At 71.9% G+C, this 114,435-nt stretch carries 95 protein-coding genes (1 of these 95 only partly in view); 52 read left to right on the forward strand and 43 right to left on the reverse strand.

Features of this window, described 5'->3' with window-relative positions; translation table 11 throughout:
* The first annotated feature begins 497 nt into the window (after nucleotides 1-497).
* The 3 genes from ACFVS9_RS02215 to ACFVS9_RS02225 are packed head-to-tail and all read left to right on the forward strand — an operon-like array spanning nucleotide 498 to nucleotide 4,166.
* Complete coding sequence (locus ACFVS9_RS02215; RefSeq protein WP_389929538.1) at nucleotides 498-2,828, forward strand: Tox-REase-5 domain-containing protein; 2,331 nt, start codon at nucleotides 498-500, stop codon at nucleotides 2,826-2,828.
* 43 nt (nucleotides 2,829-2,871) lie between these two features.
* Entirely contained in the window at nucleotides 2,872-3,639 is a 768-nt protein-coding gene (locus ACFVS9_RS02220; RefSeq protein WP_389929540.1) for a hypothetical protein, read from the forward strand.
* Nucleotides 3,633-4,166 carry a hypothetical protein gene (locus ACFVS9_RS02225; protein WP_383116779.1) on the forward strand — a complete coding sequence of 178 codons (534 nt, stop codon included), beginning with the start codon at nucleotides 3,633-3,635 and terminating at the stop codon, nucleotides 4,164-4,166. Before ACFVS9_RS02220 ends, ACFVS9_RS02225 begins: the two co-directional genes overlap by 7 nt.
* Nucleotides 4,167-4,190: 24 nt before the next feature.
* Here the strand turns inward: ACFVS9_RS02225 and ACFVS9_RS02230 are convergent, their stop codons facing one another.
* The 3 genes from ACFVS9_RS02230 to ACFVS9_RS02240 form a co-directional block, all read right to left on the reverse strand.
* Complete coding sequence (locus tag ACFVS9_RS02230) at nucleotides 4,191-4,772, reverse strand: hypothetical protein (protein WP_383116780.1); 582 nt, start codon at nucleotides 4,770-4,772, stop codon at nucleotides 4,191-4,193.
* Between the two features lie 37 nt (nucleotides 4,773-4,809).
* Complete coding sequence (locus ACFVS9_RS02235) at nucleotides 4,810-6,798, reverse strand: hypothetical protein (RefSeq protein ID WP_389929542.1); 1,989 nt, start codon at nucleotides 6,796-6,798, stop codon at nucleotides 4,810-4,812.
* Between the two features lie 208 nt (nucleotides 6,799-7,006).
* Nucleotides 7,007-8,308 (reverse strand): benzoate/H(+) symporter BenE family transporter, encoded by a 1,302-nt coding sequence (locus tag ACFVS9_RS02240; RefSeq protein WP_383116782.1) that lies wholly within the window; start codon nucleotides 8,306-8,308, stop codon nucleotides 7,007-7,009.
* Between the two features lie 240 nt (nucleotides 8,309-8,548).
* Between ACFVS9_RS02240 and ACFVS9_RS02245 the strand changes: the two genes are divergently transcribed.
* Nucleotides 8,549-9,736: a hypothetical protein gene (locus tag ACFVS9_RS02245; protein WP_389929544.1), complete on the forward strand. Its 1,188-nt coding sequence runs from the start codon at nucleotides 8,549-8,551 to the stop codon at nucleotides 9,734-9,736.
* Between the two features lie 149 nt (nucleotides 9,737-9,885).
* On the opposite strand, the gene ACFVS9_RS02250 is transcribed toward ACFVS9_RS02245, so the two are convergent.
* Entirely contained in the window at nucleotides 9,886-10,275 is a 390-nt protein-coding gene (locus ACFVS9_RS02250; protein ID WP_383116784.1) for a DUF192 domain-containing protein, read from the reverse strand.
* A gap of 105 nt (nucleotides 10,276-10,380) precedes the next feature.
* Between ACFVS9_RS02250 and ACFVS9_RS02255 the strand changes: the two genes are divergently transcribed.
* The 3 genes from ACFVS9_RS02255 to ACFVS9_RS02265 all read left to right on the forward strand — a co-directional run bounded on the left by ACFVS9_RS02255 (nucleotide 10,381) and on the right by ACFVS9_RS02265 (nucleotide 12,631).
* On the forward strand, nucleotides 10,381-11,172 hold the full coding sequence (locus ACFVS9_RS02255) for a prepilin peptidase (protein ID WP_389929546.1): 792 nt from the start codon (nucleotides 10,381-10,383) through the stop codon (nucleotides 11,170-11,172).
* Between the two features lie 87 nt (nucleotides 11,173-11,259).
* The gene (locus ACFVS9_RS02260) at nucleotides 11,260-12,072 is read left to right on the forward strand and encodes a methyltransferase domain-containing protein (RefSeq protein WP_383116786.1); all 813 of its coding nucleotides are present in this window, start codon (nucleotides 11,260-11,262) and stop codon (nucleotides 12,070-12,072) included.
* Nucleotides 12,073-12,175: 103 nt separating this feature from the next.
* Nucleotides 12,176-12,631, forward strand: coding sequence for a hypothetical protein (locus ACFVS9_RS02265; RefSeq protein ID WP_383116787.1), 456 nt, complete (start codon nucleotides 12,176-12,178; stop codon nucleotides 12,629-12,631).
* A gap of 307 nt (nucleotides 12,632-12,938) precedes the next feature.
* On the opposite strand, the gene ACFVS9_RS02270 is transcribed toward ACFVS9_RS02265, so the two are convergent.
* Both ACFVS9_RS02270 and mgrA read right to left on the reverse strand, forming a co-directional pair.
* Nucleotides 12,939-14,117 carry a winged helix DNA-binding domain-containing protein gene (locus ACFVS9_RS02270; protein WP_389929549.1) on the reverse strand — a complete coding sequence of 393 codons (1,179 nt, stop codon included), beginning with the start codon at nucleotides 14,115-14,117 and terminating at the stop codon, nucleotides 12,939-12,941.
* Nucleotides 14,118-14,439: 322 nt separating this feature from the next.
* Nucleotides 14,440-15,477 (reverse strand): L-glyceraldehyde 3-phosphate reductase, encoded by a 1,038-nt coding sequence (mgrA, locus tag ACFVS9_RS02275; RefSeq protein WP_383116789.1) that lies wholly within the window; start codon nucleotides 15,475-15,477, stop codon nucleotides 14,440-14,442.
* 207 nt (nucleotides 15,478-15,684) lie between these two features.
* Between mgrA and ACFVS9_RS02280 the strand changes: the two genes are divergently transcribed.
* The 4 genes from ACFVS9_RS02280 to ACFVS9_RS02295 all read left to right on the forward strand — a co-directional run bounded on the left by ACFVS9_RS02280 (nucleotide 15,685) and on the right by ACFVS9_RS02295 (nucleotide 20,734).
* Nucleotides 15,685-16,446 (forward strand): isoprenyl transferase, encoded by a 762-nt coding sequence (locus ACFVS9_RS02280; protein WP_383116790.1) that lies wholly within the window; start codon nucleotides 15,685-15,687, stop codon nucleotides 16,444-16,446.
* A 348-nt stretch (nucleotides 16,447-16,794) separates the two neighbouring features.
* The gene (locus ACFVS9_RS02285; protein ID WP_383116791.1) at nucleotides 16,795-18,117 is read left to right on the forward strand and encodes a PhoH family protein; all 1,323 of its coding nucleotides are present in this window, start codon (nucleotides 16,795-16,797) and stop codon (nucleotides 18,115-18,117) included.
* Between the two features lie 389 nt (nucleotides 18,118-18,506).
* The gene (locus tag ACFVS9_RS02290) at nucleotides 18,507-19,214 is read left to right on the forward strand and encodes a lytic transglycosylase domain-containing protein (protein ID WP_383116792.1); all 708 of its coding nucleotides are present in this window, start codon (nucleotides 18,507-18,509) and stop codon (nucleotides 19,212-19,214) included.
* Between the two features lie 131 nt (nucleotides 19,215-19,345).
* Nucleotides 19,346-20,734 carry an AI-2E family transporter gene (locus ACFVS9_RS02295; RefSeq protein ID WP_389929551.1) on the forward strand — a complete coding sequence of 463 codons (1,389 nt, stop codon included), beginning with the start codon at nucleotides 19,346-19,348 and terminating at the stop codon, nucleotides 20,732-20,734.
* Between the two features lie 76 nt (nucleotides 20,735-20,810).
* On the opposite strand, the gene ACFVS9_RS02300 is transcribed toward ACFVS9_RS02295, so the two are convergent.
* Both ACFVS9_RS02300 and ACFVS9_RS02305 read right to left on the reverse strand, forming a co-directional pair.
* Nucleotides 20,811-21,347, reverse strand: coding sequence for an alkyl hydroperoxide reductase (locus ACFVS9_RS02300; RefSeq protein WP_033297974.1), 537 nt, complete (start codon nucleotides 21,345-21,347; stop codon nucleotides 20,811-20,813).
* 12 nt (nucleotides 21,348-21,359) lie between these two features.
* The gene (locus ACFVS9_RS02305) at nucleotides 21,360-21,914 is read right to left on the reverse strand and encodes a peroxiredoxin (RefSeq protein ID WP_018100933.1); all 555 of its coding nucleotides are present in this window, start codon (nucleotides 21,912-21,914) and stop codon (nucleotides 21,360-21,362) included.
* Nucleotides 21,915-22,046: 132 nt separating this feature from the next.
* Between ACFVS9_RS02305 and ACFVS9_RS02310 the strand changes: the two genes are divergently transcribed.
* Entirely contained in the window at nucleotides 22,047-23,006 is a 960-nt protein-coding gene (locus ACFVS9_RS02310) for a LysR substrate-binding domain-containing protein (RefSeq protein ID WP_383116794.1), read from the forward strand.
* Between the two features lie 32 nt (nucleotides 23,007-23,038).
* On the opposite strand, the gene ACFVS9_RS02315 is transcribed toward ACFVS9_RS02310, so the two are convergent.
* From ACFVS9_RS02315 to ACFVS9_RS02335, 5 genes are all read right to left on the reverse strand, one after another.
* Nucleotides 23,039-25,384: an ABC transporter permease gene (locus ACFVS9_RS02315; RefSeq protein ID WP_389929554.1), complete on the reverse strand. Its 2,346-nt coding sequence runs from the start codon at nucleotides 25,382-25,384 to the stop codon at nucleotides 23,039-23,041.
* The gene (locus ACFVS9_RS02320; protein WP_383116796.1) at nucleotides 25,381-26,064 is read right to left on the reverse strand and encodes an ABC transporter ATP-binding protein; all 684 of its coding nucleotides are present in this window, start codon (nucleotides 26,062-26,064) and stop codon (nucleotides 25,381-25,383) included. The genes ACFVS9_RS02315 and ACFVS9_RS02320 overlap by 4 nt, the downstream gene beginning before the upstream one ends.
* Entirely contained in the window at nucleotides 26,061-26,585 is a 525-nt protein-coding gene (locus ACFVS9_RS02325) for a PadR family transcriptional regulator (protein ID WP_383116797.1), read from the reverse strand. The genes ACFVS9_RS02320 and ACFVS9_RS02325 overlap by 4 nt, the downstream gene beginning before the upstream one ends.
* A gap of 97 nt (nucleotides 26,586-26,682) precedes the next feature.
* A complete protein-coding gene (locus ACFVS9_RS02330) occupies nucleotides 26,683-26,898 on the reverse strand; it encodes a hypothetical protein (protein WP_383116807.1) in 216 nt (71 codons plus the stop codon).
* 59 nt (nucleotides 26,899-26,957) lie between these two features.
* On the reverse strand, nucleotides 26,958-27,929 hold the full coding sequence (locus ACFVS9_RS02335) for an SPFH domain-containing protein (protein ID WP_383116798.1): 972 nt from the start codon (nucleotides 27,927-27,929) through the stop codon (nucleotides 26,958-26,960).
* A gap of 223 nt (nucleotides 27,930-28,152) precedes the next feature.
* On the opposite strand from ACFVS9_RS02335, the gene ACFVS9_RS02340 reads away from it, so the two are divergent.
* Nucleotides 28,153-30,387, forward strand: a complete 2,235-nt coding sequence (locus ACFVS9_RS02340; protein WP_383116799.1) for a transglycosylase domain-containing protein — start codon at nucleotides 28,153-28,155, stop codon at nucleotides 30,385-30,387.
* 134 nt (nucleotides 30,388-30,521) lie between these two features.
* Here ACFVS9_RS02340 and ACFVS9_RS02345 read toward each other — a convergent pair whose 3' ends face one another.
* The 4 genes from ACFVS9_RS02345 to ACFVS9_RS02360 all read right to left on the reverse strand — a co-directional run bounded on the left by ACFVS9_RS02345 (nucleotide 30,522) and on the right by ACFVS9_RS02360 (nucleotide 36,863).
* A complete protein-coding gene (locus tag ACFVS9_RS02345; RefSeq protein WP_383116800.1) occupies nucleotides 30,522-32,447 on the reverse strand; it encodes a SpoIIE family protein phosphatase in 1,926 nt (641 codons plus the stop codon).
* 389 nt (nucleotides 32,448-32,836) lie between these two features.
* Nucleotides 32,837-33,550 (reverse strand): DUF402 domain-containing protein, encoded by a 714-nt coding sequence (locus ACFVS9_RS02350; protein ID WP_383116801.1) that lies wholly within the window; start codon nucleotides 33,548-33,550, stop codon nucleotides 32,837-32,839.
* A gap of 44 nt (nucleotides 33,551-33,594) precedes the next feature.
* The gene (locus ACFVS9_RS02355) at nucleotides 33,595-34,998 is read right to left on the reverse strand and encodes a class II fumarate hydratase (protein ID WP_389929557.1); all 1,404 of its coding nucleotides are present in this window, start codon (nucleotides 34,996-34,998) and stop codon (nucleotides 33,595-33,597) included.
* 197 nt (nucleotides 34,999-35,195) lie between these two features.
* Complete coding sequence (locus tag ACFVS9_RS02360; protein WP_389929559.1) at nucleotides 35,196-36,863, reverse strand: fumarate hydratase; 1,668 nt, start codon at nucleotides 36,861-36,863, stop codon at nucleotides 35,196-35,198.
* Between the two features lie 189 nt (nucleotides 36,864-37,052).
* Here ACFVS9_RS02360 and ACFVS9_RS02365 point away from each other — a divergent pair, with 189 nt between their 5' ends.
* Together ACFVS9_RS02365 and ACFVS9_RS02370 are read left to right on the forward strand one after the other, a co-directional pair.
* Nucleotides 37,053-37,724, forward strand: a complete 672-nt coding sequence (locus ACFVS9_RS02365) for a DUF1707 domain-containing protein (RefSeq protein WP_383116804.1) — start codon at nucleotides 37,053-37,055, stop codon at nucleotides 37,722-37,724.
* Nucleotides 37,725-37,887: 163 nt separating this feature from the next.
* Nucleotides 37,888-38,259 carry a WhiB family transcriptional regulator gene (locus ACFVS9_RS02370; protein WP_383116805.1) on the forward strand — a complete coding sequence of 124 codons (372 nt, stop codon included), beginning with the start codon at nucleotides 37,888-37,890 and terminating at the stop codon, nucleotides 38,257-38,259.
* Nucleotides 38,260-38,323: 64 nt separating this feature from the next.
* Here ACFVS9_RS02370 and glpX read toward each other — a convergent pair whose 3' ends face one another.
* Nucleotides 38,324-39,355, reverse strand: coding sequence for a class II fructose-bisphosphatase (gene glpX / locus ACFVS9_RS02375; RefSeq protein WP_203182245.1), 1,032 nt, complete (start codon nucleotides 39,353-39,355; stop codon nucleotides 38,324-38,326).
* Nucleotides 39,356-39,445: 90 nt separating this feature from the next.
* On the opposite strand from glpX, the gene ACFVS9_RS02380 reads away from it, so the two are divergent.
* Complete coding sequence (locus tag ACFVS9_RS02380; RefSeq protein WP_389929562.1) at nucleotides 39,446-40,099, forward strand: DUF4245 domain-containing protein; 654 nt, start codon at nucleotides 39,446-39,448, stop codon at nucleotides 40,097-40,099.
* A gap of 276 nt (nucleotides 40,100-40,375) precedes the next feature.
* Here the strand turns inward: ACFVS9_RS02380 and ACFVS9_RS02385 are convergent, their stop codons facing one another.
* The 4 genes from ACFVS9_RS02385 to ACFVS9_RS02400 form a co-directional block, all read right to left on the reverse strand.
* On the reverse strand, nucleotides 40,376-40,966 hold the full coding sequence (locus ACFVS9_RS02385) for a malonic semialdehyde reductase (RefSeq protein ID WP_383118504.1): 591 nt from the start codon (nucleotides 40,964-40,966) through the stop codon (nucleotides 40,376-40,378).
* A 948-nt stretch (nucleotides 40,967-41,914) separates the two neighbouring features.
* Entirely contained in the window at nucleotides 41,915-42,169 is a 255-nt protein-coding gene (locus ACFVS9_RS02390) for an exodeoxyribonuclease VII small subunit (RefSeq protein ID WP_383118503.1), read from the reverse strand.
* Nucleotides 42,170-42,209: 40 nt separating this feature from the next.
* Nucleotides 42,210-43,439 carry an exodeoxyribonuclease VII large subunit gene (xseA, locus tag ACFVS9_RS02395; protein WP_389929564.1) on the reverse strand — a complete coding sequence of 410 codons (1,230 nt, stop codon included), beginning with the start codon at nucleotides 43,437-43,439 and terminating at the stop codon, nucleotides 42,210-42,212.
* 30 nt (nucleotides 43,440-43,469) lie between these two features.
* Entirely contained in the window at nucleotides 43,470-44,819 is a 1,350-nt protein-coding gene (locus ACFVS9_RS02400) for an APC family permease (protein ID WP_383118501.1), read from the reverse strand.
* A 78-nt stretch (nucleotides 44,820-44,897) separates the two neighbouring features.
* Between ACFVS9_RS02400 and ACFVS9_RS02405 the strand changes: the two genes are divergently transcribed.
* Together ACFVS9_RS02405 and ppgK are read left to right on the forward strand one after the other, a co-directional pair.
* Complete coding sequence (locus tag ACFVS9_RS02405; protein WP_389929566.1) at nucleotides 44,898-45,938, forward strand: 4-hydroxy-3-methylbut-2-enyl diphosphate reductase; 1,041 nt, start codon at nucleotides 44,898-44,900, stop codon at nucleotides 45,936-45,938.
* 438 nt (nucleotides 45,939-46,376) lie between these two features.
* Entirely contained in the window at nucleotides 46,377-47,114 is a 738-nt protein-coding gene (gene ppgK / locus ACFVS9_RS02410) for a polyphosphate--glucose phosphotransferase (RefSeq protein WP_383118499.1), read from the forward strand.
* Between the two features lie 112 nt (nucleotides 47,115-47,226).
* On the opposite strand, the gene ACFVS9_RS02415 is transcribed toward ppgK, so the two are convergent.
* Nucleotides 47,227-47,838, reverse strand: coding sequence for a DUF6542 domain-containing protein (locus tag ACFVS9_RS02415; protein WP_383118498.1), 612 nt, complete (start codon nucleotides 47,836-47,838; stop codon nucleotides 47,227-47,229).
* A gap of 230 nt (nucleotides 47,839-48,068) precedes the next feature.
* Between ACFVS9_RS02415 and ychF the strand changes: the two genes are divergently transcribed.
* Nucleotides 48,069-49,157 carry a redox-regulated ATPase YchF gene (gene ychF / locus ACFVS9_RS02420; protein ID WP_383118497.1) on the forward strand — a complete coding sequence of 363 codons (1,089 nt, stop codon included), beginning with the start codon at nucleotides 48,069-48,071 and terminating at the stop codon, nucleotides 49,155-49,157.
* A gap of 1,399 nt (nucleotides 49,158-50,556) precedes the next feature.
* Nucleotides 50,557-50,811 (forward strand): hypothetical protein, encoded by a 255-nt coding sequence (locus tag ACFVS9_RS02425; protein ID WP_389929570.1) that lies wholly within the window; start codon nucleotides 50,557-50,559, stop codon nucleotides 50,809-50,811.
* Nucleotides 50,812-50,873: 62 nt separating this feature from the next.
* Here ACFVS9_RS02425 and ACFVS9_RS02430 read toward each other — a convergent pair whose 3' ends face one another.
* The 4 genes from ACFVS9_RS02430 to ACFVS9_RS02445 form a co-directional block, all read right to left on the reverse strand.
* A complete protein-coding gene (locus ACFVS9_RS02430; RefSeq protein WP_389929572.1) occupies nucleotides 50,874-51,104 on the reverse strand; it encodes a hypothetical protein in 231 nt (76 codons plus the stop codon).
* Nucleotides 51,097-51,366: a type II toxin-antitoxin system prevent-host-death family antitoxin gene (locus tag ACFVS9_RS02435; RefSeq protein ID WP_389929574.1), complete on the reverse strand. Its 270-nt coding sequence runs from the start codon at nucleotides 51,364-51,366 to the stop codon at nucleotides 51,097-51,099. Before ACFVS9_RS02435 ends, ACFVS9_RS02430 begins: the two co-directional genes overlap by 8 nt.
* A gap of 386 nt (nucleotides 51,367-51,752) precedes the next feature.
* Nucleotides 51,753-52,985 carry a DUF2993 domain-containing protein gene (locus ACFVS9_RS02440; RefSeq protein WP_389929576.1) on the reverse strand — a complete coding sequence of 411 codons (1,233 nt, stop codon included), beginning with the start codon at nucleotides 52,983-52,985 and terminating at the stop codon, nucleotides 51,753-51,755.
* Between the two features lie 69 nt (nucleotides 52,986-53,054).
* Nucleotides 53,055-55,646: a discoidin domain-containing protein gene (locus ACFVS9_RS02445; RefSeq protein ID WP_389929578.1), complete on the reverse strand. Its 2,592-nt coding sequence runs from the start codon at nucleotides 55,644-55,646 to the stop codon at nucleotides 53,055-53,057.
* A gap of 91 nt (nucleotides 55,647-55,737) precedes the next feature.
* Here ACFVS9_RS02445 and ACFVS9_RS02450 point away from each other — a divergent pair, with 91 nt between their 5' ends.
* Nucleotides 55,738-56,220: a cupin domain-containing protein gene (locus ACFVS9_RS02450; protein WP_383118491.1), complete on the forward strand. Its 483-nt coding sequence runs from the start codon at nucleotides 55,738-55,740 to the stop codon at nucleotides 56,218-56,220.
* 21 nt (nucleotides 56,221-56,241) lie between these two features.
* On the opposite strand, the gene ACFVS9_RS02455 is transcribed toward ACFVS9_RS02450, so the two are convergent.
* A complete protein-coding gene (locus tag ACFVS9_RS02455) occupies nucleotides 56,242-57,363 on the reverse strand; it encodes a threonine synthase (RefSeq protein ID WP_389929580.1) in 1,122 nt (373 codons plus the stop codon).
* A gap of 395 nt (nucleotides 57,364-57,758) precedes the next feature.
* On the opposite strand from ACFVS9_RS02455, the gene ACFVS9_RS02460 reads away from it, so the two are divergent.
* From ACFVS9_RS02460 to ACFVS9_RS02485, 6 genes are all read left to right on the forward strand, one after another.
* A complete protein-coding gene (locus tag ACFVS9_RS02460) occupies nucleotides 57,759-58,511 on the forward strand; it encodes a GntR family transcriptional regulator (RefSeq protein WP_383116236.1) in 753 nt (250 codons plus the stop codon).
* A gap of 202 nt (nucleotides 58,512-58,713) precedes the next feature.
* Nucleotides 58,714-60,420, forward strand: coding sequence for a purine-cytosine permease family protein (locus ACFVS9_RS02465; protein ID WP_383116235.1), 1,707 nt, complete (start codon nucleotides 58,714-58,716; stop codon nucleotides 60,418-60,420).
* Between the two features lie 211 nt (nucleotides 60,421-60,631).
* A complete protein-coding gene (locus ACFVS9_RS02470; RefSeq protein WP_383116234.1) occupies nucleotides 60,632-60,814 on the forward strand; it encodes an SPOR domain-containing protein in 183 nt (60 codons plus the stop codon).
* A gap of 43 nt (nucleotides 60,815-60,857) precedes the next feature.
* On the forward strand, nucleotides 60,858-61,262 hold the full coding sequence (locus ACFVS9_RS02475) for a (deoxy)nucleoside triphosphate pyrophosphohydrolase (RefSeq protein ID WP_389929582.1): 405 nt from the start codon (nucleotides 60,858-60,860) through the stop codon (nucleotides 61,260-61,262).
* Between the two features lie 407 nt (nucleotides 61,263-61,669).
* Complete coding sequence (locus ACFVS9_RS02480) at nucleotides 61,670-62,107, forward strand: ATP-binding protein (protein ID WP_383116232.1); 438 nt, start codon at nucleotides 61,670-61,672, stop codon at nucleotides 62,105-62,107.
* 193 nt (nucleotides 62,108-62,300) lie between these two features.
* Nucleotides 62,301-64,880 carry a SpoIIE family protein phosphatase gene (locus tag ACFVS9_RS02485; RefSeq protein WP_389929794.1) on the forward strand — a complete coding sequence of 860 codons (2,580 nt, stop codon included), beginning with the start codon at nucleotides 62,301-62,303 and terminating at the stop codon, nucleotides 64,878-64,880.
* 182 nt (nucleotides 64,881-65,062) lie between these two features.
* Here ACFVS9_RS02485 and ACFVS9_RS02490 read toward each other — a convergent pair whose 3' ends face one another.
* The 7 genes from ACFVS9_RS02490 to ACFVS9_RS02520 form a co-directional block, all read right to left on the reverse strand.
* Nucleotides 65,063-67,024, reverse strand: coding sequence for a TPM domain-containing protein (locus ACFVS9_RS02490; protein ID WP_389929584.1), 1,962 nt, complete (start codon nucleotides 67,022-67,024; stop codon nucleotides 65,063-65,065).
* A gap of 229 nt (nucleotides 67,025-67,253) precedes the next feature.
* Nucleotides 67,254-68,714 carry a glucoamylase family protein gene (locus tag ACFVS9_RS02495; RefSeq protein WP_383116230.1) on the reverse strand — a complete coding sequence of 487 codons (1,461 nt, stop codon included), beginning with the start codon at nucleotides 68,712-68,714 and terminating at the stop codon, nucleotides 67,254-67,256.
* Between the two features lie 149 nt (nucleotides 68,715-68,863).
* The gene (locus tag ACFVS9_RS02500) at nucleotides 68,864-70,066 is read right to left on the reverse strand and encodes a glycoside hydrolase family 1 protein (RefSeq protein WP_389929587.1); all 1,203 of its coding nucleotides are present in this window, start codon (nucleotides 70,064-70,066) and stop codon (nucleotides 68,864-68,866) included.
* Between the two features lie 85 nt (nucleotides 70,067-70,151).
* The gene (locus ACFVS9_RS02505; RefSeq protein WP_383116228.1) at nucleotides 70,152-71,027 is read right to left on the reverse strand and encodes a carbohydrate ABC transporter permease; all 876 of its coding nucleotides are present in this window, start codon (nucleotides 71,025-71,027) and stop codon (nucleotides 70,152-70,154) included.
* A complete protein-coding gene (locus tag ACFVS9_RS02510; protein ID WP_383116227.1) occupies nucleotides 71,024-72,010 on the reverse strand; it encodes a carbohydrate ABC transporter permease in 987 nt (328 codons plus the stop codon). Before ACFVS9_RS02510 ends, ACFVS9_RS02505 begins: the two co-directional genes overlap by 4 nt.
* 5 nt (nucleotides 72,011-72,015) lie before the next feature.
* Nucleotides 72,016-73,260 carry a sugar ABC transporter substrate-binding protein gene (locus ACFVS9_RS02515; protein WP_383116226.1) on the reverse strand — a complete coding sequence of 415 codons (1,245 nt, stop codon included), beginning with the start codon at nucleotides 73,258-73,260 and terminating at the stop codon, nucleotides 72,016-72,018.
* Between the two features lie 862 nt (nucleotides 73,261-74,122).
* A complete protein-coding gene (locus tag ACFVS9_RS02520; RefSeq protein WP_389929590.1) occupies nucleotides 74,123-75,178 on the reverse strand; it encodes a LacI family DNA-binding transcriptional regulator in 1,056 nt (351 codons plus the stop codon).
* A 221-nt stretch (nucleotides 75,179-75,399) separates the two neighbouring features.
* On the opposite strand from ACFVS9_RS02520, the gene ACFVS9_RS02525 reads away from it, so the two are divergent.
* The 16 genes from ACFVS9_RS02525 to ACFVS9_RS02600 all read left to right on the forward strand — a co-directional run bounded on the left by ACFVS9_RS02525 (nucleotide 75,400) and on the right by ACFVS9_RS02600 (nucleotide 96,314).
* Complete coding sequence (locus tag ACFVS9_RS02525; protein WP_383116224.1) at nucleotides 75,400-75,894, forward strand: MarR family winged helix-turn-helix transcriptional regulator; 495 nt, start codon at nucleotides 75,400-75,402, stop codon at nucleotides 75,892-75,894.
* 134 nt (nucleotides 75,895-76,028) lie between these two features.
* A complete protein-coding gene (locus ACFVS9_RS02530) occupies nucleotides 76,029-77,345 on the forward strand; it encodes an MFS transporter (protein WP_389929796.1) in 1,317 nt (438 codons plus the stop codon).
* A 153-nt stretch (nucleotides 77,346-77,498) separates the two neighbouring features.
* Complete coding sequence (locus ACFVS9_RS02535) at nucleotides 77,499-78,050, forward strand: isochorismatase family protein (RefSeq protein WP_383116223.1); 552 nt, start codon at nucleotides 77,499-77,501, stop codon at nucleotides 78,048-78,050.
* Between the two features lie 187 nt (nucleotides 78,051-78,237).
* Nucleotides 78,238-80,493 (forward strand): ABC transporter family substrate-binding protein, encoded by a 2,256-nt coding sequence (locus ACFVS9_RS02540; RefSeq protein ID WP_389929593.1) that lies wholly within the window; start codon nucleotides 78,238-78,240, stop codon nucleotides 80,491-80,493.
* A 334-nt stretch (nucleotides 80,494-80,827) separates the two neighbouring features.
* Nucleotides 80,828-82,702 carry a translational GTPase TypA gene (gene typA, locus ACFVS9_RS02545; protein WP_383116221.1) on the forward strand — a complete coding sequence of 625 codons (1,875 nt, stop codon included), beginning with the start codon at nucleotides 80,828-80,830 and terminating at the stop codon, nucleotides 82,700-82,702.
* 481 nt (nucleotides 82,703-83,183) lie between these two features.
* On the forward strand, nucleotides 83,184-84,809 hold the full coding sequence (locus ACFVS9_RS02550) for an ABC transporter substrate-binding protein (RefSeq protein WP_383116220.1): 1,626 nt from the start codon (nucleotides 83,184-83,186) through the stop codon (nucleotides 84,807-84,809).
* Nucleotides 84,810-84,930: 121 nt separating this feature from the next.
* Nucleotides 84,931-85,860, forward strand: coding sequence for an ABC transporter permease (locus ACFVS9_RS02555; RefSeq protein ID WP_389929595.1), 930 nt, complete (start codon nucleotides 84,931-84,933; stop codon nucleotides 85,858-85,860).
* Nucleotides 85,853-86,797, forward strand: coding sequence for an ABC transporter permease (locus ACFVS9_RS02560; protein WP_389929597.1), 945 nt, complete (start codon nucleotides 85,853-85,855; stop codon nucleotides 86,795-86,797). The genes ACFVS9_RS02555 and ACFVS9_RS02560 overlap by 8 nt, the downstream gene beginning before the upstream one ends.
* An 11-nt stretch (nucleotides 86,798-86,808) precedes the next feature.
* Nucleotides 86,809-87,867 (forward strand): ABC transporter ATP-binding protein, encoded by a 1,059-nt coding sequence (locus tag ACFVS9_RS02565; RefSeq protein WP_383116217.1) that lies wholly within the window; start codon nucleotides 86,809-86,811, stop codon nucleotides 87,865-87,867.
* Nucleotides 87,860-89,002: an ABC transporter ATP-binding protein gene (locus tag ACFVS9_RS02570; RefSeq protein ID WP_383116216.1), complete on the forward strand. Its 1,143-nt coding sequence runs from the start codon at nucleotides 87,860-87,862 to the stop codon at nucleotides 89,000-89,002. The genes ACFVS9_RS02565 and ACFVS9_RS02570 overlap by 8 nt, the downstream gene beginning before the upstream one ends.
* 156 nt (nucleotides 89,003-89,158) lie before the next feature.
* Nucleotides 89,159-90,787, forward strand: a complete 1,629-nt coding sequence (locus tag ACFVS9_RS02575; protein WP_389929600.1) for an ABC transporter substrate-binding protein — start codon at nucleotides 89,159-89,161, stop codon at nucleotides 90,785-90,787.
* 92 nt (nucleotides 90,788-90,879) lie between these two features.
* Entirely contained in the window at nucleotides 90,880-91,803 is a 924-nt protein-coding gene (locus ACFVS9_RS02580) for an ABC transporter permease (protein ID WP_383116214.1), read from the forward strand.
* Nucleotides 91,796-92,788, forward strand: coding sequence for an ABC transporter permease (locus ACFVS9_RS02585; RefSeq protein ID WP_389929602.1), 993 nt, complete (start codon nucleotides 91,796-91,798; stop codon nucleotides 92,786-92,788). Before ACFVS9_RS02580 ends, ACFVS9_RS02585 begins: the two co-directional genes overlap by 8 nt.
* A gap of 13 nt (nucleotides 92,789-92,801) precedes the next feature.
* Entirely contained in the window at nucleotides 92,802-93,779 is a 978-nt protein-coding gene (locus ACFVS9_RS02590; RefSeq protein ID WP_383116212.1) for an ABC transporter ATP-binding protein, read from the forward strand.
* Nucleotides 93,769-94,989, forward strand: coding sequence for an ABC transporter ATP-binding protein (locus ACFVS9_RS02595; RefSeq protein ID WP_389929605.1), 1,221 nt, complete (start codon nucleotides 93,769-93,771; stop codon nucleotides 94,987-94,989). Before ACFVS9_RS02590 ends, ACFVS9_RS02595 begins: the two co-directional genes overlap by 11 nt.
* A 206-nt stretch (nucleotides 94,990-95,195) precedes the next feature.
* Nucleotides 95,196-96,314: a hypothetical protein gene (locus ACFVS9_RS02600; protein ID WP_389929607.1), complete on the forward strand. Its 1,119-nt coding sequence runs from the start codon at nucleotides 95,196-95,198 to the stop codon at nucleotides 96,312-96,314.
* 9 nt (nucleotides 96,315-96,323) lie between these two features.
* Here ACFVS9_RS02600 and ACFVS9_RS02605 read toward each other — a convergent pair whose 3' ends face one another.
* Nucleotides 96,324-98,450: a prolyl oligopeptidase family serine peptidase gene (locus ACFVS9_RS02605; protein WP_383116209.1), complete on the reverse strand. Its 2,127-nt coding sequence runs from the start codon at nucleotides 98,448-98,450 to the stop codon at nucleotides 96,324-96,326.
* Nucleotides 98,451-98,617: 167 nt separating this feature from the next.
* Here ACFVS9_RS02605 and ACFVS9_RS02610 point away from each other — a divergent pair, with 167 nt between their 5' ends.
* The 4 genes from ACFVS9_RS02610 to ACFVS9_RS02625 all read left to right on the forward strand — a co-directional run bounded on the left by ACFVS9_RS02610 (nucleotide 98,618) and on the right by ACFVS9_RS02625 (nucleotide 102,447).
* A complete protein-coding gene (locus ACFVS9_RS02610; RefSeq protein WP_056793925.1) occupies nucleotides 98,618-98,812 on the forward strand; it encodes a DUF2304 family protein in 195 nt (64 codons plus the stop codon).
* A gap of 74 nt (nucleotides 98,813-98,886) precedes the next feature.
* Nucleotides 98,887-99,804: an N-acetyl-1-D-myo-inositol-2-amino-2-deoxy-alpha-D-glucopyranoside deacetylase gene (mshB, locus tag ACFVS9_RS02615; protein ID WP_389929609.1), complete on the forward strand. Its 918-nt coding sequence runs from the start codon at nucleotides 98,887-98,889 to the stop codon at nucleotides 99,802-99,804.
* Nucleotides 99,801-100,262 carry a DUF6113 family protein gene (locus tag ACFVS9_RS02620; protein ID WP_389929611.1) on the forward strand — a complete coding sequence of 154 codons (462 nt, stop codon included), beginning with the start codon at nucleotides 99,801-99,803 and terminating at the stop codon, nucleotides 100,260-100,262. The genes mshB and ACFVS9_RS02620 overlap by 4 nt, the downstream gene beginning before the upstream one ends.
* Nucleotides 100,263-100,692: 430 nt before the next feature.
* The gene (locus ACFVS9_RS02625; RefSeq protein ID WP_389929613.1) at nucleotides 100,693-102,447 is read left to right on the forward strand and encodes a hypothetical protein; all 1,755 of its coding nucleotides are present in this window, start codon (nucleotides 100,693-100,695) and stop codon (nucleotides 102,445-102,447) included.
* 186 nt (nucleotides 102,448-102,633) lie between these two features.
* Here ACFVS9_RS02625 and ACFVS9_RS02630 read toward each other — a convergent pair whose 3' ends face one another.
* Nucleotides 102,634-103,758 (reverse strand): FAD-dependent oxidoreductase, encoded by a 1,125-nt coding sequence (locus ACFVS9_RS02630; protein ID WP_389929615.1) that lies wholly within the window; start codon nucleotides 103,756-103,758, stop codon nucleotides 102,634-102,636.
* A 104-nt stretch (nucleotides 103,759-103,862) separates the two neighbouring features.
* Between ACFVS9_RS02630 and ACFVS9_RS02635 the strand changes: the two genes are divergently transcribed.
* On the forward strand, nucleotides 103,863-104,564 hold the full coding sequence (locus ACFVS9_RS02635; RefSeq protein WP_389929617.1) for a TetR/AcrR family transcriptional regulator: 702 nt from the start codon (nucleotides 103,863-103,865) through the stop codon (nucleotides 104,562-104,564).
* Nucleotides 104,565-104,623: 59 nt separating this feature from the next.
* Here the strand turns inward: ACFVS9_RS02635 and ACFVS9_RS02640 are convergent, their stop codons facing one another.
* From ACFVS9_RS02640 to ACFVS9_RS02650, 3 genes are all read right to left on the reverse strand, one after another.
* Complete coding sequence (locus tag ACFVS9_RS02640) at nucleotides 104,624-106,399, reverse strand: coagulation factor 5/8 type domain-containing protein (RefSeq protein ID WP_389929618.1); 1,776 nt, start codon at nucleotides 106,397-106,399, stop codon at nucleotides 104,624-104,626.
* A 322-nt stretch (nucleotides 106,400-106,721) separates the two neighbouring features.
* A complete protein-coding gene (locus tag ACFVS9_RS02645) occupies nucleotides 106,722-107,573 on the reverse strand; it encodes a transglutaminase-like domain-containing protein (protein ID WP_389929620.1) in 852 nt (283 codons plus the stop codon).
* A 30-nt stretch (nucleotides 107,574-107,603) separates the two neighbouring features.
* A complete protein-coding gene (locus ACFVS9_RS02650) occupies nucleotides 107,604-108,605 on the reverse strand; it encodes a GNAT family N-acetyltransferase (protein ID WP_389929622.1) in 1,002 nt (333 codons plus the stop codon).
* Nucleotides 108,606-108,722: 117 nt separating this feature from the next.
* Here ACFVS9_RS02650 and fdxA point away from each other — a divergent pair, with 117 nt between their 5' ends.
* Complete coding sequence (gene fdxA / locus ACFVS9_RS02655; protein ID WP_014154250.1) at nucleotides 108,723-109,043, forward strand: ferredoxin; 321 nt, start codon at nucleotides 108,723-108,725, stop codon at nucleotides 109,041-109,043.
* A 101-nt stretch (nucleotides 109,044-109,144) separates the two neighbouring features.
* Nucleotides 109,145-110,248, forward strand: a complete 1,104-nt coding sequence (dapC, locus tag ACFVS9_RS02660) for a succinyldiaminopimelate transaminase (protein ID WP_383115919.1) — start codon at nucleotides 109,145-109,147, stop codon at nucleotides 110,246-110,248.
* A gap of 127 nt (nucleotides 110,249-110,375) precedes the next feature.
* Here dapC and ACFVS9_RS02665 read toward each other — a convergent pair whose 3' ends face one another.
* Nucleotides 110,376-110,711, reverse strand: coding sequence for an ATP-binding protein (locus tag ACFVS9_RS02665; protein WP_383115920.1), 336 nt, complete (start codon nucleotides 110,709-110,711; stop codon nucleotides 110,376-110,378).
* 308 nt (nucleotides 110,712-111,019) lie between these two features.
* Complete coding sequence (locus tag ACFVS9_RS02670) at nucleotides 111,020-111,907, reverse strand: hypothetical protein (protein WP_389929624.1); 888 nt, start codon at nucleotides 111,905-111,907, stop codon at nucleotides 111,020-111,022.
* 61 nt (nucleotides 111,908-111,968) lie between these two features.
* Between ACFVS9_RS02670 and dapE the strand changes: the two genes are divergently transcribed.
* Both dapE and ACFVS9_RS02680 read left to right on the forward strand, forming a co-directional pair.
* Nucleotides 111,969-113,048 carry a succinyl-diaminopimelate desuccinylase gene (gene dapE / locus ACFVS9_RS02675; RefSeq protein WP_383115922.1) on the forward strand — a complete coding sequence of 360 codons (1,080 nt, stop codon included), beginning with the start codon at nucleotides 111,969-111,971 and terminating at the stop codon, nucleotides 113,046-113,048.
* A gap of 85 nt (nucleotides 113,049-113,133) precedes the next feature.
* Nucleotides 113,134-113,919: a TIGR00730 family Rossman fold protein gene (locus ACFVS9_RS02680; protein ID WP_389929626.1), complete on the forward strand. Its 786-nt coding sequence runs from the start codon at nucleotides 113,134-113,136 to the stop codon at nucleotides 113,917-113,919.
* 74 nt (nucleotides 113,920-113,993) lie between these two features.
* Here ACFVS9_RS02680 and folP read toward each other — a convergent pair whose 3' ends face one another.
* On the reverse strand, nucleotides 113,994-114,435 hold the 3' portion of the coding sequence (gene folP, locus ACFVS9_RS02685; protein WP_383115924.1) for a dihydropteroate synthase. 431 nt of this gene lie beyond the right edge of the window; the window shows 442 of its 873 coding nt (coding positions 432-873); its start codon lies off the right edge, out of view; it ends in the stop codon at nucleotides 113,994-113,996.

Raw genomic sequence — 114,435 nt, forward strand, 5'->3', positions numbered from 1 at the left:
CCGCTGGCGCGGCAGCGCCGTGGGCCCAGCCACGTGCCCGAAACGCGGCGCGGGGGCGGGCGGGGGGGGGCGGCCCCCCCGGGGGGGGGGGCCGGGGTGCGGCCCGGCCCCCCCCGCACGGCCGTGAGAGCTGCCGCGAAGGCCTGACCCGCACGTCGGGTCCCTGCCCGCCACGGCAGAACCGGAGCGCGGGTAGGCACTCCCGGCCCGGGGCGGGGGCGACACGGATACGCCGGTCCTGGGCACGGACGGGGGATGCGCCGGTCCTGGGCACGGACGGACGAAGGATGCGCCGGTCCTGGGCACGGGCGCCACGGACATGCCGGTCCTGGGGAGGGCGCGGCCCCGGCTGAGGTCGCCGGACCTGTGGGGGCGAGCCGGACCGCGCAGCAGTCCGTGGGCCCTTCTTTGGGTCTCTGGGCCCACGCGCCCAGGGGGCCCGCGGCCTTACCGTCGGAGCGCAACCAGCGGCATTCCGAGGCGAGTTGAGGTCGGTCATGTCCACCGTGGGGGGTACTTCCGCTTTCGGCGGCGCCTGGCAGCCGCCCGCTGCCGGGCGCCATGAGATGCCGCAGCTGCTGAGCGTGGCGCGCATCCTCGTCCACGTGCTGTTCGCCGTCACGGTGTTCGGCGGGGCGGGCCTGCTGCTCGCGGCGTCCACCGCCGACGCGCTGGACGCCACGATGCTCGCGCTCGTCGCGTACGGGGCGGCGCCCGGAGTCACCGGCTGGGTGCTGGCGCGCAGGGTCCGTACGGGCGGGGTGTGGGTCCTGCGCGGACTGCTCGCCGTGCAGGTGTGGTTCCTGCTCGGCGGGATATCCAGCCTCCGGGACGGCTCGTTGCGGGGCCTCACACAGATGTTCCTGCCGCTGCTGATCCTCGTCTTCCTCAGCCGGGCGTCCAGCAGGGCGTGGTTCCGGCTGGACGCGTCCGAGCGGGAGGGGGACGGGAACCGGTCGTTCTCCCTCGCCCGGATGATCACCTGGCGGCGCGACCGCGGCCAGTCGGCCATCGAGTACGTCGGCCTGGTCCTGATCGTCGCCGCGATCATCCTGGCGCTGCTCCTCAGCGGTGTCGGCGGACGCATGTCCAACGGCTTCCAGTCGGCGGTCTGCTCCGTCACGGGGACCGGGTGCCCCGCCACGGGTGACGGCAGCGGAACGGTCGAGGCGGGCGGAGACCCCGGGGCGGAGGGTCCCGGCCGCACCGGGGGAACGGGCGGCACCGAAGGCCCGGACGGAAGCGAAGGCCAGGACGGAAGCGACGGTACGGGCGATCCGGGCGGGCCTGGTGGCCCCGGTGGCCCCGGTGGCCCCGGCGGTACGGATGGCCCCGGCGGAACCGACAGCCCCGAAAGCCCCGAAAGCCCCGGATGGGATCCCACCGAGTCCGTACCGGCGGACTGGGAGGAGTCCGACGAGGAGAGGAACGACGCCGCCGAGGACGAGCCCGGCTGGGAGGACGACGAGAAGGCGGGCGGCGGGGGCGACGACGGCGAAGACTGCTTCTCGGGCTTCGGGGCCTTCTTCTCCTGCGCCGGTGACAAGGTCAAGCAGGTCGGTGAGGGCGTGGTCGTCGACGGCCTCTGGGGCGACGTCACCGGGATCTGGGACACGGTCACCGACCTCCCCGGCACCTGGGACGGCCTCAAGGACTACGGCCGTTCACTCGGTGACGCCTGGTCCGAGGGCACCAAGGACGCCGGTGACAAGTGGCGCAGGGGCGACTACTGGGACGCCCTGACCGACTGGGGCGGCTCCTCCGTCGACACCGGACTCACCGTGCTCGACGACATGTTCGTCGGCGACGACGTCAAGGACCAGTGGAACAACGGTCAGAAGACCCGGGCCGGCTCCAACGTCGTCTGGAACATCGGCTCCCTCTTCATCCCCGGCTACGGAGAGGCGAAGGTCGCCGAGAAGCTCGGCAAACTGGGCAAGTTCGGCAAGCTGGGCAAGCTCGGTGAGGCCGCCCAGAAGGCGGGCAAGGCGGCGGAGCGGGCACGCAAGGCCGCCGGCAAGGGCGACGTCGACGGGGCGAGGAAGGCGGCCGAGGAGGCCCAGCGGCACGCCGACGACGCCGCCGGGAAGCTGGCGGAGAAGGGATGCCTGATCGGCGCCGGGCCGCTCGGCCCCCGGCCGGCCGGCGGTGGCGGGCCGCGTCAGCCCTCGTACGCCGGTGGAGTGAACGCGGCGGGCCCCACCGCTGTGGTGTACCGCGTGCAGGGGACACCCGTCACGCTCACCGCGGGGAAGAAGTGCGACGGCGTCTCGAAGGACGAGATCGACGCGGCGGAGCAGGCGCAGAAGGACGCGGACGCGGCCAGGGCGGCGGCGAAGGAGGCCAGCCGCAAGAGCGTCGCCACATGGGAGAAGCCCTCCTGGCAGGGGGACCTGAAGAACCCGCGCAAGGGCTCCAAGGACCTGGGGGACGGCACCTGGAAGGCGAAGAAGTCCGTTGCCTACTGGCCGGGCATGGAGCGCTGGATGCGCTACCAGGAGCAGGTCTCCGGGGTGAAGCGCGGCAAGGAGTACGCCGTCAAGGATCCGCGCACCGGACGTGACGTCGACTTCGACGGGTGGGACTCGGCGTCGCAGACGTACAAGGAGGCCAAGTTCGGGTACGGCAAGAAGGTACGCCCCGACGGGACCCTCGAACCCGCCCAGGCGGCGAAGTTCGTGGAGCAGGCACAACGGCAGGTGCGTGCGGCCGGGGGCAAGCCCGTCGAATGGAACTTCTCCAACCAGAAGGTCGCCGACGCGGCGCAGAAAGCCTTCGACGACGCCGATGTGGATGTGATCGTGAAGCACACTGCGGTGGAGAAGTAGCGTCAGCCGAACGAAGCGGAACGACAGGGGCGGAGAGTCACGGATGTCCGGCGAACTGGTAGTGAAGGTGTCCTGGGGGCCCCGGCCCGAGTCGCCCGCGGAACTGGCGGAACGCTGGCTGGCGACGCTCGGCGCACTGACGGCACTGTCGTCCGGTGCGCCCGCCGCGCCGTCTGCCGGGACGGCCGCCCCGGAGCCCGCCGGTGCGCCCGTCAGCTGGCGCTGGGACCGCGAGGGTGAGGCCGGCGGGCCCGTCCCCTCCGGCGTGCGGGAGTTCGCCGACGTGGTCGAGGCCGGAGGCCCCGAGGAGGACGCCGACATCGTCGGCTGGTCCGCCGCCGTCACCGGCACCTGGCCGGACGGCGGATACGCGTACCTGCGCGCCAAGGGCGGCGGCAGCGACGAGCACACCCCGTTCACGGCGACGCTCCAGCTCTTCCCGGCCCCGGGCGCGGCGGCCGGTTCGCCCGCGCCGCTCGCCGACCGCCTCCCCGAGGCGCTCGTCGTCCTCGCCGAGAGCTGGGACGCCGACACCGGGCTGACGTACGACCGGGAGCTGTTCAGCACCGTCAAGGCGGCCTTCGGCCTGCGCAACAGCCGGCCGCGCTGCGGCTGGGCGACCTACCTCTCCGTGAACCGTGCCGCCCTCGTGCCCGACGCCCTCCCCGGCCGGCGCCACGCCACGAAGGGCGGCGGCCTCGTGCTGGAGGCGGGGCACTCCACGGAAGCGGTCATGACCGCGCAGCGGGCGCTGGCCGACGCCGGGGCGCTGGAACGCGTGCCCGTGTCGGAGGCCAGGCCCGCGTGGTGAGCGACGCGCTCGCGTTCCAGGCGCGGGTCCGCGACGACGTCGCGGCGATCGAGGCGCTGCGCTCCGGCCCGCTCACCCCGCCGTGGCCGGGCTGCGCGGACCCCGCCCGGTCGGCGTCCGGCGACGGCTTCGCCGTGGTCGCCCTGAGGGTCGGGCGGGACCTCCACCACGCCGGCGGGCCCGCCGGCGCCGAAGCCCGTACGGATACGGGCCCCGGCGACGACAGCCGGAGCACCGAGGCCGCGTACGACGCCTTCGAGACCGAGCGCTGGGGCGTGGTGCTCGCCCTGGACGAGCGCTGGGGCCCCCACGGCACGCTCGCCACCTACGGACACGCCGAACGGCATGCCGCGGGCGAGGAGGTGCCGCCGCTCCTCGGGGCGCTCTTCGACCTCGGGTACTTCGACGACGAACTACAGGTCTGGGAGACGGGCGGACGGCGCGTCGCGGTGGGCACCGGGCAGGCCGACCGTGAGGAACCGGTCGTGCTCTACGCCGCGGTGGCCCTGTCACCACAGCGGTGGTGACCGTCAGCGACGCTTGTAGCGGGCCTACTTGACCGTGACCGACCCGACGAACGCGTCGAGGTCCGCGGGAGCCAGCGCGCCCTTCACCGCGTTGATCCGGACGGCGAACGGCACGTCCTTCGAGTCGACACCGGCCACCACGACGCCCGTCATCCGCGTCCCCTTCGCCGGGGTCGCCCCTTCGCCCGTCGAGGTGAACTCGTAGTCGATCCTGCGCGCTTCCCGGGCGCTCTCCTCGCCCGCGAGGCGCACGTCCCGGGTGTCCGTGCGGGTCGCTCCGAGACCGATCCCGGCGCCGGCCGCCGCGGCGGCCTGACCGGCGTCCCGCACCCCCGTGGCGAAGTCGAGCTGCACCGAGACCATGCCGGTGCGCACCCCCTCCTCCTCCTTGAGCGCGACCGCCGCGTTGGCCCGGTCGCGCTCGGCGGCGGGCTGGGGGGCGTACCCCTGGTGCTCGGGGTAGCCGACCGACACGCTCTTCGTGTCGAGCGTGCCCCAGCCGTCCGGGACCGCCCCGGTGCCGGACCCGCCGCAGCCGGTGAGCAGGGCCAGGCCGAGGACGGCGGAAGCCGCCGTGGCGAGCGCCTGGAACTTCGTCGATGTCATCCGCTTCCTCCGTGGAGCGCCTCTTCGCGGTGCCTGTTCACTGTGCGCAGTAGCTGTACGGGAGATACGAGCGGCTGTCACCCTGCGGAGCCCCGAGGAACCGCGCGTCGGTCAGCGTCTCCTCCTTGTGGGAGTCGGAGAGGGAGAAACCGAGGCTCATCCCGAGCGAGATCTCGAAGCCGAAGCTCTGGGCGTCCGTCTCGCCGTCGTACCGCATCGTGCTGGACAGGCCGTCCTGGAACATCAGCTGCTCGAAGGGGTCGCTGCCCGTGGGCCGCTGCTCCAGGGAATGATCGCCGAACAGGTAGGCGAACGGGGCGGTGTCGTCGCCCGATCCGTCCAGCCACCGCTCGGCGACCGCGCGCCCGGCCTCCGTGGCCCGGTCGGTCTCCTTGCCGAAGACGATCGAGTTCGTCCGGATCTCGATGCCGGTGCCTCCGGAGGAGTCGGCGGCGTTGCCCTTGCCCCCGCGCTTGTCCTGGTCCTTCTCGCCGTTGTCGCCGCCGACCTCGACCTTGCCGGAGACCGGACCCGACTCGACCGTCCGCGTCATGTTGATCTGGACGATCTTCCCCGTCCTCTGGTCGCGGGTGACGGTGATGGCCCCGGTGCGGTTGTGCTTCCCGCTCACACCGCCGCTCACCGGTCCCGCGCTGCCGCCCAGCTTCCCCTCGAACTCGAGCCTGGCGGTGTACGTGTACGACTCGTTGCCGCTCACGTCGTCCTTGGTGACGGTGACCTCGGGCGAGAACGTGGCCTTGCCGCCCAGCTTGGCGCCGAGCCCCGCGTCGTCACCGGCCTTGACCGAAAGGCCGCCGTCCGCGTACGCGTTGAGACCGATCGTCGAGTAGGAGATCTTCCTGTCGCCGATCTTCTTCTCGATGTCCTCCTTCTTGTCGGCCCACTTCATGCCGGAGTACCAGCCGCCGCCGTAGCCGCCGCTGTGCTTCATCGAGGTCTCCCACATCTTCATCTCCTCGATGTCGTCCCGCATCTTCCTGGCCTCCTCCTCGCTCCGGAAGACCCAGGTGTCACCGTTGGTGATCTTGATGCCGCCGCCGATGTCCACCTCGGCCCTGCCCAGGCTGCCGAGCTTGACGCCGGGGGTCCCGGCGGTCGCGCCGGCCGAGGCCGCGTCGGTGAACGTCATGTAGACGAGCCTGTCGTCCTCGTCGACCTCACCGTCCCCGTTCACATCGGTGCGGGCCCGGGCGACCTTCTGCTGGAAGCCGTACTCCTCGCCCCATTCGAACCAGCCGATCCTGACCTTCCCGCCCGCGGTGTCCGAGACGCTGGAGACCTGACACGTCGTCGGCTCGTAGTCCGCGTCGGTCTTCGGCTGCGCGGTCCCCTCCCCACCCGTGGTGCAGCCGCCGCCGTCCCCGGTGACGGCGATGACGGCGCACCGGAAGCGGTCGCCGATCCGGCCTCCGACCCCGGTCAGGGTGAGGGCGCCGACCAGGGCGGCGGCCAGGACGACGACACCGACGTACTCGGTGGCCGTGGCTCCGCCGTCGCGCCAGTCGTAGGCACCCCGGTAGGCCGGCGAGTCCGCCGGGTCCGCGCCCCGCTCCTCCAGCAGCCGGTCCAGGCCGAGCCCCACGGCCGCGCCCGTGACCATCGCGACCACGGGCATCAACAGCCCCTCGGCGTCCACCACGTCCCAGGTGATCGCGTAGCCGAGGACGAGCCCGGCCACCGGGACCCCGAGGGTGCCGAGGACGTACAGGACGCGCGAGTCGCGCTGCCGCTCGGGAAGGGCGCGGGCCGCCGCCAGGACCGTCAGTACGGTCACGAGGACGGCGGGCAGGTGCAGCAGCGCCAGTCGCCAGCCGAACAGTTCGAGCCGGTCGTCCGTGGCGAGCGTCCCGACGAGCGCACGCGCCGCCAGGAAACCGGCGACGACGTAGACGAGGGCTCCGGCCGCCCAGCCGCGGCTCAGGGGGAAGAACCAGCCGCCCGGCCTACCGGTGCCCGGCGGTATGTGGCCCGGGACCCCGCCTCCCCAGTCGCTGCCACCGCTCACGGTTCACCCTCTCGCCGGCACCTGTCCTCTGGCCTCTCGGGGGTGAATGTACGGCCGGGAACCGCGCGTGACCTGGGCCCCAGGCCCCAAAGAAGGGCCCAACCCGGGCCCCCGGGAGCCGCTGTGGGCCCACGGCCCGGACCGGCCGGCGGGCCGCCCGGGGTGCCCCTGACGCACGGAACCGGGAACGGCCGGGGACGGGACGCGGTCACCGACGTGGCGCGGACTCCGTACCGTCGGCGGGCGCGGTGGCGGAGGGACCTGCCGTGCGGCGCGGGCGCGCGTTGAGGACGACATGCGTCGCGACGCCGAACACCAGGCCCCAGAAGGCCGAGCCGATGCCGAACAGGGTGACCCCGGAAGCCGTGGCCAGAAACGTCACGAGGGCGGCCTCCCTGTCCTTCTCCTCCCGTACCGCGCCCGTCAGTCCACCGGACAGCGCGCCGAGGAGGGCCACCCCGGCGATGGCGGCGACCAGTTCCTTCGGCAGGCCCGCGAAGAACGCCACGAGGGTCGAGCCGAACGCGCCGACCACCAGGTACACGGCCCCGCAGGCGACCCCGGCGACGTAACGGCGCCGGGGGTCGCGGTGCGCTTCGGGCCCGGTGCAGATCGCGGCGGTGATGGCGGCCAGGTTCACCGCGTGGGAGCCGAAGGGGGCGAGCACCGCCGAGACCAGGCCCGTGGAGCCGACCAGGAGACGGTCGTCGGGGCGGTACCCGGACGCCGAGAGCACGCCGACCCCGGGGGCGTTCTGCGAGGCCAGCGTCGCCAGGGTCAGCGGGACCGCGATCCCGACGAGCGCCGCCACGGAGAAGGCGGGCGCGGTGAACACCGGCTGCACCAGGCCCACATGGTCCAGCCGGACGTGCAGCTTCGCGCTCGCGGCGCTGCACACCACCCCGGCGGCCAGCGCCAGGAGCACGGCGTACCGGGGGAGCCACCGCCTGCCCAGCAGGTAGGCCAGCAGCACGGAACCGGCGATGACGGGCGTGTGCTCCAGCGAGGTGAACACGTCCGCGCCGAACGAGAAGAGGATGCCCGCGAGCATGGCGGAGACCACCGCGCCGGGCACGAGCCGCATCAGCCGCCCGAAGACCCCGGTCACCCCGATCAGCGCGATCACGACACCGGACACCACGAAGGCGCCGATCACCTCGCCGTACGCGTACGAACCGATGCTGGTGACCAGGAGCGCGGCACCGGGGGTGGACCACGCGGTGATGACCGGCATGCGGGTACGCAGACTGAGGGCGATGCAGGTCAGCCCGCTGCCGATCGAGATGGCCCAGATCCACGACCCGGTCTGCCCCGCGTCCAGCCGACCGGCGCGGGCGGCGGAGAGCACGATGACCAGCGGGCCGGAGTAGGAGACGACCACCGCGACGACGCCCGCGAGCACCGCGGAGAGCGAGAGGTCGCGCACCAGCCGTGGCCGGGGCGCCCGCGCCCCGGAGGGCGGCTGTTCCGTACGCCCCTCCGCCGTAGGTACCGATGATCCGGCCGTCATCCTCCGCCGCCCTTCCTCCGCACGGTCCGGGCCCCGCCGCGCGAGCGGCGCCCGCCGTACGGGTCGTACGGACGTCCGAAACCCTCGCACGGTGTGCCGGGCACGCTCCGGCGGGTCCGCAACGCGAGACGGCCGGGCCCGTGCCCGTGGCCCTCGTGCCGCCCCGCCGGTCCTGGGCGCGGACGGCCCGGAGAGGCCCGGCCCGGAGGCCGCCCCGGCGGCGGGCCCATAATCAGCCGCATGCCCGATCAGCAGACGCGCCCCCGCCCGGTGGCGCCCGAAACCCGCAGCACCCGGCACCGCGCCACGGCCCTGCTCACCGCCGCCGCCCCCGCTCTGGGCGCCTACGCGGCGGTCAGAGCCGTCGGACTCCTCGTCCTCCAGGTGTGGGCGTCGGCGGCCGGGAAGGACGCCGCGCACCTGCTGGGCGGCCGCTGGGACTCCGTCTGGTACCAGCGGATCGCCGCACACGGCTACGGCTACACCGTCACCCTCCCCGACGGCTCCGTCCACCCCGACCTGGCCTTCTTCCCGCTCCTGCCCGCCCTGGAGCGCGGCTTCGCCGCGGTCACCCCGCTCACCCTGCGGGACGCCGGGACGGCCATCGCCTGGCTGGCCGGGCTCGTCGCGGCCTGGGGCATCCACTCCGTGGGCGCCCGGCTGTACGGGCGGCGGGCCGGAGTGCTGCTGGCCGCGCTGTGGGGCGCGTACCCCACGGCGTTCGTGCAGTCGATGGCGTACACCGAGACCCTGTTCACCGCGCTCGCCGCCTGGTCGCTGTACGCCGTGCTCCGGGACCGCTGGATCCTCGCGGGCGCGCTCTGCGTCCTCGCCGGTCTGACCAGGCCGTCGGCCGCCGCCCTCATCGCCGCGCTCGCGCTCACCGCGGCCGCCGTCCTCGTACGGGAGTGGCGCGCGGGCGCCAGGGCGGATCTGGTGCGCCGCAACGCGCGGATGCTGCTGGGCGTCTGCCTCGCACCGCTGGGGTGGCTGGGGTACGTGGTGTTCGTCGCCGTGCGCGAGGGCGCCCCGTTCGCGTACTTCGACGTCCAGGCGCAGTGGGGCAACAGCATCGACGGGGGCCGGGCGCTGGCCGCCTTCATCGCCGGACTGCCCCTGCCGGCCGCACTCGGGCTCTGTGCCGCGCTGGGGCTGCTGGGGTGGCTGGTGTTCCTGTGCGTGAGGCAGCGGCAGCCGCTGCCCGTGCTCGTGTACGGCATCGCGGTCGTCGTCGTCTCGCTCATCGGCTCCGGCTACTTCGGCTCCCGGCCGCGCCTGATGATGCCCGCCTTCCCGCTGCTCCTGCCCCCGGCCGTCGCACTGGCACGGCTGCGCTCGGTGCTCGGCGCGGGCACGGTCGTCGCCGCGCTGGCGCTCGGGTCCGCCGCCTACGGGGCGTGGACGCTGCTGGGACCCGGACCGCCGTGACGTGGGCCCACGGGCCCACGGGCCGGGACGCGGCCCGTCCGCCTGAGCACTGATCCGGTGCGGCGGGCGACGGCACGCACCGCCGCCGGGGACACGGGCGCGCCCGCCGGCCGGCCTCCGCGGAGCGGCCCGAGGGCCCGGCCGCCCCGTCACCGCACGGGCGGCGAAACCTCCGTGACCGGCACGGAGACCCGCACCCGCGTCCCGGGGCGCAGCCCCCACCCGTCCATCGCCCCGGCCTCCGACTCCACCACGTGGCGGGCCCGGAGCCTGGGCAGACCGAGCCGTCCGGGCCTCATCGTGCGGACCGCCAGGACGTTGAACCGCCGGTCCAGGTAGGCCACATCGATGGGGAACCGCATCCGGAAGGTGTGCACGCTCCCGCACGGGGTGATCAGCAGCGCGCCCTCGACACCGTCCGCACCGAGCAGCCCCCGCGCCCGCGCCCGGTAGGAGGCGGCGATGCGCAGCGGCACCTCCCGCACCTCGGAGTCCGCCCCGACCGTCAGAGTCCCGCTGCCGTTACGCCATTTCCCCATGGCAAGCGACCGTAGCCCTCCCGGCGCCCCCATGGGTCCGGAACGGCCCGCAGTGGGCCCCCGGGCCCAAGACCCGGCCGTACGGGGCGGATTAGGGTCGCCTTCGTGGACGCCACACTGATTGCGGCCGCCGCGCTCTGGGGCGCCGCCGCCGGACTGCTGATCCCGCGCGCCGCGTACCGCTTCTCCGTCGAGCCCGGGGAGCCGTGGCGCGGCGGCTGCCCGGCCGGGCACGCGCTCACGGGGCCCGCCCGGGGCTGGATCGGCCCGGTCAGGTGCGCGGCGTGCGCCGTGGCCGTCCGCTCGCCCGGCGCAGGCGCGGCCCAGGAGGGTCCGGCGCCGGCCGGGCGGCACCGCTACGCCCCCGCCGTCGTCTCCCCGGCGGCCACCGTGCTGGCCTGCGTGGCCCTGGCCGCCGCCACCGGCACCCGCCCCGAGGCCGTCGTCTGGGTGCTGCTGGCCCCGGTCGCCGTGCTCCTCGCGGTCATCGACCGCCGCGTCCACCGGCTCCCCGACGCGCTGACGCTGCCCCTCGCCGGTGCGGCCGTGGCGCTCCTGGGGGGTGCGGCCCTGCTGCCGGAGCACGCGGGGTCCTGGACCTCCGCCCTGCTCGGCGGGGCGGCGCTCGGCGGCTTCTACTTCCTGCTCTTCCTGATCAACCCGAACGGCATGGGCTTCGGCGACGTGAAGCTCGCCCTCGCGCTGGGCGTGGCGCTCGGCTGGTACGGGTGGGCGGTGCTCTTCGCCGGCGGCTTCGCCGGCTTCCTGCTCGGCGCCCTGTACGGCGTCGGGCTGATACTGCTGCGGCGCGCCGGGCGCAGGACGGGCATCCCGTTCGGACCGTTCATGATCGCGGGAGCCCTGACCGGCCTGCTGTTCGGCGCTCTCGCCGCATGAACCCCACCGGACGCCCCGCCGCGCGCCTGCCCGGACGTACGGATTATCCGGTCGCGCGGGGCCGTGGCGGGCTGACACGCTGCCCGTATGACCGATCCGTCCGTACCCCTCACCTCCTCCGACGCCCGCTTCGAGGCCCTGGTGGCCCGGGCCGGTGCCGTCTCCGTCGACGGCTGGGACTTCTCGTGGCTGGACGGGCGGGCCACCGAGCAGCGCCCCTCGTGGGGGTACGCGCGCGCCATGGCGGACCGGCTGGCGCGGGCCGGGGCCGCACTCGACATCCAGACCGGGGGAGGGGAGGTGCTGGCCTCCGCGCCCGTGCTGCCGCCGCTCACCGTGGCCACGGAGTCCTGGCCGCCGAACGCCGCCCGCGCCGCCGCCCTGCTCCGCCCGCGCGGAGCCTTCGTCGTCGCGGACTCCGACGAGCCGCCGCTGCCCTTCGCGGACCGGTCCTTCGACCTGGTCGTCAGCCGTCATCCGGTCACGACGTGGTGGGACGAGATCGCCCGGGTGCTGGCCCCCGGAGGCACGTACTTCTCCCAGCAGGTCGGCCCGGAGAGCGTCTTCGAGCTCGTCGAGCACTTCCTGGGTCCGCTGACCCGCGAACAGCGCGGTGCCCGCGACCCGGGGCGTGCGCGGCAGGACGCGGAGGCCGCCGGGCTGGAGGTGACGGACCTGCGCGCCGAACGGCTGCGCGTCGAGTTCCTCGACATCGGCGCCGTCGTCTACTTCCTGCGCAAGGTCATCTGGATGGTGCCGGGATTCACCGTCGACGGATACCTGCCCCAACTGCGCTCCCTCCACCGGAGGATCGAGCGGGACGGGCCGTTCGTCGCACACAGCGCCCGCTTCCTGGTCGAGGCGCGGAAACCGGACGGGATGCCAACGGGCCCACGCTGAAGCGGGCTTCACCGGCCGAGGAGGCAACGGCCCCGGCTGTCCCGCCGTCCTACCCATGAGTGGTGCGACCCTGGTGGTTGAGCGCACAACGAAGGAGCAGGTCATGTCGGTGGGAAGGGAAATGTCCGGCGGAGAGATCAGCCCGCCGGCCGGCCGGCCGCGCAAGGGGAAGGCCGACTGGCTCACGGGTGCGCGGATCACCGCCGTCCATGGCCTGTTCTACCGGCCCGAGGGGCGCGCGGGAGAGCCGGAGGCCGTCGAATTCGTCCTGGAGGACGGGCAGTCGGTCCTGCTGACCTGCGCGTCCGACCGGACCCTGAGCATCACCTCGGGAGCCTGGCCCGGCCTCCCCGACTGGTGTGTCCCCGCCGGCCAGTGGCAGTTCGAGCAGCTGAGCCGGCTGCCGCTCCCTCCGTACGGCGGGGCCTGGACGGTCACCGGCACGCAGGAGCGGCGGGACGAGTACGGAGAGGTGCGCGAGGCCGTGATCCGGTGCGAGAACGGCGACTTCTCCGTCACCGGCGGAGACACGGTCGCGATCCGCTTCCTCCCGCTGTGAACCCGCGGACCCGCTGAACCCGCTCCGGCGGGAGGAGTGTTGCGCCGACGGGTGTCCGGGAGGCGACGAACGTGCCTCCGGGTAGGGGAGTTGGGCCGCACAGCGCGCGCTCGGCCGCTGAACCCTGTGCGCACCACAGGCGTTGAGCCTCCGTACGCACGGAGGCGCAGGGCCCGCGCACGGTCACCGGGGTGCTGGACCATCGGCCGGGGCCGTTGAACCTGCCCACGTTCCGCAGCCGCCGAACCCGCCGGCGCCACGCCCTGCCGTACCCGCCGAGCCTCCGGCGCCGCGCCGCTCCCCGGGGTCAGGCGTGGGCCCCCACGGTCACCTTTCCCACCGTCAGCTCCGGTGCGCCCTCCAGCACCGCCCCCAACCGTTCCACCTGTTCCTCCAGCTCCCGCGTCCGCGCCGCGTCCAGCGGGGCGAGCGGTTCCACGGTCACGGCGATCCGCCTGCCGGAGCGGCGCTGGTGCCACACGCCCGCCACGGTGCCGTCCACCAGCAGCACCGGGAAGTTGCCCGCCTGGCCGCCCGCCAGGGCGCGCTCGTACGCCGCGCCGGGGAAGAGCCGCTCCCGCGGCCGGGAGGCGATCGTGAACGCGTCGAAATAGGGGAGCAGCCGCACACCCCGCGGCGGCTCCGACGGGAAGCGGGTATCGCCCGCCGCCACCCAGGCCGCTCCGCAGTCCTCCAGCGTCACCTCCTCGATCGCGCCCGCCCCCGCCAGGTCCGCGAAGAGCCGCCCGGCCCAGCCGCGCGGCGCCGCCAGCCACCGGGCGAAGTGGGCCGGCGTGGCGGGGCCGTACGCCCGCAGGTAGCGCTCCACGAGCGCGGCCGTCGCCTCCCGGGCGGCCATCGGGACGGTGCCGGGGTTGGTGTACGCCGCCTTCCGGCCCCGGTCCGGCGCGTAGGACAGGGCGCCCCGGTGGCCCGCGAGGTGCAGCACCTGGCGCCAGCGGGGCCACATCCCCTGGAACGCGGGCATCACCAGGTCGCCCGCCCAGGGGCCGGTCCTGGCGACCACCTCGTCCGAGAGCTCGTCGATCGTGAGCTCGGCGCCCGTCAGGGCCTCGGCCACCGCGGCCAGGACCCTCTCGACCTGGTCCGGCGTCATCCGGGCGTCCTTGCGGAACGGGCCGTCGCCCCTCGGTACGGCCGACAGCGCACCGGCCCACATCGGCAGCTGCGCGGCGGGCAGCAGATGCACGGTTCCGCGCGGGCCGAAGGTCTTGACGAGGGTCCGGCCGGTCCACAGCGCCGTACGCACATCTGTGCGCGTCGCCCCCGGCGTCCGGAGCCCCGCGGAGTACTCCGCGGCGGACAGCACCTGCGCGTGCGCCCCGAGCATCGCGGCGACGGCGCCGGTCACGTCAGGGGCGGTGCGGGCCGGGGTCGGCGCGCCATCGGAGAGAAACTGCCGGTCCAGGCGCCGGGCGTTCGCCCGGGACCAGCTCACGGTCGTGCCGCGCGCTCGTGTCGTCATGGGCCGGACGGTAGGCCCCCTACAGGACAGCGCCTGTCCTGCACGGCCCTCTTCCGGGCCCGCGCGGGACGGCGGAGATATGCCCGCTGCGCAGTCCAATGAATTCGGAGAGTAATTATTCGGTGGCGTGGCACCCAGCATCACTTACGAAGGGTTATGGTGGAAACCCCCCCTCGGGCCGGTCCGTAACCCCCCCCACGGACCGGCCCGTTTTTTTGTGCCCGGACGTGATTCCGGATGTGCGGCCCGCGTGAAGGACCGGTGCGGGCCCTGTGTCGGGCCCCCGGGAGGGACACGATCCGGCGTCCGGGAGGCCCCCGCGTCAGCCCCGGTTGGCCCAGATGTTGGTGCTCGCGGTGTCCACGGCGAAGGTGTCGATCTCCTTCAGCTCGTCCGCGGTCAGCGCCGGTGCGGCGAGCGCGGCCACGTTCTCCTCCAGCTGCTTCACGCTCGACGCGCCGATCAGGGCCGAGGTCATCCGGCTGTCGCGCAGGACCCAGTTCAGCGCGAGCTGGGCGAGGGACTGCCCCCGGGCCCGCGCGATGTCGTTCAGCCCCCGCAGCCGGCGCACCATCTCGTCGGACAGCAGATCCGGGTCCAGGGACTTGCCCTGGCTGGCCCGCGAACCCTCGGGGATGCCCGCCAGGTACTTGCCGGTGAGCAGCCCCTGGGCGAGCGGGGCGAAGGAGATGCAGCCCATCCCGGCGCTCTCCAGCGTGTCGAGCAGCCCGTCGGCCTCCACCCAGCGGTTGACCATCGAGTAGGACGGCTGGTGGATCAGGGCGGGCACGCCCATCTCCCCGAGGATCCGCGCCGCCTCTGCGGTCTGCTCCGCGTTGTAGGAGGACACGCCCGCGTACAGCGCCTTCCCCCGGGTGACGGCGGAGGCGAGGGCGCCCATCGTCTCCTCCAGCGGGGTGGCCGGGTCGAAACGGTGGGAGTAGAAGATGTCGACGTGGTCCAGGCCCGTCCGCCGCAGCGAGGCGTCGAGCGAGGACAGCAGGTACTTGCGGGAGCCCCACTCCCCGTACGGGCCGGGGTGCATCCGGTAGCCCGCCTTCGTGGAGACGATGATCTCGTCCCGGTAGGGGGCGAAGTCCTGCTGGAAGATCTTGCCGAAGTTCAGCTCCGCGGAGCCGGGCGGCGGGCCGTAGTTGTTGGCCAGGTCGAAGTGGGTCACCCCGAGATCGAAGGCGCGGCGCAGGATCGCCCGCTGGGAACCGAGGGCGCGGTCGTCGCCGAAGTTGTGCCAGAGGCCGAGCGAGACGGCGGGCAGCCTGAGCCCGCTGCGGCCCGTCCGGCGGTACTCCATGGTGTCGTAACGCGAAGCGTCGGCGAGGTAGGTAAGGGAATCAGTCACGTTTCACTCCTTATCACGGAGTTGTGACGCACCGGGTTGGGCCCCCGTGACCCGTCCGCAGTAATGTGGCGTCTTCGGGACATGCCGATCCGCGGCGCGGGAGCGCGGTGCGCGGACCGCACGGTGATCCCCCGGGGGTCGGCCCCGGACCCCCGGTGAGGGGGAGGGCGGGCTGCGGGCCCGTACGGAACCGAGAGGGTGAACTCAGTGAACTTGCGTGACCTGGTGTACAGGCTCTACGCACGCCGGGTGGGAGGCCGCCTGGATCACGATCAGGTACCCAAGCACATCGGAGTCATCCTCGACGGCAACCGGCGATGGGCGAAGGCGTCCGGCGGTTCGGCCGTGCAGGGGCACCAGGCCGGGGCGGACAAGATCTCGGAGCTGCTCGGCTGGTGCAGCGAGACCGACGTCGAGGTCGTCACCCTCTGGCTCCTGTCCACCGACAACTTCGACCGGCCGGAGGCGGAGCTCATCCCGCTGCTCGGCATCATCGAGAACACCGTGCGCCAGCTGGCGTCCGACGGGCGCTGGCGCGTCCACCACGTCGGCACGCTCGACCTCCTGCCCGCCAGGACCCAGATCGTCCTCAAGGAGGCGCAGGAGGCCACGGCGGACGTCGACGGGATAATCGTCAACGTGGCCGTCGGCTACGGCGGGCGCCAGGAGATCGCCGACGCGGTCCGCTCCCTCCTCCTGGAGCACTCCTCCCGGGGCACGACCTTCGAGGAGCTCGCCGAGGTCGTCTCCACGGACCTGATCTCCGAGCACCTCTACACCCGCGGACAGCCCGACCCGGACCTCGTGATCCGCACCAGCGGGGAGCAGCGGCTGTCGGGCTTCATGCTCTGGCAGAGCGCCCATTCGGAGTACTACTTCTGCGAGGTCTTCTGGCCCGCCTTCCGCAAGGTCGACTTCCTGCGGGCCCTGCGCGACTACGCCGCGCGCCACCGGCGTTACGGGGCCTGAGCGGCGCGGTCCGCCCGCCGGACGGCCGGGGGCCGGGAGCGGATGCCGGGGGGCCGGTCAGGCGGACCTTGTCGCAGGCCGGGGCATGGCTTCGCGCGTTCGAGGGAATACAGCTCTCAGGTCGACGTCCGGTCAGTAACCGGGCGGACGTCGCAGCCAAGTGAGCGGCACCCAGCCCGCTCGCCCGGGAGGCCCTTTGCACACGAAGGACCGCACACCGTGCGGCCGACGCGGAGGGCCGGTGTTCGGCCCGCGCACGGGGTCCGAACCCGGTCCGTCCTCTCCCTTCGGGAAGTTCCGCGACGTCCGTCGCACTCCCCGACCTCGTCCGAGGGGGTACGTCCTTCCGTGGTGACCAGCACTAAGCGCCGCATGCCCGACAGGCGCACCTACGTTCTCGACACCAGCGTCCTGCTGGCCGACCCCAAAGCCATGACCCGGTTCGACGAGCACGAGGTCGTTCTGCCGATCGTCGTGGTCACGGAGCTGGAGGCCAAAAGGCACCACCCCGAGCTCGGATACTTCGCCCGGCAGGCCCTGCGCCTCCTGGACGACTTCCGCGTCCGGTACGGCCGGCTGGACGCCCCGATCCCGCTCGGGGATCTGGGCGGGTCGCTCCGTGTCGAGCTCAACCATTCCGACCCCGGCGTCCTGCCCGCCGGCTACCGGTTGGGGGACAACGACTCACGGATCCTCGCGGTCGCGCGCAACCTCCAGGCCGAGGGGTACGACGTCACGGTCGTCTCCAAGGACCTGCCGCTCCGGATCAAGGCGTCCTCGGTCGGTCTGCTGGCGGAGGAGTACCGCGCCGAGCTGGCCGTCACGGACTCCGGCTGGACCGGCATGGCCGAACTCTCCCTGGCCGCGGAACAGGTCGACCTGCTGTTCGGCGAGGAGAGCCTGTACATCCCCGAGGCCTCCGAGTACCCGGTGCACACGGGCCTGGTCCTCCAGTCCGAGCGCGGCAAGGCGCTCGGCAGGGTCACGGCCGAGGGCAACGTACGCCTCGTACGCGGCGACCGGGAGGCCTTCGGGATCCACGGCCGCAGCGCCGAGCAGCGCATCGCGCTCGACCTGCTCCTCGACCCGGACGTCGGCATCGTGTCCATGGGCGGCCGGGCGGGCACCGGCAAGTCGGCCCTCGCGCTCTGCGCGGGCCTGGAGGCCGTGCTGGAGCGCAGACAGCACAAGAAGGTGATGGTCTTCCGGCCGCTGTACGCGGTCGGCGGGCAGGAGCTCGGCTATCTCCCCGGCAGCGAGGCCGAGAAGATGAGCCCCTGGGCGCAGGCCGTCTTCGACACGCTGTCGGCCGTCGCCGGCCGCGAGGTCATCGAGGAGGTGCTGGGACGCGGCATGCTCGAGGTCCTGCCGCTCACCCACATCAGGGGCCGCTCGCTCCACGACGCCTTCGTGATCGTGGACGAGGCGCAGTCCCTGGAACGGAACGTCCTGCTGACCGTTCTGTCCCGTATCGGGGCGAATTCCCGGGTGGTGCTCACGCACGACGTGGCGCAGCGGGACAACCTCAGGGTCGGCCGGTACGACGGAGTCGTCGCCGTGGTCGAGAAACTGAAGGGGCATCCGCTCTTCGCGCACATCACGCTCACCCGGTCCGAGCGCTCGCAGATCGCCGCGCTGGTGACCGAAATGCTGGAGGACGGGCACATCTGACCCTGAACGCACCATAGATGCCGCCCGGCGAGCCAAGGAGCTTAGCCGGGCGGCATCGTGCTGCGCCGTCATTTCCGCGAAAGTCCTGCGCCAAACGGGGTGTGAGCTTTCCCACGCAACACAGAATTGCAACACGCCGTGTCCTTCCGGCAGAGTCTTGCTTCCGTCAGGCCCCGCATACGGCACTTGGGCACCTCCGAAGGCGCCCCGCACCACACAACTCAACAATCGCCGTCCGTATGCCGCCCGCGAGCACCACGCGGCGCTCCCGAGAGGGAGTCGCCCACCGGGCCCGTGCCTCCCGTGACCCATGCAGTAGGGAGGCCAGTGTCAAGGGCACGATTGCGCCCGCGAGGTCACCTAAGCGGGCGATGCTGGAAGGACACCGTGTGAGCCGGATCTCGGTCCGGGGGTTCGCCGTGGCATCAGCCACCGCGGTCACCACCGTAGGCGCCGTCGTAGGCGTTGCGTCGGGCAGCACCCCCGCTGTCGACGACAACAACTTCGAGGCGGCCGCAGCCGACACCACGCTGCTCGCAGACATCCCCGCGGGCCAGCAGGCCCAGGTGCAGACCGCTTCGCTGACGCAGCAGGCCGACGCCCAGGCGTCCGCGGCCGACGCGGCGGCGAAGAAGTCCGCCGAGGAGACGGCCCGCATCCAGGCCGCCAAGGACGCCAAGTCGAAGAAGCAGGCGGCCGAGGACAAGCTGGAGGCGGAGCGCGAGGCCAAGGAGAAGAAGGAGGCCGAGCGCGCGAGCCGGTCCGCCGTCCGCGACGCCTCGTCCTTCTCGGCCCAGGGCTCCTACTCGGTGGCCGAAGTGCAGGCGATGGCCCGGCAGATGGTTCCCGCCGACCAGTTCCAGTGCTTCAGCAACATCGTGAACCACGAGTCGACCTGGAACTACCGCGCGAGCAACCCCTCCTCCGGGGCGTACGGCCTCGTGCAGGCGCTGCCCGGCTCCAAGATGTCGTCCGCCGGTGCCGACTGGCAGACCAACCCGGCCACCCAGATCAAGTGGGGCCTCAGCTACATGGACGGCCGTTACGGCAGCCCGTGCGGAGCCTGGTCGTTCTGGCAGGCCAACAACTGGTACTAGGAGCCCCGCGAGGTTCCGCGCTCAACTCCGAGATGCCCCGCACCGTCCTACGGTGCGGGGCATCTCGCGTGTACGGTCGTCCGGACAGCTCCGGGGGCGTGCGTGGAGCGTATGGGGGAAGGAAAAATTCCATGTCAAAACTTCCGGGGTGGCTCGGCCGGCTGGGCACCGAACTCACCGAGATCGGGGCGCGCCTGGAAGAACGCCGCGCCGAGGACGAGCGCCGCGACGAGGTGGACGCCGCGAGCGTCTCCTCGTCCACGCTCTCCACCGTCGCGGCCGAACAGGTGCCGCCCCCGCCCGCCTACGCCCCCACCGTCGCCGCCAGGCCCGATCCGGTCGCCGCGATCCCGTGGGGAATGCGCGTCGCGGCCGAGGCGGGCTGGCGGCTGCTGGTCCTGGCGGGCACGCTCTGGGTCCTCATGCGCGTCATCAGCGCCATCCAGCTGGTCGTCCTGGCCTTCGTCGCCGCCCTGCTGGTGACGGCGCTGCTCCAGCCGACCGTCGTACGCCTCAGGCGCCTCGGGCTGCCGCGCGGGCTCGCCACCGCGGTCACCGCCGTGCTCGGCTTCGTCATCATGGGCCTGGTCGGCTGGTTCGTGGTGTGGCAGGTCATGGACAACCTGGACACGCTGTCCGACCGGGTCCGTGACGGTATCGACGAGCTGAAGCGCTGGCTCCTGGACAGCCCGTTCCACGTCACCGAGTCGCAGATCAACGACATCGCGAAGAACCTCAGCGACACCATCGGCACCAACACCGAGGAGATCACCTCCGCCGGGCTCCAGGGCGTCACCGTGATGGTGGAGGTCCTCACCGGACTGCTGCTGGCGATGTTCTCGACCCTCTTCCTGCTGTACGACGGGAAGCGGATCTGGGAGTGGGTGCTCAAGCTCGTGCCGTCCCAGGCACGGCCGGGCGTCGCGGGCGCCGGGCCGCGCGCCTGGCGGACGCTGACCGCCTATGTGCGGGGCACGGTGATCGTGGCCCTGATCGACGCCATCTTCATCGGGCTGGGGATCTACTTCCTCGACGTGCCGATGGCGGTCCCGCTCGCCGTCTTCATCTTCCTCTTCGCCTTCATCCCGCTGGTCGGCGCCGTGGTCTCCGGGGCCCTCGCCGTGGTCGTCGCCCTGGTCACCCAGGGGGTGTTCACCGCGCTGATGGTGCTGATCGTGGTGCTCGCCGTGCAGCAGATCGAGGGCCACATCCTTCAGCCCTTCATCCTCGGCCGCGCCGTGCGCGTCCACCCGCTGGCCGTGGTGCTCTCGGTCGCCGCCGGCGGCATGATCGCCGGTATCGGCGGTGCGGTCGTCGCCGTGCCCCTGGTGGCGGTGACCAACACGGTCGTCGGCTACCTGCGTTCGTACGGACAGGACCCGGCCGTGCTCCAGGGGCCGGGGCCGCACGGCGCGACCGCGCTCTCCACCCTGCCTCCGGCGCAGCCGCCGGGACCCGCCGCCGCGGAGGAGCCGGGCGACGAGGCGGACCCCGGCCCGTCGGACGAGCGGAAGCGGTAGCACCGGGACACGGAAGAAGGGCCCCTCCGACGGTCGGTCGTCGACGGGGCCCTTCCGGTACCAAGGTACTGCGGGTTCACTGCTCGGCGAGCACGGCCTCGGATTCGAGGGTCACGCCGACCGCCTGGATCACCGAAGCGATCTTGACGGCTTCCTGGATGGTCTCACGGTCGACGCCGGCCTTGCGCAGCACCTGCTCGTGCGAGTCCAGGCACTGGCCGCAGCCGTTGATCGCGGAGACGGCGAGCGACCACAGCTCGAAGTCGACCTTCTCCACGCCCGGCTTGCCGATGACGTTCATCCGCAGGCCCGCACGGAGGTTGCCGTACTCGGGGTCCGACAGCAGGTGCCGGGTGCGGTAGAACACGTTGTTCATCGCCATGATGGCCGCGGCCGACTTCGCCGCGGTGTACGCCTCGGCGGAGAGGTTGGCCTTGGCCTCCGGCTCCAGCTCGCGCAGCACCTTCGGCGAGCGCGAGGCGATCGCGCAGGCGAGGACCGTGCCCCAGAGCTGCTGCTGGGGGAGCTCGCTGTTGCCGATGACCGAACCGAGGTTCAGCTTCAGGTCCTTGGCGAAGTCCGGTATGGCGGACTTCAGTTCGTCGAGTGCCATGTCCGTATCAGCTCACTCGCCGGAGAGGAGGGCGACCGGGTCGAGGGTGTTCTCGCCCTTGGTCCAGTTGCAGGGGCACAGCTCGTCGGTCTGCAGGGCGTCGAGGACCCGCAGGACCTCCTTGGGGTTACGGCCCACGGAACCGGCGGTCACCATCGTGAACTGGATCTCGTTGTTCTGGTCGACGATGAAGACGGCGCGCTGGGCGAAGCCGTCCTCGCCCTCGATGCCGAGGTCACGCATGAGCTCGTGCTTCGAGTCGGCCAGCATCGGGAAGGGCAGGTCGGTCAGGTCCGGGTGGTCCTTGCGCCAGGCGTGGTGCACGAACTCGGAGTCACCGGAGAAGCCGAGGATCTGCGCGTCACGGTCGGCGAACTCGTCGTTCAGCTTGCCGAAGGCGGCGATCTCGGTGGGGCACACGAAGGTGAAGTCCTTCGGCCACGCGAAGACGATCTTCCACTGACCCTCGTAGGTCTTGTGGTTGATCTGCTCGAACTCCTTGCCGCTCTCCAGCGACACGCAAGCGGTCAGGTCGAACTCGGGGAACTTGTCACCGACAGTGAGCACGCGCACTCCTTGCTGCGTAGGAAATCCCCTTTTGAGGGCGTTCCTGGGGGTTGGACAGTCCCCACCTTGGCACAGAGTGCATTGATCACGGAAATAGCTACACTCGGTCGCGATGATCGGAGGTGCCTATCAGTGGCGTATGTAAATCAGGCCAACAGGGTCAAGCAGCCCAGCCTCTCGCAGCTGCGCGCCTTCGCGGCCGTGGCGGAGCATCTGCACTTCAGGGACGCGGCGGCAGCAATCGGCATGAGTCAGCCGGCGCTCTCCGGGGCGGTGTCCGCGCTGGAGGTGGCACTGGGTGTCCAGCTCATCGAGCGTACGACCCGCAGGGTGCTGCTCACCCCCGCGGGTGAACGCCTCGCGGTGCGGAGCCGGGCGGTGCTGGAGGCTCTCGGCGAGCTGATGGAGGAGGCCGAGGCGGTGCGCGCGCCGTTCACCGGCGTACTCCGGCTCGGTGTGATCCCGACGGTCGCGCCGTATCTGCTGCCGGCCGTGCTCAGGCTGGTGCGGGAGCGCTACCCGGAGCTGGACCTCCAGGTGCACGAGGAGCAGACCTCCTCGCTGCTGGACGGGCTGGCGGCCGGGCGGCTGGACCTGCTGCTGCTCGCCGTGCCGCTCGGTGTGCCGGGTGTCACGGAGCTGCCGCTGTTCGACGAGGACTTCGTGCTGGTCATGGAGAAGGGGCACGGCCTGGCCGGCCGGACCGGCCTGCCGCGCGAGGCCCTGCGCGACCTGCCGCTGCTGCTCCTCGACGAGGGGCACTGCCTGCGCGACCAGGCCCTGGACGTCTGCCGCGAGGCGGGGCGCACCGAGGGGGCGCCGGTCACGACGACCGCGGCCGGGCTCTCCACGCTGGTGCAGCTCGTCGCCGGCGGGCTCGGGGTGACCCTGCTGCCGCGTACGGCGGTGACGGTGGAGACCGGGCGGAACGGGGCCCTGGCCACCGGGTACTTCACGGACCCGGCACCCTCGCGGCGGGTGGCGCTGGCGGTGCGCGCCGGCTCGGCGCGGCACGAGGAGTTCGAGGAACTGGCCGCCGCGCTGCGCGGTGCGATGGCGGCGCTCCCCGTACGGATACCCGGCGAGGGGTGAGCGCGCCCCCCGGCGCGCCCACCCCTCGGTCCTCACTCCGTACGCAGGCCGTCCGGGCGCATCAGGCGCCACAGCAGCGGCAGCGAGAGCAGGGTCACGGCCACGATGAGGGCCCCGCCCGCACCCGCCATCGGCAGGAACAGCCACCACTGGGTCACGGTCTTGCCCAGCAGCCAGGTCATCACGGCGCCGAGCCCGAGGCCGCCGACGATGGCGACCAGGAGACCGATGACCACCGGAAGCGCGGTCTGCCAGAGCACCGACCAGCCCAGGGTGACGCGCTTGGTGCCGAAGGCGACCAGCACCGACAGCAGCCGCTTGCGCTCCCGGAGCTGCTCCAGCTGGGAGATCAGCATGGACGCGGCGATCAGCATCAGGGTGGCCGCCGCGCCGAGCGCCAGCCCCGTCTGCACGCTGGCGTACTGGCGGTCGCGCGCCACGGAGGTCAGGGTGGCGACCCGCATACCGGGGTCGATCCTGGCCGCCGTGTTCCGAACGTACTCGGCGACGTCCTTCACACCCCCGTCGACCTTGATCTGCGCGATGGTCTGCGCGCTGGGCAGGGTGCGCGGGTCGATGGCACCGACCGTCGCCATGATGCCCCAGCGCTCCTCGCCCATCGGGTCCTTGGCGGCGGTGACCGTACGGGCGTCGGCGGGCAGGATCCAGTGGACGGACTCCTTGCCCTTCGCCTCGCCCTCGATGCCGTACACGGGGTTCAGCTCGACGGGCTTGCCCTTGCGCGCCGTCTCGTCGACCCAGTCGCTCAACTCCTTGTCGTCGCTCGGGTGGACGACGAAGACGTCGCCCTCCGCGCAGGAGGTGATCCGGGCGAGCTCCTTCAGGGTGGCGCAGTCGCCGATGCTGAGGGAGGTGGTGGGGGTGACCTCGTCGTCCCCGAAGGTTCCCGGCCTGGTCACGTACGTCTCGACGACGCCGATCACCTTCTCCACCCCCTTGGTGGACCGGAACTCCTCGATGGTGTGGGCGGCCGCGTCCCCGCCGACCTTCTCGGAGAAGGTGTGGAACTGGGCACGCGAGGTGTCCTGCCCCGTCACCTTGTCGAACTCGTCCCCCACGGCGGCGAACAGCATCTGAAGGGCCACCGCTCCGGCGACCGCCACGGTGATGCCGCTGACCGCGCGGGACGCCGCACCGCTGTTCAGCTGGAGCCGGCGGACCGCCAGATGCCAGGGCAGCGGACCGCCGTGCAGCCGGTTGACGCACGCGTCGACCAGCCAGGGCAGCAGCAGCGCGAGCCCGAACAGGACCAGCACGGCGCCGGCCGCGATCGGGTACGGGTTGACGGGGCTGAACTCGTCCACCTTGCCCGTCGTTCCCAGCACGGCCAGTCCCGCGACGGGCATCAGCAGGCGCCACCACAGACGGCGCCGGCCGCCACGGGTGTTGCGCATGACGCCCAGCGGCTCGACCGCCACCGAACGCATGGCGACGAGCGTCACGAGGACGGCGGACAGCGGGACCGCCACGGCGACGAGCGCCGCGAGCCACAGGGCCGGTGTCAGGTCGGACGGGAAGGCGCTGTGGTTCCACAGTTCGAGGTGGCCGATGAACCTGCGGCCCACGAGGAAGAACACCAGCCCGACCAGCAGCCCCAGGAGCGAGCCGAACAGCGCCTCGCCGGCCGCGATCCGGCGGGTCATCCGGATGTCGGTGCCCACCAGGCGAAGGGCGGCGAGCCGGCGGTCGCGGCGGTCGCCGCCGAACCGCACGGCCGTGGCGATGAAGATCGCCACAGGCGCCAGCAGCACCACGCAGATCATGATCACGAGGACGATCAGGACGGGTGTGAGCGGCTCTTCCGGGGTCTTGTAGCCGTACCCGGCCAGCCGGTGCGCCCCGGCGGCGGGGGTCAGCGAGTCGCTGCCCGCGTAGAAGTACAGCTCTCCCGGTGAGAGCAGGCCCGCGTCGCCGATCGTCGCGGTGATCCGGTACGGCAGCCTCTCCTTGAGGAGTGCGCCCTCGGGCGAGTCCAGCAGTTCACGGAGAGCGGGTGAGGCGGCCATCTCGCCCGGTGCGGGGAAGGCCTTGACCCCGGGCGGGAGGACGGGGGTGCTCCCCTCCGCGCGCATCAGGTAGCCCTCGACGGTGAGGCCCCGGTACTCCGTCTCCCCGCTGACGCGCAGGACCGTGCTGTCCGACTTCGCCACCTCCACGTCACGCGAGGTGGAGACCTCGCCCCGCTCCTGGTTGCGGACGGAGCGCTGCTCCAGCAGGTGCGGCACGGACGAGGCGGTGAGCAGCAGCGCCACTCCCAGCCCCACGCCGATGGCGGTGAGCGCGGTGCGCGCCCAGCCCTCGCGTCCGCCGCCGGCCGCGAAGCGTATGCCGAGGCCGAGGTCACGCAGCCAGGTCATACGGACTCCAGGTCACGGCAACGCCCGTCACGCACGACGATGTCGCGGTCCGAGTACGCGGCCACACGCGCCTCGTGGGTCACGAGCACGACGGCCGTGCCCGCTGTCCTGGCGGACTCGGTGAGCAGCTGCATGACCCGCTCGCCGTTGAGGGAGTCCAGGGCCCCCGTCGGCTCGTCGGCGAAGACGACCTTGGGGGAGGCGACCAGGGCGCGGGCCACGGCCACGCGCTGGCCCTGACCGCCCGACACCTCGCCGGGACGCTGGGCGGCGATGTTGTCGACCTCCAGGCGCGCCATCCACTCCAGGGCGGTGCGTTCGGCCTCCTTGCGCTTGACGCCGTTGAGGCGCAGGGGCAGGGCGACGTTCTCCACACTGGTCAGCTCGGGGACGAGCTGGCCGAACTGGAAGACGAAGCCGAAGTCGGTGCGGCGCAGGGCGCTGCGCTCACCGTCGGACATGGCGGACAGTTCGCGGCCGCCGTAGGTGACGGTGCCCGCGTCGGGGGTGATGATCCCGGCGAGGCAGTGCAGCAGGGTCGACTTGCCGGAGCCGGAGGGGCCCATGACGGCGACGACCTCGCCGGCGTGCACGGAGAACGTCGCCCCGTCGAGTGCGGGGGTCGAGCCGTAGGTCTGGTGGAGGTCGTGGGCGGCGAGCAGGGAGCCGTCGGGGGTCACGGGGCCACCACCTCGGCGAGCCGGCCGAGTCGCGCGGAGGTCAGTTCCAGCCAGCGCAGATCGGCTTCGAGATGGAAGAGGGCGTGGTCGCAGATCAGCTGGTCGGCCAGGTCGCCCTGGCGCTTGCGGTCGGTGAGGATGCGCATCAGGCGCAGGTGTTCGGAACGCTGGGAGTCCAGGAGGTCGGCCGCGTCGCGGCCGGTGAGCAGGGCCAGGACGACCTTCGTGTAGAGGGTCGACTGGAGGTAGGGCTCCGGCTTCTCCGGCTGCGCGAGCCAGGTGGCGACGTCGGTGATGCCCGCGTCGGTGATGGCGTAGCGCTTGCGCTCCGGGCCGCCGTCCGTCTCGACGCCGTCGACCTCGACGAGTCCGTTCTTCAGCAGGCGGGACATGGTCGCGTAGACCTGTCCGTAGTGCAGGGGGCGATCGTGCCCGAACTTCTCGTCGAAGGCGCGCTTGAGATCGTAACCATGGCGTGGGCCGGACTCCAGGAGCCCGAGGAGGGTGTGACCGATTGACATGCCAGGCACTCTACACGGTGTGTATACCTACTGTGTATACGGGTCCTGGGGCATGCGGAACGCGGAGGTGGGAGCCATGCTCCCACCTCCGCGCGGGTCACTCCGTACGGTCGCCCGGTCCCGGCGGCTCCTGCGGCGGGGCCTTCGGGGGCCGTCCCCTGCGGGGGATCGGAGCCGCGCCGCCCGGGAGCCGGCCCGCCTCCGCCAGGGCCCGGCGCAGCAGGAACTCGATCTGGGCGTTCGCGCTGCGCAGCTCGTCCGAGGCCCAGCGGGCCAGTGCGTCGTGCACCGCGGGATCCAGCCGCAGCAGCATCTGCTTGCGGACGGGGCCGCGCCGGGGTGCCCGGCCGGGGGGAGGGGCCGCGTCGTCGGTCACTGGTAGAGCGTGCCCGTGTTCAGGACCGGCTGCGCCGCCCGGTCGCCGCACAGGACCACCATCAGGTTGCTGACCATGGCGGCCTTGCGCTCGGAGTCGAGCTCGACGATGTCCTGCTCCGCGATCCGGGTCAGCGCCATCTCGACCATGCCCACCGCGCCCTCGACGATCTGCTGGCGGGCGGCGACGACCGCCCCCGCCTGCTGCCGCTGGAGCATCGCCGAGGCGATCTCGGGGGCGTACGCGAGGTGGCTGAAACGGGACTCGATGATGCGTACGCCCGCCGCCCGCACCCGTGCGGTCAGCTCGACCGCGAGCTTCTCGGTGATCTCCTCGGCGTTGCCCCGCAGGGAGAGCCCGCCCTCCTCGTGGGCGTCGTACGGGTACTCGATGGCGATGTGCCGGACGGCCGCCTCGGTCTGGGTCGAGACGAACTCCCGGAAGTCGTCCACCTCGAAGAGCGCCTGCGCCGTGTCCTCGACCTTCCAGACCACGATCGCCGCGAGCTCGATCGGGTTGCCGTAGGCGTCGTTGACCTTCAGGACGGCCGTCTCGTGGTTGCGGACCCGGGTGGAGATCTTGCGGCTGGACGTCAGCGGGTTGATCCAGCGCAGACCGTCGGCGCGGATCGTGCCGACGTACCGGCCGAAGAGCTGGATGACCCGGGCCTCGCCCGGAGCGACCATCTTCACACCGCTCATGCAGAAGAAGGAGGCGATGACGAGGAGCAGCCCGAGGATGAAGAGCGGGACGCCGGCGCCGTTGTGGCCGTTCGAGCCGAGGACGCCGCCGACGATGGCCAGGCCCACGCCGAGGAACACCCCCAGGACGGTCAGCAGGAGCCCGAGGCCACCCGGGATGGAGTGGGCGGTCGTCTCCCTGACCTGGGGCGCGGGCATCTCGGGAGCGTCCGGCGTCAGGTCGGCGCCGGGGCCGTTCGTGCCTGGGAGGTCGTGCGGTGCGGACATGGGTCCCCCGTTTCGTGCGGCAGGGCGCCGCGCTATCAATGTGATTACACATTAACGCGTTTCGCAACCTTGTGCACTCCTGGCGAGTCGGTTCCTTCAGAGGCGGGTGCTGATTCTCACGTCCGGAAAAGGCCGGATCGCTTGCCATTTGTCCAGGCTTTCGGTGTTAGCTGGCAGGTCTGACCGGAGCGGTTACGAGCAGAAGAACGGGAGCACCACAGCGATGGGTCGAGCGGATGCGCGGCGAGCCCAGGGGCGGGAAGCCCGCGGGGCCAAGGGCGGTGGCATACGCCGGCTGTTCACCTGGCGGAAGCTCCTGGGAACGGCCTTCGGGCTGTGCCTGCTCGGCATGGGAGCCTTCGCGGCGCTCTACGTGTACGTCGACGTGCCGGAGGCCAACGCCCAGGCCGAGAAGCAGAGCAACGTCTACAAGTACAGCGACGGAACGCTCCTGGCCCGCAGCAACTCCGAGGTCAACCGGGAGATAGTCGACCTCGGCGTCGTACCGAAGAGCGTCCAGCACGCCTTCGTCGCCGCCGAGAACAAGTCCTTCTACCGGGACCAGGGCGTCGACCTCAAGGGCACCGCGCGCGGGGTGTTCAACACGCTCTCCGGCAAGGGCAAGCAGGGCGGATCCACGATCACCCAGCAGTACGTGAAGAACTACTACCTCACGCAGGACCAGACGGTCACCCGCAAGCTCAGGGAGCTGGTCATCTCCCTCAAGGTCGACCAGCGGATGAAGAAGGACGACATCCTCGCCGGGTACCTCAACACCGTGTACTACGGACGCGGCGCGAGCGGCATCCAGGCCGCGGCGCAGGCCTACTACGGCGTCGACGCCAAGGACCTCGACACCGCCCAGGGCGCCTACCTCGCGGCCCTGCTCCAGGCCCCCAGCCAGTACGACTGGGCGAACGCCACGCCCACCGGCAAGAAGCTCGTCAAGCAGCGCTGGGCCTACACGCTGGACAACATGGTCGGCGAGGGCTGGCTCGACCGGGCCGAGCGCGACAAGCTGACCTTCCCCGTCCCCCAGTCCCCCAAGGCCGCTCCCGGCATGGAGGGGCAGACCGGCTACCTCGTCGAGGCCGCGAACGACGAGATGAAGCGGCAGGGCGTCACCGAGGAGATGCTGGACGCCGGCGGCTGGACGATCACCCTCAACATCGACAAGAAGCGGCAGAAGCAGCTGGAGAAGTCGGTCGACCGGCAGCTGGAGAGCCAGCTCGACCGCAAGGGCAACAAGGTCGACGCGACCGTCCAGGCCGGCGCCACCTCCGTGGACCCGAAGACCGGCAAGGTCGTCGCGCTGTACGGAGGCGTCGGAGCCACCGAGCACTGGCTCGACAACGCCACCCGCCAGGACTACCAGCCGGCCTCCACCTTCAAGCCGCTGGTCCTCGCCTCCGCGCTGGAGAACGGGTCGACCACCCAGGGCGGCGACCGGATCGGCCTGAACACCGTCTACGACGGCACCAGCAAGCGCCCGGTCGTCGGCAGCGACACCCCGTTCGCCCCCCAGAACGAGGACGACCTCAGCTACGACAGCCCGACCGTCCGGAAGGCGATGGACAAGTCGATCAACTCCGTCTTCGCGCAGATGGTCGTCGACGTCACCCCGAGCGCCGTGAAGAAGACCGCGCTCGACCTGGGCGTACCGGACAAGAACTTCCCCGAGCGGCCCGCCATCACCCTCGGCACCATGAACGCCTCGACCTGGGACATGGCCGGGGTGTACGCCACGCTGGCCAACCACGGCAAGAAGGTCACCCCGACCATCGTCGGGTCCGCCGTGCACCGTGACCGCACCATGGAGCCCGTCGACGGCATCGGCGACCAGGTGATCAGCCGGGCGTCCGCCGACACCGTGACGAAGGCGCTGACCGAGGTCGTCGACATCGGCTCCGGCCGCGAGGCCAACACCTCCGCCTACGACGCCGCGGGCAAGACGGGTACCTCCGAGAACAACAAGGCCGCCTGGTTCACGGCCTACACCCCGGAACTCACCACGGCCGTGGCCCTCTTCGGCGAGTCCACCAAGGAGGGCGGCGGCCAGGTCAGCCTCACCGGCACCGCCAACTCCGGCCGCGCCAACGGCGGCGGATTCCCCGCCAAGATCTGGGCCGACTACACCCTGGGCGCCCTCGGGGGCGGTTCGGACGCCACCTTCGACCTCCAGGGGGTCGAACGGGGCGAGACCACCGTGACCAAGAGCCCCTCGGCCACCCCGTCCGAGACCACGACGCCGTCCCGGACGCCGAGCGCGCCGACCACGACGCCCTCCGGGTCGCCGAGCACGACACCCACCGAGGAGCCTCCGCCCTCCGGGACGCCGAGCGAGACCACTCCCACCTGGACCCCGAGCGGAAGTCCCAGCGCCACGAAGGATCCCGGGGACGGCGGGGAACAGCCGCCGGGCGAACGGCCCGGCAGCGACACCCTGCTGGGTCAGTAGCGACAACACACGAGGGGCGGGTGCCGGCCGGCACCCGCCCCTCACACGCGTCATCCGCCGGCCCTGTCCGGGCCGCCCCTACCGGTCGGCACCGTCCGGGAGACGGGTCCGGTCCGGCCGGGCCGCGCGGCGACCTACGGGGTGGCCATCTCGAACCAGACCACCTTGCCCGTGGACAGCCGGGTCGCACCCCACCGCCGGGCCAGCCGGTTGACCAGGAACAGCCCGCGCCCGCCCTCGTCCGTCTCCCGGGCGCGCCGCTGCCGGGGCAGCTGCGGGGCGTCGTCGCCGACCTCGCACCGCAGGATGTCCGTACGCAGCAGCCGCAGCGTCACCGGACGCTCCGCGTACCGCACGGCATTCGTCACCACCTCGCTGACCAGCAGCTCCACCTCGTCCGAGAGGTCGTCCAGCCCCCATCGGCTCAGCGCCCTGCGGGCCAGCCTGCGGGCCCGGCCGGGCGCCGCGTCCTCGGGTTCCAGGAACCAGTACGCGACATCACTCGGCGCGATCCCGTCGAACCGGGCCGCCAGCAGGGCGATGTCGTCGTCCCGGTCACCGGGTCCGAGCATGTCCAGCACGTCGTCGCAGAGCGCTTCCAGCGGCGGCGAGTGGTCCGGCCCGGTCAGCTGGGCGGTGGCGGCCAGCCGCTCCCGCAGAATCTCGATGCCCGTCCAGACGTCCCGCAACCGGGACTCCACCAGACCGTCCGTGTACAGCAGCAGCGTGGCCCCGGCCGGCGCGTCCAGCTCCACGGCCTCGAAGTCGACCCCGCCCACACCGATCGGCGCACCCGGCGGTACCCGCAGCACCTCGGCCCGGCCGCCCAGGTGGAGCAGCACGGGCGGCGGGTGACCGGCGTTGGCGATGGTGATGCGGTGGGCGACCGGGTCGTACACCGCGTACAGGCAGGTCGCCATGCGGTCGCTGCCGAGCCGCTGCGCCTGCTCGTCCAGATGGTGCAGGACCTCCTGCGGAGGCAGGTCGAGACCGGCCAGGGTCTGCGCGGTGGTGCGCAGCTGGCCCATGATCGCCGCGGACGTCATGGAGTGCCCCATCACGTCACCGACGACCAGGGCGACCCTGCTGCCGGGCAACGGGATCGCGTCGTACCAGTCACCGCCGACCCGGGCGGTCTCCGCGGCCGGGAGGTAGCGCGAGGCCAGGCGGACCCCGGTGGGCTGCGGCAGCGAGTCGGGCAGCATCGTGCGCTGGAGCTCGTCGGCGATGTACGCCTCACGGCCGTACAGCATGGCCTTGTCGATGCCGAGCGCCGTGTGCGTGGCCAGCTGGGCCGCGACCAGCAGGTCGTCGGCCTCGAACGGCGGTCGCTCCGTGCCGCGCAGGAAGACGGCGGCACCGATCACCCGGCGGCGGCCGCGCAGCGGAGCCAGGATCGCGCGGTGCCCGGTCGGCACGGTCCGGCCGGCCCCCAGCAGCTCCGGCAGGGCGACACGGGCCGCCGCGGAGTCCCCGAAGACGGGCCGCACCCCGCGCAGCACCTCGGCGAGCGCACCGCCCGCCTGGATCTCGCACAGCTCGGCGGCGGGCAGCAGCCCGGCCTGCGCGTCGGTGACGGGCAGCCGCAGCCGCTCGCCCTCCGGCCCGCTCTCGCCGCCCTCCTCGTCGGCCAGCCGCAGCCTGTCGGTGCGGCGCAGCCTCAGCACGAAGGGGTGGACCGGCCGCTCGTCGCCCACCGGGAGCGGGTCGCGGAGGTAGACGAGTATGGCGTCGGAGAACGTCGGCACGCTCGCCCGGCACAGACCCAGCACGATCTCGTCCAGGTCTATGCCCCGGGCGATCCGGCGGGTCGCCGCGCCGACGAAGCGCAGCCGGTCCCCCTCACGGCGGGTCAGCGTCTGGGTGTCGGCGACCGGTGCGCCGGGCACCTGATGCGGTACGCCGTCGGGCACCGCCGTGTTCGGCACGGGGGAGGGGCCGGGGATCGCGGCGGTGGCGGCCGCGCCCGGTGGGGCCTCCGGCTGCCGGGGCCGGGCGCGTTCCTGCTGCCGGGCGGCGAGAGGCTGCCGGCCTTCGTGGGAGGTGGGATGCTCCGTCACGCGTGGGATTCCGTCCGTCCGGGCCGGTTGTATGCGGCAGTCACAGTCACCTCGGGGGGTTGCGCCACTGTGCCCCGGCAAGAGCGGTGAGAACAACGGCTGTCACCGGATGCCCTCGGAAAAGGGGCCGAAACCGTGTGCCCGGCAAGAGGGCCGGTATGAGGTCTTCCGGTGGCCGGGCAGCGCACTGCGAGCACGTCTCCACCCCCTCCGGTGGTTCGTGCGATCCCACGGTTCGTCCGGCTCGGTGGGCCGTGCGACTCGTGCGACGCTTTCGGTGACTGGTGGTCAGGCCCAGGACCGGTCACGCCGGTTGTCGTGCGTCGGTCCGGCGGAGCGGTTCGTGGGAGACGATCCTACGTTCGCCCCCCTGGGGTGCCTCAAGGGTCTCACGACGGTGTCCGGGCGGGGGTGCTGTCCCAGTCATCAGGCAGCGGGGGCACCGGCCACCGGGGGTCCGGACGCCAGTGCTCCCAGCCGTCGCTGAACGGCGCGCCCCAGCGCTGGATCACCTCGACGGCCGCCGCCCCCGCCTCGCGTACCCGCAGCGCAGTGGTCTCGTCCATCAGCCCGACCCGCTGCGCCTGGGCGAACTCGTCCTCGTCGAGCCACTCCCAGCTGTGGTCGGGTCGCACGGAGATGTCGAGGAAGTGGTCCTGCGAATCGACTCCGCCCGCCCAGCGTGAGCGGGGCTCCTCGAGGTTGACGTACCAGTTGCGGAAGAGCCAGCCGCGGTCCCAGAACAGCCAGACCGACCAGGGGTCGCCGGGCCGGGCGAGCTTGAGCACGCCCGAGCCGAACCACCGGGAGCGCACCGTGGTGCGCGGGCGGGTGTAGCGGGTGGCGAGCGGCTCGGCGTGCACCTGGGTGCCGTCGGCGAGGACCGGTCTCACGCACTCGGTGCCGGACGCCATCCAGACCGCCAGCAGATCGTCGGTGTCCTGGACGACCGTGACCGGCCGGCAGATGTGGACCGTCTGGCCGCCGCCGGGCTCCCCGTTGGCCCGGTAGCGCCAGAGGATCCGGTCTCCCGGCGACCAGCGCACACCGTCCCCCGCACCGGCCCCGGTGCCCGCTCCCGTACCCGCTTCCGTCGCTGTCATGAAGAGATCTTAGGGACGCGCCCGCCGGCACGGTGCGATACGCGTCACGGCCGGGTCATGCGCAGCACGTCCAGGGCCTCGTCGAGCTGCTCCGCCGTCAGGTCGCCGCGCTCGACGTACCCCCCGGCCAGGACGGTCTCCCGGATGGTGGTGCCCTCGGCCAGGGACCGCTTGACGACCTTCGCCGCCTCCTCGTAACCGATGTACCTGTTCAGCGGGGTGACGACCGACGGCGAGGACTCCGCGTACCGCCGCGCCCGTTCGACGTCGGCGGTGATGCCGTCGACCGTGCGGTCGGCGAGCAGCCGGGAGGCGCCGGCGAGCAGCCGGACCGACTCCAGCAGGTTCTTGGCGATCACCGGGAGCATCACGTTGAGCTCGAAGTTGCCCGCCGCCCCCGCCGCGGCGACCGTGGCGTCGTTGCCCGTCACCTGGGCGGCGACCATCAGCACGGCCTCCGGGATGACCGGGTTGACCTTGCCCGGCATGATCGACGACCCGGGCTGGAGGTCGGGGAGGCTGATCTCGGCGAGCCCGGTCCGGGGGCCGGAGGCCATCCAGCGCAGGTCGTTGCAGATCTTGGTGAGCGAGACGGCGACGGTACGCAGCTGGCCCGACGCCTCGACGAGCCCGTCCCGGGCGCCCTGCGCCTCGAAGTGGTTGCGTGCCTCGGTGAGGGGCAGGCCGGTCGTGCGCGCGACCTCCGCGATCACCGCGGCGGAGAAGCCGGGCGGGGTGTTGATCCCGGTGCCCACCGCCGTTCCGCCCAGGGGGAGTTCGGCGAGCCGGGGGAGCGAGGCGCGCAGCCGCTCGACGCCGTGGCGGATCTGCGCGGCGTAACCGCCGAACTCCTGGCCCAGGGTCACGGGGGTGGCGTCCATCAGGTGCGTACGGCCCGACTTCACGACCTCGGCGAATTCGGCCGATTTCCGCTCCAGGGCCTCGGCGAGGTGTTCGAGTGCCGGGATCAGGTCGCCCGTGACGGCCGCCGTCGCGGCGATGTGGATGGACGACGGGAACACGTCGTTGGAGGACTGGGAGGCGTTGACGTGGTCGTTGGGGTGGACGTCGCGCCCGAGGCGCTCGGTGGCCAGCGTGGCCACGACCTCGTTGGTGTTCATGTTGGACGACGTGCCGGAACCCGTCTGGAACACGTCCACCGGGAAGTGCTCGTCCCAGCGCCCCGCCGCCACCTCGGCGGCGGCCTCCTGGATCGCGCCCGCGATGTCCGGATCCAGTACCTCCAGCTCGGCGTTGACCTTGGCCGCGGCGGCCTTGATCCGGGCCAGGGCCTCGATGTGGGACCGCTCCAGGCGCTGCCCGGAGACGGGGAAGTTCTCCACCGCGCGCTGTGTCTGGGCACGCCACTTGGCGTGCGCCGGCACCCTCACCTGGCCCATCGAGTCGTGCTCGACGCGGTACGCGCTCTCCTCGGCCGATCCGTCCATGGTGTCCAACCTCCTGATGCAGATGAGCACGTGGCGCGTGCCACGTATTCCCCGGGCGCCCTCCCGGACGCCGTCCGCCAGAAGGTATCCGGAGCGGGACCGCCACCCGCCCGTACGCGGCCGACGGCGCCCCCGGGATACGCCGAGGGGTGCCCGGCCGCCGGCCGGACACCCCTCGTGGACGCGGTGACCGGAGGTCAGCCGAGGCCCGGGCCGCGGACCGGGATGCTGGTGAACGTCGGCGCCGGAGCGGGCTCGGTGAAGAAGTCGTTGCCCTTGTCGTCGACCACGACGAACGCGGGGAAGTCCTCGACCTCGATCCGCCAGACCGCCTCCATGCCGAGCTCCTCGTACTCCAGGACCTCGACCTTCTTGATGCAGTCCTGCGCCAGGCGCGCCGCGGGGCCGCCGATCGAGCCCAGGTAGAAGCCGCCGTGCGCGTCGCACGCGTCCGTGACCTGCTTCGACCGGTTGCCCTTGGCGAGCATCACCTTGGAGCCGCCCGCCGCCTGGAACTGCGCCACGTAACTGTCCATGCGCCCGGCCGTCGTCGGGCCGAAGGAGCCGGAGGCGTAACCCTCCGGGGTCTTCGCCGGGCCCGCGTAGTACACCGGGTGGTCCTTGAGGTACTGCGGCATCTCCTCACCCGCGTCGAGCCGCTCCTTGATCTTGGCGTGCGCGATGTCGCGCGCCACGACGAGCGTGCCGGTCAGCGAGAGCCGGGTCTTGACCGGGTACTTGGTGAGCTCGGCGAGGATCTCGTCCATCGGCCGGCCGAGGTCGATCCGCACCACGTCACCGGACTTCTCCAGGTGCTCGTCGGTGGTGTCCGGGAGGAAGCGCGCCGGGTCCTTCTCCAGCTGCTCCAGGAACACGCCCTCGGCGGTGATCTTCGCGGTCGCCTGGCGGTCGGCCGAGCAGGACACGGCGATGGCGACGGGCAGCGAGGCACCGTGCCGGGGCAGGCGGACCACCCGGACGTCGTGGCAGAAGTACTTGCCGCCGAACTGCGCGCCGATACCGATCTTCTGCGTCAGCTCGAAGACCTTCTGCTCCAGCTCCTCGTCCCGGAAGCCGTGGCCCGTCGGGGAACCCTCGGAGGGGAGCGCGTCCAGGTAGTGCGCGGAGGCGTACTTCGCGGTCTTCAGCGCGAACTCGGCGGACGTACCGCCCACCACGATCGCCAGGTGGTACGGCGGGCAGGCCGCCGTACCCAGCGAACGGATCTTCTCCTCCAGGAACTTCATCATGGAGGCCTCGTTGAGGACGGCCTTCGTCTCCTGGAAGAGGAACGACTTGTTGGCCGAACCGCCGCCCTTCGCCATGAAGAGGAACTTGTACGCGCCGCCGTCGGTGGCGTACAGCTCGATCTGCGCGGGGAGGTTCGAGCCCGTGTTCTTCTCGTCCCACATGGTCAGCGGGGCCATCTGCGAGTAGCGCAGGTTGAGCTCGGTGTACGCGTCGAAGATGCCGTGGGACAGGGCCTCCTCGTCACCGCCCTCGGTGAGCACGTTCTGGCCGCGCTTGCCCATGACGATGGCCGTACCGGTGTCCTGGCACATCGGGAGGACGCCCGCGGCGGCGATGTTCGCGTTCTTCAGGAGGTCCAGCGCGACGAACTTGTCGTTGGACGAGGCCTCGGGGTCGTCCACGATGCGCCGCAGCTGCGCCAGGTGGGCGGGCCGCAGGTAGTGCGAGATGTCGTGCATGGCCTCGGCCGCGAGGGTGCGCAGGGCCTCCGGAGCCACCTTGAGGAACGTACGGCCGTCGGCCTCGAAGGTCGAGACGCCCTCGGCGGTCACCAGCCGGTACGGCGTGGTGTCCTCTCCCAGGGGGAGCAGATCGGAGTACGCAAACTCTGGCATTACGGCCATTCCTCACTCGGTGACAGCGGCTGACCTCCCTCGGGCAGCGCATCCACCAGGGTAGGACCCCGGGGGCTCCGCGGGCCTGTGAGGTAAGGCTCACCCGGGGCGCCCGATCCGCGGGCCGGATTCCGGGCAAGGCCGGTGAGGCACTGGTCGCGATCTATCGCGTTTCGGTAGTCTGGTCCGGTGGACCTCGAAAAGCAGCCCCAGCAGCCCGTCGCTCCGGCCGGTCCCGCGCCCGCCGGAATTCGCGCTTCCGACGCGGACCGCGACCGGATCGCGGACATCCTGCGGGAGGCCGTGGCCGAGGGCCGGCTGACGGCCGAGGAGCATGCCGAGCGGGTCGACCTGGTCTACCGGGCCAAGACCGTCGGTGAACTCGAGCCGCTGGTCCAGGACCTGCCGGCACCGGCCGGCACCTCCCGCCAGGCCGCCTCCGCCTACGGGTACGGCCCCGAGGGCGCGACCGGGCCCGCCGAGAACCTGGTGGCGGTCTTCAGCAGCTCGACGCGCAGGGGCCGTTGGCGCGTCGGCGGGCGTACGAACGCCTTCGCGCTCTTCGGCAGCGTCGAGATCGACCTCACCGAGGCGCTGTTCGGCCAGCGGCTGACGGTCGTCAACGCGACGTCCATCTTCGGCAGCGTCGACATCAAGGTCCCCGAGAACATCTCGCTACGCGGCAGCGGAACGGGCATTTTCGGCAATTTCGAGGTCGACACACTGGAATCCGCAGACCCGGAGGCACCGGTGGTCGTGGTGAACGGCTATTCGGTGTTCGGGAACGTCGAGGCAAAGCCCAAGCGTGGCAAGCTCATCGCCAACCTCCACCGGCAGTTGCGGAAGCACCTCGGCAGCTGAGCCGGACGGCGGGGAGACCGCTCGTTTTCGGCCATTCACCGACGCGGGCTGTCCGCGCGGGGTACCGGGCGGCGCCACGCAGCGCTTAGGCGTGCGTACAGCGGGTAGGGAGTCGGCATCGCCTCTCGCTCACGAAGCCCCAAGCCGTCGTCAGGAGTGGACCGTGCTGCACATGCCGCATCAGCCCCTGCAGGTCGCCGCCGTGCCGTCCCAGCGCACACCCGCGCGGGAGGACCAGGCGGGGCCCTGGCACTCGGAGGCGGTGTGCCGCCGGGACGAAGCCGGGCTGTTCTTCGCCCCGTCGAAGGAGCCGACTGCTGCCCGGCTGTCCCGTGAGGAGGCCGCGAAGCAGGTCTGCGCGAGGTGTCCGGTGATGGTGGAGTGCCGGGAGCACGCGCTCGTACAGCCCGAGCCCTACGGCGTGTGGGGCGGCCTCACCGCCGCCGAGCGCCGCGTGGTGCTCGCCCGGCGCCGCAGGCGCGACATGGAGCTCAAGGCGGCGGCTCCGACGGAACGCATAGCCGCGGCGGGCTGATCCCTCCGGGACGCGCCGGTGGGGGCCGCCCGGCCGGACGGCCCCCACCGGCGTGCCTCCGCGGCTACTTGGCCCGGTCGAAGTCGATCGCGCTGTAGGCGCGCAGCTTCGAGAGCCGGTGCGTCGAGTCGATCCGCCGGATCGTGCCCGACTTGGACCGCATCACCAGGGACTCGGTGGTGGCCGTCTCCGCGCGGTACCGCACACCGCGCAGCAGTTCACCGTCGGTGATCCCGGTGGCGACGAAGAACACGTTGTCGCCGCTGACGAGGTCATCGGTGGACAGGACCCGGTCCAGGTCGTGGCCGGCGTCCAGCGCGCGCTGCCGCTCCGCCTCGTCCTTGGGCCAGAGCTTGCCCTGGATGACACCGCCGAGGCACTTTATGGCGCACGCCGAGATGATGCCCTCGGGAGTGCCGCCGATGCCCATGAGCAGGTCGACGCCGGTCCCCTCGCGGGCGGCCATGATCGACCCGGCGACGTCGCCGTCGGAGATGAACTTGATCCGCGCGCCGGTCTCCCGGATCTCCTTGACGACGCCCTCGTGCCGGGGCCGGTCCAGGATGACGACGGTGACGTCCTCGGGCGTCGAGCTCTTGGCCCGTGCGACGCGCCGGATGTTCACGGACACGGGGGCGTTGATGTCGACGAAGTCGGCGGCCTCGGGGCCGGTGACCAGCTTGTCCATGTAGAAGACGGCGGACGGGTCGAACATCGCGCCGCGGTCGGCGGCGGCCAGTACGGCGATGGCGTTGGGCATGCCCTTGGCGTTGAGCGTGGTGCCGTCGATCGGGTCGACGGCGATGTCGACCTCGGCACCGGTGCCGTCACCGACGCGCTCGCCGTTGAACAGCATGGGGGCTTCGTCCTTCTCGCCCTCGCCGATGACGACGATGCCGTTCATCGACACGGTGGAGACGAGCGTACGCATGGCTTTCACGGCGGCACCGTCGGCGCCGATCTTGTCGCCGCGGCCCACCCAGCGCCCGGCGGCCATGGCGGCGGCCTCGGTGACGCGCACCAGTTCCAGGGCCAGGTTGCGGTCGGGAGCCTCCGGGGAGACCTCGAGCTGGGACGGCAGATGATGCTCGGACATCGGAGCGCACCTTTCTGTACGACGACGACCGGAAATGAGGGTCCTGTGACTCTATCGGTAGGTCGATAAAATGAGCAGGGCGGGTCACGTATGAGCGGGCGCCCGATGGCCGGGCGCCCGGAGGCCCATGCCACCATTGAGTCCGTGGCAAGCAAGCGAGGCAAGCAGACCGTCCGGGACATGATCCTGTCGATGCTCGTGATCACCGCAGTGGCGGGCGTCGTCTACATCTTCATCCCGCACGACGACAAGGCCGATCCGATCAAGGCGGTCGACTACCGGGTGGAGCTCGCGACGGCCCGCCGTGCCGCGCCGTACCCGGTGGCGGCGCCGGACGGGCTGCCGGAGGGGTGGAAGCCGACCTCCGTCTCGTACGAGGGCCGCAACGGCTCCGGCTGGCACCTCGGCTTCCTCGACCCCGACGACCGGTACGTGGCCGTGGAGCAGTCCACGACCCCGGCGAAGAAGTACGTGCCCCAGGTCAGCCAGGACGCCGAGAACACCGGCCGGACGCGCGACGTGTCGGGCCGGTCCTGGGAGGTCTGGAAGGGCCCGAAGTACGACGCGCTGGTGCTGCACGCCGACGACGTGACGACGGTGGTCACCGGCTCGGCCCCGGCGGAGCGGCTGGCGGAGATGGCCGCGGCGCTGAAGACGGCCCCCGCCGCCACCGGCACGGACGCCCCCGCCACCGACGCCCCTGCCACCGACGCCCCTGCCGACGAGGCTCCCGCCGCTTCCTGACCGTGCGCGAGGCCGCCGGGCGGGCGGAGACGTGCGAAGGCCCCGCGACGCTCGGCGGCGCGGGGCCTTCGTCTGCTCCGGGGAGCCCGCCGCTGGGCCGTTGGTCCGGTGGGTCCGGGGCCGCTCCGGGGCGGGTGGGTCTTCCCCGGGCTCCGGTTCCTGGAGTCCGGGGCGCGGGGTTGGGTCCCTGTGCCCCGGCCTCTGGAGGCCTCTGGAGTCCGGTCCGTGCGGTCCGGTCCGTGCGGTCCGGCCCCGGAGTCCGGTCGCGGAGGGGGATCAGACGGTGGTGACGACCTCGTCGTACGACAGGCGCGGCAGGCGCGGGAACCAGGCGTCGTCGCCGGGCTTGCCGATGTTGACGGCCATGAGCAGCTTGTGGTCGCCGTCCAGGAACTCCTTCTCGATGCCCGCGGCGTCGAAGCCGGTCATCGGGCCCGCGGCGAGACCGGCGGCGCGGACGCCGATGATGAAGTAGGCGGCCTGCAACGAGGCGTTCAGCGAGGCGGACCGCTCGCGGACCGGGAGCTCGGAGAAGAAGGCGTCCTTGGCCTGCGGGAAGTGCGGCAGGAGAGCGGGGAGCTCCTCGTGGAACTCGTGGTCCGCGACGAGCAGGGCGACCAGCGGGGCGGTCGCGGTCTTCGGCCGGTTACCCTCGGCCATGTGCTTGACCAGACGCTCGCGGCCCTCGGCCGAGCGGACCAGGACGACGCGCAGCGGCGACTGGTTGAAGGCGGTGGGGCCGTACTTGACCAGGTCGTAGATCGCCTGGACCTGCTCGTCGGTCACCGGCTCGTCGGTGAACGTGTTGGCCGTGCGGGCCTCGCGGAAGAGGAGGTCCTGGGCGGCGGGGTCAAGAACGAGGGACATCTGGAGCGTTACCTTCCGGACGGATACAGGTCGAGTGACGTCCTCACCGTAACCGACAGATAGATTAACTTTAAACTAAATTGGCCTGGAGTGATCGACTCCACAAGCCCCATCCGAGACGCCCCGGCCCGAACCGTCAACCCTCGCCGGACGCCGGACGCCGGACGCCGGACGCCGGACGCCGGACGCCGGACGCCGGACGCCGGACGCCGGACGCCGGACGCCGGACGCCGGACGCCGATAGCGCCCTCGGCCCGAACCGCGTGCCTTTCGTTGCTCCCCCAGGGCATGTTCGGCCCTCGGCCCTGAACCGCATATCTTTCGCCGTGCCGCGAACCGCTTCCGGGACAGGGCCGGACCGGCCGCCGTCTCCGTACCCAAGGAGCGCCCTCGGGTCGAAGCGCCCACCCGTCCCTGGCCCCGAGGCGTGTCCGGGCCTCGGCCCGAACCGCGCAACCTTCACCGTGCCGCGAACCGCTTCCGGGACAGGGCCGGACCGGCCGCCGTCTTCGTACCCAAGGAGCGCGCTCGGGCCGAAGAGCCCATCGGCGCCGCGCGCGCCCCGCGCCCCCGAGGCACGTCCGGGCCCCGGCCCCGAACCGCGCACCTTTCGCCGCACCCCGAATCGCTTCCGGGCCAGGGCCGGACCGCGTGCTGTCGCCGCATCCCGGACCTTCGCACGGCCGGAGCGCGCCTTCGCCGCGTCGCCTCGGCGGCCCCGGCCTGAACTCGAACCTTCACCTGCCCCAGGAACGCCCTCGGGCCGAAACCGTCACGAGCAGCTCCGCCGGCTCCGGAGGGGGTGCCGCCCCGGGCCCCTCGCGGCAAGCTGCTCGGTCCGTGTGCCGCCCCGGGCCCCCGTGGCGGGCTCCTCAGCTCCGTGCCACCGGGTTGAAGGGAGCGAGGCTCCTCAGCTCCGTGCCACCGGGGTCAAGGGCGCGAGGCTCCTCAGTCCGTGTCGCCGGGTTCCCGGGTGGGCTCCTCGGGGCGTGCCAGCGCCGCGTCCAGCCGCGCCCGCGCGCCCTCCAGCCAGCGCCGGCACACCGTGGCCAGCTCCTCGCCGCGCTCCCACAGGGCCAGCGACTCCTCCAGGGTCGTGCCGCCCGCCTCCAGGCGGCGTACGACCTCGATCAGCTCGTCCCGCGCCTGCTCGTACCCGAGCGTGCCCGTCGAGGCAGCCGTCGTCCCGTCGTCCGTCGTCATGCCGACCACCCTATGCGCGGCCTCCGACAAACCAGGGCCCTCATTCCGCGACGTCCGCTACTTCGGCGACCCGTACGGTGAACTCGCCCTCGGAGACCCGCGCCCGCAGCTCCCCGCCCGGCTCCCCCGCGTCCGCGGGGGAGCGCACCACATGGCCGTCGGGCCGCTGAAGCACCGCGTACCCCCGCTCCAGCGTGGCCGCCGGCGACAGCGCCACCACCCTGGCTCGGGTGTGCGCGAGCTCGGAGTCGGCGCGGTCCAGCAGATGTCCCAGCACCCTGCGGCTCCGACCGGTCAGCGCGTCCACCTCGGCCTCCCGCTCGTCCACCATCCGCTGCGGCCGCTCCATGGAGGGCCTGCCCAGCGCGTGCGCCAGCCCCCGTTCCTCCCGGTCGATCAGCCCGCGCACGGTCCGCAGGGCCCGGTCCCGGAGCTGCTGGACGCGGTCGAGCTCCTCGCCCACGTCCGGGACGACCTTCTTCGCCGCGTCCGTCGGCGTCGACGCCCGCAGATCGGCCACCAGGTCGAGCAGCGGCGAGTCCGGCTCGTGCCCGATGGCGGAGACCACCGGCGTGCGGCACGCGGCCACCGCCCGGATCAGCGCCTCGTCCGAGAACGGCAGCAGGTCCTCGACGCTGCCGCCGCCACGCGCGACGACGATCACGTCGACCTCGGGCATCCCGTCCAGCTCCCGCACCGCCTGGACCACCTGATTCACGGCGTGCACCCCCTGCACCGCCGTGTTGCGCACCTCGAAGCGCACCGCGGGCCAGCGCCGCCTGGCGTTCTCCAGCACATCGCGCTCCGCGGCCGAGGCCCGCCCGGAGACCAGGCCGATCAGCTGCGGCAGGAAGGGCAGCGGCTTCTTGCGGTCCAGGGCGAACAGCCCCTCGGCCGCCAGCGACTTCTTCAGCTGCTCCAGCCGCACCAGCAGCTCGCCGATGCCCACCGGACGTATCTCCGTGGCCCGCAAGGACAGCTGGCCCCGCGGGGCGTACCACTCGGGCTTGGCGAGGACGACGACCCGCGCGCCTTCCGTCACCACATCGGCGATCCGGTCGAAGACCTGCCGGAAGCACGTGACGCTCACCGAGATGTCGTGCGACGGATCACGCAGCGTCAGGAACACCACCCCGGCGCCGGGCCGGCGTGACAGCTGGGTGATCTGCCCCTCCACCCAGACCGCGCCGAGCCGGTCGATCCACCCGCCGATCAGCCGCGACACGTCGCCGACGGGCAACGGGGCTTCCGGGGACGTAGAGAGAGCCATACGGGCGAGCGTAGCGGCCGGTACCGACAATCAGGCGGCCCGCCGCCCCCACTGCACCGCGAGCACCACCAGTCCGATCCCCAGCCAGCACAGCCCCACCAGCTGGGCGCTCGTGGTGGCCTCCAGGATCACCGCGATCAGGATGGCCGCGCCCACCACCGGCATCAGCACGTGGCGCCACCAGCTCGGCGGACCCTCCATCCGGCGCACGGCGAACCAGCCCACCACCGACGCGTGCAGCAGCACGAACGCCGTGAGCGCGCCCACGTCCACCACCGACACGAGATGGTCGAGACCGTCGTCCTGCCGGGCCGCCCACACCGCCGCGACCATCGTCACCACCGCGGCCCCCGCGATCGCCACGCGCGGTACCCCGGAACGGGCGTCGACCCGGGACAGGAGCGAGGGCAGGCGCCGCTCCCGGGCCATCGCGAACACCAGCCGGCCAGCAGCCGCCTGCCCCGCCAGCGCCGCGAAGGCCGCCCCGATCGCCTTGCTGACGGCCACCAGGTCGTGCAGCCAGGTCCCGACCGAGACGTCCACCGCGTCGTAGAACGCCGACCCCTGCTTCACCGGGTCCGCCGCGAGTTCGGCCGAGCTCACCGGTTCCAGCAGCGCCGCCAGGTAGGACTGGACGACGAAGAGCGCCCCGGCGAGCACCAGGCAGAACAGCACCGCCCGCGCCACCTTCGCCGAACCCCCCGTCACCTCCTCCGCGAACGAGGCGATCGCGTCGAAGCCCAGGTAGGACAGCACGGCGACGGACACCGCCCCCAGCACCGCGGTCGTCGAGAACCCGGTGTCCCCGGTGAGCGGGGACAGCCAGCCGCGCTCGGCCCCGTCCCTGGCCAGCACCACCACCGCCGACACCACGAACACCAGCAGCACCACGATCTCCATGGCGAGCACCGCGAAACCCACCCGGGCCGCCGCCCGTACGCCCCAGAGGTTGAGCAGCGTCGTCACCACGACCGCGATCGCCGTCCACACCCACCGGGACACCTCGGGGACCAGCGCGTTCATCGCGATCCCGGAGAAGAGGTAGGCGACCGCAGGGATCAGCAGGTAGTCGAGCATCGCCATCCAGCCGGCGATGAACCCGGGGCCCTCCCCGAGCCCCTTGCGGGCGTACGCGAAGACCGAACCGGCGAGGGGCGCCACATGGACCATCTGGGCGTAGCTGAAGGCGGTGAAGGCCATCACCACGGTCGCCACGAGGTACACCAGCGCAACGGCCCCGTGGGACTTCGCGTCCAGGGTGCCGAACACGCCGACCGGGGCCATGGGGGCGATGAACAGCAGCCCGTAGACCACCAGGTCCCTGAACCCCAGTGTCCGCCGCAGCCTTCCCTCGTCCGCGCTGCTTCCGCTGCCCGCCATGAAGCCTCCGTCGCTGGATTGCGTTCGCCCCAGTCTCGCGACCCCAGGGATCCGGCGCCTGTTCGGTACGGCCTTACGATGGGACGCATGACTGCAACGCCCAGCCCGTCACCCGCCACCGTCCCGAGCGGAGGCGCTTCGCGCAGCAGTGACAGCCGCCGCGTCCTGCTCGCCGCGCCCCGCGGCTACTGCGCGGGCGTGGACCGCGCCGTGATCGCCGTCGAGAAGGCCCTGGAGCAGTACGGGGCGCCGATCTACGTGCGCCACGAGATCGTGCACAACAAGTACGTCGTGCAGACGCTCGAGAAGAAGGGCGCGATCTTCGTCGACGTCACCGCGGAGGTGCCCGAGGGCTCCATCGTGATGTTCTCCGCGCACGGGGTCGCCCCGACCGTCCACGCGGAGGCCGCCGAACGCAACCTCGCCACGATCGACGCGACCTGCCCACTGGTCACCAAGGTCCACAAGGAAGCCGTCCGCTACGCCAAGGAGGACTACGACATCCTCCTGATCGGACACGAGGGCCACGAGGAAGTCATCGGCACGAGCGGTGAGGCCCCCGACCACATCACGCTGGTCGACGGCCCCGAGGACGTCGCGAACGTCGAGGTCCGCGACGAGTCCAAGGTCGTCTGGCTCTCCCAGACCACGCTCTCCGTCGACGAGACGATGGAGACGGTCGGCGCGCTCAAGAACAAGTTCCCGAACCTCCTCTCCCCGCCGAGCGACGACATCTGCTACGCCACGCAGAACCGTCAGGTCGCGGTGAAGAAGCTGGCCGAGGACGCCGAGCTGGTCATCGTCGTCGGTTCCAAGAACTCCTCCAACTCGATCCGCATGGTCGAGGTCGCCCTGGACGCCGGCGCGCCGGCCGCCCACCTGGTGGACTTCGCCGCCGAGATCGACGAGGCCTGGCTGGAAGGCGTGACGACGGTCGGCCTCACCTCGGGCGCCTCGGTCCCCGACGTCCTGGTGGACGGGGTGCTGGAGTGGCTGAGCGAGCGGGGTTACGGCGACGTGGAGACGGTGAAGACCGCCGACGAGTCGATCACCTTCTCGCTGCCCAAGGAGCTCCGCCGCGACCTGCGCGCGGAGGCTGCCGCGCTCGCCGCGGAGTGACGCGTCGGCTGCTTCGCCGGCTCACGAGCAACGCCGCCGGTCGCCTCACGGGCTGACGGGCAACGTGCCGTTCGCCTCACGAGCTCACGAGCAACGGTGCCGGTCGCCTCGTCGGCTGACGGGCAAGTCCCGGCCGCCCCGCGGGCTGACAGGTAGCGGAACAGGGGACCGGCCCGGGTGGCGGACACACCACCCGGACCGGGCCCGGCCGACCGGCCGACGACACGGTCCGGGCGCTCGGGCTCTCCGGTGGACCGCCGGGGTGCGCCGGCCCACCGTGGCCGGCCCCGGTGCGCTCGTCCGCCGGTGGACGACCCGGGCGCGCGGGCTTCAGGGGCGTCGAGGGCGTACGCGCCCTCCGGCGGGCGACCCTGGTGCGCCCGCCCGGATCGCCCACCCGGGGAGTGATCCGCGCCACCTGCCCGTACCGTGGATCACATGGAGATCTTCGGTGTGGACATCGGCGGTTCAGGGATCAAGGGCGCGCCCGTGGACCTGGATCGCGGAGAGCTGGCGCAGGAGCGCCACAAAGTACTGACACCCCACCCGGCCACGCCGACCGGCGTGGCCGACGGTGTGGCCGAGGTCGTCGGCCATTTCGACTGGAAGGGGCCGGTCGGCATCACGTTCCCCGGAGTCGTCACGGGCGGCGTCACCCGGACCGCGGCCAACGTGGACAAGGGCTGGATCGACACGGACGCCGGGACGCTGCTCAGCGACCGCATCGGGCAGCCGGTCACGATCCTCAACGACGCCGACGCGGCGGGTATCGCCGAGATGACCTTCGGGGCGGGGCGTGACCGCAAGGGCACGGTCATCATGCTGACGCTCGGCACGGGCATCGGGAGCGCGGTCTTCACCGACGGGCAGCTCGTCCCCAACACCGAGCTCGGCCACCTGGAGCTGCACGGCCACGACGCGGAGAAGCGCGCCTCCACGAAGGCCAAGGAGGACGAGGACCTGAGCTGGCACCACTGGGCGCACCGGGTGCAGAAGTACCTGGTCCACGTGGAGATGCTGTTCTCGCCGGAGCTCTTCATCATCGGCGGCGGCGTGAGCCGCAAGGCCGAGAAGTTCCTGCCGCTCATCGAACACGTACGCGCCGAGATCGTCCCGGCGCAGCTGCAGAACAACGCGGGCATCGTCGGAGCGGCCATGGCGGCCGCGGGGAAGTAGCGCTACGGGCGGGAAGCTGCCCTACGGGGCAGGGCGGAGCGGGAAGCTGGGGCTGTGCGGGCGGGAGCGGCCCGGCTCCCACGCCGGGGGGAGCGGCCTGCTGCGGCGGGTCCTACGGGCGGGGGCGGCGGGTGGCCCGGTCGGCCTTGGCCAGGTGGCGCCGGCGCTCCCGCATCTGCCGGACCTTCCGCACGGTGGCGATGAGACCCGCGACGAGCGTGCCCCCGTACAGCCAGCCGGCGTGGACGGCGAGCGCGGTCACGACGGCCATCGCCCGCCCGCCGAAGCCCCCCGTGCCCCCGGACACCGGGATGACGCCGACCGCGAAGGCGATCGGCACGATGATGGGGGCGGTCACCAGGTCGGCGGGCCGTACCCAGAGCGCGGTCAGGGCGCTGACGGGCAGGAACAGCAGCCCGTACACGAGCTCCGAGCCGCCGAGGAGCAGCTGGTCGAGGCAGGCCAGCACGAACATGGTCAGGGCCGCGAACAGCCCGGCGCCGATACCGGTCAGCCGAGGATCGGGGAACCTGCGCAGCGCCAGGACCACGGGCGGGACGCCGCCCGGCCTCGAACCCCGACCCGTGCCCGTCGCCGGCGCCGAGGAGACCGACACCCGCACCGGGCCGACGGGGGCCGCGCCCTCGCCCAGACCTGCGGGCGGGGCGGGCCGGCCCTGCGGGGGCTGCCTGCGCTGCGGGGTACGAGTCCTGTGCTGCTCCACCCCGACAACCTAGGTCGCCGAGTGCACTCTTTCGGGCGTTGGACACGCGCTTTGGCCTACCTTGGCGTTGCGTTCGATCCCATGCGGCCGAAACAGCCCCGTTCGGCCGCGCGGAGGCCCCCGTCCCCGCACCCGTGACGGGCCGCCCGGCCCCGCCCGTAAACTGGAGAATCGGTCCACTCCCGGGCCCGCCCGCGCAGCTCCGCTCCTCACTTCAGGAAGTCGCCAAAGTGTCGCTCACGATCGGAATCGTCGGCCTGCCGAATGTCGGCAAGTCGACCCTGTTCAACGCCCTGACCAAGAACGACGTGCTGGCGGCCAACTACCCGTTCGCCACCATCGAGCCGAACGTCGGCGTCGTGGGCGTCCCCGACCCCCGCCTCGACAAACTCGCCGAGATCTTCAGCTCGCAGAAGCTGCTCCCCGCCACCGTCGACTTCGTCGACATCGCGGGCATCGTGCGGGGCGCGAGCGAGGGCGAGGGCCTGGGCAACAAGTTCCTGGCGAACATCCGTGAGTCCGACGCGATCTGCCAGGTCATCCGCGCCTTCAAGGACGAGAACGTCGTCCACGTGGACGGCAAGGTCTCGCCCAAGGACGACATCGAGACGATCAACACCGAGCTGATCCTGGCCGACCTCCAGTCCGTCGAGAAGGCCGTCCCGCGCCTGACGAAGGAGTCCCGCCTCCAGAAGGAGAAGGTCGCGGTCCTGGCCGCGGTCGAGGAGGCCCAGAAGATCCTCGAAGCGGGCGACACCCTCTTCTCGCAGGGCATCACGGCCGGCACCGAGAAGGGCCGCCTGCTCCACGAGCTGCACCTGCTCACCACGAAGCCCTTCCTGTACGTCTTCAACGTCGACGAGGACGAGCTGGTCGACGAGGACTTCAAGAACGAGCAGCGCGCCCTGGTCGCCCCGGCGGAGGCCATCTTCCTCAACGCCAAGATCGAGTCCGAGCTGATCGAGCTGGACGACGACGAGGCCCTCGAACTCCTCCAGTCCATGGGCCAGGAAGAGCCCGGCCTGGCCACCCTCGGCCGCGTCGGCTTCGACACCCTCGGCCTCCAGACCTACCTCACGGCAGGCCCCAAGGAGGCCCGCGCCTGGACGATCAAGAAGGGCGCCACGGCCCCGGAGGCGGCCGGTGTGATCCACACCGACTTCCAGAAGGGCTTCATCAAGGCGGAGATCGTCTCCTTCGAGGACCTGGTCGAAACAGGCTCGGTCGCCGAGGCCCGCGCCAAGGGCAAGGCGCGCATGGAGGGCAAGGACTACGTGATGCAGGACGGCGACGTGGTGGAGTTCCGCTTCAACGTCTGAACTCCACCACGTCGGTGATGTGGTGGAGTTCAGCCCGAAAGTACAAGTGACTGATGGGGGCAGGACGAGTTCGTCCTGCCCCCATCAGGTGCCCTCCGCGGTCCTTGAAGTGGGCCTCGAATGCGAGGGCGAAGGTTCCCCTCTCCCTGTCTCAGTCGTCCTATTCATTTTGGGTGCCACTGGCCTCCCTGTGACTGCTGCATCCACATTAACCACCAAAGCACCGCAGTCGGCAGTGAGCCTTTTCCAATCTCACGCAGAGGCGTGAGATTGCAGGGGAGTAAAACGTCTCCGCGCGCGGAGGTGAGACCACCGTGACGCCCTGGAGATCGCCCGCGCACCCCGCGCCCAGGGTGGTGACTGGCCCCGGATCGCCCCTGCCATCAGCAGCTGGCCGCCGACGTGGCCCGCCTGGCCTCTGCCCCGTGCGCCGATCACCGCGGTATCTGCGACTAATGCCACCAACTCCCGATGGCTGGCTACCCGAACGCCCGCCGCCGTCCAGCCTGGCGGTCAGCATGGGCGGACCGCCAGGGTCATGCGGCGCACTCCAACCTGCGGTCCGTCAACGCCGTAGGCATGACCGGGTGACATCCATTCTGATCATGACTTTTCAGTACACACAACTCTGTATCGAAAAGCGGCATACGCCTCTTTTTGTTGGTGTGCCCTGGGCCCAGGACACCGTCCCGGGCCCCGCGTGCCGAGCGTCCTGTCTCCGCCAAACGAACCGTCGAGCTGTCGGGGAGTTCGGCCGGAGCGCCGTCGCTGCGACGGGTTGACAAGCTCCCCGTGAGCATCGGCGCGGCTCCCGGCAAGATGGCGAAGGCCACCGCCGAAACCGACCCGTCCAGCGTTGACGTACAAGTACTCGGCGACGACGAAGCGCAGAGGACTGGCACCCATGGGATGCTCCTCACGCTCCAGCCCACGGACAGCGGAAGACGCTCGCAGGATGCTGTCCCGGTTTCCGTTCGGGTGGACTACAAGGGGTTCAGCGAGGCGTACGGCGGCTCCTACGGCTCCCGGCTTCAGCTCGTGCAGTTGAGTCGGAAGAACTGTGGGGGACCTATCCTAGAACCGGCGGAGATCCTGCGGCTCAGGCGCATATTGGCCCACTGTCCGAGAATTCCGTCCCGGGAAGCGTGGAGTTCTACACCACGGTTCGACCTGGCGCGGCATCAAAAAAGACGGGCTATGCCGCATGGGAAGCCGGTAAGGCCGCTGGCATCAATTCTTTCACTTCTGATGGCAAAGATTGGGCTTCTATCCCGATCGTGATCGTTTCAACAAGGTAGGCTACTCGATGGAGTTGGACCTTACGGGCCTGCAGAGAATCCCAGAGGAAAAGCTAGTGCTAACGGAGATTCGATATTTGGCGCTAGTGCAATTTGACCTCATGGCACTGTATCGCCGTTGGGGTCGACCGGATGTCGCAGTAGACGATCTGGCCGAATGGCTGTGCTTCGCCTTCGCGTTGCCCAATGGGGAAAAATTCGCCCTGCAGCGGGAGGCGCTTCATCCACCTACACCTGGATTCCTCCTCAGTGTGACCCGGGCGCTCTTCTCCGCGGAAGCGGCAGAATCGGTGATTGAAGCGCTTGATGTTCCAGGCGCATTCTCGGTTGAGTTGAGCGCCGAGGTTGTCAGCTAGGCGCGATTCTCCGTGACGGCTCGCCAGTTCAACTGGCGAGCCGTTTCGGTTTTCTTGAGGTATCACGCTGCTTCGAACCGGACCGCCACTGCCAAGTTCAGGACGGGAGTATTCGACGTCGGGGACGCTGGTAGGCAGGTGGCACTATCAATCCGAAACTCGGACGCGGTGAGGTCGAACGGATCGCCTTCCAGCTCGGTCAGCTTGGTCAGGAGGCGCAGCGTCGTCTCGCGCGGGATCTTCCGGAGCTCGGCCTGCGCCTCGGGGCGGAAGTCCGTTCGGTACTCACTCACGGCGCGCCAGCGTCTCCCTCATGACGTCCTCGATCGGGATGCCGGGTGCGGCGTTGGCCATGCGCTCGTCGATGATCCGATTGATCTCGCGCTCTTCCCACTCCTGGTACCTGCGCAGTACCTCGACGGAGACGACGGCGGCGACTTCCTTGCTGCGGCGTGTGATCACGGTGGGTACGTCATCGCGGTCGGCGCGGTCCACGACCTCCGCCAGATGCGCGTGTACGTCGCGGATGGTCTCTATGGGCAACGGTTGCGTCATGCGCTCAGGTGTACCGAGTGTCCCATGTGTCCTATGTGTACACAAAGGGTGTGGCTGGCGGGTGGCGTCCTTCGTTTCAGCTCCGCGTGCTGGATGTGCTGGATGTGCTGGATGAACTCGCACTGTGCTGGATGGGTGCTGGATATACGGTTCGAGGCCGACGTTTCCGCAGCTCGCAGCCCTGCGCTACCTACCCGCTCCAACGTGTGGGAGGTCACGAACACCGCCGCGTCACTGATCCGGCCGACGCGTGCAGGTCGGCGCCGGCTCGGCCCTTCGGAGCCGGGCCTTTGCCCTTTGCCGTCCTGGGCGGGGTGGGAAGTGGGCGGCTGGCGGTGACCCGGGCGGCCTTGGACGTCCGTGGTGTGGGCTGCCCGGTCGCTGGGTCAGGGGGTGCCCACGGACAGTCCTGAGCCTGTGAGGCGTACCCGGATGCCGTCCTTCGCGACGCGGACGTCCCGGAGCCGTAGGTCGCCGTTCGGCGGTTCCGGGAGTTCGAAGGCCAGGGAGAGCCTGTCGGCGAGGACCGGGCGGGTGAGCTGGGACAGGGCGTCCAGGAGGCCGGGGTCCAGGCCCAGGGCGCGGAGGATCCCGGGGTTGTCCTTCGCCAGGTCGATGAGGTCGAGGCTCCGGGCCTGGCGGGCGAAGTGCGGGGAGCCGGTGAGTTCCGCGAGTTCGCCGTCGTCGTCCAGGCTCTCGCGTACGGTCGCCTCCGGCACCCCCAGCCGCTGCACGATCGCCGGGACCGACAGCAGCGCCCTCGCCTTGCGGGTCTCCCGGGCGAGGTCGGCCGAGGCCTTCCGTGTCAGGTGCAGACCGTCGGAGGCGCGCGGCCCGGGGCGGTAGGTGGCCAGCTCGCCTATGTCCAGGCGCATGCCGCCGATCTCCGTGGTGATGCCCCGGTCGGCCTGCCGCCGGATCGTCGCGTCGGCGTGCAGCCGCAGGTCGTGTCCGGCGACCGGGAGGGTGCCCCGGGCCTTGACCCGGTTGCCGCCCTCGCCGGTGAACGAGACCTGGGAGGCGCCCAGTTCGCGGTTGAGGTCGGCGAAGGACAGCAGGACGTCGCCGTCCACCCGCGGGATCTCGGCGCCGCGTACGGACGTGAGGCCGTCGGTGTCCAGCCGGATGTCCTGCGCCGTGGCCGACACCTTCGCCAGCGACACCCGGTCGGCCGCCACGTCGGGCACCGTCACCCGCACCGAGTCCAGCTTCCCGCCGGCGAGTTGGGTGAGGAAGGGGAAGCCGCCGATCTCCACCTCGGGGGCCGCGGCCAGGTCCAGTTGCCCCTTGAGGGTGTCCGCCGCCTTCCGCTCGGCGTACAGCACGGCCCAGCGGTCGGCCAGGGCGGCGAACGCCGTGAGGACGACCAGACCCGCCACCGCCTTCACGGCCAGTGGCAGCACGCCGGAACGTCGCCGCCGCCGGCGGGTGCCCCGGTGGGCGGCGGCGCGCGGGGGCCGTTCCGGTCGCGGGCCGGCCCTCCGCCGGGCGGCGTCCTCGCCGGGAACCCCGCCCGGCGGAGGGCCGGCGAGGGCTCCGAGCTCGTCGTAGGGGTCGTGGGGCGCTGCGGGCCGGTCAGGGGAGTGGTGACGGGGGTCGATGCGGTGCGGAGTGTGCATCACCTCATCCGAACACGAGGACCACCCCCGTTCGCAACCCGGACCGGCGGCGGCCGGCCTGACCCACGCTCAGCCGCCCTGTGCGCGGACCGTCAGTCCGCTCACCCCCGGCGGCTTCTCCGCGTCCGCCGAACTGACCGTCAGCCTGACCTGGCGGGCCGCGTCGCCCGGCCGGTACGGGCGCCAGGTGCGGCCGTCCAGAGAGGTCTCCAGGGTGTGGGAGGCCGGGGCGGTGTCCGTCCAGTCCGGTGTGATCGAGGCGATCCGGGTCACGCGGCGCAGGGCCACCGTCAGCGTGCCCGTCGCACCGTCCGGTGACCACGAGGTCGACCCGCTGCCGTCCACCGCCGCCTCGGCGTACAGGCCCGGTGCCTCGGAGGTGGCCGTCGCGGGGCGGCAGCGGGCCGCGTCCGACGTCGGGGCGAGGTCGGGGCGGCGGGTGGGGAGCGTGAGGGTGCCGGACAGCCGGCGCGGGCCCGCCGGGGTGTGCACGGTGAAGGGCGTGCCGTGCGTCAGCCGCACCGTGGTGGTCCGGGGGCCGATGGCGACGTCGTACGTACGGCCCCGGTAGCGCAGCCCCGACAGCCGCACGCCCTCATTGAGCTGCGGCAGCAGGAGCGGGTCGAGGCGTACGCCGTCCTCGCGCAGCCTGAGCCCGGTCAGGCCGTGGGTGAAGACCTGGAGGAAGCCGCCCTTCCCGGTGACGAAGTCCTCGGCCGGGAAGCCCGAGAGGGGGTCCTGGGCGCCGGACTTCTCCCCCCGCGCCTCGGAGAAGAGGTGGTACGGGCCGCGCACGAAGGGGCGTACGGCGCGCCGGAGGTACGTGTAGGCCGCACAGCCGGGCTCACCGGTCGCGGCGGCGTCGATCGCGTGCACCGAGTCGGTCATCGCGGGCCCGTCCGGGTCGGTGCGGGCGGCGTAGTAGTCGAGCGTCGCGGCGGCGGCGCCCTCGGGCATCGGCCACTCCAGCGGGTAGACCAGCAGCACCGTGTCGGCCTGCTTGATGGTCGAGCCGTTGTAGCCGGCGTACTGGAGGAACACCTTCCGTTCGGCGTCGTAGGGGATGCGCAGCCCGTCGGCGACCTCGGTCCAGCCCGCGGGTGCCGGGTGGCCGAGGAGTGCGGCGGCGCGGGTGGCGTGGCGCAGGGCGGTGGCGGCCACCGCGTTGGTGAAGACGCCGTCGGTGACACCGTTGCTGTACTCGTCGGGGCCCGCGACGTCCCTGACCGAGTAGCTGCCGTCGGCGTTCGCCGTGGCGCGCGACTGCCAGAAGTCGGCGATCCCCTTCAGCAGCGGCCACCCCCGCCCGGCCAGCCAGGCCCGGTCGCCGGTGGCCAGGTAGTACTGCCAGACGGCGAGCGCGATGTCGCCCTGGAGGTGGATCTGGGTCAGGCAGTGCGGGGGGTCCCAGCTCTGGCACTCGGAGTCCAGACGTCCGCGGCTCGCGCTCGTCCAGGGGTAGAACAGCCCGGCGTGGCCGAGCTTCCGGGCGTTCGCCCGGGCGGCGTCGCGGGTGCGGTAGCGGTACTCGACGACGGAGCGGGCCAGTTCCGGGCTGGTGGCCAGCAGCCCCGGGTACATCCAGGTCTCGGCGTCCCAGAACACCATGCCCGCGTAGTTGTCGCTGCTCAGAGCGGCCGGGGCGATGCTGTCCGACGCGCCGGGCCGGGTGCCGGCGAGCAGCCCGTACCGGGCGGACCGCAGCCAGGCCTGGAGGTCCGGGCTGCCCGGTACGGCGATGTCGGCGGCCCAGGCGGTCCGCCAGGCCGCCGCGTTGCCGGCGAGGACCCCGGACCAGCCGCGCCGGGCCGCCCGCCGCGCGGCGTCCCGCGCGGCCGCGAGGGGGGTGCGGGAGGTGAGGGCGGTGTCGACGCCCACGTACTTCTCGAAGGTGTACGAGCGGCCCGCCTCGACCCGGGCCGTGCGGGTGCCCCCGCCGGAACCGGTCTGGACGATCGCCCCCTCGGTGCCCGTGCCGAGCGTGCGGAAGGTGCCGTCGGACGCGACCGTGACCCGGCGCGCCCCGCGCTCGTCCAGCCGGCCGGTCACCGTCGCGGTGCCGCTCCAGTGCGGGGTCATCCGCAGGCGTACGGCGCCCGTGTGCACGTCGGAGCGGTCGGCCAGCACCTCGTAGGTCAGGTCCGTCGCGCGGCCGTCGGCCGTGGTCCACCGCAGGGAGGTGACCACGACGCCGCAGCGCAGGTGGAGGGTCTGGCGGTAGCGGGAGACGCGGCCGGCGGGCGTGGCGGAGCCGTACGTCTCGGAGCCGACCCGTACGTCGAGCGTGGTCCAGGAGGGCAGCGCGGCGATCACCTCCCGGCCCCCGGCGAGGTCCTGGTCGCGGGCGTAGAGCCCCGCGACGAAGGCACCGTCGTACCGTGGTGTGTAGAGCGGCCAGCCCGTCCTGCCGCCCGTGGCGGCGTATCCGGCGCCGGTGGCGGGCACCCGGTGCCCCAGGTAGCCGTTGCCGACGTAGGGGTCGTACCCCTGGGCCTCGCCGAAGGTGGTGGAGCCCGGAGCCCACGAGGCGTCCGGCGGAGCGCCCCGGCTGCCGCACACGGCGGCCGGGGCGGGCCCGGCCGCGTGGGAGAGCGGGGGCGGCGGTGCTGCCAGCGCCGCCGCGATCAGGGGCGCGAGAACGGAGAAGCGCGTGAGGCTCACCGTACGAAAATAGGGAACGCCTGAGCGCCGCGGCGGTAGCGGCGCGCGGGACGAGCCGGCCGGTCCACGGCCGGAGGCAGGAGAGCGCCACATGTCCTATCCGGATCCCGTCCACATGGACGGCGCGGGCGAGATCAGTGCGCGGTACCGCCCGGCCGGCACCACCCCGGACCTGCTGACACGCGACGGCGGCAGCACCCACTACCTCGCCACGTCGGACTCGACGCACGGCGAGTTCGGGCTGTACCGGATCGACATGGGTCCGCGCGCGGGCGGCCCGGCGGAGCACTTCCACCGGTCGATCTCCGAGTCCTTCTTCATCCTCGACGGGACGGTGCGGATCTACGACGGCGAACGGTGGACCGACACCACGCCGGGCGACTTCCTGTACGTCCCCCAGGGCGGCCTGCACGCCTTCCGCAACGACTCCGACGAGCCCGCCTCGATGCTGCTGCTCTTCACCCCGGGGGCGCCCCGCGAGGAGTACTTCGAGAAGGTGGGGCAGGTCTCCGACTGGCCGGAGAAGCAGCGGGCGGAGTTCTTCATCAAGCACGACACGTACTGGACGGAGTGAGGGCGGGCGCGCGGCCCGGCCTCAGGGCGCCAGGCCCGTCTTGAGCCCGGCCCCGCACAGCGGGACGACCACGCTGCGGTCCGTCGTGCCGCCCACCGCCGCCCAGCAGGCGACCCCGGTGGTCTCCACGAAGAGGCCCCGGCCGGCCAGGTCCTTCTGGGCCGCCCTGATCTGGTCCTCCGTCACCGTCAGGAAGGTCCCGCCCGAATCCCGGACGGCGGCGAGGATCTGCCGGGCGCGCGGCGGCCGGGGGATCGCGATCCCCTCGGCGAGGGTGGGAAGTGCCCGGCCCGGACCGTCGTCGAGGAGCCCGGCGGCCCCTGCCCGGAACGCCGCGGCCAGCGGGGACACGGCCTCGGCCTGTACGGCGATCAGGGCCGGGCGGCGGTCGATCAGGCCGTGCGCGAGGAGTTCCGCGGTGGCCAGGGCCGCGCCCAGGAGCAGCGTGCCGTTGCCGACCGGTACGGCGAGGGCGTCGGGCAGGGTGCCGCCGCGTTCCTCCCAGATCTCGTAGACGTACGTCTTCGTGCCGTGCAGGAAGTACGGGTTGAAGACGTGGGAGGCGTAGAAGGTGCCGGGGGCGTCCGCCGCGGCCCGGGCCGCGGCGGACGCGGCCTCGCGGTCGCCGGGCACGGTCTCCGGGCGGGCTCCGTGGGCGCGGATCTGCTCGGTCTTCCCGGGAGAGGTCCCCTCGGGGACGTAGACGGTGCACGGCAGTCCGGCCCGTGCGCAGTACGCGGCGACGGCCGTCCCCGCGTTGCCGCTGCTGTCGGCGACGACCCGGTCCGGGGAGAGCCTGCGGGCGAGTTCGGCCAGCATCACCGCGCCCCGGTCCTTGAAGGAGAGCGTGGGCATGAGGAAGTCGAGCTTGGCCGAGACATGGCCGGTGAGCGGGACGAGGGGGGTCCGGCCCTCGCCGAGGGAGACGGCGGCCGGTCCGGCGAGGGGGAGGACCTCCTCGTAGCGCCACAGCGAATCGACCCGTCCGGCCAGCGCGTCGAGGGGTACCGGCGCCAGTGGACCGGTGTCGAGGTCCCAGGGGCCGCCGCACACCGGACAGCACCAGTCCAGCAGGGCGGAGCCGGACCGGGAGCCGTCCCGCGGGCAGAGGTAGGAGGCGGCGGGCAGGGGGGTGTCGGCCATGGGACGAACCTAGTCCCCGGCCGGCCCCTGATCCGGTCCCGCTGCCCTGATCCGGTCCCGGTGTCCTGATCCGGTCCCGGTGCGGCGGGCGCGGCCCGGCCCTGCCCGGCCGGTGACCGGTCCCGGGCGCCGGCGCGGGCCCGTCGTCCCGTTCCGGTGGGCGGGCGCGGCGTGCGGCCCCGTGCGGCGGGGCGTGACCCGGATTCCCTCGGTGGGCGCACGGCTTCGTGGACCGGAGCTGATCGGGCGCCGGGGCGCGTCCGACGCATACCTGCACCAGGTATGCGCTGGTGGGCAGGGAATCATCACTTCGGGTGAAACTCTGGCCCGTGCTTGCGGTACTCAACCCACGGTTGTCACGCTGTTGCTGTCTGTCAACCTGTTGGGAGTGGCCTGTGCCTTTCGGTGAGCAGCCCGCCTATCTGCGCGTGGCGAGCGATCTCAGGGAGAAGATCGTCAACGGCGCGCTGCCGCCCCATACGCGCCTGCCCTCGCAGGCCCGCATCCGCGAGGAGTACGGGGTCTCGGACACCGTGGCGCTGGAGGCGCGCAAGGTGCTGATGGCCGAAGGGCTCGTCGAGGGGCGGTCGGGTTCCGGCACGTACGTGCGCGCGCGTCCGGTCCCGCGCCGGATCGCCCGCTCCGGTTACCGGCCGGGATCCGGGGCCAGCCCGTTCCGCCAGGAGCAGACGGCTGAAGGGGCGCGCGGGACCTGGGAGTCGCGCAGCGAGCAGGAGGGGGCGAGCCCCGAGGTCGCCGAGCGGCTCGGGATCGAGCCGGGTGACCGGGTGATGCGCACGCGCTACGTCTTCCGGGAGGCGGGGGAGCCGATGATGCTGTCCACGTCCTGGGAGCCCCTGGCCGTCACCGGCCGCACCCCGGTGATGCTCCCCGAGGAGGGCCCGCTGGGCGGCTGCGGCGTGGTCGAGCGCATGGCGGCGATCGACGTCGTCGTGGACAACGTGGCGGAGGAGGTCGGCGCGCGCCCCGGGCTGGCGGAGGAACTCCTGGCGCTCGGCGGGGTGCCGGGCCATGTGGTGATGGTGATCGGGCGGACGTACTACGCCTCGGGGCTGGCGGTGGAGACGGCCGACGTGGTCGTCCCCGCCGACCGGTACCGGATTGCCTACCATCTCCCGGTCAGATGACCCCCGGTGCGGCAGGGGTGACAGGTGGGGCGGCCGTGGTGACCGCTGGGAGCGACTCCGTGTCCGCCCCGTGTGACGCCGAGTTAACGGCCGCCCGCCGCACGTAACCGGCGGGCAACCGTCCGCCGCCACGGCTTGTCATGTCCAAGTCCTAACTTCCCGTTCGTCACCGCACACCGGACCGACGGACGGGAAGCCACCGATGACGGACACCGCAACGCCCGCGACGGGCGAGGCGCCGCTGGAAGGCCCGGGGGCGCCCCGGCGCAGCTACGCCAGGCTCGCCGCCGACGAGAGCCGCGAGGACTACTCCCTCCGCTACGCGCCGCACTCCTTCCGGCGCTGGTCGCCCTCGACGGTCGCGGGGACGGCGCTCGGCGGCATCGCGTACCTCGCCGACTTCGCGATCGGCGCGTCGATCGTCTTCACCTACGGATTCACCAGCGGGCTCGCCTCGATCCTGGCCGCCGCGGCGATCATCTTCCTCACCGGGATCCCGATCGCCCGGGCGTGCGCGAAGTACGGCCTGGACATGGACCTGGTCACGCGCGGGGCGGGCTTCGGGTACTTCGGATCGACGCTGACCTCGCTGATCTACGCGTCCTTCACGTTCATCTTCTTCGCGCTCGAGGGCTCGATCATGGCGCAGGCCATGCACCAGGCCGTCGGGCTGCCGGTCGAGGCCGGATACCTGGTCACCACGCTGATCGTCATCCCGATCGTGTTCCGGGGTATGGGCGCGCTGGCCAAGGTGCAGGCCTGGACCCAGCCGGTCTGGATCATCGGCATGGTGCTGCCCTTCGTGGTGCTCGCCGTCGAAGCGCCCGGCTCCTGGGGGGCGTTCACCTCCTTCACCGGCACCGAGGGGGCCGCGCCCGGCTTCTCCTGGGTCGCCTTCGGGCTCGGGACGGGCGTCGCGCTCTCGCTCATCGCCCAGATCGGGGAACAGGCCGACTACCTGCGCTTCATGCCGGCCAGGACCGAGGCCAACAAGCGGCGGTGGAACCTCGCCGTCCTCGCCGCGGGGCCCGGCTGGGTCGTCATCGGGGCCGCGAAGCAGCTCGGCGGGGCCTTCCTCGCCTTCGTGGCGCTGGAGGCGGTCGGCAAGACACACGCCCTGGAGCCGATCGCGCCGCAGATCGAGGCCCTGAAGCCCTGGCTCGGCTCCTTCGCCCTTCCGGCCGCGGCGCTCTTCGTGATCGTCTCCCAGGTCAAGATCAACGTGACCAACGCCTACAGCGGATCGCTGTCCTGGTCGAACTTCTTCTCCCGGATCACGCACCGGCACCCGGGCCGGGTCTGGTACATCTTCCTCAACCTCGTCATCGCGCTGACGCTGATGGAGATGAACATGTTCGCGGCCCTGAACAAGCTGCTGGGCTTCTACTCCAACGTCGGCATCGCCTGGATCGTGGCCGTCGCCGCCGACCTGGTCATCAACAAGCGGATCGGACTGAGCCCCCGCTACATCGAGTTCAAGCGCGCCTACCTCCACGCCGTCAACCCGGCCGGATTCGGGGCGATGGTGATCGCCTCGACCGTCTCGATCCTCGCCTTCTTCGGGCTGTTCGGCACGTACGCCGAAGCCTTCTCCACCTTCATCGCGGCCGGACTCTCCCTGATCCTCTGCCCGTTGATCGCCTGGCTGACGAAGGGGAAGTACTACCTGGCCCGTCCGAACCCGGTGAACGGCCCCGGCGTCGAGATCGCCGACATCACCGCCACACACACCTGCGCGGTGTGCGAGACCGCCTACGAGCTGCCCGACATCGCGGACTGCCCGGTCAGGCCGGGTCCCATCTGCTCGCTCTGCTGCTCGCTGGACGCGGAGTGCGGAGACGTCTGCCGCAAGGAGCCCGCGGGCCCGGTGCTCATGCCGATGCCCGTCGTGCGCGCTCCGGCCGGCTGACGCGCGGGGGGCGTGACAGGCCACAGAGGGGGCGCATTCGGGAGAGTGCGCCCCCTTTGGTGTGGCCGGATGCGTATCTCTTTGTGTAAACACGCATCCGCTGAGTGAAGGTCAGGCGTACGCTCGGGCATATGCGTACTGCGGTTTCCTGGGGATCCTTAGAGACGTGCACGCCAGTGGGGAGAGGGGCGGAATGCTGGGGAGGAACGGCATGACGGACAACGGCGCCATGCTCCCCTGGTCGGTGATCAGGCAGGACGGCAACGGCAACCGGTACAGCGTCGGGCGCTACGCGACGGAGGACGAGGCGCAGAAGATCGCGGACGGTCTGCACCGCCACGGAAACGAGCGGCTCTACTGGGTGGAGCGCACGAGCCGGAGCGCGCGCCCTTAGGGAGGGCCCGGCGGGAGCGGGGCCACCGGCTACGCTCCGGCCCATGAGTGATTCCGTGGTGGTGGCCGGGGCCGTCTGCGACCGTGGGCGGCTGCTGGCCGCCCGCCGCAGCGCCCCACCGGAGCTGGCCGGCCGCTGGGAGCTGCCCGGCGGCAAGGTGGAACCGGGAGAGAGCGGCGAGCAGGCGCTCGTACGGGAGCTCCGGGAGGAGCTCGGGGTGGAGGCGGAGCCCCTGGAGCGCATCCCCGGCGAGTGGCCGCTGAAGCGCGGTCACGTCCTCCGTGTGTGGACGGTCCGGCTGCTGTCCGGTGAGCCCCGCCCGCTGGAGGGCCACGACGAGCTGCGCTGGCTCACGCCGGAGGAGACGGACACCGTCGACTGGCTGGACCAGGACCGCCCCGCCGTGGCCGAAGCCGTACGGCGGCTGCGGGAGGCCTCGCGCGCCTGAGCGGCACCGGGACGGCACCCGTGCTGACTCCGGAACCCCGGAATCCCCGGACGCCGGGCCGGCGGGCGGAAGCCCGGACGGCGGACGCCGGCGGGTTCCGCCGAGGAGTCCCGGGGGCGGCGCCGGGCCCCGCCGCGGAACCGGCCGGCGCGGCGGCGGGTCGTGGAGCGCGCCCGGCACCGCGAGCGAGCGGGCCGTCGCCGCCGGAAGGCGCCCGCCTCGTCCGGCCGGTCCGGCGGGTAGCGCGCCCGGACCCGCGACGCGCTCCCGGCCCGCACCGGGCCCGTCAGCGGTGAGTACGCCCGTACGTACGATGCGTCACCTTCTGCGATAAGTTGTGCCGAGTGCGGGGTATGTGCCGATCAGGCCCTCTGAACAGGGCGCGCCCCCGCTGTCGGCCCTGGGAAGTGATCGGAGTGACCGGAACCGACGGCGATCGTGCCGAGTGGACGTTCCCGGCGGTGCCGGGCTCCGTGCGCAGTGCCCGGCACGCGGTCCGTGACGCACTGCACTCCTGGGGGTTCGACGGGGGCCTGGGCGACATCGCCGAGCTGCTCGTCAGCGAACTGGTGACCAACTCCCTGCGCTACGCCTCCGGCCCCATCGGCGTCCGGCTCGTGCGCCCGCGCCCCGACGGGCAGGGGCCCGGGGGCGGGTCCGACGGCTGGGGGCTGCTGGTGGAAGTCTCCGATCCGGTTCCGGATCCGCCCACCGAACGCAGTGCCGGACCCGAGGACGAGGGCGGTCGCGGACTGCAGCTCGTGGCTTGTTCCGCTCGCCGCTGGGGGACCCGGCGCGGAAAGACCGGCAAGACCGTGTGGTTCGAGCTCGCTCTGCCTGGTTAGGAGTGGGGTGGGACGCACAGCGATCACCGGAGGTCGGGCAGGACCTGGCTGAAAGGGACTGAGACCGTGCTGTGATCGTGAACGTCGTGCCGGTGAGGCCCGTAGTGCTGAATACTGCGGGCAGGACCGGTCCGGTGTGTGAGCTGGAGGGGACGGTCGCGTGAGCGAGATACCTGGGACGGCGGGCGACGTCATGTGGCAGAGCAGCCCGCCCGGCTCGATCTATGACTACATCAGGGTCGCCTCGTTCTCGATCGGGCCGGACGGCCTGGTCGAGCAGTGGAGCAGGCGGGCCGCGGGTCTTTTCGGCATGACCTCCGACGAGGTGGTGGGCAGGGACCCGGTGGAGGCCTTCATGCCCGCCGAGCTGCGCCCGGACGCCCGTCGGCGGGTCGGCGAGATCCTCGACGGCAAGGAGTGGACGGGCCTCGTCCCGTTCCGGATCCCGGGCGAGGACGCGGTGCGCGGACTCGCCGAGATCTACGTCATGCCCAGCGAGACGGAGACCGGTGAGCGGGCGGCGCTCTGCATCGTCGTCGATGTGCGGGCACTCCGCCGCATCGAGACGGACCTCGCCGCCTCGCAGGCGATTTTCGGTCAATCTCCCTTCGGTTTCGTGCTCTTCGGCACCGATTTCACGGTCGTGCGGGCCAACAAGCGCTTCGCCACCGTCTTCGGGGGCGAGGCCGACGACCACCGCGGACGCACGGTCGACGACTACCTGGCCCGGCCGGAGGCCGAACGCCTCGCCGGCACGCTCAAGCGCGTCCTGGAGACCGGTGACGCGGTCACCGACCTCCAGCTCGTCGGCACCCCGCCCGGCTCGCAGGGCCGCCGCCACTGGTCCATGAACCTCTACCGGGTGCACAGCGGCTCCGGTCGCCCCGTCGGCATCGCCGGACTCGCCACCGACGTCACCCAGCGGCACATCGCCGCCCGGGAGGCGGCCAGCGCCCGGCGCAATCTCGCCCTGCTCAACGAGGCGAGCGCGCGCATCGGCAACTCGCTCGACCTGGAGACCACTGCCCGCGAACTGCTCGACGTCGCCGTGCCCGGCTTCTGCGACCTCGCCTCGGTCGACCTGTTCCAGGGACTGCTCACCGGCGAGGAGGCCTCGCCCGGCAGCTGGGGCCGGTACCACCAGGAGTCCGGCAGCGGCTCGGCCGAGCTGCGCCGGGTGGCCCACGCCAGCGCCGTGTCCGACGCGCTCCCGGGCGTCCTGCCCGCCGCCCGTTCCGGCGGCGCGGGGAGCGCCGGGGACACGGGCCCGCCCGCCCTCGGCGCGGTCCACCGCTATCCGTTCCACTCACCCTGCGCCGTCGCCCTGCGCAGCGGCCGGGCCGAGGACGTGCCCGGCGACGAACGCGGCTTCGTCCACTCGACCCTCGCCGTGCCGATGGTCGCCCACGACATCGTCGTCGGGCTCGTCCAGTTCTCCCGCACCAAGGGCAGCGAACCCTTCGGCGAACGGGACCGGGCGCTGGCCACCGAGCTCGCGGCCCGTGCCGCCGTCTGCATCGACAACGCCCGCCTCTACCGCCGGGAGCACGAGCGGGCGCTCATCCTCCAGCGGAGCCTGCTCCCGCCCGGCGACCCCGAGGCCGCGGGCCTGGACATCGCCTGCCGCTACCTTCCCGGCAACACGGCCACGGAGGTGGGCGGCGACTGGTTCGACGTGATCGAACTCCCCGGGCACCGCACGGCCCTGGTCGTCGGCGACGTGATGGGCCGCGGACTGCGGGCGGCCGTCGCCATGGGCGAACTGCGCACCGCCGTGCGCACACTGGCACTCCTGGACCTGGAACCCGCCGAGGTGCTCTCCGCCCTCGACGAGGTCGCCCGCGGCCTCGGTACCCCGGGCGGCGGCGAGCGGAGCGACGGCTTCGGCGCGGGGGGCGGCTCCCAGTGGCCCTCCCGGGCCGCCCACAAGTCACGCGAGGCCGACCTCTCCGAGGTGTACCTGGCGACCTGCGTGTACGCGGTGTACGACCCGGTCACCCGGCGGTGCACCTTCGCCAACGCCGGGCACCTGCCGCCCGTGGTGGCCGAGCCGGGCGAGCCCGCCCTGCTGCTCGACGTACCGCCGGGCATGCCGCTCGGCGTCGGCGGCGAACCCTTCGAGGAGGTCGAGGTGGAGCTCAGGGAGGGCTCCCTGCTCGCCCTCTACACCGACGGGCTCGTCGAGTCCCGCGACCACCCCCTCGACGAGGGCCTCGACGCCTTCCGGCAGGCGCTCACCGAACCGTCGCAGCAGCTCGAAGACGTCTGCGACCACGTGCTGAGGACCCTCGACACGCGCCACGGCGAGGACGACATCGCCCTGCTGATGGCCCGTATCCAGGGCCTCGCCCCGGACGCGGTGGGCGACTGGCGGCTGCCGCGCGAGCTCCGTTCGGTCGGTCGCGCCCGTGAGCTGGCCCGCGCGCAGCTCACCGCCTGGGACCTGGACGAGCTGGTGGACACCACCGAACTGCTCGTCAGCGAACTCGTCACCAACGCCCTGCGCTACGGCGAGGGCGAGATCAGGCTCAGGCTGCTCCGCGACCGTACGCTCGTCTGCGAGGTGTGGGACGCGGGGCTCGTCCAGCCACGGCGCCGGCGGGCACGCGACACCGACGAGGGCGGACGGGGACTCCAGCTGGTCGGGCTGCTCAGCGCGGCCTGGGGTTCGCGGCGCACCCCGCGCGGCAAGACCGTGTGGTTCGAGCTGGGGCTGCCCGACGGGGAGCCCGCGGCCGAACTCTCCGTGGAGCAGCTGCTCAGCATGTACTGACGTGCGGGGCGGGCGCCCCGTGCTCACGGGGCGGACTCGGGCGGCACGGGAGAAGGCCGACGCCCCGCGAAGCGCGGGCGCCGACGGCGCTCGCCGCGAGGCCCGTCGACGTGATGGACCCGATGTCCGGACCCGGCCGCTTCGAGGACACGGCGCGGGTGATGGCCCCCCCCCGGCGGGCGTCAGAAGCGGCCGTCGCCGCCCCGCCGCCCACGCGTCCCGCCGCCGCCGAAGCTGCCGGGACCGCCGGCCCCACCGCCCAGCCCTCCGCTGAGCAGGATGCCCCCCAGTACGGCGCCCTCCGGCCCTCCCTTGCCGCGCGGACCGCCGTAGCCGTCCCGGTCGCGGTAGACGCGTACGTCCCGCTCGGCCAGGTCCCGCGCCTGAGCGGCCAGGGCTTCCGCCTGCCGTACCTCGGCCAGGGCGCCCCGGGGGTCGTCGGCCGCCGACAGCTCACCGGCCCTCTCCCACCGCCGCCGGGCCTCCGCGAGCCGGGTGCGTGCCTGGCTGCCGATCGCGCCGCGGTGGGTGGTGACGTAGTCCTCGGCGCCGTCGACCGCCGCCCGCGCGGTGAGCGCCGCCCCGTCGAGCAGGGAGCGCGCCCGCAGGCCGTCCCGCCCGCGCTCACGGGCCCCGGCCAGCGCCTCGTGTGCCTCCACCACCCTGCGCAGCGCTTCGACGGGGTCGTACGGTCCGGCCGCGAGCTCGCGTCCGACCTCGTCGACCACCGCCCGGGCCCGGGCGGCACCCGCCCGGAGATCCGCCGTGGGCACGTCCTCCGGAGTGCCGTCGAGCAGCCTTCCCGTGTCCGCGAGTTCCGTCTCCGTCCCGGTGAGCGCGTCCGGCAGCGCGGCCTCGGCCCCGGCCAGCTCCCCGGACCGCCGGTCGACCGCGTCCAGCAGGGTGGCCGCCTGACCGACCGCCCCTTCGGCGGCACGGACGTACACCGCGGCCCGCGCGTCGTCGTCCCGGTCCACGGCACGGCGGGCCTCGTCGAGGGCGCCGGCGGTGAAGGCCAGCCGGTCCCTGGCCTGGCCGAGGTCCCCGGCGGCGGGGGCGGACGCCGACGGGGCGTACCGGTCGCGCATCGCGCCGAGCGCCGCCTCGGAGGCGGCGGCGCGGGCGGTCAGTTCCCGGAACACGGCCGCGGCCGCCGCGACGGCCTGCGGGGCGGTCCGCTCCAGGGCGCGCAGCCGGTCGAAGTCCTCGGACACGGCGTCCAGGCGCCCGTTGGCGTCCGCGCAGCGGGTCACGATCCCGTCGAGCATGCGGCGCCGGGCCGCGTCGTCCTCCGGGAGGGCGTCGTCCAGCTGCTGGCGCAGCCGGAAGGCGGCGGCCAGCTCACCCTCGGCATGCCGCAGGGCCCCGGCGAACGGGGCCGCGGCCTCCTCCCCGAACCGGGCGGTGACGAAGCCCAGTTCCTCCTCGCTGGTGCGTACGGCGTCGTCCGTGTCGACCAGGTCCGCCTCGGCCCGCGCGTCGAGATCAGGCAGCGGCAGCGGTACCGGCGGCTCAACCGCCTCGTCGGTCCCGTCGCCCCAACGGCCCACTCCCGTCCCCATGCCCCAGCGGCCCGGCGTCGTCCGGGTCCTCGTACGCCGTCTGCGGCGGCCGAAGGTGAGGGCGGCGAGCACTCCGGCGACGACGAGCACGACCAGCGGCACCAGTACGTTCCCCGAGACCCCGGTGGGGTTGCCGCTTCCCCGGTCCGGGGCTCCCGGCGCGGCGGCGGGGTCACCCGCGGGCTCCGCCGTCCGGCTCGCCTCGCCCCGGAGCCGGGCCGTGGGCAGCGGAGAGCCCTGGCCCGCGGTGCGGGCGTACCGCCGGTCGTGCGGGACGGGGGCCGGCAGCGCGTCGCGCCGCCCCGGACGGTCGCGGGCGGAGAAGCCGGGGACGTACGCCACGGGGAGCCGCCGCGTGGCGGACGACCGGCCCGGCGCGGTCTCCGTCCGTGGCTCGTGGGCGCCGGGCACGCCCACCCGCTCGGTGCTCCGCCCGTCGGGGGAGAGGGGAACGGGCGCCTCCGCCCGGGCGCCCGGGGTGCCCGGCAGCCCGATCCAGAGCAGCGCCGTCAGGGCGGCGAACAGGATCCTGCCGGGTATCGAAGGCCGGGGCGTCCCGGTGCGGCGCGCAGACGGGGTCACATGTCGGAGGCTATGTCCGCCCACTGCCGCCCGCGACCCGGCGCCTCCCGTACCGTCCGCCGGCCGGTACGGAACACGACGCCCGGCAGGCCGGCACGCGAGGCACCGGGCGGAAGACCGGCCGACACGGCGCCGGGCCTCCGTACGGAACGGAACGCGGCGCCGGGCCCCCGTACGGTACGGAACGCGGCGCCCGGCCCCGCCCCGGTACGGAACGCGGCCGCCCGGATCAGATGCTGAAGCGCTCCGCGGCGAGCAGCGGGCGTACCCGCGACCGGAAGCCGCCCGTGCGGAACGGCCGCTGCAACAGCCCGGGCCGCAGCTCCTGCGCCAGCGCGGCGATGATCATGCCCTGGTCGAGCGCCAGCATGAAGTCGCTGACGCGGCCGGTGCCGACGTCGACCGAGTCCCGGAAGCCGTACCCCTCGTGGTAGGCGCCGAAATCGCGCTCCAGCGCCCGGAGGTTGGCCAGCGCCTCCCGGCGGGCGTACGGCAGCGCGAGGAACGACGCGTGCGGGGTGACCACGCCGTGGGTGAAGGCCGAGGGATCGGGCAACGGCTCGCCGTCCGTGGTGTACGTCCGGTCCGTGTTGGAGGCGTAACCGTCGACCTGCATGCCCAGGGCGTCGACGCCGTACTCCTGGTAGCCGCCCTGGGGGATGTCGGCGGGCGAGAAGCCCCAGTAGCCGTACCGCGCCTCCCGCAGCCCGTGCTCGATCTGGCTGCGGACGTAGCGCCGGTGGCTGCGGCCCCAGGACCGCGGCGACCACTCCGGCTCGGGGACGAACAACGGCACCATCAGCGCCTCGAACATCGAACCGCCCCAGGTGGGGACGAACTTCCGCCCGCCGTGGGTGTAGTGCCCCTGCCAGACCCGTACGCCGTCCATCACGGCGTACGCGCCCTGCGGGTGCTGCTCCTGCTCGTGCTCGGGGAGCATCGTGCGCAGCATGTGCCAGTAGTGCCCGGTGGGCAGGGAACCGTCCGCGATGCCGAGGTAGCTGGCCATGCGGGGCTCGGTGTTGAGGGCCCCGTAGTGGTGGGCGGTGGGCTCGCCCGTGTCGGTCCAGAAGCCGCCGCGCAGCTGTCCGGGACCGGCCACCGGGTCGGACGGGTCGTACGGCGTGTAGTAGTACGACCAGTCGGCGGTGGAGAGGATCCGCTCGATGCGGGGGCGGAGTGAGGGCGCGGCGTCGGCGGCGATCCGCAGTCCGGTGACCAGCCAGGCGTTGTCCACGGAGGAGAGGAACGGGCGGACGGGGTCCCCGGTGCCGGGCCACTCGGTCAGGACGGACCCGTCGTGGGCGTCGTACCAGTTCAGCCAGAAGCCGTGGTGGCGCTCCAGCTTCTCCACGGCCCCGACGGTCCGTTCCAGCGTGCGGAGCATCGCCGCCTCGCCGATGACCCCGAGCCCCGCTGCGGCCACCGCCGACCAGAGGCCGCAGCCGATGTTGGTGGGCGAGGTCTGGCGGGAGACGACGGGCGCGGCACCGCTGACGTCGATCTTGTCGGCGGTGAGACCGAAACCGGTCGTCATCGCCTCGATGGAGCGGTAGGTGTCACGGAACCAGGCCGACAGCTGCCCGGAGCCGGCGGCCGGTGCGGCGGTGGCGTGGGGAGCCGCGAGGGCTCCGAGGGACAGGGCGGCGGCCCCGGTCCCGGCAGCGCCGAGAAACGTGCGACGGTCCATCGGAAACCTCTCAGAAGGAGTGTCATCGACTGCCACGTCGGGCGGGCCCGGACGCGTCCGGGCCGGGTGGTGCGGGAGCCGTCGCCGGTCAGGTGACGACGGCTCCCGCACCGGAGGGACCGTCAGGCGGTCCCGTTCGGGGGCCGGTCTCAGCCGGCGGTGCGGGGCATCTCGCGGGAGCGGCCGAGGGAGCCCAGCCACTCGGCCGAGGGACGCGCGGTCCGCTCGAACGTCTCCCAGTCCACGCCGATCAGGCCGAACGTCGGCGTGAAGGAGCCCCACTCGTAGTTGTCCAGGGCGCTCCAGGCCAGGTAGCCCTGGACGTTCAGCCCGTCCTCGATCGCGGAGGCCACCTCGTTCAGCGCACCCGCGTAGTAGTCGACGCGCCGGGTGTCGTCGGAGGTGGCGATGCCGTTCTCCGTGACGATCAGCGGCATGCCGGTCCCGACGACCTCGGCGGTGTGGCGCAGTGCGTGCCCGACCGCTGCCGGGTAGTACTCCCACTGCGTCAGGGTCCGCTCGACGTCATCCGCGGTCGGGATCGGGCCGTCGGCGCCGATCTCCGTACGGGTGTAGGACTGCACACCGATCCAGTCGTCGCCGCGGGCCGCCTCGATGAAGACGTCCTCACGCGGGTGGCGGTAGGCGGCGGTGACGCTCTCGGCGCCCGGACGTGCCTGGTAGACCTGGTTGGCGACGGTCCAGCCGACCTGGATCCCGGCGTCGAGGGCCCGGACCTCCTTCACGGCGGCGTGATGGGCGGCGATGACCGCCTCGGTGGTCTCGTCGTCCGGGGTGGGCAGCCCGGCGGGCGGGAAACCGATGTCGCCGCGCTTCGCCTGGCCCGCCATCACGGCGATCATGTTCGGCTCGTTGATCGTGCAGACGTGGCTGACGCCCTCGGAGATCACGGGCGCGCAGGCCGCGACGTACCGGGCGAAGAGCTCGGTGGCGCCGTCGGCCGTCCAGCCGCCGCGCGCCTCGAACCACTGCGGCACGGTGAAGTGGTGCAGGGTCACCATCGGACGCAGGCCGCGGGCGATCGCGCCCTCGACCATCCGCCGGTAGTGGGCCAGTTCGGCCCGGGAGAACATCCCCTCGGCGGGCTCGATGCGCGCCCACTCCAGGGAGAAGCGGTAGTCGGTGAAGCCGAGGGACGCCAGCAGGTCCATGTCCTCGCGCCAGCGGTGGTAGCTGTCGCAGGCGTCCAGGCTGGGCTCCTGGATGTGGGTGCCGGTGGAGTGCTCCTTCACCCACCAGTCGCTGTTGGTGTTGTTGCCCTCGATCTGGTGGGCGGCGGTCGAGGCGCCCCACAGGAAGCCTTCGGGGAACGGGACAGGGGTGTGGGTCATCGCGGAATGTCTTTCCTGTGCGTGAAGGGGTGTGGCCGCGCGGTCGGGTGCGGCCCCGTGGACGTGCGGTGGGCGGCCGGGCGGGCTACTTCATGCCCGCCGTGGCGATGCCCTGGGTGAAGTGCCGCTGGAGTGCGATGAACAGGACCAGCACCGGCAGTACGACCAGGAAGGCGCCGGCCATGAGCATGCCGTTGGAGCCGCCCGCCTTGTTGGGATCGGTGACGAAGGTGGCAAGAGCGACCGGGAGCGTGTACTTGTCCGGGTCGTTGGTCGCGATCAGCGGCCAGACGAAGTTGTTCCAGGAGCCGAGGAAGGTGAAGATCGACAGCGTCGCGAGGGCGGGCTTCACCAGCGGCATGACGATCCGCCAGAAGATGTACCACTCTCCGGCGCCGTCCATCCGGGCCGCTTCCAGCAGCTCGTCGGGGATCGACTGCATGAACTGCCGCATCAGGAAGACGCCGAACGCCCCCGCCGCGAACGGCAGCACCAGACCGGCGTACGAGTCGATCAGCTTCAGCTTGCTCATCAGCACGAACAGCGGCAGCAGCATCAGGTTCCCGGGCACCATCAGCGCGCCCAGGACCAGGCCGAAGATCTTGTCGCGGCCGGCGAACCTCAGCTTGGCCAGCGCGTAGCCGAGCATCGAGCAGAAGACCAGGTTCGAGACGGTGACCAGCACCGCCACGATCACGGAGTTCATGAAGTAGAGCGGGAGGTCCAGCTTGTCGAGCAGTTCCCGGAAGTTCGCCAGCGTCCACTCGGTGGGGACCCACACCGGGGGACTGGCCGACAGGTCGCTCGCCGTCTTGAACGACGAGAGGGCCATCCAGAGGAACGGCGCCGACATGATCAGCAGGCCCAGCGAGAGCAGGACGTAGACCAGGGGACGCCGGGGGCTGCGGGGCTTGCCCGTGGGGGCCGTCCGCACGGCACCGGGTGCTTGGGGGACGGTCATTTGGTGTTGTCCTTCAGCAGTCGGAGCTGCAGCACCGTGATGCCCATGATCACCACGAAGAGCACGTACGCCATGGCGCTCGCGTAGCCCATGTGGAAGAAGTTGAAGCCCTCGCGGTACATGTTCAGCGAGACGGTGAGCGTGGAGTCGGAGGGGCCGCCCTGCGTCATCACGAAGGGCTCCTCGAAGACGTTGAGGTAGCCGATGGTCGTGATCACCGTGGCGTAGAGGAGCGTGGGCCGCAGCAGGGGGACCGTGATCGCGCGGAACTCCTGCCAGACCCCCGCGCCGTCGAGCCGCGCGGCCTCCCGGACCTCGGTCGGGATGGCCTGCAGACCGGCGATGAAGAGCACCATGACCGTACCCACGTTGCGCCAGACCGCCATCGCGATCATCGACGGCATCGCCAGCGCCTCGGAACCGAGGAAGTCCGGTGCGGTGAGGCCCACTTCGGAGAAGAGGCCCGCGACCAGCCCGTCACTGGGGTCCAGGACGAACCGCCACACCACGGCGACCGCCACGATCGTGGTGACCACCGGGGCGTAGAAGCCGACCCGGAAGAAGGTCCGCGCCCGGTCGATGCCGTTGTTCAGCAGCACGGCGACGACCAGCCCGAGGGCGATCGTCAGCGGGACGCCCACCACGACGAAGTACGCCGTGTTGAAGAGCGACTTGAGGAACTTCTCGTCGCCGAACAGCTCGACGTAGTTCTCGAAGCCGATGAAGTTCGCTTCCCACGGGCGGGTGACGTTGCGCAGCCCGAAGTCCGTGAAGCTCATCAGCAGCGTGGCGAGGATGGGGAACGCCATGAAGACGGTGAACAGGACGAGGAAGGGGGTGGAGAACAGCCAGCCCGCGGCGTTCTGCACACCCATCGGGCGCTTCCGGCGCCCCGTCCCGTCCCGGCCGGCCCGGGGCGCCGGAGCCCCGGGGCCGTCCTTCACCTTGGCCGGCTGCGCGGCCCCTGCGGTCGTGGTGCCCATGGCTCCTACTTCACGAGGCCTTCGATCTCGGACTGCGCGGTCCTCAGCGCGTCCTCGGCGGAAGCCTTGCCCTGCGTCACCTTCGCGACGGCCTGGTCGACCTTGTCGGTGATCTCCGTCAGCTTCGCCGTGGACGGCGAGGCCTTGGCGGTGTCCATCTGCTTCCGGAAGACCTGGAGGTTCGTGTCCTGGGCGAGCTTGCCGGAGTCCCAGGCCGCGGTGTTCGCGGGGAGGTCCTTCGTGCGCTCGTACCAGTCGGCCTGGCCCTCGGTGTCCGTGAGGTACTTGATGAACTCCGTGGCGGCGGCCTTGTGCTCACTGTCCTTGGAGACCACGAGCGAGGAGCCGCCGGCCATGGACACGGAGGACGGGCCGGCCGGGACGGGGGCCACCGCCCACTTGCCCTCGATCTGCGGCTGTCCCTCGTTCAGCAGGGTCACGTGCCACGGGCCGCCGAAGAACATGGGGACCCGGCCGTTGCCGAAGTCCTTCACCACGTCGTACCCCGGCTGCACGGACTTGTTGGCCAGGCCCTTGTCGAAGTACGCGCCGTACTCCTTCAGCGCGCTGACGGCCTCGGGGCTGTCGATGACGGCCTCGCCCTTGTCGTCGAGGATCGCGCCGCCCGCGGAGTAGAGGAACGGGTAGAAGTTCTGCACCGTGTCCAGACCGCTGGGCTGGATGGACAGGCCCCACTTCGTACCGGCCTTCGCCTGGTACGCGGTCGCCAGGTCCCGCATCTCCTGCCAGTTCGCGGGCGCCTTGTCGACGCCGGCCTTCTTCGCGAGGTCGGTGCGGTAGTAGAGGACCCGGGTGTCGACGTACCACGGCACGCCGTACGCGGTGCCGTCCACCTCGCCCTGGTTCCAGCCGGCGGGGAAGAAGTCCTTCTTGTCGAACGTCTTCGTGTCGACCGGCTCCAGGACGCCGAGCTCGGCGAACTCTCCCATGTAGCTGCCACCCATCTGCGCCACGTCCGGCAGGGTGCCGGCCGCGGCGGCGGAGACGAGCTTCTGGTGGGCGACGTCCCAGCCGACCGGGGTCACCTTGACGGTGACGTTGGGGTTGGCCTTCTCGTACACCTCGGCCACCTCCGCGAGCTTCTCGCCCTCGGCGCCCATGGCCCAGACGGTCAGCGTCTGCTTCGCGTCCGCGGCGACGTCGTCGCCGCCGGAGCCGCCGCAGGCGGAGAGACCGAGGGCGAGGGCCACGGTGAGGGCGGCGGAGGCCGTTCTGGCGGTGCGGGACATGGAGGGCTCCTCCTTGAGCAATCCGAATGTATGCGCTGCCTGTAAGCGCATACATCACTCTGCGGCAGTGGTTCGGGAATCCGCAAGAGGGTGCTGGGTCACACTCGTGCAACGTGCTCGACATCTGGAGGACCGCTCGCTGAACCGTAAGCACACCGTTTGCGGATTTGAAGTGGATGTGACCGATTCCGCTTCCTTTGACGGAATTCGGGCCTCCGGGCCCGGGCCTCCCGTGGAGGGGTCCCGCCGTGGGTCCGGAGAGGCGGGGAGGTCCTGCCCGTCCTGTTCGCGGCTCCGTTCGTACGCGGCTTCCCCTTCGGCCCCGCCTGCGGCCGGACCCCGGACGATCTGCCGCGCGTGCCCGCGCCCGGTGCCCCCGAGGGCTTCGCGGCGTCAGGGAAGGCGCGTCACGGCCAGGTCCACGCGGTCGTCACCGCCCCGAGGCCGGTCCGGGGCCGAGGGGGAGCGCGACGGGGTTCGGTCGGGGAGGAGCGCGACGGGGTTCGGCCGAGGGGGAGCGCGACGGGGTTCGGCCGAGGGGTGTGCCGGGGCCCGGCTGAGGGGGAGCGCGACGGGGTGCGCGACGGGGTTCGGCCGACGGGGTGCGCGACGGGGGGCGCCGGGGCCCGGCTGAGGGGGAGCGCGACGGGGGCCGACCGCACGGCCGTGGGCTTCACCTCCATCGCGGCGCGCGCTTCTCCGGGGCGTGGCTCCGGGGCTCACGGGGCGGCCGGTTCGGGCGACGGATCCTCGGGCGGGGAGTGCCGGGGCCGTCCGGGCGCCCGGAGTACGCGGGCCCGTGAGGCGGAGCGGGGGCTGCTCCTCCCGGTCCCGGAGTACGAGGGCCCGCTGGGCGGCTCCGTCAGCCGCAGCCGCAGCTCGCCCGGCGGGCCAGGGAGACGGGGAGCTCCAGGGACACCGGGTCCCGGGCCGGTTCGGCCAGGCGTTGCACCAGCAACTCCACCGCCTGCTCGCCCAGTTGCCGGATCGGCTGCCGTACGGTCGTGAGCGACGGGCGCACGATCCGGCTCAGCGGGATCCCGTCGAAGCCGGTCACGGCGATGTCGCCGGGAACCCGCACCCCCCGCCGCTCCAGCGCGCGCAGCGCCCCCACCGCCATCTGGTCGTTGGCGAAGACCATGGCCTGCGGCCGCTCCGTACCCCGGTCGAGCAGCGTCTCGGCGGCCCGCGCCCCCTCGGCCCTGGTCATCATCCCGGTGCGCAGGTCCGGTGCGTCCGGGACCGGCAGCCCGGCGTCGCGGCACGCCTGGCGGAAGCCGCGGAACCGCGCCTCGGCGTCGGGGGAGTCCGGATCGCCCCCGACGAAGCAGAGGCGGCGCAGGCCGTGGTCCTCGATCAGATGGCGGGTCAGCTCGCGTTCCCCGGCGGCGTTCGCGACGACGAGGTGGTCGAGGTGGTCGATCTCGCGCGGCCCGGCGAGCATCACCACCGGCAGCCGGCGCGATATGACCTCCAGGTCCTCGGTCGGCACGGTCTGCGCCAGCACCGCGAAGCCGTCCACCCGCCCCGCGACCTTCGCGACGAGGCTCTCCGGGCCGCCCTGGAGCGACGCCGCGATCAGGAGGGCGTAGCCGTGGCGGCGGGCCGCCCGCTCCATGCCGCGGATGATCTGGTCGGAGTACAGCATCGCCGCGTCGTCGGCCCCGCTGTCGGTCTCCGCGTCGGCCTCGGCGTCCGGATCGGAGTAGTCGGGGAAGCAGAGTCCCAGCACCCCGGTGGTACGGCTGGCCAGCCCCCGGGCGTTCCCGCTCGGCACGTAACCCAGGTCCCGGGCCGCCTCCAGCACCCGCTCCCGCGTCTGGGCGCGCACCGAGTCCGGGTTGCGGTAGACCCGGGAAACCGTGGCGATCGAGACGCCCGACCGCTCGGCGACGTCGTACACCGTAGGGGCGCTCACTCGACCGACCGTCCGCTTCTTCCTCGTACGCAGCACCCGCGGCTGCGGGTGGCGGCCCTCTTCTGAAAGCGCATTCACCCTAGATCGCCTGCCCGGCGGCGGGCAACAGCGGCCCGGCTCCGCGCGCCGCCCGAGGGGGTGCCCCGTCCCGCTCCCGGCCTTTGCCCAATAATAGACAGGTGGCCTTGCAAGGTGCCCTGTCCATCTTTACCGTGGACAACATGTCCGACACCTCCGCGCACGCCGACAGCACGCAGCCGCAGGGCGGCGAGGCCCGCCCGGGTCCCGGGGACCCGACCGCCGAACGCGTGGCGACGGATCTCGCCGCCGTCGTCGGCCGGCTGATCAGACGGCTGCGGAGCTCGTCGGCGGACAGCCTGCTCACCCCCTCCCAGCGCTCGGTCCTCGCCCGGCTGGAGGACGGCGGACCGACCACCACCGCGGCGCTGGCCCGCGCCGAGCTGGTGCGGCCCCAGTCGATGCGGCTGACGCTCGGCGCACTGGAGGGGCAGGGGTTCGTCTCCCGCGCCCCCGACCCGGCGGACGGCCGCAAGTCGGTCGTGTCGGTCACGGAGGCGGGGAACGCGGTGCTCGCCGGGGTGCGGGCCGCCAAGCGGAGCTGGCTGGCCGACGCGGTCGCCGCCGAACTGGACGGCGCCGAGCGCCGGACGCTCGCCGAGGCCGTCGAGCTCATCGGCCGGCTGGTCGACAAGTGACCCCGTACGGAAGGGACCTGCCCCCCGGTGCGCCGCAGACGCGGACGGCGCCCGTCCCGCCGGCGGAGACGGGGGCCGCCGCACCGGCGGAACCCGCCCCCGGGTTCGGCGCGCGGCTCACCGCTCCGCTGCTGATGGGCTCCCTGCTCAACCCGCTCAACACCACGATGATCTCCACCGCGCTGGTGGCCATCGGGCGCTCCTTCGGCATCGGGGCCGCCGACACCGCCTGGCTCATCTCGGTCCTCTACCTCGCCAGCGCCGTCGCCCAGCCGGTCCTCGGCAAGCTCGCCGACACCCTCGGCCCGCGCCGGGTCTTCCTGGCCGGTCTCCTCGTCGTCATCGCGTCCGGGCTGGTCGGCGCGTTCGCCCCCGGCTTCGGCACGCTGATCGTCTCCCGGGTGCTGCTCGGCATCGGCACCTCGGCGGCCTACCCGGCCGCCATGGCCGTCCTGCGCGACGAGTCCCGGCGCCTCGGCCGGCCGACCCCGCGCCCCGTGCTGGCCCGGCTCAGTTTCGCGGCCCTGGGCAGCGCCGCCGTCGGCCCCGCACTCGGCGGGCTGCTCGTCACCGTCGTCGGCTGGCGCGGCATCTTCGCCGTCAACGTGCCGATCGCCCTGCTCGCCCTCGGCGCCGCACTGCTCTGGGTCCCGGCCGACCCGCCCCGCGGGCGGGCCGCCGACGGGAGCGCGGCGAAGCTCTCCCTGGACGCGCCGGGCATAGGCCTGTTCACCGGCGCTCTGACGGTCCTGGTCTTCTTCCTCCTCGACCTCTCCCACCCGCAGTGGTGGCTGCTGGCCCCCTTCGCCGTCCTCACGGCCGTCCTGGTCCGCCGGCAGCTGCGCACCCCGCACCCCTTCATCGACATCCGGATGCTCGCGGGCAACGGGGCGCTGCTGCGGACGTACGCACGCCACGGGCTCAGCTACCTGCTCATCTACTGCGTCATGTACGGCTACACGCAGTGGCTGGAGGAGGCGCGCGGCTTCTCCTCGGGGCACACCGGCCTTCTCATGCTGCCGATGTCGGTGACCGCGCTCGTCTGCTCGCTGGTCGGTGCCCGCACGAAGGGGCTGCGCGCCCCGCTGGCCGTGGCGAGCCTCCTGCTGACCGCCGGCGCGGGGATCCTGGTGTTCCTCTCGGGCGACACCCCGCTCGCCGTCCTGCTCATCGCCGGAGCCTGCTTCGGCGCCCCGCAGGGCCTCATCGGCACCAGCAACCAGGCGGCCGTGCAGTCCTTCGCACCCCCCGAGAGCATCGGGTCGGCCGCCGGACTCCAGCGCACCGCCCAGTACATCGGGGCCATCACCGCGTCCAGCCTGATCGCCCTCGCCTACGCCGACGCGGCGAGCGACGCGGGGCTGCACCTGATGGCGGCGGTCTCCGTCGTCCTGGCCGTCCTGCTGGCCGTCCTGACCCTCACCGACCGGGCCCTGCGCCCCCGCGCCTGACCGTGTTCCCGCGCCCCCCGCGCCCGACCCTGTTCCCACGTACCCGGCCGCGCCCTGCGCCCCGCGCCTGAGCGCGCCCCCACGCACCCCACCGTTCCCGACCGCGCCCCCACGCGCACGTACCTGTTCCTCAGCACCTCAAGGAGTACGCACATGACCGCCACCGTCCTGGACCCCCGTACCGCACTCGTCGTCGTCGACCTCCAGAAGGGCATCGTCGCCCTCCCGACGGCCCACCCCGCCGACGCCGTCGTCGCCCGCGCGGCATCCCTCGCCGACGCCTTCCGTGCCAAGGGCCTCCCGGTCTTCCTGGTCCGTGTGACGGGCGGGGCCCCCGGCCGCAACGAAGGCCGCGCCCCGTCCGGCCGGCCCGCCGCGGACTGGGCCGAGATCGTGCCCGAGCTCGGCCCGCGCGACGGCGACATCGTCGTCACCAAGCAGCAGTGGGGCGCCTTCCACGGCACGGCGCTCGACCTCGAACTGCGCCGCCGCGGCATCACCCAGGTCGTCCTCACCGGCGTCGCCACCAGCATCGGCGTCGAGTCCACCGCCCGCGCCGCACACGAGCACGGCTACCACGTCACCATCGCCACCGACGCGGTCACCGACATGGACGCCGACGCCCACCGCAACAGCCTCGACAAGATCTTCCCGAGGCTCGGCGAGACCGACACCACCGCCGCGATCGTCGAACTCCTCGGCTGACCGCCGCGCACCCGGGGCCGCTCGGGTGACTTCAGGGGCCCCATCGGCCGTGTCTGCGTCCCCCCGCGCGTACAGGTGCGTTCAGTGGATCAGCGAATCAGTCTGATCAACTGCAAATGCCACCAGTACGCATCATCCGGTCCCTTCCGGTACGGGGTGGACCGGGCCGGCCCCGGAGGTATCAGCCATGGCCCACGTCGGCGTCCCACGCGGGACGACCCGAAAGCGCCGCTCGGTCGCGCTCCTGGCGACAGGCGTGCTCACGATCCCGGTGCTGGCGGGCTGCGGCTCGGACAACGAGGGCCCCACCGCGGCGGCCGTCCCGCAGGACATCGCCCGGGCCGCCAGGGACGACGTGGCCGACGGTTCCACCCTCACCTGGGCGGTCGACGCGGTTCCCCCCACGCTCAACGCCTTCCAGGCCGACGCCGACAGCGCGACCACGCGGATCACCGGCGCCCTGCTGCCCTCGCTCTTCCCCATGGACGCCAAGGGCGAGCCCACGCTCAACCCCGACTACCTGGAGTCGGCGAAGGTCATCGAGCAGGAGCCCAAGCAGGTCGTCCTGTACAAGCTCAACCAGCAGGCCGTGTGGAGCGACGGCCGGGAGATCGGCGCCCCCGACTTCGTCGCCCAGTGGCGGGCGCTGAGCGGCAAGGACTCGGCCTTCTGGACCGCGCGCAACGCCGGCTACGAGCGGATCGAGAAGATCGAACGCGGCAAGGACGACCTCCAGGTGAGGGTCACGTTCTCCAAGCCGTACGCCGACTGGCGCTCGCTGTTCTCGCCGCTGTACCCGAAGGAGGTGACGGGGACGCCCGCCGCCTTCAACGACGGCGCCCGCACCACCATCAAGAACACCGCGGGGCCGTTCCGGCTGCGCAGCGTCAACAAGCCCAAGGGCACGGTCGTGCTCGACCGCAACCCGCGCTGGTGGGGCAACGAGGCCAAGCTCGCGTCCCTGGTCTTCCGTGCCGTCGCCCCCAAGGACCGCGGCGGGGCACTGACCGAGGGCACGGTGAACGTCGCGGACATCGACCCCGGCACGGCGGACAGCATCGCCCTCGCGGCCCGGTACGGCGGCGGCGACGGCGGGCCGCCCGCCCACGGCCCCGGAGCCGACATCACTCCGGCCGCCGCCCTGCGCTCGTGGGCGCTGGCCCACGGTTCGGACGAGGAGGCCGCCGAGACCGCCCAGGCCGCCCGGGACAAGAACCGCGCGGCGGTCGCGGCCTACGCCGCCGAGCAGAAGTCGCTCAACGGTTTCGCCGTACGCAGGTCCCTGGAGCCCGCCTACACGCAGCTCGCGCTGAACGGCGAGTCCGGCCCCCTCTCCGACGACCGGGTGCGGCGCGCCATCGCCCGGACCCTGGACCGGCAGGAGCTCGCCGACGCGGTCCTGAAGCCGCTCGGCCTGCCCGCGAAGCCGCCCGGCAGCCACCTGGCGCTCGCCGGGCAGCCCGGTTACAAGGACGGCAGCGGCGCACTCGGCGAGCACGACACCAAGGAGGCGCAGGCGCTGCTCGCCGACGCCGGATGGACCCTGGGCGGTGCCGTCCGCAAGACGGAGGACACCAAGGCGGGCAGCGAGGCCGAGAAGAAGGCCGAGGAGAAGGCCGAAGGGAAGGCCGAGGGGAAGAAGCCGGCCGACGAGAAGGCCGAGAAGGCCGAGAAGACGGAGAAGGACGGGAAGGCCGAGGACGGGGAGAAGGACGACAAGGCCTCCCGCGAGGAGGGGACGTACATCGTCGGCGACGACAAGCCGGGCGAGCGTGCCGCCGGGGCCACCGCCCAGGACAAGCCGGCCGGCGGTCCCGCCGGTGCCTACGCCCCCGCCGGGACCGCGGCGCCGGCACCCGCCTCGGCCAAGGGACGGCTGGGCAAGGGCGGCAAGCCGCTGAGCCTCCGCTTCGTCCTGCCCTCGGGACCGGGATCGCAGTCGCTGCGCACCGTGGGGGAGAAGATCGTCGCGATGCTCGACACGATCGGCATCAGCACGCAGGTCACCAAGGTCGACGACGACAGCTACTTCAAGGACCACATCGCGTCCGGCGACTACGACATGGCCCTGTACTCCTGGCCCGCCACCGCCTACCCCGCGACCGACGGCCGCCCGATCTTCGCCAAGCCGGAGCCCGCCAGCGACGGCTCGCTGCTCGTCGCGCAGAACTACACGCGGGTCGGCTCGGACCACATCGACCAGCTCTTCGACCAGGCGGTCGCCGAACTCGACGCCAACGCGTCCAGGGACCTGCTGAAGCAGGCCGACGCACGGATCTGGGCGGCAGCCGGATCGATTCCGCTGTATCAGAGGCCACAGCTGGTCGCCGTGGACAAGAAGCTGGCGAACATCGGCGCCTTCGGCTTCGCCGCACCCCGCTACGAGGACATCGGATTCATCGGGCGCCAAGCGGCAGGTTCCCCCGCGAACCGGAAGAAGTAGCAGGTCAAAGGCGTATACGAAGCTCAGATACCGCTCAATTCCCTTGCCCGCCGGAGCCCCCGGCGGGCAAGGTGGTGTCCGCCCCGACCCGGGCCGCCCGTCTTCCCGCACCCCTTGCCGTCCGCCCGCTCCCCGGCTGGACGATGGCGTAATACTGGCTGAATATCGGCTGAAATGCAGCTGTGGTCCCGCCCTGCGCACCGGGCCGGGAAGCCCCGGACCCGTCGGGCCCGTACCATTGGACGAGCCGTGGCGTGCCGCCCGGCGGGCGTACGAGGACTCGAGACCGACTGAGACGCCTGATCCCACGATCCGAGAGAAGCGCAAGCCACCCATGCCCACGCGCCACGACATCCGTAACGTAGCCATCGTCGCCCACGTCGACCACGGCAAGACCACGCTGGTCGACGCCATGCTCAAGCAGGCGGGCGCCTTCGCCGCGCACGCCGCCGAGAACCTCGACGAACGCATGATGGACTCGAACGACCTGGAGCGTGAGAAGGGCATCACGATCCTCGCCAAGAACACGGCGGTGAAGTATCACCCCAAGGACGGCGGGGACCCGATCACGATCAACATCATCGACACCCCCGGCCACGCCGACTTCGGCGGCGAGGTCGAGCGCGGTCTGTCGATGGTGGACGCGGTCGTCCTGCTCGTCGACGCCTCCGAGGGCCCGCTGCCCCAGACCCGCTTCGTCCTGCGCAAGGCGCTCGACGCCAAGCTGCCGGTCATCCTGTGCATCAACAAGACGGACCGTCCGGACTCCCGGATCGCCGAGGTCATCGACGAGACGTACGACCTCTTCCTCGACCTGGACGCCGACGAGGACCAGATCGAGTTCCCGATCGTCTACGCCTGCGCCCGTGACGGCGTCGCGTCGCTGACCAAGCCCGAGGACGGCACCGTCCCGCCGGACAGCGACAACCTGGAGCCGTTCTTCTCCACCATCCTCTCCACGGTCCCGGCCCCGGAGTACGACGAGACCGCCCCGCTCCAGGCCCACGTCACCAACCTGGACGCCGACAACTTCCTCGGCCGTATCGCGCTGTGCCGCGTCGAGCAGGGTGAGCTCCGCAAGGGCCAGACCGTCACGTGGATCAAGCGCGACGGCTCGATGTCCAACGTCCGCATCACCGAGCTGCTGATGACCGAGGCGCTCACCCGCAAGCCGGCCGAGATGGCCGGCCCGGGCGACATCTGCGCCATCGCCGGTATCCCGGACATCATGATCGGCGAGACCCTGGCCGACACCGAGAACCCGATCGCGCTGCCGCTGATCACGGTCGACGAGCCGGCCATCTCGATGACCATCGGTGCGAACACCTCGCCGCTGGTCGGCAAGGGCGGCAAGGGCCACAAGGTCACCGCCCGCCAGATCAAGGACCGCCTCGACCGCGAGCTGGTCGGTAACGTCTCGCTGCGTGTCCTGGACACCGAGCGCCCCGACGCCTGGGAGGTCCAGGGCCGCGGTGAGCTCGCGCTGGCCATCCTCGTCGAGCAGATGCGCCGTGAGGGCTTCGAGCTGACGGTCGGCAAGCCCGAGGTGGTCACCAAGCAGATCGACGGCAAGACGCACGAGCCGATCGAGCGCATGACCATCGACTCGCCCGAGGAGCACCTCGGTGCCATCACGCAGCTGATGGCGACCCGCAAGGGCCGCATGGAGACGATGACGAACCACGGCTCGGGCTGGGTCCGCATGGAGTGGATCGTCCCCTCCCGCGGCCTCATCGGCTTCCGTACGGAGTTCCTGACCCAGACCCGCGGCACGGGCATCGCGCACTCCATCTTCGAGGGCCACGAGCCCTGGTTCGGTGACCTGCGCACCCGCCACAACGGCTCGCTGGTCGCCGACCGCGCGGGCACGGTGACGCCGTTCGCGATGGTCAACCTCCAGGAGCGCGGTGTCATCTTCACCGAGGCCGGCACCGAGGTCTACGAGGGCATGATCATCGGCGAGAACTCCCGCGCCGACGACATGGACGTGAACATCACCAAGGAGAAGAAGCTCACCAACATGCGTGCGGCGTCCGCCGACACCACGGAGAACGTGGTGCCGGCCCGCAAGCTCTCGCTGGAGCAGTCCCTGGAGTTCTGCCGCGACGACGAGTGCATCGAGGTGACCCCGGAGACCGTGCGCATCCGCAAGGTCGTCCTGGACCAGAAGCAGCGCGGCCGCACCGCGTCGCGCGCCAAGAACGGCTGACCCGGCCCGGAGCGTCCGCTCCGGCCCCGGCCGGGCGCCGTGACCCCGGAGCGTCCGCTCCGGCCGGCCGAGCGCCCTGACCCATGGTCGACACGAGGTCCGGACCCCCGCAGAGACTGTGGGGGTCCGGGCCTTTCGTCAACCCATTTTCCTGACCGACGTGTCCGCATATCGTGCGTCGCTCTCCGGAACATGTGTTAACGGTCCGTTTCGGGGGTGTCTGTCTGGGATCACTTTGTCCGGATTTCGGGCAACCATGGCTCTTCGATGTTGTCAAACCGAGACCCTTTAAGTGTGGTTTACAGCCCGGCGTTCCTTAATAGTTGGCTCCATTGAGCTCGGGTCAATGGGTCGGCGCACTGTGGGGAGTGCGGACTCACGAGCACACTCGGGGCACTGAAAACGATCGCCGTCAGGGGTGTCGGTGGATCTCTCCAGTGCCCCTCTTGTAGTCAAAAGTGGACTCATGAGGAGGAAACCCATGCGCGGTGCCAAGAGCGCCAAGTGGGTCGCGGGAGCGGCAATCATCGCCCTGGCCGCGACCGCCTGTGGCGGGGGCGACAGTGACGACAGCAGCAATGCCTCGAAGGAGAAGGGCAAGCCCGCGGGCTACGTCTCCATCGACGTCGGCGAGCCGCAGAAGCCGCTGATCCCGGCCGACACGAACGAGTCGCTCGGCAGCTACGTCATCCAGTCGATCTTCACCCAGCTGCTCGACTTCGACGCGGACGGCAAGATCGTCTACACGAACGCCGAGTCCGTCGAGTCGGCCGACTCCAAGACGTGGACCGTCAAGCTCAAGCCGGGCTGGAAGTTCCACGACGGCACCCCGGTGACGTCCGAGTCCTACATCAAGGCGTGGAACTGGTACGCCAACATCAAGAACGCCCAGCAGAACGCGTTCTGGTTCGAGGACATCAAGGGCTACGCGGACGTCCACCCGGAGAAGGGTGACCCGAAGTCCACCGAGATGTCCGGTCTGAAGGCCGTCGACGACAACACCTTCACGATCGAGCTGAACGAGGCCGTCCCGTACTTCGAGTACAAGCTCGGCTACGCGACCTTCGCCCCGCTGCCGGAGGTGTTCTACAAGGACACCAAGGCGTTCGGCCAGGCCCCGGTCGGCAACGGTCCCTACATCTTCGAGAAGTGGGACCACAAGAAGCTCATCCAGGTCAAGGCCAACCCTGACTACCAGGGTCCGAACAAGGCCAAGAACAAGGGTGTCCTCTTCAAGAACTACGCGACCGTCGAGGCCGCGTACCAGGACCTCCTCTCCGGCAACCTGGACATGATCCGCCAGGTCGGCCCGAAGGACCTCCCGAAGTACAAGGCCGACCTCGGTGACCGCGCGATCGACGAGCCGTACGCGGCCATCCAGTCGCTGGTCCCGACGTTCTACTCGAAGACCTTCAAGGACATCGACCCGAAGGTCCTCCAGGGTCTGTCGATGGCCATCGACCGTGACACGATCACCAAGACCGTGCTCAACGGCACCCGCAAGCCCGCCACCAGCTTCACGCCTCCGGGCGTCGCCGGTAACCAGGACCTGGGCACCGACGTGTTCAAGTTCGACCCGGCCAAGGCGAAGCAGCTCGTCACCGAGGGCGGCGGCGTTCCGGACAACAAGATCTGGATCCAGTACAACGCCGACGGTGGCCACAAGGAGTGGGTGACCGCGGTCTGCGAGTCCATCCGCAACTCCACCGGGGTCGACTGCATCCCGGACGCCAAGCCGGACTTCCAGACCGACCTGGAAGCGCGTGACAACAACCAGGTCAAGTCGATGTACCGCGGTGGCTGGGTGGCCGACTACCCGCTGAACGTCAACTTCATGCGGGAGCTGTACGGCACCACCGCCGAGGCGAACAACGGCCGGTTCTCCGACAAGGAGGTCGACGCGGCCTTCAAGAAGGGCGACAACGCCAAGAGCCTGGAAGAGTCGATCAAGGCTTACCAGGAGGCCGAGAAGCTCGTCCTGACGAAGATGCCGGCGATCCCGCTCTGGGAGTACAAGACCAACGGCGGCTACTCCAAGTCCGTCGAGAACGTGACGGTCGACTTCCACGGCGACTACAACATCACCGAAGTCACCGTCAAGAAGTAAGACACGCCTGAGGGCCCCCACTCGGCCATCAGCCGCCCACACCAGGCAGTAGGTCCCGGGGGGCCGCTCTCCGTATCCGGAGGGCGGCCCCTGGGCTGCTTTATCCTTATCGGAGGCAAACATGGGGCGTTACGTCGCGCGGCGACTGCTCCAGATGATCCCGGTCTTCCTCGGGTCGACCTTGCTGGTCTTCGCCATGATGTACGCGCTGCCCGGCGACCCCGTGCGCGCACTCGCAGGTGAACAGACGGTCGACCCGTCGCAGATCGCGGAAATGAAGAAGGAGCTCGGGCTCGACCTGCCGCTCTGGCACCAGTACTGGAACTACCTCGTGAACCTGTTCCAGGGTGACTTCGGTACCCAGATCGCCAGTGGGCGACCGGTGGCCGACATCATTTCGGAAGCGTTCCCGATCACGGTCCGGCTGGCCCTGTTTGCCTTCATCTTCACCGTGGTCGTCGGTATCTCCATGGGTGTCTTCGCCGGTCTCAAGGCCGACACCTTCCGCGACCGCGGGCTGCTCGTCCTGACGCTGCTGCTCATCTCCATCCCCTCGTTCGTGCTCGGCTTCCTCGGCCAGTACTTCTTCGCCTTCCAGCTCGGCTGGGTCGACCCCAACGTGAGCGGGGAAGCGAACTGGGGCGAGCTGTTCCTGCCCGCTGTCGTCCTCGGGTCGTTGTCGCTCGCCTACGTGGCACGGCTGACCCGTACGTCCGTGGCGGAGAACCTGCGCTCCGACTACATGCGCACCGCCGTGGCCAAGGGGCTGCCGCGCCGCCGCATCGTCGGCGTCCACCTGATGCGCAACTCGATGATCCCCGTCGTCACCTTCCTCGGCACCGACCTGGGCGCGCTGCTCGGCGGCGCCGTCATCACCGAGGGCATCTTCAACGTCAAGGGTGTCGGCTGGAACGTCTTCGACGCGCTCAAGCACCGCGAGGGCGCCACGGTCGTCGGCATCGTGACGCTGATCGTCGTCGTCTATCTCGTCACCAGCCTGCTCGTCGACCTGCTCTACGCGGTCCTGGACCCGAGGATCCGTTATGCCTGAGACGCTGAAGGAAACCGCCGCGGAGAAGTCCGCGGACGCCACGGCCGCGCCGGCCCCCGCCGCCAAGGTGGGCAAGCCCCGCAGCCTGTGGTCGGACGCCTGGCACGACCTGCGGCGCAGCCCGCTGTTCGTCGTGTCCGCCATCCTGATCGTGTTCCTGCTGGTCATGGCCTTCTTCCCCGGCCTGTTCACCGGCGCGGACCCGCGGTACGCGGACCTGGCCCACCACTACCTGCAGAAGCCCAAGTGGGGGAACTTCTTCCAGGAGGACTGGTTCGGGTACGACATCCAGGGACGCTCGATCTACGCGCGTGTCGTCTACGGCGCCCGTGCCTCGATCACCGTCGCCGTCGTCGTCACCGCCCTCGTCACGATCCTGGGCACCGTGGTCGGCATGCTCGCCGGCTACTTCGGCGGCTGGATCGACACCATCCTGTCCCGGGTCACCGACATCTTCTTCGGCGTCCCGTTCATCCTCGGCGCGATGGTCGTCCTGACCTCGTTCGAGGAGCGCAAGATCTGGGTCGTCATCCTGGCCCTGGCCTTCCTCGGCTGGACCTCGATAGCCCGTGTCGCACGCGGCTCCGTCCTGACGATCAAGCAGGCCGACTACGTGATGGCGGCCAAGGCGCTCGGCGCCTCGACCACCCGCATCCTGCTCCGGCACATCCTGCCCAACGCGATCGCCCCGGTGATCGTCGTCGCGACCATCGCGCTCGGCGGCTACATCTCGGCCGAGGCCACCCTGTCCTTCCTGGGTATCGGCCTCGCCGAACCGACCGTGTCGTGGGGTGTCGACATCTCCTCCGGCCAGGAGCAGCTGCGCAACGCCGCGTTCGTCCTGATCATCCCGTCGGTCATGGTGTCGATCACCGTTCTGGCGTTCATCATGCTCGGCGATGCGGTACGCAACGCCCTCGACCCCAAGCTGCGCTGAGGGAGGCGTACATGACCATCATCGACAAGACGGCGGATGTTCCTGCTCCGCGTGGTTCGAACGACGAGAGCGGCCCGCTGCTCGAAGTCCGTGACCTGCACGTGGAGTTCCACACCCGCGACGGCGTCGCCAAGGCCGTCAACGGAGTCAACTACAGCGTCAGCGCCGGCGAGACCCTCGCCGTGCTCGGCGAGTCCGGCTCCGGCAAGTCCGTGACCGCGCAGGCGATCATGGGCATCCTGGACATGCCCCCGGGGCGCATCCCCAAGGGCGAGATCCTCTTCCGCGGCCAGGACATGCTCAAGATGTCCAACGAGGAGCGCCGGCAGATCCGCGGCCAGAAGATCGCCATGATCTTCCAGGACGCGCTCTCCTCGCTGAACCCGGTGCTCACCGTGGGCTACCAGCTCGGCGAGATGTTCCGGGTGCACCAGGGGCTCTCCAAGAAGGAGGCCAAGGCCAAGTCCATCGAGCTGATGGACCGGGTCCGCATCCCGGCGGCCAAGGAGCGGGTCAACGACTACCCGCACATGTTCTCCGGCGGCATGCGCCAGCGCATCATGATCGCCATGGCGCTGGCCCTGGAGCCCGACCTGATCATCGCGGACGAGCCCACCACGGCGCTCGACGTGACGGTCCAGGCCCAGGTCATGGACCTGCTCGCGGAGCTCCAGCGCGACTTCAACATGGGCCTGATCCTGATCACGCACGACCTGGGTGTCGTCGCCGACGTCGCCGACAAGATCGCCGTGATGTACGCGGGCCGGATCGTCGAGACCGCCCCGGTCCACGAGATCTACAAGCGCCCGGCGCACCCGTACACCAAGGGACTGCTGGCCTCGATCCCGCGCCTGGACCAGAAGGGCCAGGAGCTCTACGCGATCAAGGGCCTGCCGCCCAACCTGCTGCACGTGCCGTCCGGCTGCGCCTTCAACCCGCGCTGCTCGATGGCGCAGGACATCTGCCGTACGGACATCCCGGCCCTGCGCCCGGTGACCGAGCAGGACGGTACCGAGCTGGTCGGCCGCGGCAGCGCCTGCCACTTCTGGAAGGAGACGATCCATGGCTGAGCTCGACAAGGAGTCCGTGGACGCCACCCCGAACGTCAGCGAAGTGGCGACGGTCAACGCGGCCACCGAGTCGGAGGCCGTGGCCGCCCTGGACGCGCCGGTCTCGCAGGGCGAGCCGATCCTCCAGGTCCGCAACCTGGTCAAGCACTTCCCGCTGACCCAGGGCATCCTGTTCAAGAAGCAGGTCGGCGCGGTCAAGGCCGTGGACGGCATCTCGTTCGACCTGTACCAGGGCGAGACGCTCGGCATCGTGGGCGAGTCCGGCTGTGGCAAGTCCACGGTCGCCAAGCTCCTGATGACGCTGGAGCGGGCGACCGCCGGCGAGGTCTTCTACAAGGGCCAGGACATCACCAAGCTGTCCGGCCGTGCGCTGAAGGCCGTGCGCCGCAACATCCAGATGGTGTTCCAGGACCCGTACACCTCGCTGAACCCGCGCATGACGGTCGGCGACATCATCGGGGAGACCTTCGAGATCCACCCCGAGGTGGCCCCGAAGGGCGACCGGCGCCGCAGGGTGCAGGACCTCCTGGACGTCGTCGGGCTGAACCCGGAGTACATCAACCGGTACCCGCACCAGTTCTCCGGCGGCCAGCGCCAGCGCATCGGGATCGCCCGTGGCCTCGCGCTCAACCCGGAGATCATCATCTGCGACGAGCCGGTCTCCGCGCTCGACGTGTCGGTCCAGGCCCAGGTCATCAACCTGATGGAGAAGCTCCAGGACGAGTTCAACCTCTCCTACCTCTTCATCGCGCACGACCTGTCCATCGTCCGGCACATCTCGGACCGGGTCGGCGTCATGTACCTCGGCAAGATGGCCGAGATCGGTACGGACACGCAGATCTACGACCACCCGACGCACCCCTACACCCAGGCGCTGCTGTCGGCGGTCCCCGTGCCGGACCCCGACGCCCGTGACGGGCGCGAGCGGATCATCCTCTCCGGTGACGTCCCCTCGCCGGCGAACCCGCCGTCGGGCTGCCGCTTCCGCACGCGGTGCTGGAAGGCCCAGGACAAGTGCGCCACCGAGGTGCCGCTGCTGGCGATCCCCGAGCGTTTCAAGACCTCGGAGACGCCCGCCGCGCACGAGTCGGCGTGCCACTTCGCCGAGGAGAAGGACGTCGTGCACGCGGCGTAACCCTCCGCACGACCGACCAGGACGCCCGGCCCCCCCCGTGGGGCCGGGCGTCCTCGCGTTCCCGCAGCCACCTACGGCGTAGGCCGACATGCGACGCAGTGTCATATGGGGTGGTATGAGGCATTGAGCCACTCAAGGGAACCCTAGGAGGCACTCATGCGCGGAGCCACACAGGTGAGGTGGGCCGCATGTGCCGTCGCCGTCGCCCTGACAGCCACGGCCTGCGGCGGCGGGGGCGGTGGCGGCGGCGGTGGCGCCGACGGGATCGTGAGCTCATCCTGGGGCGATCCGCAGAACCCCCTGGAGCCGGCGAACACCAACGAGGTCCAGGGCGGCAAGGTCCTCGACATGGTCTTCCGCGGCCTCGTGCGGTACGACCCCAAGACCGGTGAGGCGAAGAACGAGATCGCGCAGAAGATCGAATCCTCGGACTCGCAGAACTTCACCGTCACGATCAAGGACAACTGGACCTTCAGCAACGGCGAGAAGGTCACCGCGAAGTCCTTCGTGGACGCCTGGAACTACGGTGCCGCGCTGAAGAACAACCAGAAGAACGCCTACTTCTTCCAGTACATCGACGGCTACGACAAGGTCCACCCCGAATCGGGATCGGCCAGCGCCGGCACCCTCTCCGGCCTCAAGGTGGTCAACGGCACGACCTTCACGGTCAAGCTGTCGCAGAAGTTCTCGCTCTGGCCCGACACCCTCGGCTACGCGGCGTTCGTCCCGCTGCCCCAGACCTTCTACACCGACCACGCCGCCTGGCTCTCCAAGCCGGTCGGCAACGGCCCGTACACCATCGAGAAGTACGCCAAGGGCTCGTCGATGGACCTGCGGCGGTGGGACGGCTACCCCGGTACGGACAAGGCGCAGAACGGCGGGATCGACCTCAAGGTCTACACGGACAACAACACCGCCTACACCGACCTGACCGCCGGCAACCTCGACCTGGTCGACGACATCCCCGCGTCCCAGCTCAAGAACGTCAAGGCGGACCTGGGCAGCCGGTACATCAACACCCCCGCGGGCATCATCCAGACGCTCGCCTTCCCGTTCTACGAGAAGGCCTGGTCCACCCCCGGCGCGATCAAGGTCCGCCAGGGGCTGTCGATGGCGATCAACCGCGACCAGATCACCAACCAGATCTTCCAGAAGACCCGCACCCCCGCCTCCGACTGGACCTCACCGGTCCTCGGCAAGGACGGCGGCTTCAAGGAAGGCCTCTGCGGCAGCGCGTGCGACTACGACAAGGCGCAGGCGAAGAAGCTGATCCAGGAGGGCGGCGGCATCCCCGGCGGCCAGCTCAAGATCTCGTACAACGCCGACACCGGCTCCCACAAGGAGTGGGTCGACGCGGTCTGCAACAGCATCAACAACGTCATGGGCAACAACAAGGCGTGCGTCGGCGGGCCCGTCGGCACCTTCGCCGACTTCCGCAGCCAGGTGTCCACCCAGAAGCTGACCGGGGCCTGGCGGGCGGGCTGGCAGATGGACTACCCGCTGATCCAGAACTTCCTCCAGCCGCTCTACTACACCAACGCCCCTTCCAACGACGGCAAGTGGAGCGACAAGAAGTTCGACGGCCTGATCGACAAGGCCAACGCGGAGAGCGACAAGACCCAGGCCGTCAGCACCTTCCAGGACGCCGAGAAGGTCCTCGTCGAGCAGATGCCCGTCATCCCGCTCTGGTACCAGAACGGCAGCGCGGGCTACTCGGACCGGGTCACCGACGTCGCGCTGAACCCGTTCAGCGTCCCGGTGTACGACCAGATCAAGGTCAAGTGACCCGCTGAAGCCGGGCGGCCTGTGCGGCACACGCACCGGCCGCCCGGCTTTCCGGTCCTTCCGCCCGCTCGCCCCGACCCCCGGAGCCCCTCATGGGACGTTATGTGATCCGGCGGCTGCTGCAGATGATCCCGGTCTTCTTCGGCACCACGCTGCTGATCTTCCTCATGGTGAACGTGATGGGCGACCCCATCGCGGGCCTCTGCGGTGATCGCCAGTGCGACCCCGCGACCGCCGCCCAGCTGCGCGCCGAGTTCGGCCTCGACAAGCCGGTCTGGCAGCAGTACCTGACCTACATGGGCAACATCTTCACCGGCGACTTCGGCACCGCGTTCAACGGGCAGAAGGTCACGGAGCTGATGGCCACCGCCTTCCCCATCACCATCCGGCTCACCATCGTCGCGATCGTGTTCGAGATCGTCATCGGCATCAGCCTCGGCGTCGTCACCGGGCTGCGCCGCGGGCGGCCCGTCGACACCGGGGTGCTGATCCTGACCCTGGTCGTCATCGCCGTCCCGACCTTCGTCACCGGGCTCCTGCTCCAGCTCCTCCTGGGCGTCGAGTGGGGCCTCATCAAGCCCTCCGTCTCCTCGGACGCGCCCCTGGACGAACTCATCGTCCCCGGCCTCGTCCTCGCCTCCGTGTCCCTCGCCTACGTCACCCGGCTCACCCGGACCTCGATCGCCGAGAACGCCCGCTCGGACTACGTCCGCACCGCCGTGGCCAAGGGCCTCCCCAGGCGCCGGGTGGTCGTACGGCACCTGCTGCGCAACTCCCTCATCCCCGTCGTCACCTTCATCGGCACGGACGTGGGCGCCCTGATGGGAGGGGCGATCGTCACCGAGCGCATCTTCAACATCCACGGGGTCGGATACCAGCTCTACCAGGGCATCCTCCGCCAGAACTCCCAGACCGTCGTCGGGTTCGTCACCGTCCTGGTCCTCGTCTTCCTGGCGGCGAACCTGATCGTCGACCTCCTGTACGCCGTACTCGACCCGAGGATCCGCTATGCCTGAGCAGCAGCCGTGGGACGATCCGACGGGCAACGGGGCGATCTCGGGGGCCGGTGCGGGCGGGGCGATGGACCTCGCGGTGAACGAGGGCACCACGCTGGAGAGGACACCCGGCGGCCCCGAGGGCACCGGGCCCGCCGGCAAGCCGCGCAGCCTCTGGTCCGACGCCTGGCGCGACCTGCGGCGCAACCCCGTCTTCATCGTCTCCGGGCTGGTCATCCTGTTCCTGGTGATCATCTCGATCTGGCCGTCCCTGATCGCCGACCAGGACCCGCTCAACTGCGACCTGGCCAAGGCCCAGGAGGGCTCCCAGCCCGGCCACCCCTTCGGATTCGACGGCCAGGGCTGCGACGTCTACACCCGCACCGTCTACGGCGCCCGGACCTCGGTGACCGTCGGCGTCCTCTCCACCCTGGGGGTCTCGCTGCTCGGCGGGGTGCTGGGCGGCCTGGCCGGCTTCTTCGGCAGGGGATGGGACGCCGTGCTCTCCCGCATCACGGACGTCTTCTTCGGCATCCCCGTCGTACTCGGGGGGCTGGTCTTCCTGTCCGTCGTCACCAGCTCCACCGTCTGGCCCGTGATCGGCTTCATCGTGCTGCTGGGCTGGCCCCAGATCGCCCGCATCGCACGCGGCTCCGTCATCACCGCCAAACAGAACGACTACGTCCAGGCGGCCCGCGCGCTGGGCGCCTCCAACTCGCGGATGATGCTGCGCCACATCATGCCCAACGCCATCGCGCCCGTCATCGTCGTCGCGACGATCGCCCTGGGGACGTACATCTCGCTGGAGGCGACCCTCTCCTACCTCGGCGTCGGCCTGAAACCGCCGGCCGTGTCCTGGGGCATCGACATCTCCGCCGCCTCCCAGTACGTCCGCAACGCGCCGCACATGCTGCTCTGGCCCGCCGGGGCGCTGGCCGTCACCGTGCTCGCCTTCATCATGCTCGGCGACGCGGTGCGCGACGCCCTCGACCCCAAGCTGCGCTGAGGAGCCCGCTGCCATGTTGCTCGAAGTGCGCGATCTGCACGTGGAGTTCCACACCCGCGACGGTGTGGCCAAGGCCGTCAACGGGGTCAACTACTCCGTGGCCGAGGGCGAGACCCTCGCCGTCCTCGGCGAGTCGGGATCCGGCAAGTCCGTCACCGCCCAGGCGATCATGGGCATCCTCGACATGCCGCCCGGGAAGATCAGCGGGGGCGAGATCCTCTTCAGGGACCGCGACCTCCTGAAGCTCAAGGGCGAGGAGCGGCGCCGGATCCGCGGCCAGGAGATGGCCATGATCTTCCAGGACGCGCTGTCCTCCCTGAACCCGGTGCTCAGCGTCGGGCAGCAGCTCGGCGAGATGTTCGTCGTGCACCGGGGGATGTCGCGGGGCGACGCCAAGGAGAAGGCCATCGAGCTGATGGACCGGGTCCGCATCCCGGCGGCCCGGGAACGCGTCGGCGACTTCCCGCACCAGTTCTCCGGCGGCATGCGCCAGCGCATCATGATCGCCATGGCGATGGCGCTGGAACCCTCCCTGATCATCGCCGACGAACCCACCACCGCCCTCGACGTGACCGTCCAGGCGCAGGTGATGGACCTCCTCGCCGAGCTCCAGCGCGAGCTCAACATGGGACTCATCCTCATCACCCACGACCTCGGCGTGGTCGCCGACGTCGCCGACAAGATCGCGGTGATGTACGCGGGCCGGATCGTCGAGACCTCGCCCGTCCACGAGATCTACCGGGCCCCCGCCCACCCGTACACCAAGGGTCTGCTGAAGTCGATCCCGCGCCTGGACCAGAAGGGCCAGGAGCTGTACGCGATCAAGGGCCTGCCGCCCAACCTGCTGCACATCCCGTCCGGCTGCGCCTTCCACCCGCGCTGCCCCATGGCCCAGGCCGTGTGCCGCACGGACGAGCCGCCGCTCTACACCGTGGACGAGGAACGCAGGAGCGCCTGCCACTTCTGGAAGGAGACGCTCGATGCACGCTGAGGACGCGGGAGGAGGGGGCGGCGGCTCCGCCCTGCTCTCCGGGGCACGCGACGCGGACCGCACCCCGCACGCCGGGGGAGAGCCGATCCTGGAGGTGCGCGGTCTGGTCAAGCACTATCCGCTGACCCGGGGCATCCTCTTCAAGAAGCAGATCGGCGCGGTCAAGGCCGTCGACGGGGTGGACTTCGACCTGGCGGCCGGCGAGACGCTCGGCATCGTGGGGGAGTCCGGCTGCGGCAAGTCGACCGTCGCCAAGATGCTGGTGCACCTGGAACCGCCCACCGGCGGCGTGATCCGCTACAAGGGCGAGGACGTCACCAAGCTGTCCGGCCGTGCGCTGAAGGCCGTGCGCCGCAACATCCAGATGGTGTTCCAGGACCCGTACACCTCGCTGAACCCGCGCATGACGGTGGGCGACATCATCGGGGAGCCGTACGAGATCCACCCCGAGGTGGCGCCCAAGGGCAGCCGCCGGCAGAAGGTGCAGGACCTGCTCGACGTCGTCGGGCTGAACCCGGAGTACGTCAACCGCTATCCGCACCAGTTCTCCGGCGGCCAGCGCCAGCGCATCGGGATCGCCCGGGGCCTCGCGCTCAACCCGGAGATCATCGTCGCGGACGAGCCGGTCTCCGCGCTCGACGTCTCGGTCCAGGCCCAGGTCGTCAACCTGCTGGACCGGCTCCAGGCGGAGTTCGACCTGAGCTTCCTGTTCATCGCGCACGACCTGTCCATCGTCCGGCACATCTCCGACCGGGTCGGTGTCATGTACCTGGGCCGGATCGTCGAGATCGGCACGGACGAGGAGATCTACGACCACCCGACGCACCCCTACACCCAGGCGCTGCTGTCGGCCGTACCGGTGCCCGACCCGACGGCCCGCGAGCACCGCGAGCGGATCATCCTGCACGGGGACGTGCCCTCCCCGGCGAACATCCCCTCCGGCTGCCGCTTCCGCACCCGCTGCTGGAAGGCGCAGGAGCGCTGCGCGCTGGAGGTGCCCCTGCTGGCCGTGCCCGCGGTCTTCCGGGATTCGGAGACACCCGCCCAGCACGACTCGGCGTGCCACTTCGCCGAGGAGAAGCGGGTGGTGCCGAAGGAGGGGCTGCGGCACACGTCCGGGGACGAGGGGCCGCTGCCGCCCTCGGACGGGGACGGGGGGCCGGCGGCGGACGGGAGCGACGAGGACCGGGGCGCGGGTGACAAAGAATGATAAATGGGCCTCATGTTCGTTAACACAGAGGCAACTTGACCGTCGTCGCACCGATATACGAACGGCCCACCATAGAGAGCGTACGGCCGTGCGGGTGCCGTGAACCGGCCGGGGCGTTCATCACGTCGCCCCGGCCGGTTACCCGTCCCCGGCCTTCCCCACAGGTCCCCTTGTCCAGCGGCGGACCGCCGTGGAGTATCGCTGAGGTGATACTCACACGGGGAGCCAGAATCACCGGAGCGGTGCTGTGCGCCGTGCTCGCGGCCGTCGTCGCGGCCTGGATCGTGCGGGACGTCCGAGCCGTCGGGGATCCGGGCGCCCTCCTGCGCTACTGGGCGGGTTACACGGACGGGTGGCCGAAGAAGCTGCCCGCCACCCTGCAGGCCGATCCGGTGCTGCTCGCCGTCTACGTCCTCGCCCTGTCCGCCGCGCTGCGCTCCTCGGTGGCGGCGTCCACGCTGGTGGCCACCGGCCTGGTCACGATCGCCCTGCGGCTGCCGGGCGTCTGGACCATCGGATCGTCCTGGATGGACGACCGGTTCAGCGGTGAACTGCGCACCCGCGCCCTCGTCGGCACCTTCGTCGCCCTCGCCGCGGGCCTCGCGCTCGTCGTCACCGGAGCGGCGGGCCGCCGGCAGCCCGAGGACCCGTTCGAGCCCCGGCCCACCCGGCCGGGCCGGGGAGCCGGCGTCACCGCGTTCCTGGTGCTGGGAGCCTCGGCCGCCGTGATGGCAGGCTGGGAGATCCGCCAGCTCTTCACGCTCCCCGACGAGGTCTACCCCGGCTGGTACGTCGGCGGAGAGGTGATCACGCTCGGCCTGACCGCCGCCCCGCCGGGCTGGAGCGGCCTGGTACTCGTGGCGGCCGGCCTGGTGGCCGCGTGGACCGCGCTCTTCCGTGCCGTCCACTCCCGCCCGCTCGGCATGATCGTCGCCGGGTTCCTGCTGGTCTCCGGCGGCTGCGGGATCGCCCGGATCCTCCACCACGACTGGCTGGAACGCTTCTTCGACGAGCCTGCCGAGCAACAGCTCATGATCCTCACCTCGTTCTTCCTGGCCTTCGCCGGGGCGACGGCCCTGGCCGTCCTGGCGCGCCGGGGCTTCGAGCGCACCGACGGGCCGGGCCACGGGTACGGCGACCCCGGCTACCCGCAGGCCGGCCCGCCCGGCTACGGCCAGCCCCCGGCAGGGGCGCCGGGTCACGGCTACCCCCAGGGCGGGTCGCCCGGGTACGGCTACCCCCAGGGCGGCCCGCCCGGGTACGGCTATCCGCAGGGCGGCGGGGCCGCCCCGCCGCCGCCCGCCTCCCCGCCGCCGGGCTGGTGACGCGCCCGGCTACGGCCGGGGCAGGCCCAGCGACCGCCTGAGGAAGTCCACCTGGAGCAGCAGCAGGTTCTCGGCCACCTGCTCCTGCGGGGTCATGTGCGTCACCCCGCTCAGCGGCAGCACCTCGTGCGGGCGGCCGGCGGAGAGCAGCGCGGAGGAGAGCCGCAGCGCGTGGGCGACCACCACGTTGTCGTCGGCCAGGCCGTGGACGATCATCATCGGGCGCACCTGGTCGGCCGGCTCGGAGAGCCCCTGGTCGGTCACCAGCGAGTTGCGGGCGTACACCTCGGGCTGCCGCGCGGGGTCGCCGAGATAGCGCTCGGTGTAGTGGGTGTCGTACAGCCGCCAGTCCGTCACCGGCGCGCCGACGACCGCCGCGTGGAAGACGTCGGGGCGCCGGAGCACCGCGAGGGCCGAGAGGTAGCCGCCGTAGGACCAGCCGCGCATCGCCACCTTCGTCAGGTCCAGCGGGAAGCTCCCGGCCAGGGCGTGCAGCGCCTCGACCTGGTCGTCGAGGGTGAGGGTGAGGTCGTCGCGCACCGCCTTCTCCCAGCCGGGCGAACGGCCGGGCGCGCCCCGGCCGTCGGCGACGATCACGGCGAAGCCGTGGTCGGCGAACCACTGGGACGTGAGGTGCGGATTGTGGGCGGCCACCACCCTGCGGCCGTGCGGGCCGCCGTAGGGGTCCATCAGGACCGGAAGCGGACCGTCCGACTCCTGGTATCCGGTGGGGAGCAGCACGGCGCACGGGATCCGCCGTGCGCCCCCCTCCGTCAGCCGGACCTTCGCGGTGAGGACCGGCTCCTGTGCGAGATTCGCCACGGACGCCACGTCCTTGCCGTCCCGCAGCACCCGCACAGTTGTTCCCGGGTGGTCCGGGGACGCCGACACCAGCACCGTCACGCCCCCCGCGCGCACCGCGGAGTGCACCCCGGCGCCCTCGCTGACGCGCTCCACTCCCAGTTCGTTCACCCGGTAGACGTGGCTCTGCCCCGTCTCCGGCTCCGCCGCGTCCTCGCCCGCCGTGGCCTGCACCAGGATGTCGGACTCCCCGATGTCCAGCACCGCCTGGACGTGCAGCCGGCCGCCGGTCAGCGGCCGGTCGCCGACCGACAGGAGCCGTACGCCCGCTTCGTCGGCGACCCGTACGAGCCGGCCGTCGGGCGCCCAGGCCGGCACCCCGGCGAAAAGATCAAGCCAGATTTCGTCCTCGTCGACATGCACGGTACGGGTCGTCCCGGTCTCCGCGTCGACGGCCAGATACGCCTGGCTGCGCTGGTCCCGCGCCTGCACCAGGAGCAGCGGCGCCCCGTGCGAGGACCAGTGCACCCGCGCCAGGTAGGGGAAGCGGGACCGGTCCCAGGCGACCTCCGTGCGGGTGCCGTCCAGGCCCATGACGAAGAGCCGCACCTCGGCGTTGGCCGTGCCCGCCGCCGGGTAGCCCACCTCGGACGGCTTGCTCCCGGGGTGCGCCGGATCGGCGATCCACCACCGCTGTACGGCGCTGTCGTCGACCCGCGCGACCAGCAGGCGGTCCGAGTCCGGCGACCACCAGAAACCGCGGTAGCGGCTCATCTCCTCCGCCGCGACGAACTCCGCGAGGCCGTAGGAGACGTGGGCGCCCTCCGGCTCCGCGACCGGGCGGTCGCCCTCGCCGTCCGCCCCCACGACGCGCAGCGCCCCCTGGGCGACGTACGCGACGCGCAGGCCGTCGGGGGAGGGGCGCGGGTCGATCACCGGGCCCGGCACCGGCAGGGCGCGCGCCGTGCCCGCCCTCAACTCGGCCACGTACGCCTTGCCGGAGAGCGCGAAGGCCGCCAACTCCACGGCGTCGTCCACCGCGTAGCCCACGATGCCCGCCGAGCCCTCCCGGGTGCGCTCGCGCCGCGCCCTCTCCTGCGGGGACAGCTTCTCCGCCGAACCGCCCAGCAGGGCATCGGGGTCGGCCGCCACGGCTTCCCGGCCCGTCGCGGTGTCCAGCACCAGGAGCCGGTTCGTCCGGTCGGTGCCGGAGGCCGACCTGAGGAACAGCACCCGCGTCCCATCCGGTGAGACGGTGAAGGCGCGGGGTGCGCCGAGAGTGAACCGCTGGGTCCGGGCGTGCTGGCGTGGAAAAGACAGCTTCTGCGAGGTCATGGCACCGAACCTAGTCCGCGGCGGGCGGTCCGTGCGCCCCCTCGTGCTGCTGTGCCCCGATCAATGCGTCCGCACGGATAGTTATGATCCGTAGCGCTCGGTGGGTATGAACCTGCTGGCTCCATGTGTGCTGCCCGTCCCGACCGTACTGATGGAGGTGAACCGCCGTGGCACTCTCGATTTCGGCGGTGGTGCTGCTGGCGATCGTCGTCTTCCTGCTGATCCGGAAATCCGGACTCAAGGGCGGACACGCGGTGGTCTGCATGTTGCTGGGCTTCTACATGGCGAGCTCGTCGATCGCCCCGACCATCTCGGAGGTGACGTCGAACGTGGCAGGCATGATCGGGGGGATCAAGTTCTGACGGGCGCGCCGCCGGGGGCCCCGGATGCCGCGGGGCGTTCGGCCCGTCGGGCGGCCTGCTCGTAGGGTGGTCCCATGAAGGACCTTCCCGCCCGCCGTCTGCTCCTGGTGCACGCGCACCCCGACGACGAGTCGATCAACAACGGCGCCACCATGGCCAGGTACGCCGCCGAGGGCGCTCACGTGGCCCTGGTCACATGCACCCTCGGCGAGGAGGGCGAGGTCATCCCACCGGACCTCGCGCACCTCGCCGCGGACCGGGACGGCGGCCTCGGCGACCACCGCGTCGGTGAACTCGCCGCCGCCATGCGGGAGCTGGGGGTCACCGACCACCGCTTCCTGGGCGGCCCCGGCCGGTTCCGCGACTCCGGGATGACGGGCACCGAGCAGAACCACCGCCCCGGCGCCTTCTGGGCCGCCGACCTCGACGAGGCGGCCGGCCACCTCGTCGGAGTGATCCGCTCCCTGCGGCCCCAGGTGCTCGTCACGTACGACCCCGACGGCGGCTACGGCCACCCCGACCACATCCAGGCGCACCGCGTCGCCATGCGCGCGGCGGAACTGGCCGCCGACCCCGGGTACGACGCCGGCGCCGGAGCCCCGCACGCCGTCGCCAAGATCTACTGGAACCGGGTGCCCCGTTCGGTGGCCGAGGACGCCTTCGCACGGCTGCGGGACACCGCCCCCGACGCCTTCCCCGGGATCGCCGCGGTCGACGACGTCCCCGGTGTCGTGGACGACGCGCGGATCACGGCGGAGATCGACGGCTCGGCCTACGCCGGGGCGAAGACCGCCGCCATGCGGGCCCACGCCACCCAGATCGCCGTGGACGGACCGTTCTTCGCGCTGTCGAACGACCTGGGACAGCCGGTGTTCACCACCGAGTACTACGAGTTGGTGCGGGGCGCCCCGGGCGGGGACGACGGAGCCCGGGAGCACGACCTCTTCGCGGGCGTGCCGGAGGCGGCCCCCGCACCGGGAGCACGGACATGAGCAGCAGGCAGAGGCAGCGCGCCTCGTCGCAGTCGCCGCGTACCAACGCCCCGCCCAGGAGCCCCGGGCCCGGCGGCCTGGCGGCGCCCCCCAACCCCCGGCGGATCCCCCTGTACGTGGCTCTGGCGGTGCTGGGAGCGGCCGTCGGGCTGGCCGGCACGCTCGTCCAGGCGGCCCTGTTCCCGGGCGGGCTGCTGCTCGCGCTCGCCGCGTCGGCGGGACTGTTCTACGGCGGCCGGGTGCTGACCAGGACACAGTTCGGCGCGCTCGTACCGGCGGTGGGGTGGTTCCTCGCCGTCCTCGCCCTTCTCGGCGGCCGTCCCGAGGGCGACTACGTCTTCGGCGACGAACTCGGCCTGGCCCTCTTCATGCTCGGAGGGATGGCCGTCGCTGTGATCTGCGCCACGGTGGCGAGACTGCCAGTTCCGGCCAACGGGGCCGGGCAGTCCGGCACGTGATGTGGTATGTCCGCTCCCGGATTGCCCCAGCACGCAGTGATGGGTGCATTCTTGTTCCCCCCGGACGCGGAGAGACAGACGGCGGCGGCCAGTATGGTGGTGCGCGCGCCGAGCCGTCCCCTGGCCTGCGGCACGGGGGAAGTACGGGCGGCGGAGCCAATCGGGAGAACCTGCTTTGAGTCGTGAAACTGACAGTTCGTCCTCCGGGCCCCAGGGGCGCGGCGGAGCCGCGTACCCGTCGGGTACGCCGCCGTACGGATCACGCCAGTATCCGTCGCTGCACCCGTCTCAGGACGGGCCGGAGGAGACTCCGGAGCCTGCGGACCCGCCTCAGCCCGAGGAACCCAGAACAGAGACGACGCTGACGACGCGTATCCGGATCAACATCCCGGGCTCGCGTCCGATCCCGCCTGTCGTCATGCGTACGCCGATGAGCGAGACGGACACGTCGGGCGGGCGTCCGGCCTCCGAGCGGACCGGCAGCACCCCGAGGCCCGGCGCACCCGCGCCGTCGTCCGGCGGAGCGCCCGAAGCCGGCCCGGACGCACGGGAAGGCGGCAAGCCGGCCGAGGCCGCGGCCGAGAAGCCGGCCAAGGAGAAGAGCGGCAGCGACTGGTTCGCGCCGCGCAAGGCACCGTCCCCCGCGCCCGGCGCCCCGGCCGCCGGAACCCCCGGCCCCCTCGCCGGCGGTCCTTCCGGCGCGGGCCGCGACGCCGGCCGCCCGGACTCGCCGTACTTCCCGGACGGTCCGCAGCGGCCCGGTGACCGGGGCGGCGCGGGTGGCACGGGCCGCAGCGCGCTCGACGACCTCGACGCCGGTACGCGGACCCCGCCGAACGCCGGCACGGGACCGCAGGGCGTCACGGGGCCCTCCGGTCCCACCACCGGTCCCGCCACCGGAAGTTCGTCCCTGACGCCGAACCTCGACCGGCTTCCCGGCGCGGCCGGCCCCGCCGGTTCCCGGCCCGGCGGCCCCGGTGGCACACCGCCGCGGTTGTCGGACGACACCGCGATCCTGACGCCGCAGGTGCCCGCACCGGCCCCCGGGCCCGGCGGCCATGTCTCCGGCGACACACTGACCAGCGGCATCCCGGTCATCCCGGCGGAGCCCCGCTCCGCGTTCCCGGGCGGCCCCGGAGGGAACCGGCCCGAGGGCCCGGCGGGCGGACGCCCGTCGGACACGGGTGCCCCGGCGTCCGCGCCCCGGCCCGCGCCCAAGGCAGCGGCGCCCGCCAAGAAGGGCCGCTCCAAGCTGGTCCTGCTGGGCGCGGCCGTCTTCGTGCTGTTCGGGGTGGCCTACGGCGCCGGCCTGCTGATGAACCACTCCGAGGTCCCCAAGGGCACCACCGTGCTCGGCGTCGACATCGGCGGCGGCACGAAGGCGGAGGCGGTCTCCAAGCTCGACGCCGCCCTCGGCAAGCGGGCCCAGGCGCCTCTCCGGCTGTCCGTCGACGGCAAGGAGGAGGAGCTCGCCCCCGACAAGGCCGGTCTCACCCTGGACAGCCAGGAGACCGTCCGCGGCGCCGCGGGCAGCGACTACAACCCCGTCTCGGTGATCGGCTCCCTGTTCGGCGGGGCGCGCCCCGCCGACCCGGTGATCCCGGTCGACGAGGAGAAGCTCGGGGTGGCGCTGACCGACCTGGCGGGTGTCTCCGGTTCCGCCAACGACGGAACGATCAAGTTCGAGCCGAACAAGGCCGTGGCCGTCCCCGGCAAGGCGGGCAAGTCGCTCGACGTCAACCGGTCGATGATCTCCGTGCGCGACGCCTACCGCGCGCAGGTCCAGACCGGGCAGCCGGCCGTCGTCGAACTGCCGGTGGCCGCCACCGAACCCACCGTCACCCAGGCCGAACTGGACCGGGCGATGAAGGAGTTCGCGGAGCCGGCCATGTCCGGGCTGATCACGATCAAGGCCGGTACCAAGGCCATCGACTTCGGCCCCGCGAGGTCGCTGCCGCAGATCCTGTCCATGAAGGCGGTCGACGGCAAGCTGGTCGCCGTCTACGACAGGGAGGCGATCGACACCCTGCTCGACGGTGTCTTCGACGGAGTCATGGTCACCAAGGGTGACGGGAAGAAGTACCAGGTCAGCTCGACCGACGTGGCCCAGGCCATGCAGGGCGCCCTGCTCGGTAAGACGCCCGCGGAGCGCACCGTGGCGATCAGCCTCGACGGCGAGGGCTGACGGGCCCCGTACGCCGCGTACGACCGCCCCCGCCCGGACCTCCGGGCGGGGGCGGTCGCCGTACGGGCCCGGTGTGCGCACGGCCGGTGCCGGCCGCGCCGCGCGTCCGCCCGTGGAGGAGGGCGGACCGTCCTCCCCGCGCAGGCCCCCGTGGCGGCCCGGGGTGCCGCCCGCTCCGGCGGCCGGCTACGCGTCCCCGGCGCCCCCGGTGAACATGCTGATCAGACCGTGCGGGGTGGTGTCGCCGAAGAGGAGTTCGTGCAGCTCCTCGCCGTCGGCGGCGGCCGCGGCGCTCCGGGGGAACATGGCCTCCTCGTACGCGGCGAGGGCCGCCTCCGTGTCGCCCGGGTGCGCGGCGACGGCCTCGCCCAGTTCGGCGCCGTCGAGCATGGCCAGGTTGGCCCCTTCGCCGTTCGGGGCCGAGAGGTGGGCGGCGTCGCCGATGAGCGTCACCCCCGGCACCCGGTCCCAGCGGTGGCCGGCCGGCAGCGCGTGGAGGACACGCAGCACGGGCGCGGTCCCCTCGGTGATCAGCGCCGTGAGCTCCGGCGCCCAGCCCTCGAACTCCCGCGCGATCCGCGCGGCGGCCGCCGGGGGGTCCGTGAAGTCGACGGCGTCGAACCACTCCCGCGTCCCGGAGAGTGCCACATAGGTGTGCAGGGTCCCGCCGCTCTCCCGGTGGGCCTGGATCCCACGGCCCGGCGCGAGCGCGAACATCGACCCGCCGCCCACGGCCTTCGCGCTCGCGGGGTGCCGGGTGCCGCTCCCGGTCAGCCAGGTCTCGACGAACGACCTGCCGGTGTACTCCGGCACGGCGTCGGAGAGCAGGGGCCGGACCCGTGACCAGGCGCCGTCCGCGCCGACCAGCAGGTCCGTGACGGTGGTCGTGCCGTCGGAGAAGGCCACCTCGTGGCGGCCCCCGCCGAGGGGGCGCACGCCGCCTGCCTTCCGGCCCCACCGGACGGTGCCCGCCGGGAGAGAGTCGAGCAGGAGCGCCCGCAGCTCGCCGCGCAGCACCTCGGGGCGGCCACGCGAGCCGTCCTCGTCGAACAGGACGGTCCCGTCCGGGGCGAGCACCCGGGTCGCCTCGCGGCCCTCCAGGACGAGGCCCCGGAACCCGTCCGTCAGGCCGGCCGCCCGCAGGGCGCGCAGGCCGCTGTCCTCGTGGATGTCGAGCATGCCGCCCTGCGGGCGCGCGACCGGGGAGGCCTCCGCCTCGTGGACCGTCACCGGGATGCCGTGGACGTGCAGGACGCGGGCGAGCGTGAGACCGCCCAGGCCGGCGCCGATGATCGTGACGTGGGTGCCCATGGAGGCTCCTTCGGGATCGAGGCCGGCCGGTCCGGCCAATGGCTCTGGAATGCTGTTCCAGCTCTCATGGTGGAACGGCGCTCCAGACATGTCAAAATGGCCTCATGGCATCACGGGCGCGTACATCGGAGCGGCGGGCGGAGGCGCTGAGCCGCGAGCGCATCATCGGGGCCGCCGTCGAGCTGCTCGACGCGGCCGGCGAGGGCGGGCTGACGTTCCGGGCGCTGACCGAGCGCCTCGCCACCGGTCCGGGGGCGATCTACTGGCACGTGGCGAACAAGAGCGACCTGCTCGACGCCGCGACCGACGCCGTCGTCGCGGCCGCCCTGGCCGAGGGGCCCGCCGGGCCCCCGAAATCGCCGCAGGAGGGGATCCGCGCCATCGCGCTCGGCCTGTTCGACGCGATCGACGCACACCCGTGGCTCGCCACGCAGCTCGCCGTACAGCTCTCCCGCGGCCCCTCGCGGCCGGTGGCGCCGAGGATCCTCGAAAGCATCGGCCGACAGGTCAGCGCGCTGGGCGTGCCCGTGAGCGGCCGGTTCACGGCGGCCTCCGCGCTGATGCACCACATCCTCGGAGCCGCCGGCCAGAACGCCGTGAACGGCCTCGCGGCCGGGCCCGGGGCCGACCGGGCCGAGGTCCTCGACGCGGCGTCCCGGGCGTGGAAGGAGCTCGACCCCGACGCCTACCCCTTCATCCGGTCCGTCGCGGACCGGATGCGCGTCCACGACGACCGGGAGGAGTTCCTCGCGGGGATCACCCTCATCCTCGCCGGCATCGCCGCGGTGCACCCCCGGACCGGGTAGCCACCCTGCGCGGGGGCCCGGCCGTGCGCGCGGCCGGGCCCCCGTACTCCGGTGCCGTCCTACGGGAAGGACACCACCTGGGACGGGACGGTCGTCGTACCGGACGTGGGGGACCCGGTGTCGTTGATGACGTGTTCGTACTGCCCCTGGCCGCCCAGGGACACGACGAGCAGGTCGTGGAACTTGACCCCGGGCTTCACAGGAGCCTGGAAGCCGTGCTGCTGACGGATGGTCGGGTCGACGTTGAAGAAGCAGTAACTGCCCATGCCCCACCCCTCGTGGGTGGTGACGGAGTCGTCGACCTTGTACCCCGCGTAGCCCTTGATGTCGCCGTTCTGGATGGCGGCCTGGTCCGGGGCGTCGTAGGCCTTCTCGTTCTGGAAGAAGATCGTCCGGCCGTTCTCGCCCGACCACCGGACGTCGTACTTGTTGAAGTGCTCCACGAACAGCCCGGTGGCCAGGACGTCGTCGCCCTTCACGTGGACGCCGTAGTCGGCCCGGTTGGTCTCCCAGCCGACGCCCTCCCCGTGGTCGGCGCGCCAGACCCAGGTGTGGTCGATGATCGTGTCGTCGCTGTTGACCACGATGCTGGTGGTCGCCTTGCCGGGGCCCGCGCCGCCGATGCGTACGAACACGTCCTGGAGGCTGGTCGGGTTGGCCGCGTGGTCCGCGGAGGCGCCGTCGGGGCCGACCTCGACGAGCGTCTCGGAGTTGACCGGTCCCGCGTCCACGAGGAGTCCGGCGAGCTTGACGCCGTCGACGTCGCCGACCTTGATCGCGGTCACGCCGTTGTCCGGGATGATCGTGGCGAGGCCGAGGCCGAGCGCCACGGTGTCCGCCCGGTCGATCTCGATGGGCTCGTCGACGTGGTAGACGCCCGGCGTGAACAGCAGGTGCAGGCCCTGCTCCACGGCCGCGTTGATCGTCTGCGCGGTCGCGCCCGGCTTGACGACGTAGAACCGGTCGAGGGGGATCGACTCGCCCTCCGGGGTGCCGTTCGCCCAGGTCGTGCCCCGCGCGTCGGTCCGCTTGGCGGGGACGAACACCTTGTAGTCGTCGCCGTCGAGGTAGAGGAAGGGCTTCTCGCGGGAGACCGGGGTGCTGTCGAGGGTCGTGTACGGGGGCTCGGGGAAGCTCTGGGCGGGGGCGCCCTCGACGCCGGAGAAGGTCATGTTCCAGACGCCGTTGCCCCAGCCGCCGATCGAGCTGTCGCGGGTGTACCACTGCTGCTGGGAGTACGGCCCGACCTCGCCGTCGATCTTGCTGTCGGCGATGTAGCCGCCGCTCGCCCAGCCGTAGCCGTCGGGCGCGAGGTTGAGCCCGCCCTTGACGTGCATGCGGCGGAAGGGGGCGGCCTGGGAGACGGCCCAGCGGTTGGTCCCGCTGACGGGGTTCAGGGCCAGGTTCTCCGCCGAACGCCAGAAGTTCTGCGTGGCGTTGCCGTCGAACCAGCCGGCGTCGACGGTGACGTCACCGTTGAACGTCGTGTCGTCCGGGTTCAGCCCGAGACCCGCGATCGAGGTGTAGAAGCCGATCTGCGCGTTGATGTCGTCGTACGTGCCGGGCTTGAACATCAGCGCGTAGCGGTCGCTGCCGAACTGCGCCGACTCCTGCTTCTCGAAGATCTCGTCGACCTTGCCCTGGATATCGGGCGTGGAGGGGTCGAAGACCAGCACGTTGGGGCCGAGGTCACCCCCGCCGGGCACCTCCTCGGCCGCGTCGCCGAACGCCGGCTGGGCCGTGGGGAAGGCCATGAGCAGCGATGCGGCGAGTGCGGCGAGGCCGAGTGCCCGGGAGCGGCGGTGCCGCCGGGGGAGGGTGGGGGGAGCTTGCATGGATGAGTCTCCTGGGTCGTGGTAGTGGGGTGCACGACGTGTGTCCCGAGGGCGAGAGAGCGCTCTCAGGTGTCGCCGATGTAATCGCTGCCGCCCTCGACACGTCAAGAGGTGTGCGTCAGGAGCCCGGAGTTGACGCCGTAACGGCAACACATGACGTCTGCCGTGAGGCGATGGGGCCGCTTTGTGTGGATGTCGCCCCCGCCGCGGATTCACAGGCTGACGGCTCGGCCCGGTCCGGGCCGCCGGGCCGTCCCGGACTCCGGGGGCGCGCGGTCTCCCGGCGGGGCCTCCCACGGTCTCCCGCCCGGTACGGCCGCGCTCAGTTCAGCAGGGCCCTGGCCGCCCGGGCCCGGTGGCGGATGGCCTCGGCGGCCGTCGGCTCGACGCCCTCGACGATCCCGGCGTACTCGTCCATCTCCGCCGCCCCGCGCAGGAACTCCCCGCGCTGCACGAGGAGCTGGGCCCGTTCGAAGCGGAGCCGGGCCGGGTGCGAGGGCAGCAGCAGCGAGAGTTCGAGCGCCCACAGCGCCACGTCCGTACGCTCGGGCCGCGCCGCCGCCCAGGCCCGTACGTTGTTCAGGATCCGCAGCACCGTCTCCAGCGGTCCGGCGGGCACCGGCAGCATCGCCTCCGGCGGCGCCCCCGTCGCCCCCGCGGCCATCAGCTGCGCGTCCCTGCCGCTCAGCGGGGCCCCGCCGGCGAAGGGGTCGGCCAGCACCCGCTCGGCCGGGTCGCCGAAACCCACCACGTAATGACCCGGGAGAGCGACTCCGTACACCGGCGCCCCCGCCCGTCGCGCCACCTCGATCCACACCACGGACAGCAGGATCGGCAGCCCCCTGCGGCGCCGCAGCACCTGCTGGAGCACCGAGGACTCCAGGCGCGGGTAGTCGGCGGACGAGCCCGCGAACCCGCAGCGCTCGCCCAGCAGTTCCGCGAGCGCGGACGCCCACCCGCGGGCACCGCGGGCCCCGTACGGCAGGAGGCCGGCCAGCCGGTCCAGCTCGATCTGCGCCGCGTCGACGCCGTACGGATCGGTGTCCCCGGGCGCCGGCGGGGAGGTCTCCGCGCCCACCAGCAGGCAGAGCAGCGCGAGGTCCGGCCGTTCGGCGCGGGCCTCCTCGGCGAAGCGCCGGCGCCGTGCGGCCGTGGCGGGGTCCTCAGCACTCATGTGTGACACGCGTCCCTGCTGCTGTCTCCGCTACGCGGACCGGAAGTGGTGGTAACGGTGATGGGTGGCGAAGCCCATGCCGTCGTACAGCGCGCGGGCACCCTCGTTCTCCGCCTCCACCTGGAGCCACGCGGCCGAGGCCCCCTCGTCCAGCGCCGTGCGCGCCAGCGCCGTCATCACGGCCGTGGCGAGACCCCGGCGGCGGTGCTCCGGACCCACCTCGACGGCCATGAACCCCGCCCACCGGCCGTCCACCACACAGCGTCCGATCGCGGCCGGCACGCCCGCCGGACCGTCGCCCGGCACGGAGGCGAACCACACCGAGGGACCGCTTCCCAGCACCTCCAGGACGTGCGGCCCCGGGGTCCCGAGGCGCTGGTACCGGGAGAGCCACGCGGCGTCCGGCTCCCGGGCCGTCCGTACCGCGGAGACGTCCGCGTCCAGGTCGCCGACCGGCGCCAGCGCCGCGATCCGCACCTCGGCCGTCACCTCGCGCCGCCACCCGTGGTCCTCCAGCTCCGCGCAGAGCCGTTCCTGCGTGCCCTCCGCGCCCGTGGCGGTCTGGACGTAGGCGGGCAGGCCCCGTTCGCCGTACCAGCGCCGGACGTGCGTGAGCGCCTCGCCGACCGGGAGACCCGGATCGCCGAGCGGCAGCACGGAGTTGGCGCGGCGGGTGAAACCGCCGGCCGCGCGCAGCCGCCACTCGCCCAGGAGTTCGCTCTCCACGGGCTCCCAGGCGCGTGCGGTGACGCGCGCGAGTTCGCCGAAGGAGGCGGCGGGACCGCGGCGGCGTGCCGGCGCGCCGGGCACCACCTTGCCCGCCACCAGCGAGGATTCCGCGATACGGACGCTTTCGCCGCTTCTCGGCGTGACCGACAGCACTCCATCGTCCCACGATGTGAGAACCCCGACCATGTCGGTGAACTTCGCGCCCTCGCCCCGGGCCTCGACGACTCGCCGTACGGAGACGCGTTTGCCCACGTCAGCGGGCGTCATGCGAACCTCGAGCCGTCCGCCCATGGTGAATTCCACAGCTCTGTCTGCCCCTCCTGTACGGATCGTGCCCCGGAACGGAGATACTAGGGGCGGGCATCGACGACGCCGCGCTCCCGCGCGAGAGCCAACGCCCTACCGAGGAGGAACGACAGCGTGACCTACGTCATCGCGCAGCCTTGTGTCGACGTGAAGGACAAGGCCTGCATCGAAGAGTGCCCCGTCGACTGCATCTACGAGGGCTCACGGTCCTTGTACATCCATCCGGACGAGTGCGTCGACTGCGGAGCCTGTGAGCCGGTCTGCCCGGTCGAGGCCATCTTCTACGAGGACGACACCCCGGAGGAGTGGAAGGACTACTACAAGGCGAACGTCGAGTTCTTCGACGACCTCGGTTCGCCGGGCGGCGCCTCCAAGCTGGGTCTGATCGAGCGCGACCACGCGTTCATCGCCGCGCTGCCGCCGCAGAACCAGTAGACGGCCGCACGAGCGCCGCCCGGTCCCGTACGGCTCGTCACCGTGCGGGACCGAGGTGTTTCCCGGGCCCCCACGCCCCCGTACGAGAAAGCAGAGTCCCCGTGTCCGCAGCAAGCCCCGTCTCCTCCCGACTCCCGGTCTTCCCCTGGGACAGGCTCGCGCCTTTCAGGACGACGGCCGAGGCCCACCCCGACGGCATCGTGGACCTGTCGGTCGGCACGCCGGTCGACCCGGTGCCCGCGCTGGTCCAGCAGGCGCTGGTCGCCGCCGCCGACAGTCCCGGCTATCCGACGGTGTGGGGCACCGAGGCGCTGCGTGACGCGCTGGTGGGCTGGGCGGAGCGCAGGCTCGGCGCGACCGGCGTGACCCACGCGAACGTGCTTCCGGTCGTCGGGTCCAAGGAACTCGTCGCCTGGCTGCCGACCCAGCTCGGGCTCGGCGCGGGCGACCGGGTCGCCTACCCGCGGCTGGCCTACCCGACGTACGAGGTCGGCGCGCGGCTCTGCGGCGCCGAGCCCGTCGTCTACGACGACCCGACGGAGCTGGACCCCGAGGGCCTGAAGCTGCTCTGGCTCAACTCCCCGTCCAACCCCACGGGCCGCGTCCTGCCGAAGGCCGAGCTGACCCGGATCGTGGCCTGGGCGCGCGAGCACGGCGTGCTGCTCCTCAGCGACGAGTGCTACCTGGAGCTCGGCTGGGAGGCCGAGCCCGTCTCCGTGCTCGACGCGGACGTCTGCGGCGGCACGTACGAGGGCATCGTCGCCGTCCACTCCCTCTCCAAGCGCTCCAACCTCGCGGGCTACCGCGCGGCCTTCGTCGCCGGTGACTCCGCCGTCCTGGGCGAGCTGCTCCAGATCCGCAAGCACGGCGGGATGATGACGCCCGCCCCCGTCCAGGCCGCGACGGTCGCCGCCCTGGGCGACGACGCGCACGTGGCCGAGCAGCGGGCCCGCTACGCACGGCGGCGCACGGCCCTGCGGGCGGCGCTGGAGGCCCACGGCTTCCGCATCGAGCACAGTGAGGCGAGCCTCTACCTCTGGGCGACGCGCGACGAGCCGTGCTGGGACACCGTGGCGCACCTGGCCGGGCTGGGCATCCTGGTGGCGCCCGGCGACTTCTACGGACCGGCCGGCGACCGCTTCGTACGCGTGGCGCTCACCGCCTCGGACGAGCGCGTGGACGCGGCGGTCAAGCGGCTGTCCTAGTACCGGGGCGCGGCGGGCCCGCCGGAGGGGTCCGGGAGGCCGCCGGGCCCGCCCCACGTGCCGAGGGGCCCCGGGAGTGCGCACTCCCGAGGCCCCTTCGCGCGTTCGTCACGGCGCGTGTTCCCGCCTATCGGCCGAGCGACAGGCCCTTGGTCGGCAGGTTGTCCTCCGTCAGCTCGCCGTTCGTCACGGTGCCGGCCTTCTTGAGGGTCTTGCCCGCGGCGGGGAGGGTCGTGCCGACCAGCCGGCCGCCGGTCTCGTTCGCGACCTCGGAGCCCTGCTTCGCGGTCGAGTCCAGGGTGCTGCTCACTCCGGCACCGTCGAGCGAGGTGAGGCCGCCGAGCGCGGGGGTCTGCGGGAGCCCCGCGGCACCTGCGGCACCGGCCGCGCCGACCACGGGGGCCGCGCCTGCGGCGATCAGCAGCGCGGCACGGGCGATCCTGCGGGTCAGGGGGAGGGACATGATGCTCCTTCGACGGGACGTCATCGGGTTCTCGGCGGAAGTGGAATCCGCCTGTCCGGTGCTCGGACGCACTGAACAACCGGTCCGGGGGCGGGGAAGGTTGCGGGGCACCCGGGCAAAGACTGGGTAATGCGTCGGATAATCCACCAGGGGGGAACCCGCTGGGCAGGGGCGTTCCCCGCCGGTCCCGCAGGGCGCCACTTCCCTTGTGCCGCAAGGGATTTACGCTGCCCGCCGGAGGCGCCGGAACGGCGGTGACGGCAGGGGCCGAGAGGGTGACGGGCGGCCCGTACGGACGACGGGCCGTACTACTGAGCGAGCCGCATTCGGACCGTGGTGGTGTCCGATTCCTTGTGTTCCGTCCGCCATCCCGTGCCGGCGGTCCACACCCGGCCCGCGTAGGAGACCTCCTCGATCCGCAGGGTGCCCGCGCGCGCGACCGCCCAGTGGGCGAGCTCCCAGCCCCGGCGGGAGGCGGCGTCCCCCTCGCCCCGTACCGGCAGCGACACCGTGCCGGACGCGGAGGCGCCCGCCGGCCCGGCGGGCGGCAGGACGCCCGTCCCGAAGGAGCGCGCCAGATCGGACCGGACCTCGGCCGCGTCCCCCGGGGCGCCGGTCCCCGTGGCCGCCCGCGAGCAGGTCAGCGAGGCGGGGGAGCGTCCGGTCAGGGCGGCGGCCAGCAGCGAGGCGCCCGTCTCGTGCTTGGCGTACGCCCGGGGGAAGGCACTCCTCTGCACCTGCTGGGCCGCGACGGTCAGCGGCAGCCGGGCGTAGTCGGGGACCTCCGCGAGGTGCTCGTAGAACTTCCCGGACGCGTAGACCGGGTCCATGATCCGCGCGGGCGTCCCCCACCCCTGCGAGGGGCGCTGCTGGAAGAGCCCGAGCGAGTCGCGGTCGCCGTGGCCGAGGTTGCGCAGGGAGGATTCCTGGAGGGCGGTCGCCAGCGCGATGGCCACCGCGCGTTCCGGCAGCCCGCGCGCGGTGCCGACGGCGGCGACCGTGGCGGCGTTGCCGGCCTGCTCCGGGCTCAGCTCGTAGGTGGCACCCCCGCTCCCGCCGACGGAGCAGCGGGGCGGCCCCTGGAGACCGGAGAGGAACCGCACGGCCGGATAGCACGCCAGGGCCGCCGCGGCGGCGAGGACGGCCGCGGCACGGAGGGCGCGGTGGCGGCGGGGAGGCGTACTCGTCCGGGGCACGGGGCCAACGTACTGGAGGGCAGGGCCGGAACCGGGGACCAAGTCCCTTAGGGTCGTGGCCATGGATGGACACACGCTTGACCTCGCCCTGGACGGCCCGGAGCTCACCGCCCGGCTGGTCGACTTCCCGTCGGTCAGCGGGCAGGAGAAGGACCTCGCCGACGCCATCGAGGCCGCCCTGCGACCGCTGCCGCACCTGACCGTCGACCGCCACGGAAACAACATCGTGGCCAGGACGCTGCTGGGCCGCTCCGAGCGTGTCGTCCTCGCGGGGCACATCGACACCGTCCCGATCGCGGACAACGTGCCGTCCAGGCTCGACGACGACGGGGTGCTGTGGGGATGCGGCACCTCCGACATGAAGTCCGGGGTGGCCGTCCAGCTGCGCATCGCGGCGACGGTGCCGGAGCCCAACCGCGACCTCACCTTCATCTTCTACGACAACGAAGAGGTCGCCGCCCACCTCAACGGCCTCGGGCACGTGGCCGAGGCGCACCCCGAATGGCTCGACGCGGACTTCGCGGTCCTCCTGGAGGGTTCGAACGCCGAGGTCGAGGGCGGCTGCCAGGGCACGCTCCGGGTCCATCTGCGTCTGACGGGCGAGCGGTCCCACTCCGCGCGCGGCTGGATGGGGTCCAACGCGATCCACGCCGCGGCCCCGGTGCTGGCCCGGCTGGCCGCGTACGAACCGCGCCGGCCGGTCATCGACGGGCTGGAGTACCGGGAAGGGCTCAACGCCGTCGGCATCGAGGGCGGCGTCGCCACCAACGTCATCCCGGACGCCTGCACCGTGGTCGTCAACTACCGCTACGCCCCCGACCTCGGTGCCGAGGAGGCGGAGGCGCACGTCCAGGAGGTCTTCGCGGACTGCGGTGTCGCCGAGTTCGTCGTGGACGACCACTCCGGCGCGGCGATGCCCGGTCTCTCGCACCCCGCGGCCAAGGCGTTCATGGAGGCGGTCGGCGGCACCGCGCGGCCCAAGTTCGGCTGGACGGACGTGTCCCGGTTCGGCTCCCTGGGCATCCCCGCGGTGAACTACGGCCCCGGCGACCCGCTGTACGCCCACAAGCGGGACGAGCACGTGCGGGTCGAAAGGATCACGCACTGCGAGGAGCGCCTCCGCTCCTGGCTCACCAGCTGACCCACGGCATTCCCCTGCGCGTAACCTCCACCGATCTACGCTGAAGCGACACACGCACATCGCAGGTCGGCGGAGGGAGCAGGTCATGGGCAACCCGGAGGACGCACGGATCCCCGAGGGCGCGCAGAGTCCCGAGGGCGCGGTGAGGCCCGAGGAACAGCGGCTGGGGCCGGTGCTGCGGCGCAGGGACCAGGTCCAGCCGGGCACCACCGATCAGCGGCTGCTGGATTCCGAGGGCGACTCCGAGTGGGTCCACACCGACCCCTGGCGGGTCATGCGGATCCAGTCGGAGTTCGTGGAGGGATTCGGCGCGCTGGCGGAACTGCCGAGCGCCATCAGCGTCTTCGGTTCGGCCCGCACCCCGGCGGACGGACCGGACTACGAGGCGGGCGTACAGATCGGCAAGGCGCTGGTCGAGGCGGGCTTCGCCGTCATCACGGGCGGCGGCCCCGGAGCGATGGAGGCGGCGAACAAGGGCGCCAGGGAAGCGAAGGGCGTCTCCGTCGGACTCGGTATCGAGCTGCCCTTCGAGTCCGGGCTGAACCCGCACGTCGACATCGGCGTGAACTTCCGCTACTTCTTCGTCAGAAAGACGATGTTCGTCAAGTACGCCCAGGGCTTCGTCGTCCTGCCCGGCGGCCTGGGCACGCTGGACGAGCTCTTCGAGGCGCTGACCCTGGTCCAGACGGGCAAGGTGACGCGCTTCCCGATCGTCCTGTTCGGTACGGCGTACTGGGGCGGCCTGGTGGACTGGCTGCGGGACACGGTGGTCGCGGGAGGCAAGGCGTCGGAGCGGGACCTGATGCTGTTCCACGTCACGGACGACGTGGACGAGGCGGTCCGGCTGGTGACGAAGGAGGTCGGGCGCTAGCCGGGGCGGGGCGGGACCCCGGACCGCCCCGCCGGGCTGTCCGGGGTCCCGCCCCGCCGCTCCGGCCCCCCGGACTACGCCAGGCCCCGCCGCGCGACCGCGGGGGGCCGGTGGCCCGCGATGGACGCCACCATGTCCAGCACCTGCCGGGTCTCGGCCACCTCGTGCACCCGGTACACCTGTGCCCCCAGCCACGCCGACACGGCGGTCGTCGCGAGCGTGCCGATCACGCGTTCCTTGACCGGCCGGTCGAGCGTCTCCCCGACGAAGTCCTTGTTGGAGAGGGAGACCAGGACCGGCCAGCCCGTGGCCGTCATCTCGTCCAGCCGGCGCGTCGCCTCCAGCGAGTGCCGGGTGTTCTTCCCGAAGTCGTGCCCCGGGTCGATCATGATCCCGTCCGGCCTGACCCCGAGCGCGACGGCCCGCTCCGCGAGGCCCAGCGTCACCCGCAGGACGTCCGCCATCACGTCGTCGTACGCGACCCGGTGCGGCCGGGTACGCGGCTCCGCGCCGCCC

The sequence above is a fragment of the Streptomyces sp. NPDC058008 genome (assembly GCF_042886395.1).
Classification (GTDB): Bacteria; Actinomycetota; Actinomycetes; order Streptomycetales; family Streptomycetaceae; genus Streptomyces.

Coding starts and splice junctions, on each gene's coding strand:
- ACFVS9_RS02230 (WP_383116780.1), bottom strand. CDS start 4,772: ATGACATCGACGAAGTTCCAGGCGCTCGCCACGGCGGCTTCCGCCGTC.
- ACFVS9_RS02355 (WP_389929557.1), bottom strand. CDS start 34,998: ATGGACGGATCGGCCGAGGAGAGCGCGTACCGCGTCGAGCACGACTCG.
- ACFVS9_RS02630 (WP_389929615.1), bottom strand. CDS start 103,758: ATGGGCACCCACGTCACGATCATCGGCGCCGGCCTGGGCGGTCTCACG.
- mshB (WP_389929609.1), top strand. CDS start 98,887: ATGAAGGACCTTCCCGCCCGCCGTCTGCTCCTGGTGCACGCGCACCCC.
- ACFVS9_RS02300 (WP_033297974.1), bottom strand. CDS start 21,347: ATGGCACTCGACGAACTGAAGTCCGCCATACCGGACTTCGCCAAGGAC.
- xseA (WP_389929564.1), bottom strand. CDS start 43,439: ATGGCTCTCTCTACGTCCCCGGAAGCCCCGTTGCCCGTCGGCGACGTG.
- ACFVS9_RS02260 (WP_383116786.1), top strand. CDS start 11,260: ATGACCGATCCGTCCGTACCCCTCACCTCCTCCGACGCCCGCTTCGAG.
- ACFVS9_RS02550 (WP_383116220.1), top strand. CDS start 83,184: ATGCGCGGTGCCAAGAGCGCCAAGTGGGTCGCGGGAGCGGCAATCATC.
- ACFVS9_RS02485 (WP_389929794.1), top strand. CDS start 62,301: ATGTGGCAGAGCAGCCCGCCCGGCTCGATCTATGACTACATCAGGGTC.
- ACFVS9_RS02335 (WP_383116798.1), bottom strand. CDS start 27,929: ATGTCCGCACCGCACGACCTCCCAGGCACGAACGGCCCCGGCGCCGAC.
- ACFVS9_RS02435 (WP_389929574.1), bottom strand. CDS start 51,366: ATGACGCAACCGTTGCCCATAGAGACCATCCGCGACGTACACGCGCAT.
- ACFVS9_RS02455 (WP_389929580.1), bottom strand. CDS start 57,363: ATGGCCGACACCCCCCTGCCCGCCGCCTCCTACCTCTGCCCGCGGGAC.
- ACFVS9_RS02645 (WP_389929620.1), bottom strand. CDS start 107,573: ATGAGTGCTGAGGACCCCGCCACGGCCGCACGGCGCCGGCGCTTCGCC.
- ppgK (WP_383118499.1), top strand. CDS start 46,377: ATGGAGATCTTCGGTGTGGACATCGGCGGTTCAGGGATCAAGGGCGCG.
- ACFVS9_RS02595 (WP_389929605.1), top strand. CDS start 93,769: ATGCACGCTGAGGACGCGGGAGGAGGGGGCGGCGGCTCCGCCCTGCTC.
- ACFVS9_RS02360 (WP_389929559.1), bottom strand. CDS start 36,863: ATGCCAGAGTTTGCGTACTCCGATCTGCTCCCCCTGGGAGAGGACACC.
- ACFVS9_RS02680 (WP_389929626.1), top strand. CDS start 113,134: ATGGGCAACCCGGAGGACGCACGGATCCCCGAGGGCGCGCAGAGTCCC.
- glpX (WP_203182245.1), bottom strand. CDS start 39,355: ATGTCCGAGCATCATCTGCCGTCCCAGCTCGAGGTCTCCCCGGAGGCT.
- ACFVS9_RS02250 (WP_383116784.1), bottom strand. CDS start 10,275: ATGGGGAAATGGCGTAACGGCAGCGGGACTCTGACGGTCGGGGCGGAC.
- ACFVS9_RS02570 (WP_383116216.1), top strand. CDS start 87,860: ATGGCTGAGCTCGACAAGGAGTCCGTGGACGCCACCCCGAACGTCAGC.
- ACFVS9_RS02605 (WP_383116209.1), bottom strand. CDS start 98,450: ATGACCTCGCAGAAGCTGTCTTTTCCACGCCAGCACGCCCGGACCCAG.
- ACFVS9_RS02315 (WP_389929554.1), bottom strand. CDS start 25,384: ATGACCTGGCTGCGTGACCTCGGCCTCGGCATACGCTTCGCGGCCGGC.
- ACFVS9_RS02590 (WP_383116212.1), top strand. CDS start 92,802: ATGTTGCTCGAAGTGCGCGATCTGCACGTGGAGTTCCACACCCGCGAC.
- ACFVS9_RS02245 (WP_389929544.1), top strand. CDS start 8,549: ATGCCCGATCAGCAGACGCGCCCCCGCCCGGTGGCGCCCGAAACCCGC.
- ACFVS9_RS02390 (WP_383118503.1), bottom strand. CDS start 42,169: ATGACGACGGACGACGGGACGACGGCTGCCTCGACGGGCACGCTCGGG.
- dapE (WP_383115922.1), top strand. CDS start 111,969: ATGGATGGACACACGCTTGACCTCGCCCTGGACGGCCCGGAGCTCACC.
- ACFVS9_RS02575 (WP_389929600.1), top strand. CDS start 89,159: ATGCGCGGAGCCACACAGGTGAGGTGGGCCGCATGTGCCGTCGCCGTC.
- ACFVS9_RS02270 (WP_389929549.1), bottom strand. CDS start 14,117: ATGACGACACGAGCGCGCGGCACGACCGTGAGCTGGTCCCGGGCGAAC.
- ACFVS9_RS02640 (WP_389929618.1), bottom strand. CDS start 106,399: ATGCAAGCTCCCCCCACCCTCCCCCGGCGGCACCGCCGCTCCCGGGCA.
- ACFVS9_RS02350 (WP_383116801.1), bottom strand. CDS start 33,550: ATGACAGCGACGGAAGCGGGTACGGGAGCGGGCACCGGGGCCGGTGCG.
- ACFVS9_RS02385 (WP_383118504.1), bottom strand. CDS start 40,966: ATGTCCCTCGTTCTTGACCCCGCCGCCCAGGACCTCCTCTTCCGCGAG.
- ACFVS9_RS02265 (WP_383116787.1), top strand. CDS start 12,176: ATGTCGGTGGGAAGGGAAATGTCCGGCGGAGAGATCAGCCCGCCGGCC.
- ACFVS9_RS02470 (WP_383116234.1), top strand. CDS start 60,632: ATGACGGACAACGGCGCCATGCTCCCCTGGTCGGTGATCAGGCAGGAC.
- ACFVS9_RS02620 (WP_389929611.1), top strand. CDS start 99,801: ATGAGCAGCAGGCAGAGGCAGCGCGCCTCGTCGCAGTCGCCGCGTACC.
- ACFVS9_RS02665 (WP_383115920.1), bottom strand. CDS start 110,711: ATGTCCCTCCCCCTGACCCGCAGGATCGCCCGTGCCGCGCTGCTGATC.
- ACFVS9_RS02440 (WP_389929576.1), bottom strand. CDS start 52,985: ATGCACACTCCGCACCGCATCGACCCCCGTCACCACTCCCCTGACCGG.
- ACFVS9_RS02530 (WP_389929796.1), top strand. CDS start 76,029: ATGGGCTCCCTGCTCAACCCGCTCAACACCACGATGATCTCCACCGCG.
- ACFVS9_RS02325 (WP_383116797.1), bottom strand. CDS start 26,585: ATGTCAATCGGTCACACCCTCCTCGGGCTCCTGGAGTCCGGCCCACGC.
- ACFVS9_RS02405 (WP_389929566.1), top strand. CDS start 44,898: ATGGGACGCATGACTGCAACGCCCAGCCCGTCACCCGCCACCGTCCCG.
- ACFVS9_RS02495 (WP_383116230.1), bottom strand. CDS start 68,714: ATGGACCGTCGCACGTTTCTCGGCGCTGCCGGGACCGGGGCCGCCGCC.
- ACFVS9_RS02635 (WP_389929617.1), top strand. CDS start 103,863: ATGGCATCACGGGCGCGTACATCGGAGCGGCGGGCGGAGGCGCTGAGC.
- ACFVS9_RS02580 (WP_383116214.1), top strand. CDS start 90,880: ATGGGACGTTATGTGATCCGGCGGCTGCTGCAGATGATCCCGGTCTTC.
- ACFVS9_RS02515 (WP_383116226.1), bottom strand. CDS start 73,260: ATGTCCCGCACCGCCAGAACGGCCTCCGCCGCCCTCACCGTGGCCCTC.
- ACFVS9_RS02510 (WP_383116227.1), bottom strand. CDS start 72,010: ATGGGCACCACGACCGCAGGGGCCGCGCAGCCGGCCAAGGTGAAGGAC.
- typA (WP_383116221.1), top strand. CDS start 80,828: ATGCCCACGCGCCACGACATCCGTAACGTAGCCATCGTCGCCCACGTC.
- ACFVS9_RS02555 (WP_389929595.1), top strand. CDS start 84,931: ATGGGGCGTTACGTCGCGCGGCGACTGCTCCAGATGATCCCGGTCTTC.
- ACFVS9_RS02560 (WP_389929597.1), top strand. CDS start 85,853: ATGCCTGAGACGCTGAAGGAAACCGCCGCGGAGAAGTCCGCGGACGCC.
- ACFVS9_RS02400 (WP_383118501.1), bottom strand. CDS start 44,819: ATGGCGGGCAGCGGAAGCAGCGCGGACGAGGGAAGGCTGCGGCGGACA.
- ACFVS9_RS02295 (WP_389929551.1), top strand. CDS start 19,346: ATGTCAAAACTTCCGGGGTGGCTCGGCCGGCTGGGCACCGAACTCACC.
- ACFVS9_RS02220 (WP_389929540.1), top strand. CDS start 2,872: ATGTCCGGCGAACTGGTAGTGAAGGTGTCCTGGGGGCCCCGGCCCGAG.
- ACFVS9_RS02450 (WP_383118491.1), top strand. CDS start 55,738: ATGTCCTATCCGGATCCCGTCCACATGGACGGCGCGGGCGAGATCAGT.
- ACFVS9_RS02240 (WP_383116782.1), bottom strand. CDS start 8,308: ATGACGGCCGGATCATCGGTACCTACGGCGGAGGGGCGTACGGAACAG.
- ACFVS9_RS02525 (WP_383116224.1), top strand. CDS start 75,400: ATGTCCGACACCTCCGCGCACGCCGACAGCACGCAGCCGCAGGGCGGC.
- ACFVS9_RS02330 (WP_383116807.1), bottom strand. CDS start 26,898: ATGCTGCTGCGGCTGGATCCCGCGGTGCACGACGCACTGGCCCGCTGG.
- ACFVS9_RS02465 (WP_383116235.1), top strand. CDS start 58,714: ATGACGGACACCGCAACGCCCGCGACGGGCGAGGCGCCGCTGGAAGGC.
- ACFVS9_RS02625 (WP_389929613.1), top strand. CDS start 100,693: ATGAGCGAGACGGACACGTCGGGCGGGCGTCCGGCCTCCGAGCGGACC.
- ACFVS9_RS02535 (WP_383116223.1), top strand. CDS start 77,499: ATGACCGCCACCGTCCTGGACCCCCGTACCGCACTCGTCGTCGTCGAC.
- ACFVS9_RS02500 (WP_389929587.1), bottom strand. CDS start 70,066: ATGACCCACACCCCTGTCCCGTTCCCCGAAGGCTTCCTGTGGGGCGCC.
- ACFVS9_RS02425 (WP_389929570.1), top strand. CDS start 50,557: ATGGCACTGTATCGCCGTTGGGGTCGACCGGATGTCGCAGTAGACGAT.
- ACFVS9_RS02565 (WP_383116217.1), top strand. CDS start 86,809: ATGACCATCATCGACAAGACGGCGGATGTTCCTGCTCCGCGTGGTTCG.
- ACFVS9_RS02380 (WP_389929562.1), top strand. CDS start 39,446: ATGAGCGGGCGCCCGATGGCCGGGCGCCCGGAGGCCCATGCCACCATT.
- ACFVS9_RS02340 (WP_383116799.1), top strand. CDS start 28,153: ATGGGTCGAGCGGATGCGCGGCGAGCCCAGGGGCGGGAAGCCCGCGGG.
- ACFVS9_RS02540 (WP_389929593.1), top strand. CDS start 78,238: ATGGCCCACGTCGGCGTCCCACGCGGGACGACCCGAAAGCGCCGCTCG.
- ACFVS9_RS02505 (WP_383116228.1), bottom strand. CDS start 71,027: ATGACCGTCCCCCAAGCACCCGGTGCCGTGCGGACGGCCCCCACGGGC.
- ACFVS9_RS02215 (WP_389929538.1), top strand. CDS start 498: ATGTCCACCGTGGGGGGTACTTCCGCTTTCGGCGGCGCCTGGCAGCCG.
- ACFVS9_RS02585 (WP_389929602.1), top strand. CDS start 91,796: ATGCCTGAGCAGCAGCCGTGGGACGATCCGACGGGCAACGGGGCGATC.
- ACFVS9_RS02475 (WP_389929582.1), top strand. CDS start 60,858: ATGAGTGATTCCGTGGTGGTGGCCGGGGCCGTCTGCGACCGTGGGCGG.